General features: G+C 72.3%; 106 protein-coding genes, 3 pseudogenes and 1 riboswitch (2 of these 110 cut by a window edge). Of the genes and pseudogenes, 60 read left to right on the forward strand and 49 right to left on the reverse strand.

The window, feature by feature from the left end:
* The 5 genes from SGUI_RS13690 to SGUI_RS13710 all read right to left on the reverse strand — a co-directional run.
* A protein-coding gene (locus tag SGUI_RS13690) for a ZIP family metal transporter (protein WP_202816585.1) crosses the window boundary here: on the reverse strand, positions 1-297 show its 5' portion. The gene continues 129 nt to the left of window position 1, outside the view; the window shows 297 of its 426 coding nt (coding positions 1-297); the start codon lies at positions 295-297; the stop codon falls past the left edge of the window.
* Between the two features lie 137 nt (positions 298-434).
* Positions 435-1514 (reverse strand): YihY/virulence factor BrkB family protein, encoded by a 1080-nt coding sequence (locus tag SGUI_RS13695; protein WP_066641209.1) that lies wholly within the window; start codon positions 1512-1514, stop codon positions 435-437.
* On the reverse strand, positions 1511-1840 hold the full coding sequence (locus tag SGUI_RS13700) for a DUF3618 domain-containing protein (protein ID WP_066641211.1): 330 nt from the start codon (positions 1838-1840) through the stop codon (positions 1511-1513). The genes SGUI_RS13695 and SGUI_RS13700 overlap by 4 nt, the downstream gene beginning before the upstream one ends.
* The gene (locus SGUI_RS13705; RefSeq protein WP_143553821.1) at positions 1837-2247 is read right to left on the reverse strand and encodes a phage holin family protein; all 411 of its coding nucleotides are present in this window, start codon (positions 2245-2247) and stop codon (positions 1837-1839) included. The genes SGUI_RS13700 and SGUI_RS13705 overlap by 4 nt, the downstream gene beginning before the upstream one ends.
* Complete coding sequence (locus SGUI_RS13710) at positions 2240-2530, reverse strand: hypothetical protein (protein WP_066641218.1); 291 nt, start codon at positions 2528-2530, stop codon at positions 2240-2242. Before SGUI_RS13710 ends, SGUI_RS13705 begins: the two co-directional genes overlap by 8 nt.
* 180 nt (positions 2531-2710) lie before the next feature.
* On the opposite strand from SGUI_RS13710, the gene SGUI_RS13715 reads away from it, so the two are divergent.
* The 6 genes and pseudogenes from SGUI_RS13715 to SGUI_RS13735 all read left to right on the forward strand — a co-directional run bounded on the left by SGUI_RS13715 (position 2711) and on the right by SGUI_RS13735 (position 6266).
* Positions 2711-2971 carry a DUF4235 domain-containing protein gene (locus tag SGUI_RS13715; protein ID WP_237141367.1) on the forward strand — a complete coding sequence of 87 codons (261 nt, stop codon included), beginning with the start codon at positions 2711-2713 and terminating at the stop codon, positions 2969-2971.
* A 177-nt stretch (positions 2972-3148) separates the two neighbouring features.
* A complete protein-coding gene (locus SGUI_RS13720) occupies positions 3149-3760 on the forward strand; it encodes a TetR/AcrR family transcriptional regulator C-terminal domain-containing protein (protein ID WP_237141516.1) in 612 nt (203 codons plus the stop codon).
* 192 nt (positions 3761-3952) lie between these two features.
* Complete coding sequence (locus SGUI_RS13725) at positions 3953-4519, forward strand: hypothetical protein (protein ID WP_066641222.1); 567 nt, start codon at positions 3953-3955, stop codon at positions 4517-4519.
* A 157-nt stretch (positions 4520-4676) separates the two neighbouring features.
* Positions 4677-5528 carry a DUF2382 domain-containing protein gene (locus SGUI_RS13730; protein ID WP_066641224.1) on the forward strand — a complete coding sequence of 284 codons (852 nt, stop codon included), beginning with the start codon at positions 4677-4679 and terminating at the stop codon, positions 5526-5528.
* A gap of 256 nt (positions 5529-5784) precedes the next feature.
* Positions 5785-5978 (forward strand): annotated as a pseudogene (locus SGUI_RS17190) (type II toxin-antitoxin system Phd/YefM family antitoxin); the annotation flags it as partial.
* Between the two features lie 32 nt (positions 5979-6010).
* Positions 6011-6266: pseudogene (locus tag SGUI_RS13735) on the forward strand (Txe/YoeB family addiction module toxin).
* Between the two features lie 543 nt (positions 6267-6809).
* Here the strand turns inward: SGUI_RS13735 and SGUI_RS13740 are convergent.
* Positions 6810-7526 (reverse strand): ABC transporter ATP-binding protein, encoded by a 717-nt coding sequence (locus SGUI_RS13740; protein ID WP_066641226.1) that lies wholly within the window; start codon positions 7524-7526, stop codon positions 6810-6812.
* Entirely contained in the window at positions 7523-8614 is a 1092-nt protein-coding gene (locus SGUI_RS13745) for an ABC transporter permease (protein WP_066643408.1), read from the reverse strand. Before SGUI_RS13745 ends, SGUI_RS13740 begins: the two co-directional genes overlap by 4 nt.
* Before the next feature lie 150 nt (positions 8615-8764).
* On the opposite strand from SGUI_RS13745, the gene SGUI_RS13750 reads away from it, so the two are divergent.
* Together SGUI_RS13750 and SGUI_RS13755 are read left to right on the forward strand one after the other, a co-directional pair.
* Positions 8765-9961 (forward strand): sensor histidine kinase, encoded by a 1197-nt coding sequence (locus SGUI_RS13750; RefSeq protein ID WP_066641231.1) that lies wholly within the window; start codon positions 8765-8767, stop codon positions 9959-9961.
* On the forward strand, positions 9958-10578 hold the full coding sequence (locus SGUI_RS13755) for a response regulator transcription factor (protein ID WP_066641233.1): 621 nt from the start codon (positions 9958-9960) through the stop codon (positions 10576-10578). The genes SGUI_RS13750 and SGUI_RS13755 overlap by 4 nt, the downstream gene beginning before the upstream one ends.
* 110 nt (positions 10579-10688) lie before the next feature.
* Here SGUI_RS13755 and SGUI_RS13760 read toward each other — a convergent pair whose 3' ends face one another.
* Positions 10689-11369: a GntR family transcriptional regulator gene (locus SGUI_RS13760; protein ID WP_066641235.1), complete on the reverse strand. Its 681-nt coding sequence runs from the start codon at positions 11367-11369 to the stop codon at positions 10689-10691.
* A 138-nt stretch (positions 11370-11507) separates the two neighbouring features.
* On the opposite strand from SGUI_RS13760, the gene SGUI_RS13765 reads away from it, so the two are divergent.
* From SGUI_RS13765 to SGUI_RS13780, 4 genes are all read left to right on the forward strand, one after another.
* Positions 11508-12167, forward strand: a complete 660-nt coding sequence (locus SGUI_RS13765; RefSeq protein ID WP_335675277.1) for a flavin reductase family protein — start codon at positions 11508-11510, stop codon at positions 12165-12167.
* Between the two features lie 30 nt (positions 12168-12197).
* Positions 12198-13517 (forward strand): MFS transporter, encoded by a 1320-nt coding sequence (locus tag SGUI_RS13770; RefSeq protein WP_066641237.1) that lies wholly within the window; start codon positions 12198-12200, stop codon positions 13515-13517.
* A 43-nt stretch (positions 13518-13560) separates the two neighbouring features.
* A complete protein-coding gene (locus tag SGUI_RS13775) occupies positions 13561-13932 on the forward strand; it encodes an SDR family oxidoreductase (protein ID WP_083190693.1) in 372 nt (123 codons plus the stop codon).
* A gap of 78 nt (positions 13933-14010) precedes the next feature.
* Entirely contained in the window at positions 14011-14454 is a 444-nt protein-coding gene (locus tag SGUI_RS13780; protein ID WP_237141368.1) for a VOC family protein, read from the forward strand.
* Positions 14455-14509: 55 nt separating this feature from the next.
* Here SGUI_RS13780 and SGUI_RS13785 read toward each other — a convergent pair whose 3' ends face one another.
* Positions 14510-15973: a protein adenylyltransferase SelO gene (locus tag SGUI_RS13785; RefSeq protein ID WP_066641241.1), complete on the reverse strand. Its 1464-nt coding sequence runs from the start codon at positions 15971-15973 to the stop codon at positions 14510-14512.
* A gap of 25 nt (positions 15974-15998) precedes the next feature.
* Positions 15999-17348: a DUF2252 domain-containing protein gene (locus SGUI_RS13790; protein ID WP_083190694.1), complete on the reverse strand. Its 1350-nt coding sequence runs from the start codon at positions 17346-17348 to the stop codon at positions 15999-16001.
* 225 nt (positions 17349-17573) lie between these two features.
* Here SGUI_RS13790 and SGUI_RS13795 point away from each other — a divergent pair, with 225 nt between their 5' ends.
* Positions 17574-18371 carry a hypothetical protein gene (locus tag SGUI_RS13795; protein ID WP_066641248.1) on the forward strand — a complete coding sequence of 266 codons (798 nt, stop codon included), beginning with the start codon at positions 17574-17576 and terminating at the stop codon, positions 18369-18371.
* Positions 18372-18415: 44 nt separating this feature from the next.
* A complete protein-coding gene (locus tag SGUI_RS13800) occupies positions 18416-19804 on the forward strand; it encodes a pyridoxal phosphate-dependent decarboxylase family protein (RefSeq protein ID WP_066641250.1) in 1389 nt (462 codons plus the stop codon).
* A gap of 13 nt (positions 19805-19817) precedes the next feature.
* Here SGUI_RS13800 and SGUI_RS13805 read toward each other — a convergent pair whose 3' ends face one another.
* Positions 19818-20210, reverse strand: coding sequence for a nuclear transport factor 2 family protein (locus SGUI_RS13805; protein WP_066641251.1), 393 nt, complete (start codon positions 20208-20210; stop codon positions 19818-19820).
* Positions 20211-20317: 107 nt separating this feature from the next.
* On the opposite strand from SGUI_RS13805, the gene SGUI_RS13810 reads away from it, so the two are divergent.
* From SGUI_RS13810 to SGUI_RS13825, 4 genes are all read left to right on the forward strand, one after another.
* Entirely contained in the window at positions 20318-21694 is a 1377-nt protein-coding gene (locus SGUI_RS13810) for an ABC transporter substrate-binding protein (protein WP_083190695.1), read from the forward strand.
* Complete coding sequence (locus tag SGUI_RS13815) at positions 21695-22681, forward strand: carbohydrate ABC transporter permease (RefSeq protein ID WP_237141369.1); 987 nt, start codon at positions 21695-21697, stop codon at positions 22679-22681.
* Complete coding sequence (locus tag SGUI_RS13820; RefSeq protein WP_157621853.1) at positions 22678-23583, forward strand: carbohydrate ABC transporter permease; 906 nt, start codon at positions 22678-22680, stop codon at positions 23581-23583. Before SGUI_RS13815 ends, SGUI_RS13820 begins: the two co-directional genes overlap by 4 nt.
* A gap of 208 nt (positions 23584-23791) precedes the next feature.
* Positions 23792-24673 (forward strand): manganese catalase, encoded by an 882-nt coding sequence (locus tag SGUI_RS13825; protein ID WP_066641253.1) that lies wholly within the window; start codon positions 23792-23794, stop codon positions 24671-24673.
* 91 nt (positions 24674-24764) lie between these two features.
* Here the strand turns inward: SGUI_RS13825 and SGUI_RS17870 are convergent.
* Positions 24765-25268: pseudogene (locus SGUI_RS17870) on the reverse strand (phosphatase PAP2 family protein); the annotation flags it as partial.
* A gap of 270 nt (positions 25269-25538) precedes the next feature.
* Between SGUI_RS17870 and SGUI_RS13835 the strand changes: the two are divergent.
* Positions 25539-26069, forward strand: coding sequence for a hypothetical protein (locus SGUI_RS13835; RefSeq protein WP_066641257.1), 531 nt, complete (start codon positions 25539-25541; stop codon positions 26067-26069).
* Positions 26070-26266: 197 nt separating this feature from the next.
* On the opposite strand, the gene SGUI_RS13840 is transcribed toward SGUI_RS13835, so the two are convergent.
* Entirely contained in the window at positions 26267-27070 is an 804-nt protein-coding gene (locus SGUI_RS13840; RefSeq protein ID WP_066641258.1) for a LamG domain-containing protein, read from the reverse strand.
* Positions 27071-27334: 264 nt separating this feature from the next.
* Between SGUI_RS13840 and SGUI_RS13845 the strand changes: the two genes are divergently transcribed.
* The 8 genes from SGUI_RS13845 to SGUI_RS13880 all read left to right on the forward strand — a co-directional run bounded on the left by SGUI_RS13845 (position 27335) and on the right by SGUI_RS13880 (position 31669).
* Entirely contained in the window at positions 27335-27739 is a 405-nt protein-coding gene (locus tag SGUI_RS13845; protein WP_066641259.1) for a PH domain-containing protein, read from the forward strand.
* A 117-nt stretch (positions 27740-27856) separates the two neighbouring features.
* Positions 27857-28849 carry a DUF389 domain-containing protein gene (locus tag SGUI_RS18285; RefSeq protein ID WP_066641260.1) on the forward strand — a complete coding sequence of 331 codons (993 nt, stop codon included), beginning with the start codon at positions 27857-27859 and terminating at the stop codon, positions 28847-28849.
* Positions 28850-28950: 101 nt separating this feature from the next.
* Positions 28951-29175: a hypothetical protein gene (locus SGUI_RS13855; RefSeq protein WP_066641261.1), complete on the forward strand. Its 225-nt coding sequence runs from the start codon at positions 28951-28953 to the stop codon at positions 29173-29175.
* Between the two features lie 81 nt (positions 29176-29256).
* Positions 29257-29619 carry a VOC family protein gene (locus SGUI_RS13860; protein WP_066641263.1) on the forward strand — a complete coding sequence of 121 codons (363 nt, stop codon included), beginning with the start codon at positions 29257-29259 and terminating at the stop codon, positions 29617-29619.
* Positions 29620-29685: 66 nt separating this feature from the next.
* A complete protein-coding gene (locus SGUI_RS13865; protein WP_066641265.1) occupies positions 29686-30600 on the forward strand; it encodes an alpha/beta hydrolase in 915 nt (304 codons plus the stop codon).
* On the forward strand, positions 30597-30989 hold the full coding sequence (locus tag SGUI_RS13870) for a PH domain-containing protein (protein ID WP_066641267.1): 393 nt from the start codon (positions 30597-30599) through the stop codon (positions 30987-30989). The genes SGUI_RS13865 and SGUI_RS13870 overlap by 4 nt, the downstream gene beginning before the upstream one ends.
* A gap of 45 nt (positions 30990-31034) precedes the next feature.
* Positions 31035-31250, forward strand: a complete 216-nt coding sequence (locus tag SGUI_RS13875; protein WP_066643421.1) for a hypervirulence associated TUDOR domain-containing protein — start codon at positions 31035-31037, stop codon at positions 31248-31250.
* Positions 31247-31669, forward strand: a complete 423-nt coding sequence (locus SGUI_RS13880; RefSeq protein ID WP_066641269.1) for a hypothetical protein — start codon at positions 31247-31249, stop codon at positions 31667-31669. The genes SGUI_RS13875 and SGUI_RS13880 overlap by 4 nt, the downstream gene beginning before the upstream one ends.
* Positions 31670-31723: 54 nt before the next feature.
* Here the strand turns inward: SGUI_RS13880 and SGUI_RS13885 are convergent, their stop codons facing one another.
* Positions 31724-32920 (reverse strand): McrC family protein, encoded by a 1197-nt coding sequence (locus SGUI_RS13885; protein ID WP_066641270.1) that lies wholly within the window; start codon positions 32918-32920, stop codon positions 31724-31726.
* The gene (locus SGUI_RS13890; protein ID WP_066641271.1) at positions 32917-34782 is read right to left on the reverse strand and encodes an McrB family protein; all 1866 of its coding nucleotides are present in this window, start codon (positions 34780-34782) and stop codon (positions 32917-32919) included. Before SGUI_RS13890 ends, SGUI_RS13885 begins: the two co-directional genes overlap by 4 nt.
* A gap of 122 nt (positions 34783-34904) precedes the next feature.
* Between SGUI_RS13890 and SGUI_RS13895 the strand changes: the two genes are divergently transcribed.
* From SGUI_RS13895 to SGUI_RS13905, 3 genes are read left to right on the forward strand one after another with little or no spacing between them, the layout of a single operon-like run.
* Positions 34905-36254, forward strand: coding sequence for an amidohydrolase (locus SGUI_RS13895; protein WP_066641273.1), 1350 nt, complete (start codon positions 34905-34907; stop codon positions 36252-36254).
* A 43-nt stretch (positions 36255-36297) separates the two neighbouring features.
* On the forward strand, positions 36298-37962 hold the full coding sequence (locus SGUI_RS13900) for an AbgT family transporter (protein ID WP_066641275.1): 1665 nt from the start codon (positions 36298-36300) through the stop codon (positions 37960-37962).
* 46 nt (positions 37963-38008) lie between these two features.
* A complete protein-coding gene (locus SGUI_RS13905) occupies positions 38009-38428 on the forward strand; it encodes a DoxX family protein (protein ID WP_066641278.1) in 420 nt (139 codons plus the stop codon).
* An 18-nt stretch (positions 38429-38446) separates the two neighbouring features.
* On the opposite strand, the gene SGUI_RS13910 is transcribed toward SGUI_RS13905, so the two are convergent.
* From SGUI_RS13910 to SGUI_RS13950, 9 genes are all read right to left on the reverse strand, one after another.
* Positions 38447-38794 carry a hypothetical protein gene (locus tag SGUI_RS13910; protein ID WP_066641280.1) on the reverse strand — a complete coding sequence of 116 codons (348 nt, stop codon included), beginning with the start codon at positions 38792-38794 and terminating at the stop codon, positions 38447-38449.
* A 54-nt stretch (positions 38795-38848) separates the two neighbouring features.
* A complete protein-coding gene (locus tag SGUI_RS13915; RefSeq protein ID WP_066641282.1) occupies positions 38849-39637 on the reverse strand; it encodes a 3-hydroxyacyl-CoA dehydrogenase in 789 nt (262 codons plus the stop codon).
* A gap of 1 nt (position 39638) precedes the next feature.
* A complete protein-coding gene (locus SGUI_RS13920; protein WP_066641289.1) occupies positions 39639-40790 on the reverse strand; it encodes an acyl-CoA dehydrogenase family protein in 1152 nt (383 codons plus the stop codon).
* A gap of 347 nt (positions 40791-41137) precedes the next feature.
* Positions 41138-42244 carry an ABC transporter ATP-binding protein gene (locus tag SGUI_RS13925; protein ID WP_237141370.1) on the reverse strand — a complete coding sequence of 369 codons (1107 nt, stop codon included), beginning with the start codon at positions 42242-42244 and terminating at the stop codon, positions 41138-41140.
* Positions 42241-43068 (reverse strand): ABC transporter permease, encoded by an 828-nt coding sequence (locus tag SGUI_RS13930; protein WP_083190698.1) that lies wholly within the window; start codon positions 43066-43068, stop codon positions 42241-42243. Before SGUI_RS13930 ends, SGUI_RS13925 begins: the two co-directional genes overlap by 4 nt.
* A complete protein-coding gene (gene modA / locus SGUI_RS13935; RefSeq protein ID WP_066641291.1) occupies positions 43065-43844 on the reverse strand; it encodes a molybdate ABC transporter substrate-binding protein in 780 nt (259 codons plus the stop codon). The genes SGUI_RS13930 and modA overlap by 4 nt, the downstream gene beginning before the upstream one ends.
* On the reverse strand, positions 43841-44236 hold the full coding sequence (locus SGUI_RS13940; RefSeq protein WP_066641293.1) for a TOBE domain-containing protein: 396 nt from the start codon (positions 44234-44236) through the stop codon (positions 43841-43843). The genes modA and SGUI_RS13940 overlap by 4 nt, the downstream gene beginning before the upstream one ends.
* A 60-nt stretch (positions 44237-44296) precedes the next feature.
* Complete coding sequence (locus tag SGUI_RS13945; RefSeq protein ID WP_418314003.1) at positions 44297-45166, reverse strand: SGNH/GDSL hydrolase family protein; 870 nt, start codon at positions 45164-45166, stop codon at positions 44297-44299.
* Entirely contained in the window at positions 45163-45840 is a 678-nt protein-coding gene (locus SGUI_RS13950; RefSeq protein ID WP_066641295.1) for a uracil-DNA glycosylase, read from the reverse strand. Before SGUI_RS13950 ends, SGUI_RS13945 begins: the two co-directional genes overlap by 4 nt.
* A gap of 152 nt (positions 45841-45992) precedes the next feature.
* On the opposite strand from SGUI_RS13950, the gene SGUI_RS13955 reads away from it, so the two are divergent.
* Together SGUI_RS13955 and SGUI_RS13960 are read left to right on the forward strand one after the other, a co-directional pair.
* On the forward strand, positions 45993-46283 hold the full coding sequence (locus tag SGUI_RS13955) for a DUF3263 domain-containing protein (protein WP_066641297.1): 291 nt from the start codon (positions 45993-45995) through the stop codon (positions 46281-46283).
* Positions 46284-46375: 92 nt separating this feature from the next.
* On the forward strand, positions 46376-48043 hold the full coding sequence (locus SGUI_RS13960) for a formate--tetrahydrofolate ligase (protein WP_066641298.1): 1668 nt from the start codon (positions 46376-46378) through the stop codon (positions 48041-48043).
* Between the two features lie 22 nt (positions 48044-48065).
* Here the strand turns inward: SGUI_RS13960 and SGUI_RS13965 are convergent, their stop codons facing one another.
* Both SGUI_RS13965 and SGUI_RS13970 read right to left on the reverse strand, forming a co-directional pair.
* Positions 48066-49748 (reverse strand): sodium:solute symporter family transporter, encoded by a 1683-nt coding sequence (locus SGUI_RS13965; protein ID WP_066641301.1) that lies wholly within the window; start codon positions 49746-49748, stop codon positions 48066-48068.
* Positions 49745-50191: a universal stress protein gene (locus SGUI_RS13970; RefSeq protein ID WP_157621855.1), complete on the reverse strand. Its 447-nt coding sequence runs from the start codon at positions 50189-50191 to the stop codon at positions 49745-49747. Before SGUI_RS13970 ends, SGUI_RS13965 begins: the two co-directional genes overlap by 4 nt.
* Positions 50192-50343: 152 nt before the next feature.
* On the opposite strand from SGUI_RS13970, the gene SGUI_RS13975 reads away from it, so the two are divergent.
* Complete coding sequence (locus SGUI_RS13975; RefSeq protein ID WP_066641305.1) at positions 50344-51180, forward strand: MBL fold metallo-hydrolase; 837 nt, start codon at positions 50344-50346, stop codon at positions 51178-51180.
* A 212-nt stretch (positions 51181-51392) separates the two neighbouring features.
* Positions 51393-53018 carry a chaperonin GroEL gene (gene groL / locus SGUI_RS13980; protein ID WP_066641307.1) on the forward strand — a complete coding sequence of 542 codons (1626 nt, stop codon included), beginning with the start codon at positions 51393-51395 and terminating at the stop codon, positions 53016-53018.
* A 223-nt stretch (positions 53019-53241) separates the two neighbouring features.
* On the opposite strand, the gene SGUI_RS13985 is transcribed toward groL, so the two are convergent.
* Positions 53242-53538 carry a WXG100 family type VII secretion target gene (locus tag SGUI_RS13985; RefSeq protein WP_066641309.1) on the reverse strand — a complete coding sequence of 99 codons (297 nt, stop codon included), beginning with the start codon at positions 53536-53538 and terminating at the stop codon, positions 53242-53244.
* Between the two features lie 106 nt (positions 53539-53644).
* Here SGUI_RS13985 and SGUI_RS13990 point away from each other — a divergent pair, with 106 nt between their 5' ends.
* Positions 53645-54424, forward strand: a complete 780-nt coding sequence (locus tag SGUI_RS13990; RefSeq protein ID WP_066641311.1) for a DUF4031 domain-containing protein — start codon at positions 53645-53647, stop codon at positions 54422-54424.
* A 730-nt stretch (positions 54425-55154) separates the two neighbouring features.
* Here the strand turns inward: SGUI_RS13990 and SGUI_RS13995 are convergent.
* The gene (locus SGUI_RS13995; RefSeq protein WP_066641315.1) at positions 55155-55826 is read right to left on the reverse strand and encodes an HD domain-containing protein; all 672 of its coding nucleotides are present in this window, start codon (positions 55824-55826) and stop codon (positions 55155-55157) included.
* 220 nt (positions 55827-56046) lie between these two features.
* Here SGUI_RS13995 and SGUI_RS14000 point away from each other — a divergent pair, with 220 nt between their 5' ends.
* Positions 56047-57033, forward strand: a complete 987-nt coding sequence (locus SGUI_RS14000) for a phosphotransferase family protein (RefSeq protein WP_191090918.1) — start codon at positions 56047-56049, stop codon at positions 57031-57033.
* 1 nt (position 57034) lies between these two features.
* Here SGUI_RS14000 and SGUI_RS18365 read toward each other — a convergent pair whose 3' ends face one another.
* Complete coding sequence (locus SGUI_RS18365) at positions 57035-57712, reverse strand: hypothetical protein (RefSeq protein ID WP_066641322.1); 678 nt, start codon at positions 57710-57712, stop codon at positions 57035-57037.
* 523 nt (positions 57713-58235) lie between these two features.
* Here SGUI_RS18365 and SGUI_RS14010 point away from each other — a divergent pair.
* The gene (locus tag SGUI_RS14010; RefSeq protein ID WP_066641324.1) at positions 58236-59363 is read left to right on the forward strand and encodes a hypothetical protein; all 1128 of its coding nucleotides are present in this window, start codon (positions 58236-58238) and stop codon (positions 59361-59363) included.
* Entirely contained in the window at positions 59360-60346 is a 987-nt protein-coding gene (locus SGUI_RS14015; protein WP_066641326.1) for a glycosyltransferase family 2 protein, read from the forward strand. Before SGUI_RS14010 ends, SGUI_RS14015 begins: the two co-directional genes overlap by 4 nt.
* A gap of 38 nt (positions 60347-60384) precedes the next feature.
* On the opposite strand, the gene SGUI_RS14020 is transcribed toward SGUI_RS14015, so the two are convergent.
* From SGUI_RS14020 to SGUI_RS14030, 3 genes are read right to left on the reverse strand one after another with little or no spacing between them, the layout of a single operon-like run.
* Entirely contained in the window at positions 60385-62436 is a 2052-nt protein-coding gene (locus tag SGUI_RS14020) for a HelD family protein (protein ID WP_066641328.1), read from the reverse strand.
* Positions 62408-63115 carry a TetR/AcrR family transcriptional regulator gene (locus SGUI_RS14025; protein WP_066641329.1) on the reverse strand — a complete coding sequence of 236 codons (708 nt, stop codon included), beginning with the start codon at positions 63113-63115 and terminating at the stop codon, positions 62408-62410. The genes SGUI_RS14020 and SGUI_RS14025 overlap by 29 nt, the downstream gene beginning before the upstream one ends.
* Complete coding sequence (locus SGUI_RS14030; RefSeq protein ID WP_066641330.1) at positions 63112-65535, reverse strand: PEP/pyruvate-binding domain-containing protein; 2424 nt, start codon at positions 65533-65535, stop codon at positions 63112-63114. The genes SGUI_RS14025 and SGUI_RS14030 overlap by 4 nt, the downstream gene beginning before the upstream one ends.
* A gap of 83 nt (positions 65536-65618) precedes the next feature.
* On the opposite strand from SGUI_RS14030, the gene SGUI_RS14035 reads away from it, so the two are divergent.
* Positions 65619-65924: a thiamine-binding protein gene (locus SGUI_RS14035; protein ID WP_066641331.1), complete on the forward strand. Its 306-nt coding sequence runs from the start codon at positions 65619-65621 to the stop codon at positions 65922-65924.
* A 123-nt stretch (positions 65925-66047) separates the two neighbouring features.
* On the opposite strand, the gene SGUI_RS14040 is transcribed toward SGUI_RS14035, so the two are convergent.
* The 3 genes from SGUI_RS14040 to SGUI_RS14050 all read right to left on the reverse strand — a co-directional run bounded on the left by SGUI_RS14040 (position 66048) and on the right by SGUI_RS14050 (position 69903).
* Complete coding sequence (locus SGUI_RS14040; protein WP_066643430.1) at positions 66048-67331, reverse strand: NRAMP family divalent metal transporter; 1284 nt, start codon at positions 67329-67331, stop codon at positions 66048-66050.
* A 74-nt stretch (positions 67332-67405) separates the two neighbouring features.
* On the reverse strand, positions 67406-68593 hold the full coding sequence (locus SGUI_RS14045) for a glycosyltransferase family 4 protein (protein ID WP_066641333.1): 1188 nt from the start codon (positions 68591-68593) through the stop codon (positions 67406-67408).
* A 20-nt stretch (positions 68594-68613) separates the two neighbouring features.
* Positions 68614-69903, reverse strand: coding sequence for an NAD-dependent epimerase/dehydratase family protein (locus SGUI_RS14050; protein ID WP_083190700.1), 1290 nt, complete (start codon positions 69901-69903; stop codon positions 68614-68616).
* A 144-nt stretch (positions 69904-70047) separates the two neighbouring features.
* Here SGUI_RS14050 and SGUI_RS14055 point away from each other — a divergent pair, with 144 nt between their 5' ends.
* Positions 70048-71748 carry an ABC-F family ATP-binding cassette domain-containing protein gene (locus SGUI_RS14055; protein ID WP_066641335.1) on the forward strand — a complete coding sequence of 567 codons (1701 nt, stop codon included), beginning with the start codon at positions 70048-70050 and terminating at the stop codon, positions 71746-71748.
* A gap of 171 nt (positions 71749-71919) precedes the next feature.
* Here SGUI_RS14055 and SGUI_RS14060 read toward each other — a convergent pair whose 3' ends face one another.
* From SGUI_RS14060 to SGUI_RS14080, 5 genes are all read right to left on the reverse strand, one after another.
* A complete protein-coding gene (locus tag SGUI_RS14060) occupies positions 71920-72543 on the reverse strand; it encodes a DUF6308 family protein (RefSeq protein WP_066641337.1) in 624 nt (207 codons plus the stop codon).
* Between the two features lie 149 nt (positions 72544-72692).
* Entirely contained in the window at positions 72693-74018 is a 1326-nt protein-coding gene (locus SGUI_RS14065) for a S1C family serine protease (protein WP_083190701.1), read from the reverse strand.
* Positions 74019-74062: 44 nt separating this feature from the next.
* A complete protein-coding gene (locus SGUI_RS14070) occupies positions 74063-75553 on the reverse strand; it encodes a sensor histidine kinase (protein WP_066641339.1) in 1491 nt (496 codons plus the stop codon).
* A gap of 17 nt (positions 75554-75570) precedes the next feature.
* Positions 75571-76281 carry a response regulator transcription factor gene (locus SGUI_RS14075; RefSeq protein ID WP_066641341.1) on the reverse strand — a complete coding sequence of 237 codons (711 nt, stop codon included), beginning with the start codon at positions 76279-76281 and terminating at the stop codon, positions 75571-75573.
* 53 nt (positions 76282-76334) lie between these two features.
* Positions 76335-78005, reverse strand: a complete 1671-nt coding sequence (locus SGUI_RS14080) for a DNA repair helicase XPB (RefSeq protein ID WP_066641343.1) — start codon at positions 78003-78005, stop codon at positions 76335-76337.
* A gap of 202 nt (positions 78006-78207) precedes the next feature.
* Positions 78208-78338: riboswitch (FMN riboswitch) on the forward strand.
* A 118-nt stretch (positions 78339-78456) separates the two neighbouring features.
* Between SGUI_RS14080 and ribD the strand changes: the two genes are divergently transcribed.
* Genes ribD through SGUI_RS14110 form a run of 6 tightly spaced genes read left to right on the forward strand, consistent with a single transcriptional unit; the run spans position 78457 to position 83743 of the window.
* Entirely contained in the window at positions 78457-79710 is a 1254-nt protein-coding gene (gene ribD / locus SGUI_RS14085) for a bifunctional diaminohydroxyphosphoribosylaminopyrimidine deaminase/5-amino-6-(5-phosphoribosylamino)uracil reductase RibD (RefSeq protein ID WP_237141371.1), read from the forward strand.
* Positions 79710-80309, forward strand: a complete 600-nt coding sequence (locus SGUI_RS14090) for a riboflavin synthase (protein ID WP_066641345.1) — start codon at positions 79710-79712, stop codon at positions 80307-80309. The genes ribD and SGUI_RS14090 overlap by 1 nt, the downstream gene beginning before the upstream one ends.
* A complete protein-coding gene (ribB, locus tag SGUI_RS14095; protein WP_066641347.1) occupies positions 80306-81544 on the forward strand; it encodes a 3,4-dihydroxy-2-butanone-4-phosphate synthase in 1239 nt (412 codons plus the stop codon). The genes SGUI_RS14090 and ribB overlap by 4 nt, the downstream gene beginning before the upstream one ends.
* Positions 81541-82002, forward strand: a complete 462-nt coding sequence (ribH, locus tag SGUI_RS14100) for a 6,7-dimethyl-8-ribityllumazine synthase (RefSeq protein WP_066641349.1) — start codon at positions 81541-81543, stop codon at positions 82000-82002. The genes ribB and ribH overlap by 4 nt, the downstream gene beginning before the upstream one ends.
* A gap of 35 nt (positions 82003-82037) precedes the next feature.
* A complete protein-coding gene (locus SGUI_RS14105; RefSeq protein ID WP_066641351.1) occupies positions 82038-82976 on the forward strand; it encodes a hydroxymethylglutaryl-CoA lyase in 939 nt (312 codons plus the stop codon).
* A 32-nt stretch (positions 82977-83008) separates the two neighbouring features.
* Positions 83009-83743: a GOLPH3/VPS74 family protein gene (locus tag SGUI_RS14110; protein WP_066641353.1), complete on the forward strand. Its 735-nt coding sequence runs from the start codon at positions 83009-83011 to the stop codon at positions 83741-83743.
* A gap of 21 nt (positions 83744-83764) precedes the next feature.
* On the opposite strand, the gene SGUI_RS14115 is transcribed toward SGUI_RS14110, so the two are convergent.
* Together SGUI_RS14115 and SGUI_RS14120 are read right to left on the reverse strand one after the other, a co-directional pair.
* The gene (locus tag SGUI_RS14115; protein WP_066641357.1) at positions 83765-85360 is read right to left on the reverse strand and encodes an ABC transporter permease; all 1596 of its coding nucleotides are present in this window, start codon (positions 85358-85360) and stop codon (positions 83765-83767) included.
* The gene (locus SGUI_RS14120) at positions 85357-86247 is read right to left on the reverse strand and encodes an ABC transporter ATP-binding protein (RefSeq protein ID WP_066641362.1); all 891 of its coding nucleotides are present in this window, start codon (positions 86245-86247) and stop codon (positions 85357-85359) included. The genes SGUI_RS14115 and SGUI_RS14120 overlap by 4 nt, the downstream gene beginning before the upstream one ends.
* Before the next feature lie 103 nt (positions 86248-86350).
* Between SGUI_RS14120 and SGUI_RS14125 the strand changes: the two genes are divergently transcribed.
* The 3 genes from SGUI_RS14125 to SGUI_RS14135 all read left to right on the forward strand — a co-directional run bounded on the left by SGUI_RS14125 (position 86351) and on the right by SGUI_RS14135 (position 89603).
* Complete coding sequence (locus tag SGUI_RS14125) at positions 86351-86815, forward strand: NUDIX domain-containing protein (RefSeq protein ID WP_066641364.1); 465 nt, start codon at positions 86351-86353, stop codon at positions 86813-86815.
* A gap of 43 nt (positions 86816-86858) precedes the next feature.
* On the forward strand, positions 86859-87137 hold the full coding sequence (locus SGUI_RS14130) for a hypothetical protein (RefSeq protein WP_066641366.1): 279 nt from the start codon (positions 86859-86861) through the stop codon (positions 87135-87137).
* A gap of 483 nt (positions 87138-87620) precedes the next feature.
* Positions 87621-89603, forward strand: coding sequence for a M13 family metallopeptidase (locus tag SGUI_RS14135; protein WP_066643444.1), 1983 nt, complete (start codon positions 87621-87623; stop codon positions 89601-89603).
* Between the two features lie 126 nt (positions 89604-89729).
* Here the strand turns inward: SGUI_RS14135 and SGUI_RS17205 are convergent, their stop codons facing one another.
* Genes SGUI_RS17205 through SGUI_RS14150 form a run of 4 tightly spaced genes read right to left on the reverse strand, consistent with a single transcriptional unit; the run spans position 89730 to position 95618 of the window.
* Positions 89730-90833 (reverse strand): SGNH hydrolase domain-containing protein, encoded by a 1104-nt coding sequence (locus SGUI_RS17205; protein WP_083190702.1) that lies wholly within the window; start codon positions 90831-90833, stop codon positions 89730-89732.
* 30 nt (positions 90834-90863) lie between these two features.
* Positions 90864-91847: an acyltransferase family protein gene (locus SGUI_RS17210; protein ID WP_191090919.1), complete on the reverse strand. Its 984-nt coding sequence runs from the start codon at positions 91845-91847 to the stop codon at positions 90864-90866.
* A gap of 23 nt (positions 91848-91870) precedes the next feature.
* Complete coding sequence (locus SGUI_RS14145) at positions 91871-94126, reverse strand: helicase-associated domain-containing protein (protein ID WP_066641368.1); 2256 nt, start codon at positions 94124-94126, stop codon at positions 91871-91873.
* Complete coding sequence (locus tag SGUI_RS14150; RefSeq protein WP_066641370.1) at positions 94119-95618, reverse strand: gluconokinase; 1500 nt, start codon at positions 95616-95618, stop codon at positions 94119-94121. Before SGUI_RS14150 ends, SGUI_RS14145 begins: the two co-directional genes overlap by 8 nt.
* A gap of 26 nt (positions 95619-95644) precedes the next feature.
* On the opposite strand from SGUI_RS14150, the gene menD reads away from it, so the two are divergent.
* Positions 95645-97390: a 2-succinyl-5-enolpyruvyl-6-hydroxy-3-cyclohexene-1-carboxylic-acid synthase gene (gene menD, locus SGUI_RS14155; protein ID WP_237141372.1), complete on the forward strand. Its 1746-nt coding sequence runs from the start codon at positions 95645-95647 to the stop codon at positions 97388-97390.
* A gap of 84 nt (positions 97391-97474) precedes the next feature.
* Here menD and SGUI_RS14160 read toward each other — a convergent pair whose 3' ends face one another.
* Positions 97475-98791: a GNAT family N-acetyltransferase gene (locus SGUI_RS14160; protein WP_066641372.1), complete on the reverse strand. Its 1317-nt coding sequence runs from the start codon at positions 98789-98791 to the stop codon at positions 97475-97477.
* A gap of 62 nt (positions 98792-98853) precedes the next feature.
* On the opposite strand from SGUI_RS14160, the gene SGUI_RS14165 reads away from it, so the two are divergent.
* The gene (locus SGUI_RS14165; protein WP_191090920.1) at positions 98854-100038 is read left to right on the forward strand and encodes an MFS transporter; all 1185 of its coding nucleotides are present in this window, start codon (positions 98854-98856) and stop codon (positions 100036-100038) included.
* Positions 100038-100550, forward strand: coding sequence for a GNAT family N-acetyltransferase (locus tag SGUI_RS14170; RefSeq protein WP_066641374.1), 513 nt, complete (start codon positions 100038-100040; stop codon positions 100548-100550). The genes SGUI_RS14165 and SGUI_RS14170 overlap by 1 nt, the downstream gene beginning before the upstream one ends.
* Before the next feature lie 10 nt (positions 100551-100560).
* Here SGUI_RS14170 and SGUI_RS14175 read toward each other — a convergent pair whose 3' ends face one another.
* Positions 100561-101895, reverse strand: a complete 1335-nt coding sequence (locus SGUI_RS14175) for an isochorismate synthase (protein WP_237141373.1) — start codon at positions 101893-101895, stop codon at positions 100561-100563.
* Between the two features lie 38 nt (positions 101896-101933).
* Here SGUI_RS14175 and SGUI_RS14180 point away from each other — a divergent pair, with 38 nt between their 5' ends.
* Positions 101934-102638 carry a demethylmenaquinone methyltransferase gene (locus tag SGUI_RS14180; protein WP_066643449.1) on the forward strand — a complete coding sequence of 235 codons (705 nt, stop codon included), beginning with the start codon at positions 101934-101936 and terminating at the stop codon, positions 102636-102638.
* A 24-nt stretch (positions 102639-102662) separates the two neighbouring features.
* On the opposite strand, the gene SGUI_RS14185 is transcribed toward SGUI_RS14180, so the two are convergent.
* The gene (locus tag SGUI_RS14185; protein ID WP_066641378.1) at positions 102663-106406 is read right to left on the reverse strand and encodes a tetratricopeptide repeat protein; all 3744 of its coding nucleotides are present in this window, start codon (positions 106404-106406) and stop codon (positions 102663-102665) included.
* Positions 106407-106564: 158 nt separating this feature from the next.
* On the opposite strand from SGUI_RS14185, the gene SGUI_RS14190 reads away from it, so the two are divergent.
* From SGUI_RS14190 to nuoF, 7 genes are all read left to right on the forward strand, one after another.
* Positions 106565-107860, forward strand: a complete 1296-nt coding sequence (locus SGUI_RS14190) for a geranylgeranyl reductase family protein (protein WP_066641380.1) — start codon at positions 106565-106567, stop codon at positions 107858-107860.
* Positions 107861-107946: 86 nt separating this feature from the next.
* Entirely contained in the window at positions 107947-108312 is a 366-nt protein-coding gene (locus SGUI_RS14195) for an NADH-quinone oxidoreductase subunit A (protein WP_022925194.1), read from the forward strand.
* Positions 108313-108346: 34 nt separating this feature from the next.
* Complete coding sequence (locus SGUI_RS14200; RefSeq protein ID WP_066641382.1) at positions 108347-108901, forward strand: NADH-quinone oxidoreductase subunit B; 555 nt, start codon at positions 108347-108349, stop codon at positions 108899-108901.
* 179 nt (positions 108902-109080) lie between these two features.
* Entirely contained in the window at positions 109081-109758 is a 678-nt protein-coding gene (locus SGUI_RS14205; protein ID WP_066643450.1) for an NADH-quinone oxidoreductase subunit C, read from the forward strand.
* Complete coding sequence (locus tag SGUI_RS14210; protein ID WP_066641384.1) at positions 109758-111161, forward strand: NADH-quinone oxidoreductase subunit D; 1404 nt, start codon at positions 109758-109760, stop codon at positions 111159-111161. The genes SGUI_RS14205 and SGUI_RS14210 overlap by 1 nt, the downstream gene beginning before the upstream one ends.
* Entirely contained in the window at positions 111158-112105 is a 948-nt protein-coding gene (gene nuoE, locus SGUI_RS14215) for an NADH-quinone oxidoreductase subunit NuoE (RefSeq protein ID WP_237141374.1), read from the forward strand. The genes SGUI_RS14210 and nuoE overlap by 4 nt, the downstream gene beginning before the upstream one ends.
* Positions 112102-112976, forward strand: partial view of an NADH-quinone oxidoreductase subunit NuoF gene (nuoF, locus tag SGUI_RS14220; protein ID WP_066641385.1) — the 5' portion only. 439 nt of this gene lie beyond the right edge of the window; the window shows 875 of its 1314 coding nt (coding positions 1-875); it begins with the start codon at positions 112102-112104; its stop codon lies beyond the right edge, outside the window. The genes nuoE and nuoF overlap by 4 nt, the downstream gene beginning before the upstream one ends.

Here is a 112976-nt window from a genome sequence, read left to right on the forward strand (position 1 = left end):
GTCGAGGGTGACCGCGGCGAGCAGCGCCATCCCGGCAGCCCCTTTCACTGAGGGTGCCGCGGCACGTTGTCCTTCCGTGGCAGCTTGCTTGTCCAGCTTGTCGCTGCCGCGGTCGGTGTCGTCACCCGTTCCGGCGGCGGCCCAGTCCAGCCATGCGCTGAGGAAGGTGAAGACCACCGCCCCCACGATCAGGCCTAGTCGCCACAGGCCGCCCTGCTCGTGCGCGTCCTCGAAGAGCTCGAACGCCAGCGCCGTGATGAGCGCCCCGGAGGCGAAGGCCAGCATCGCGGCCAGCACCCGCTTGGGGATCTGGAACCGTCACCCGACCACGGCACCCAGCACGAGCGCGCTGGACCCGAGCAGACCGAGAGTCACTGCCTGCGTCACGACTCACGTCCTCCCCTGCCTTGCGCTACCTCACCTGAGCACGGATATCAGCGGGTCTGGTCGGGGTCGGTGGTGTCCCCTCCGCTGTGGCGCAGGGCGCGGGCCTTGTCCTCGTCCTCCTGCTCCTTCTCCTGCGCCGCGCGGATCTTGGCGTCGTCACGGGCGGGCAGTTGGATGTCCTTCTCGGCCTCGATGCCGGCGATGAGCTGACGGGACCGTTCCAGCTCGGCATCGACCTCGGCCCCGAGCAGCAGCGCGAGGTTGGTGATCCACAGGTAGAGCAGGAAGATGATCACCCCGGCGAACGAACCGTAGGTGGCGCCGTAGCTGGAGAAGTTGGCGATGTAGAAGCCGAACGCGACCGAGATGAGGACCCAGACCAGGATCGCGAACGCGGCCCCGATGCTCAGCCACCGGAACTTCGGCTGCTTCACGTTGGGCGTGCTGTAGTACAGCAGCGCCACGAGCAGCATGACCAGGACCAGCACGACCGGCCACTTGGCGATCTGCCACACGGTGACCACGGTCGACCCCAGGCCGATCGCCTCGCCGAGCGCCGTCGCCACCGGACCGGACACGATGAGCATGAGGGCGATGAGCACCACCATGAGCACCATGACCAGGGTGATCAGGAGCATGACCGGGCGCAGCTTCCACACCGGCCGACCCTCCTCGATCTCATAGACCCGGTTCGTCGCGCGGCTGAACGCGGTGACGTAGCCCGAGGCCGACCACAGCGCGGTCGCCAGACCGATGACCAGGGCGAGCCCGGCACCCGGGGAGGTGGCCAACGACTGCACCACCGGCTCCAGGGTGGAGGACCCGGACTCGCCCAGCACGCTGCTCAGCACGGGCATCACCGCGCTGACGACCTGCTGGCTCTGCCCGACCAGTCCCAGCAGGGAGAAGATCGCGATGAGCGCCGGGAAGATGGCCAGCACGGCGTAGTACGTCAGCGCGGCCGCGAGGTCGGTGCACTCGTCGTCCAGGAACTCCCGGAACGCCTTGCCCGCGGTGTACTTCCACGCCGGCCCGGTCATCTGCGCCGGCGTGTCCGGCTTGTCCTCCCGCTCGGGCTCCGGGGCGTCCGCCTGCGCGGCCCTGCGTTCTGATGCCCTAGAGCTCACCGCCGCACCCGCCGGGCGACCCCGATGATCAGCACCACTGCGGCCACGGCACCCAGCGCGGGGGCCAGCACGCTGAGCACGTCCCGGTGGTCATCACTGTTCAACCTGGTCTTAACCTCACCCAGCCCGGCGTTGGCGCGGGTCTTGATCGACTCGACCTTGTCCCGGGCCTGCTTCTTCACGTCCAGGCGTTCGGTGAGCTCGTCGACGGTGTCGCCGAGCTCCTGCCGGTGCCGGGCGATGTCGGCCTCGATCTGTGCCGGGTCGCTGCTGGCCTCGTCCTGGGTGTTGTCGCTGTCGGGGTTCTCATGCGGTGTGGCGCTCATGACTGGGCTGCCCCCTTGACCTGCTCGATGTCCTGCTTGACGTTGTCCACGGCACGTTCGGGCGCGGCCGGGGTGGCCTCCTGCACGCGTTTCTTGCCCACCAGCGACACCACCGCCGCTGCCGCGAACAGCAGCAGTGTCACGATGCCGGCGGCGGCCCACGGGGGCAGCACCAGGGCGAGGGCCAGGATGGCCGTCGTGATCAGGGCGGCGATGCCGAAGAAGGCGAGCAGGCCACCGGCGCCGAACATGCCGATGCCCACGCCCGCGTTCTTGGCCTTGGCGCTCAGCTCAGCCTGCGCCAGGCGCATCTCGTCCCGGATGAGCGTGCTCGTCTGCTCGCTCATCCGCGCGATGAGCTCGCCCGTGGACGCATGATCGGTGTCGGGGGTGAACCTCTCAGCCACGAGGCCCCTCCTGGTCATCACCCGCGAGGGCGGTGTCGGTGTCGACCTCCCACGGATCATCCATGCTGTCCCGGTCGCCGTCCTGGGCGTCGCTCAGCCGGCCCTTGGCCTGCTCGGTCACCCTCCCGGCCTGCTGCTTGGCCTTGTCCGCCTGCTCCTGCACCTTCGGGTGCCCCCACAGCTCCTGCGCCTTGGCGCTGATCTGCTCATACCTCTCCCGGCCCGCCCTGGCGCCCAGGACGTACCCGGCCCCGAAGGCGGTCGCCATCATGATCTTGCTCATCGTCTGCTCCTGACTGCAGAGGGGGTGTCGCGCGGACCCCGGACTGGGGCCGCGTCGCCTTGCTGTGGTGCCCAGCATGCGAATACGGTGTAAACGTACGGCGTAATCGGAAGCCGTGCAAGCATGGCCTCGAGGGTCCGGGCCAAGACCAGGAAGTGGTGAGTTCCAGTGGGCGACAAGATGTGGAGTCTGGCGACGACGGCGGCGGCGATCGGTGGTGGGGTGATGGCCAAGAACGTCATCGAGACGACGTGGAAGTTCGTCACCGGCAGCAACTCCCCGAGCAACCCCGAGGACCCGGAGGTGGACTGGGGTGAGGCCATGGCTTTCGCGCTGGTCTCGGGGGCGATCGTGCAGCTGGTGCGGGTCAGCATCAACCACAAGTCCACGCAGGCGTTCGCCAAGCGCAAGGGACGCCTGCCCGAGTCGGTCGCGAGTTGACCGCGACGGGGACGACGAGCCGACACGCGGGGCGTGTGACAGGCTGGACTCCCAGGAGGTGTGCCGATGAGCCCAGAGGAGCCGGACGAGGCGGGGTCCACGCGGCCGCCACGCCTCAGCCGCGAGCGCATCGTCGAAGCTGGCCTGGCCAGTATCGAGGCTCATGGTGTGGACCAGATGACCATGCGCAGCCTGGGCCGCGACCTCGGGGTTGAGGCGATGGCCCTGTACCGGTACGTCTCCGGGCGAGAAGATCTGCTGGAGGCGGTCGTGGAGAGCCTCCTGGACGGGCTCATCGAGCGCGTGGAGGCCGCGCAGACCACCAGCTGGCAGGAATACCTGCAGCACGTCGCGCACGAGATCCGCCAGATGGCCCTGGCCAACCCCACGGCGTTCCCCCTGGTGGTCTCGCGGCACCCAGCGGCGCCCTGGCTGCGACCGCCCTTGCGCGACATCGCCATGGTCGAGCACCTCCTGGCCACCCTGTGCGAGCGAGGCTTCAGCGACGACCAAGCGGTGGACACCTACAAGGCCTTCACCAGCTTCCTCGTCGGGTATCTACTCTTGGAGGTTTCCACCCAGGTCGAGAATGTTGCCGCCGTGGACGAACCGATGAACGAGGGCAGCGCCGACATCCCAGAGCAAGACACGAGGGAAGATGTCGACTTCGGGCAGGCGCCGCACGTGGTGCGGATGCGCGACCGCCTCAGCCAGGACCACAGCGAGGCCGAGTTCGAGACCGGCCTCGAGAGCCTGCTCAACCGCATCGAGAACACCGTCTCGCACTAGCCCCCGGTCCGGCTGGGGTGCCCGCGATGGGCGCATCGGGCCACCCGCGGGTCAGGCGGCCGTCTGTACGCCCCTGAACCCACCCCGATGCCTCGGGTCTTTACCACCGCCGAGGTTGCGGTCTAACCTGTCGATGTTTACAGCGTAAGCAGTTCGTTCATTCGGCTGCGCCAGGCAGGGGTAGGAGGGCTCATGGCCGTCGCGTGCAGTGAGTTCGTCCCGTCAGTCCGGCCGGCGCGTCCGCGGGTCGCGGTCGTGACGGTGGTCCGAGGCGAGCATGGGGCGCTGTTGGCCCAGGTCGACGGACTGTCGGCGAGCACGTGGCCCCCCGACGTGCATGTCACCCTCGCGGTCGCGGATCGAGAGCTGAACCGCAACAAGCTGCCGATACGGTCCGACCGGTGGGAGACCTTCATCGTCTCAGGCGGGGACCTGCGACGAGCTCCCAGGGCCGCCTTCCAGTCCTCGGTGATGCATGCCTGCGACGTGGCAATGAACGCTGGTGCTGAAGTGCTCGTGTTCGTCGATGTCCGGTGCCTGCCAGGCCGGCGCCTGCTGCAGACCTACGCCGAGCACGCCGCCAACAGTACCCAGACAACCCCAGTCCTGTGGAGCGCCGCCGAGGCCGTGCAGCTGGACGTACCACCGGGGACCGTGTATCCCGTCTCGGGCGGGCTGGGGTCCCTCATCACATCAACACCGGTCCTCACCCACCCGAGCCCGACGACGGGACCGGCGATCGCGGTGGCAGGGTCCTAGGCCGCCGCTAACCGCCATGCGGTGGTTCACGTGGTCCTCGAGCCGAGCGGTGGCACGGTGCTCGTCTGGGTTGCGGGGTCATCGTCGGGGCGCTTACGTTTACGGTGTAAACGGACGGTGCATCAGGGCGCCGGCCACCATCACAGGAGGTTTCCACATGTGGAACGAGGAACAGATCCAGTCCCTGCACAACGACGGTGTGGTCGTCGACCAGGATGGGGAGAAGGTCGGCAAGGTCGGCCAGGTCTACCTGGAGGACTCGACCGGTGAGCCCGCATGGGTGACGGTCAAGACTGGGCTCTTCGGCACCTCGGAGTCCTTCGTGCCCCTGCAGGGCGCCACCGTGCAGGACCAGGAGGTCCGGGTGCCGTACACCAAGGACCAGGTCAAGGACGCCCCCCGGGTCGAGGAAGACGGCCATATCTCCGTGGAGGAAGAGCGCGAGCTGTACTCCTACTACGGCGGCCGGGACGGCCAGAAGAACGCGAACAACGGCGCACCAGCCACCCGCGACCAGGAAGACACCCGCACCGGCACCACTAGCCGAACCGACACCGCAACGGGCATGACCGACAGGACGGATACCGCCGCAGGCGCCGACGACACTGGGCGCGGCACCTACGACACCGACTCGGACGCCAGCATGGTCCGCTCCGAGGAGCAGCTGAACGTCGGCACCGAGAAGGTCACCACCGGCAAGGCCCGCCTGCGCAAGTACGTCGTCACCGAGCACGTCACCAAGACCGTCCCCGTCCAGCGTGAGGAGGTCCGCATCGAACGCGAGCCCCTCGATCAGCAGGACCGGGACCGCCTGTCCGGGGCCGACCTCGTCGAGGACGAGCAGGAAGTCACCCTCACCGAGGACCAGGTCGTCGTCGACAAGGAGACCGTTCCCGTGGAAGAGGTCCGTCTCGACACTGACACCGTCACCGAGGAGCAGCAGGTCAGCGACGAGGTCCGCAAGGAGCAGATCGACACCGACCTGCCCGACCAGCACCGCAACCACTGACCCACACCCCACCCGCGTCGGCCCTATCCCAACTGGGGGTGGGGCTGACGCGTGCGTTCCTGGGCATGAGGCGGCACACCGCCGGGCCGCCCTGATGCTCTCACCAGGCTCATTCGCGGATGCGCGGATTGAAAACTCAACGTTCGAGGTCAGGTCGTGCAGGACAGCAGAACCAGCTGCGCTTCCGGACATGAAGTAGGCAATCCGCGGCTGCATCACCGAGTCCAGAAGCACGCCGGGCTGCCTGTCCCGTTAGGCAGAGGTTCTCGACGAGGTCACCAACGACCGCGAGAGGAGGTCGTCGTCACGCGCGCCGGCCACGAGCCGGTCGTCATCGTCTCGCTGGCGGACTACGAGTCGTTGCGCGAGACGGCATACCTCATGCGCTCACCCGCCAACGCCCGACGGCTGCTCGACGCCATGGAGCGCCTCGAGGCTGGCGGTGGGTAGACGCACGAGCTGATCGAGGCGGACTGACCGGGGTGCTGCTGGTCTGGGACGAGCACGCCTGGGAGGACTACCTCTGGTGGCAGTCGCAGGACCACAAAGTCCTCAAACGCATCAACCTGCTCCTGAAGGACATCCAGCGCAACGGCCATGCGGGGATCGGCAAACCCGAAGCGCAAGCACGACGTCGCCGACTACTGGTCACGGCGGATCACCGACGAGCACCGACTCATCTACAAGATCGCCGCGCACGAGATCCGCATCGCCGCCTGCCGCTACCACTACGGATAGGCGCTACCAGCGGCACGACGTTGATGTACCGACCGCCTGCTCGAGGGGGACGACCTCTGGGTGGCACAGCGGCCACGAGGAGCCAAGACGGTCCTCTCCTGATGCACGTATGATGCACGACACCGTCGAAACGCCTCTATGTGGACGATGTGCGCAGGTCAGCGCGCTATGGCTGGGAGTCTTGTCAATAGGCGGTTGAGGGTTCGCGCCCCTTCGCCAGCTCTGAGATCGCCTGTGTCGCAAGCGAGTTGGGCTTTGAGGTCTCTACCTCGGTCTTCGGTGCGAAAAACAGGTGAGTCCGGCAGTCGGGCATCTCTGAGCTGCGATTTCGTGACCCAGTACAGTGCGAGGGTGCTGGCCCCATTTTAGTTGCCGATGCACGTATGCTGCACGCGCGACGGGGCGAGGGCAGGGGCTCGAGCCTGCAGTGCCGACACCGCACACTTTTCATTAGCTTACAGGTCGACATGCGGGTGTCACCGGCCCGTGCAGTGGTCCCCAACTTCCCGATATTCTTTTTTTCTCACTGCTCAGCGGTCCAGTTCAGCGTGTAGGCGCGCCCCCAGCGATGGGGGTCGTGATACGCCCGTCGACGACCGTGACGAGATCATCCAGGGTGTCGCGGTGCCCGAGGTCGTGGGTGACGAGCAGGGTGGCGGTGTCGCGTTCGTGGGTGAGGCGAGAGATGAGTTCCATGATCTTCGCTCCGCGTTCTTGATCCAGGGCGCTGGTCGGCTCATCAACGAGGAGGACTTCGGGTTCGTGGACGAGGCCGCGGGCGATCGCGACCCGTTGCCGTTCCCCGCCGGAGAGCTGGTGCGTGCGCTTGCCTGCGTGCTCGGTGAGGCCGACGGCGTCGAGGAGTTCGTCGGCACGGGCGTCGATCTTCGCTCGCTGGTTCCGGCTGGTGCCGCCGCCGAGCCTGGCCATGACCTGCAACTGCTCGCGCGCCGTGAGCGCGGGCAGCAGGTTGGACTGCTGGAACACGATGCCGATGCGCTCACGGCGCAGTTGCGTGGCCTCGTGCTTCGAGAGCTGGGCGGCGTCGGTCATGTCGCTGCTGTTGCCGATGAGAACTCCGCCAGAGTCGGGGCGAAGAAGGGTCGCGGCGACGGCGAGGATGCTGGACTTGCCCGACCCGGAGGGGCCGGTGATGCCGGTGACGGTGCCGTTGGTCCCGCGGAGGGTGACGTTGTCAACGGCGGTGATGCGGTTCTCCCCGTCGGGGAAGGTGAGGGTGACGTTCTGTAGTTGAATCATCGGTTGCTCCCAAGGGCGGTGAGGGGGTCGGCTTTGGTGACGGAGCGCAGCGCGAACGCGCCTCCTGCGAGGCCGAGGACCGCCATCACGACGGCTGGGGCGACAGTGGTGATCGGGCTGATGATGAACGGGAGCGCCTGCCCCGCGAGGGTGCCGAGCCCGATCACGGCGGCGAGGCCGACACCGATCCCGGCGACCAGAACGATGGACGCCTGGCCGAGTGAGTCGCGCACGAGCGACCCGGTGGTCGCACCGAGGGCTTTGAGCACGGCCATGTCGCTGGCACGCTGCATCGTCCAGACCGTGAAGAACGCGCCTACGACGAGGGCGGAGATCCCGAACAGCATCGCGATCATCAGCCCGAGCGACCCGATCTCGGATCGGAACGCTTCCAGGGCGGTCAAGCTCGCCAGCGGTGTTTCGGCGACCGTGCCGGTTGCTGCACCTATGGCCTCCCAGTCTGCGTTGCCGGTGACGGCGAGCACCGTCGCTTCGCCGGTGCCGCCGACGCGCTGACTTGCCTCGCTCCACGCCTCCGGGGTCAAGACGATGACCGGGGTGTGGCTGTACCAAAGATCATCGCCGACGACGCTGACGGTGAAATCAGTGCCGGTGATCGAGATCGTGTCACCAGTCTCGACGCCGAGACCATCGGCGGCCCCGGAGGAGACACCGACCTGGTCGTCGTGAACCGGGGCGAGGGCGAACAGCGGGTTCGACTGGGCACCCGAAGCACGCTGCGGCAGCCCGTAGAGCGCAACCCCGGTCGGGTCGTCGGTGCCGCTGGCCGAGGCCCGCGATTGGACGATCCCGATGGGTGTCACCGACTCGACCCCGTCCGCCTGTTCCCATGCCGTGACCGTGTTCTCGTCGAGGGAGGAGGTTGCGTAGCTAGGGTCGCTGCTCTCGGGCTGCTGCAGCACGAGCCGGTCCCCGGGCAACTGCAGCACGGAGGAGATGTTCTGTGCGGCCAGACCCCCGGTGAGGCCGGAGAGGAAGCCGACGAGCAGGGTGATCAGGGCGACGACGGCCCCGATGAGGAGAAATCGGCCGCGGGCGAACCGCAACTCTCTCCACGCGACGAACACGATGATGCCTTTCCGCTCGCGCACTCTGCCCGAGCTACCCTCCAACTCTCCTTCGCGCAGGCAGGGCCGGGCATCGCCCAAACCGTGGGATTCACGGTCATACTTTCGGTTGATGGCCGGGCAACACCGCTCGCATAGGCTTGGAGCGTCATGTCGCATTCGACCCTCGCCCCGGTGTTCACCGGTCTCCGGTTCGGCCTGCACACCCTCCTGATCGGGCTCGCGGGCTTCACGGTTGTGCGCGCATACGTCGTCTCCTCGCCGGCTGCGACATGGACGCTGGTCATGGGGATCGCGTTCGTCGCGGTGTATCTCGCGGGTGCATGGGCGGCGCGGGCACAAGGCGAGTCAGGAGTGTCCCGGCGCGGTGACGCCGTCGGCTGGATCGCCGCGCTCACGCTGTTGTGGGCGGTGCTGACGTGGCTGAGCCCCGAGGGGGCCTACCTCGTCTTCCCGCTGTTCTTCCTCTACCTCCACGTCCTGCCCGGACGTGGAGGGGTCGCGGCGATCGTGGTCACGACCGCGTTCGCGATCCTCGCCCTCGGCCTCCATCTAGGGTTCAGCGTCGGCGGGGTGATCGGCCCACTGGTGGGCGCCGGCGTCGCCCTACTGATCGGGCTCGCCTACCGTGCGCTTCGGCGTGAAGCCGAAGAGCGCGAACGGCTCGTTGCCGAGCTGATCCGCACTCGGCAACACCTCGCCCAGACCGAACGCGAACAGGGCGCACTGGCGGAGCGCGCCCGACTCGCTCGTGAAATTCATGACACCGTCGCCCAGGGCCTGTCCTCGATCCAGATGCTGTTGCGTGCCGCTGAACGCGACACCCCCGAACCCGGTGCCGGGTACGTGCGGCTCGCCCGCGAGACCGCGGCCGACAGCCTCGCGGACACGAGGCAGATCATCCGCGAGCTCACCCCGACCCGCCTCGGCGACGGACTCGCCCCCGCCCTGCACCGCCTCGGTCAGGAACAGTCCGACCGCGCGTCCATCCCTGTCGAGGTGAGTGCCGAGGAACTCGACTTGCCGATGGGAACCCAGATCGCGCTGTTGCGGATCTTTCAGGGCGCGCTTTCGAACACGATCCGCCACGCGAATGCCACCCGCATCACCGCCGAACTCACCCGAGGCAACGCCACGGTATCTCTGGTGGTACGCGATGACGGCCGCGGCTTTGAGGTGTCCTCCGCGGTCGCCGACTCGCACGAGGCCGACTCCTTCGGGTTGCACGCCATGCGTGAGCGCCTCGAACAACTCGACGGCACCCTCACCATCGCCTCGGCCCCCCAACAGGGCACCACGGTCACCGCGCGACTGCCGCTCCTCCCCGGAAGCGAGGCGGCATCGTGATCCGGATCGTGCTTGCCGATGACCACCCCGTCGTCCGCACGGGCTTGCGGGCGATGCTCTCAGGCGACCCCGACCTCGACGTGATCGGGGAAGCGGCAACCCCTGACGATGTCGTCGCCCTCGCGAGCGATCTGATACCGGACGTGGTGCTCATGGACTTGCAGTTCGGCACCGACCAGACCGGAGCCGACGCGACCCGCCGCATCCGCGCACTCCACCATCCGCCTGCCGTGCTGGTGCTCACGAACTACGACACCGACAGCGACATCCTCGGCGCCGTCGAAGCCGGAGCCAGCGGCTACCTCCTCAAAGACGCCCCACTCGAGGAGCTCATCGCTGCAATCCGCGCCGCAGCCGCAGGCGAGACCGCCCTCGCCCCCGCGATCGCGGGACGACTGCTCGCCCGGATGCGTTCCCCGCAACCCAACCTCAGCGCCCGCGAGACCGAAGTGCTGCGACTCGTCGCAAACGGCGCGACGAACAACGACATCGCGGCACGACTGCATATCAGCGACGCGACAGTGAAATCACACCTCGTGCACATCTACACCAAGCTCGGCGTCTCCTCCCGCACCGCCGCCGTCGCTTCTGCACGTGACTCCGGCCTACTGTGGTGAAGGCATACCCGGGGTCAACCCCAAGGTCGAACGAGCGGCGGCCACAGAAGAGCGCTGCCTGTTAGGCCGCTTCGCAGTCAGGGTGGTTCACTGGATGGTCAACGGGCATCTCAGTTGGCTCCTGGACGGGCCGAGCGGTCAGTCGTCTCGACCGAGGGTCGGATCGTTGCGTAGGCGAAGTCGACGAGGTACCTGTTGAGATTCTCTACGGCCTGCTCGGCGGCCTTCGGGTCTGTCGTGACGATGGCGGTCAAGATCGCGCGGTGCAGCCGGGCGCCGGCGTGGATCTCGGCTGCGTGGTCTTTGACGTGGGCGAACCAGAACCGTCTGGAGAGTCCCTGCAAAGGTGCGATCGCGTCCGCGAGGTAGTTGTTATGCGAGGCGCGCACGATCAGACCGTGGGTGTCCCGGACGGTCCCGGCGTACTCGTCCATGGTGAAGTCGTCGCGCTCGAGAGTGGAGGCCATCTCCTCCATATGACGGCGGTCTGACGCGGTTGCGCGTTCGCAGGCGAGGCACACCGCGAGCTTTTCGAGGCTGAGCCGTAGCTCGAGCAGGCGCAGCTGTTCCTCGACCGAGGTGGCCGGGATGAGCACACCCCGGTTGGGGTAGATGTGCACCATGCGGTGCCGCGCCAGGCGCTGCAAGGCCTCCCGGACCGGGGTGCGTCCTAGGCCGGTGAGCTCGGTGAGCTGGGTCTCAGACACGAGCGTGCCTGGCTCGAGGCGCTGGAAGACGATCAGTTCTTCCAGCGCCTGGTAGGCCTCTTCTGCCTTGGCACCGCTGCCCATGTGGCTCCTCTCGCCTCGTGCCGCAGTGTAGGACGACAAGGCACCGAATCTGCCGCAGCCTCTTGCCAAGCAACCAATATGTTGGTTGTATACCGGTCATCCCACGGGGCGTCGCCCCGTCCGCGATCGGCTGGAGAGATGATGAAGTACGACCCCACCCGCGAAAAGAGCCCTCTGCCCTACTCCCCGTTCAAGAGCTGCACGGTCCCGCGCCCGATTGGCTGGCTCTCGACGATCAGCAGCGAGGGCGTCGAGAACCTCGCGCCCTACAGCCAGTGGCAGAACCTCACGTTCGACCCCCCCATGGTGATGTTCTCGGCGAACCACTACCCGGACGGTCGCCGCAAGGACACCGTCCTCAACGCAGAGGAGACCGGTTGGTTCGTCTGGAACATGGCGACCTGGGACCTTCGGGAGGCGGTGAACATCAGCGCGATGGCGCTGCCGGCCGGGGAGAGTGAGTTCGAGCGCGCCGGAGTCCGGCGAGCCAGCGCCGACTTGGCTCCCGCGCCGATGGTCGCTGACAGCCCCTGCCACTTTGAGGTCCGCTACCTCTCCACACACCGCCTCCCAGGCAACACACCCGTCGGCTCCATCGACATCGTCTTCGGCCGGGTCGAGCGCATCCACGTTGAGGACGAGGTCGTCACCCCCGAGGGCAAGCTCGACATCCCACGCATCAGGCCGCTAGCGCGCCTTGGCTACTACGACTACACCACCGTGACAGAGACCTTCGAGATGCGCGTACCCGGAGCCGACGAGGCCGCTGCCATGGGCCTCGAGGGCGCCCCGGCCTGACACGCCCCCACACACCGAACAGGAACCGACATGACCAGCAACTCCGACAGCGCCGTCGGCCCCGGCACCACCCTGGTCGACACCCAGGGACACCGGGCCCGCGACCTTATCGCCGTCAACGCCGGCAACACCCTCGAGTGGTACGACTGGACGATCTACACCATCTTCGCCCCCTACTTCGCCAGCCAGTTCTTCCGCTCCGACGACTCCGTCTCCGCGCTGCTCGCTACCCTGGCCGTCTTCGCGGTCGGCTTCATCACACGCCCCCTGGGTGGATGGCTCTTCGGCAGGTACGCCGACCGACGCGGCCGCAAAACCGCGCTCACCCTGGCCATGGCCATCGTCGCCATCGGCAGCCTGGTGATCGCCGTCTCACCCACCTACGGGGCAGTCGGCGTACTCGCCTCGGTCATTCTGCTCCTGGCCCGTCTCGTCCAGGGCCTCGCGCACGGAGGCGAGATGGGCACAGCCGTCACCTACCTGGTCGAACGCGCCCCCGAGGGCCGGCGCGCCCTGTGGGGCAGCTCCTCATGGGTCAGCGTCATCATCGGCACCATCCTCGCCACCCTGACCGGCCTGGCAGTGACGAGCCTGCTCACCGAGGCACAGATCGAGTCCTGGGGGTGGCGAGTCGCGTTCGGCCTTGGCGGCATCCTCGGTCTCTACGCCCTATGGCTGCGCCGCCAGATCCAGGAAACCGCCAAGGTCGAGACGGACGCTGCCCCCGCGCCCGGTCCCCGGAAGCCGATCTCGGAGCGGCTCCGCCCGCACCTGTCCGGTGTAGCCATCGTGATGGGCCTGTCCGCAGGCGGATCCATCATGTTCTACACCTGGCTGATCTTTGCCCCGACCTACGCCCAGGTCGCACGCGGGCAGGACCCCGACAGTGCCCTGGCCGCGGCTCTCCTTGCACAGGTCGTCTTCCTCGCCGCGCTCCCGCTCATGGGCCTGCTCGGTGACCGAGTGGGCCGCCGGCCCATGATCATCGCCTTCGGGGCCGGGTTCCTCGCCCTCTCGTTCCCCCTCAACCGCATGATCGACGGCAGCTTCGGCGGACTCTTCCTCGCTATGACCATCGCGCTCCTGCTGCTCGCGTGCCTCTTCGCAGTCAACGGAGCCGTGTGGGCCGAGGTGTTCCCCACCGCAGTCCGCGCCGCTGGCGTCGCAGCCCCGCTCTCCCTTGCCACGGCCATCTTCGGCGGCACCGCTCCCTACCTGAACACCTGGTTCGCCAGCAACAACCTCCAGGACGTCTTCATCTGGTACCTCATGGGCATCACCGCCATCACCCTGCTCACCGGTCTCCTTGCCCCGGAGACCCGCCACTGGAGGCTAGACCGCACCACCTGATCACGACTCCACCAACACGAGTAGGGCCGCCATCACCGCAAGGATGACGGCGGCCCTTGTCAACGGCACGCGGATGTTCTCCAACTCCGGCGCCACGGCATACTCCGCCAGCAAGGCAGGCCAGGTCGCCATGACCAAGCTGCTGGCCGTCGAGCTCGGGCCGCGCGGCATCCGCCTCAACGTGGTGTGCCCCGGGGCGATCGACACCGAGATCGACGACAACACGCGGGCGGCGAACGAGGACGTGAAGATCCCGGTCGAGTTCCCGCAGGGCGAGATCCCACTCACTCAGGGGACTCCTGGCTCGGCGCAGCAGGTGGCCGAGCTCGTGACCTTCCTCGCCTCGGACGCGGCCGGCCACCTCAGCGGCACCGAGGTGTGGGTCGACGGGGCGCAGTCGCTGCTGCAGGGGTGACCGGGGGGACCGGCAGCACTCAGCGCCGCAGTCCTTCCTGGACCCACGGGCCGGTGTCGACCTGATCAGGCACTGACGGTGGCGTGCGGCAGCGCCACGATCGGGCTCGTGGACGGTGATCCAGCACTGCACGCCTATCTCAGCTACTCGGACGCCCAGGCCGGGCTGAGATGGCTGGGGCAGGTGAGGTTCAGCGTCGTCGCGCGCCAGGACGGCGACGGCGGTGCGGTGCCCCACGCGGAGGTGCGCTGGGGAGACGTGGTGCTGATGGTCGCCAGTGCTGATGACGACTATGACGTCCCCCGTCTCCTGGGTCGCAGCACGGGCGGCGGCCTGTACTTCTGGCTCTCCGAGCCGAGCCAGGTCGACGAGTGGTATGCCCGAGCGCTGCAGGCGGGTGGCACCCAGGTGTTCGCTCCCGAGGAGACCGAGTGGGGGACCCGACGTGCGCGGGTCGTCGACCCAGAGGGCCACGAGTGGAGCGTCGGGACATACCGACCGGGCGCTTCCTGGGAACAGTGATGCGCTCCATCCGCCGATAGCCGAGCTTGATCCTCGGTGCCCGGTATGCGGTGAGTCAGGTGCCGCAGTACGTCCGGTATAGACCGAAGTCGGCCGGCGCAGGCTCGGCATACCGCTCGAGGCCGGGGCGCTCCCGGTAGGGGTCGGTGACGGCGTGCAGGAGCCGGACCACCGGCCCGAGGTCGCCGTCGCTGCCGGCTGCGAGAGCTTCCTCGACCAGGTGGTTGCGGGGGATGTAGACGGGGTTGACCCGATCCATCAGCTCGGCGTGCGGACCGAGGGCGAGCCACCGCCCGACCCACGCGTCGAAACCCGCCAGATCGACGAAGAGGCTGCGGGCCGGCTCGGCGTCGCCGCGGACCGCGTCACCGAGGCGGCGGTAGAAGGAGGTGTGGTCGACGTGGTTGTCCTGCAGCAGGCTCAGCAGCTCGGCGACCAGAGGCTCGACGACCTCGGCGCTCACCGTGTCCGCCAGGCCGAGCTTGGCCCTCATGCCGCTCGACCAGGCCGACGCGAACTGCGCGGAGAACGTGCCGAGGGAGCCCATCGCCAGCTCGACCGCCTGCTCCTCCTCGGTGTGCAAGAGGGGGAGCAGCGCCTCGGCGAGGCGGGCGAGGTTCCACTGGGCGACGTCGGGCTGGTTGCCGTAGGCATACCGTCCGCCGGTGTCGATCGAGCTGTAGACCGTCGCCGGGTCGACAGCCTCCATGAACGCGCACGGTCCGTAGTCGATGGTCTCGCCACAGATCGTCATGTTGTCCGTGTTCATCACCCCGTGGACGAACCCGACCAGCATCCACCGCGCGACGAGCTGCGCCTGGCCGGCGACGACCGCCTCGAACAGCGCGAGGTAGCGGTTCTCGGCCGCGGCGGCGTCGGGGTGGTGACGGCTGATCGCGTGGTCGGCCAGGCGGCGCAGGAGATCGATGTCGCCGGTGGCGCGGGCGTACTGGAAGGTGCCGACGCGCAGATGGCTGGAAGCCACCCGCGTGAGCACCGCGCCGGGCAGCAGCGTCTCCCGCTGCACCGGGCGGCCGGTGCCCACCACGGCCAGCGACCGGGTGGTCGGGATGCCCAGGGCGTGCATCGCCTCGCTGATGACGTACTCGCGCAGCATCGGACCGACCGCTGCCAGTCCGTCACCGCCCCGGGCGAAGGGCGTGCGACCGGAGCCCTTGAGGGCGATGTCGACCTTCCGCCCCGCCGTGTCGTCGACCTCGCCGAGCAGGAGGGCGCGGCCGTCGCCCAGGCGGGGGGAGTAGCCGCCGAACTGGTGCCCGGCGTAGGCCTGCGCCACCGGGGTGGCGCCGTCGGGGACGAGGTGACCCGTCAGCAGGCGCAGACCCTCGGGACTGCGCAGCCAGGACGGCTCGAGGTCCAGCTCGGCAGCCAGCGACTCGTTGAGGAGCAGGAGCCGGGGGTCCGGGGTGTCGTCGGCCTGCCACGGCACGGCGAGCTCCCCCAGCTCTCGGGCGAACTGGTGGTCGAAGGACACGGTCTGCCGGGGCACGACACTCATCCATCGAGCGTAGGCGAGAGACCGCTCAGGGGCGGAAGGCGGAGCTCGCGCCGTCCAGCGCACCCTCCGGGACGGGGAGCTCGCCGCGGGTGACCGCGGCCAGCAGCTGCTCGTGGTCGGCCTCGGTCTGGTCGGCATACAGCCGGGCGAACCTGCTCAGGGCGACGTCCACCTTGTCCGAGCCGCCGACATACCCCGCGATCATCGATGCTCCGCTGGTGCGGGCGTGGCCTTTGGCGAGCAGGTGACCGACGATGCCGGCGTAGTCGGCCAGGGCCGGCGCGTCGATCGCGTCCAGGGGGATGGTGCCCTTGCTTTTGCGGAATTGTCGGACGTAGTAGGTGTAGTCGTCGCCGACGGTCGCCCACCCCAGCAGCGGGTCGCTGACCGTCTGCAGCGCCTGCTGGTACTCGACCACCCGCTGGCCCTGGTGCTCGTGCAGGGCGGAGTCGCCGTGCACGTGGCGGGCGATGACCGAGCGGCGGGCCTGCTTGAGCTGGAGGAACAGCACGTCGTCGGGGGTGCTGCCCTCCAGCAGCGCGACGTAGGCGCGCAGCCCCACGCTGCCGACCCCGACCACCTTGTGGGCGATGTCGACCAGGGTGTAGCCGCCGACCACCCGGCGCCAGTGCGGGGCGAGGGGCAGGAGGTAGCCGTCGAGCGCCTCGGCCAGGGCGTCCCGCTCCTGGTCGCTGACCCGGGTGATCGTGGGCGGGTCCTCGACGATCACCCGGCGTCCGGCCTGCTCGGTCGTGAACTTCGGGAGCGCGCGATCACTCGTGCGCTTGCGGGCGCGCTTGGCCGACCGATGGATCTCCTTGCGCAGGGTCTTCTCGGTCGCGGTCTCGTGCAGGCGGTTCACGTCGAGCCGGTTGTAGGAGCGCATGAGGAGCGGCTGCTCGGCCAGGAACCTCAGCTCGCCGCGGTATGCCGCGACGCAGGCGCGCACGGCGGCCTCGCACTGCTGCTCGGACAGGCCGTTCGCGCGCCCGGCGACGTGGATGCTGGCGACCAGGCGGCGCAGGTCCCACTCCCAGCACCCGGGGTGGGCCTCGTCGAAGTCGTTGAGGTCGATGACCAGCTCGCCCTCGGGGGAGGCGTAGAACCCGAAGTTGCCGAAGTGCGCGTCGCCGCTGATCACCGGCATGATCCCGGTCGCCGGCAGATGCGCGACGTCGTCGGCCATGACCACGGCGGTGCCCCGCAGGAAGCCGTAGGGGTTGGTGACCATCCGACCCACGCGCACCGGGACCAGCTCGCTGCGCCGCCCCTCGTGCGACTCCTGGATGAGCGCCACCGGGTCCGGCCGCCCCGCCCGGGGAGTCCAGTCACCCAGGCTTTTGCGCGGGACCTCCTTGCGCAGCGCCTTGCCCATGGCGTAGCGCTCCGCGCGCGAGGTGGGCCGCTTGCGGATGGAGGCGTATGTCGGGTGGCACAGACGTCACCCTCGCGGGTCCGCGCCGTTGGTGCAACACCTGGCCGGGGCGGAGGGAGGTCGTGCGCTGAAACGGGGGGCAGCACTACGCTGACACTGTCGCGACCCCGGTGGGGAGCACCCCATACGGGCTGACACGTCGACCTTCACCGAAAGGACGACACCATGTCGCGAGCGACGCCTCCCGCCCCACCCCTGCACCCCACCCTGCTGCGGCTGGACGACTTCGCAGCCCACCTGGCACACGACGACGACGTCCTGGCCGTCCTCGGCCTGGGGTCGGCGGGGCAGGAGACCCACCGCTTCGACGAGCACTCCGACATCGACGTCTTCGTCGTCGTCGACAGCGCCACGGCCAAGCAGCGCTACCTGCAGGACCCGGGCTGGCTCGCCGGCTTCGGCGGCCACGTCGCGTTCAGCTTCGTCAACGACCCGAACGGCCGCAAGGCGCTGTTCGAGGACGGGCTCTTCGTCGAGTACGCCGTCTTCACCCCCGACGAGCTCGCCGCCCTGGCCGTCGTCGGCGCCCGGGTGGTCTGGTCCCGCGACGGCCGCGACCTCCTGACGAGCGAGCCGCCGCCGAGCCCGACCGCCCTCGACACCGTCGACTTCCACGTCAACGAGGCGCTCACCAACCTCTACGTCGGGCTCCACCGCGAGCTGCGAGGCGAGCGCCTGACCGCGATGCGCTTCATCCAGGTGTATGCCGTGGACCGCGTCCTCGCGCTCGTGCGCCTCGACCCCGCCTCGCGGCTCGACCACCCCGACCGCTTCGAGTCGACCCGCCGGATCGAGCAGGCCGACCTGCGCACCGACCTCCCGCTGGCCCGGATGGTCCCGGGCTACGAGCACAACGCGGACGCCGCCCGGGCCGTCCTGGGCTGGCTGACCACCCATCACGCCACAGACCCCAGCATCACCCGGGCGATCCGACAGCTGCTGGACCAGCACGACCAGGCCTGACCACCTGCTTGTCGGGAGGATCGCGGCAGGAGCACACTCCGGAGATGAGCTCCTACTCCCGGGCGCTGGAGGTCGCGCACGAGCACGCCCTCCACTGGCTGGGCTCGCTGGGGGACCGGCCGGTGCCCCCGCAGGCGTCCATCGAGGAGCTCATCACCGCGCTCGGGCCCGACCTGCCGCAGCGAGGCTGCCCGCCGGAGGAGGCCGTCGCGCTCCTCGCGGAGGCCAGCGACGCCGGGCTGACCGCCACGGCCTCGGGCCGCTTCTTCGGGTTCGTCGTCGGCGGCACGCACCCGGCCGCGATGGCGGCGGACTGGTTGGTCAGCGCCTGGGACCAGAACACCGGGCTGCGCACGGTCACGCCGGCCCACAGCGCGGTCGAGGACATCGCCAGTGCCTGGCTGCTCGACCTGCTGGGCCTCCCCACGGAGAGCGCCGTCGGCTTCACGACCGGCGCCACCATGGCCAACTTCACCGGGCTCGCCGCCGGGCGCGAGGCGGTGCTCCGCCGGGCGGGGTGGGACGTCGCGCGCCACGGGCTGGCCGGCGGCCCGCCCGTCCGGGTGCTCGTCGGCGCCGAGCGGCACGACACCGTCGACGTCGCGCTGCGTTACCTCGGCCTCGGTGCCCCCGAGACGGTGGCCGTCGACGACCAGGGACGGGTGCGGCCCGACGCGCTCGAGCAGGCCCTGGCCGAGGGAGGGCACGGACCGGTCCTGGTGTCCCTGCAGGCCGGCAACATCCACTCCGGCGCGAGTGACCCTTTCGAGGAGACGGTCGCCGCCGCGCACCGGCACGGCGCCTGGGTGCACGTCGACGGCGCCTTCGGGCTCTGGGCCGCCGCGTCACCGGCATACCGGCATCTCGTGCGCGGACACGAGAGCGCCGACTCGTGGGCGACCGACGCCCACAAGACCCTCAACGTGCCTTACGACAGCGGCCTGTGCATCGTGCGCGACCCCGCGGCGCTCCAGGCGGCCATGGGGGTCCAGGGTGCCTACCTGCTGCGCGACGAGGTGTGTCAGCCGCTGGACAAGGTGCCCGAGCTGTCCCGGCGTGGCCGCGCGGTCCCGGTGTGGGCGGTGCTCCGGTGCCTCGGTCGCGACGGGGTCGCCGAGCTGGTCGAGCGGCTGTGCCACCACGCCTCCACCTTCGCCGAGGCCCTCCGCGCCATACCCGGCGTCACCGTGCTCAACGACGTGGTGTTCACCCAGGTCTGCGCGACGTTCGGCTCGGACGAGCGCACCGACGAGGTGGTCCGGCGGCTCCTCGCGGACGGCACCACCTGGATGACCGGCTCCACGTGGCACGGGCAACGGGTGCTGCGGATCTCGGTCAGCAACTGGTCGACCACGGAGGACGACGTCGAGCTGAGCGTCGACGCGGTACGCCGGGTCGCCCGCGAGGTCGGGGGCGCAGGCGCTCGCGCCTGACTACCGCGCCTGACTACCGCGCCTCGCCCGCCGGTTCGCCGGCCTCGCCGTCGGCCGGCCCGAAGGCCGCGGCGAGCACCTGCCAGCGGCCGTCTGCCCACACCCACAGCCGGGTGTAGCGGAACCGCACGGCTGCCGGCACGCCGTCCTGCACCGCCTCGATGTCGGCGACGGTGCGGGTCACCCCGGTCGGTCCGTCCTGCTGAACGTCGACCGAGCGCTCGACGAGGGACACGATGCGCAGGGCCCCCGACCGGTGGGTCTCGAGGTCAGCTTCCTTGGTGAAGGTCGACCCGTCCGGGCCCATCGCGACGACGTCGGTATGCCGCAGCTGGTCCAGGGCCTCGACGTCACCGGCGCTCTGGGCGGCCTGGAGACAGCGCTCCGCCTCGAGGAGGTCCTCCATCACGGCTATCCTGCCACAGCCGCGTCCCGGGAGGTGTCACTTCCGATTGCCGCTCCGGAGAAGTGCTGTTGACATTCTGCTGACAGCACCCGACCGAGAGGACACCGATGATGAGGACGTCAGGGGCAGCAGCAGTCGTGGCCACCCTCGCGCTGGGGGCGTGCGCCACCGGGCAGACGCAGGCGCCGGAGGGGGGTACCGACTTCGCCGAGGAGACGGCCTCCGGTGTCCTGAGCATCATGGGCTTCGGCCTCGACGACGAGATCGGCCAGGTGCGCTACGACCTGGCGGAGGAGGCCGTCCCCGAGGTCGACGTGCAGCTCACCGAGGGCGGTCTGGACATGCAGCAGTTCCTGTCCTCGGTGGCTGCGGGCGAGGAGCCGGGGCTCATCAGGGTCGACCGCACCCAGGTCGGCACGCTGGCCTCCCGCGGCGCCATCATGCCGCTCACGGACTGCGTCGAGACCGAGGAGGTCGACACGTCGGTGTTCGTCGAGAGCGCCCTGTCCCAGGTCACCTTCGACGGCGAGGTCTACGGCATACCGGAGTTCAACACGGTGCAGCTCACGATGGCCAACCAGGAGCTCCTGGACGAGGCGGGGCTGAGCGTCGAGGACGTCAACGGCTCGGACCGCGAGGCGGTCGCGGAGGCGAACGAACAGCTGCATGAGAGCGAGGGCGGCAGCATCGAGGTCATCGGCTACGACAGCAAGCTGCCGGAGTTCCTGCCGCTGTGGGCGAAGGCCGGTGGGGCCGACCTGCTGTCCGAGGACGGCCGCACCGCCCAGCTCGACGACCCGGCGGTGCTGGAGGCGCTGGAGTGGGCGGTCGGCATCTACGACGCCCAGGGCGGCTTCGGCGAGGTCAAGGCGTTCCGCGACTCCGCCGACTTCTTCGGCTCGGGCAACCAGTTCGCCTCCGGCACCCTCGGGGCGATGCCGATGGAGCAGTGGTACGTCAACGTGCTCAACGAGGTCTCGCCCGACGCACCCATGGCCTTCGACACCGTCCGGGACGGAGACGGCGAGCCGCTGGCATACGCCTCCGGGTCGGCCTGGGCCATCCCCAGCGGCAGCGACAACCCGGTGGGAGCCTGCCGGTTCGCCGCCGAGATGGTCCGGACGGAGTCGTGGATGGCGGCCGCGCAGGAGCGGGTCCGGCTGCGCGAGGAGGACGGTCTGCAGTTCACCGGCCTGCTCACCGGCAACGCCGAGGCGGACGAGCGGATCCGTAAGGAGCTGGTGACCCCGTCCGGTGAGGGCCCCTGGGATGCCGCGGTGGAGGCGCTCTACGAGGCCAACGAGCACACCTTCGCGCTGCCGGCCAACCCCGCCGACGCCGAGTTCAAGCAGGCGTGGATGGACGCGGTCAACCGGGTGCTCAACGGCCAGCAGGAGCCGGCCGAGGCGCTCGAGCAGGCACAGGAGGAGGCGCAGGAGGCACTGGACGAGGCCTGGTCGACCTGGGACGAGCAGGAGGGCTGAGTGGCGAGCCAGACCCAGGACCCGGCGCTGACCCGGCTGGCCGACCCCACGGTCGCGGACACCGACCGGAGCCGGCGACGACGGCAGCAGCACTACCGGTGGCGTGAGCTCCGCCCCGCGCTGCTGTTCCTCAGCCCCTGGCTGGTCGGGTTCACCGTCTTCACGGCGTGGCCCGTGCTCTACTCGGGGTACCTGTCGCTGACCGACTACGACGTCCTCACCGACGCGCAGTGGATCGGGCTGGACAACTACGAGCGCATGCTCGAGGACCCCAAGGTCCGGCTGTCGCTGTGGAACACCGTCGTCTACACGGTGATCCAGGTCCCGGCCTACGTCGCGGTCTCGCTCGGGCTGGCCCTGCTGCTCAACCGGGCCAAGCGCGCCTCCGGCTTCTTCCGCACCGTCTTCTTCCTGCCCAACATGACTCCTCCCGTCGCGACCGGGGTCCTGCTGCTGCTGCTCTTCAACGGGCAGAACGGCCTGGTCAACACGGTCCTGGGCTGGGTCGGCATCGAGGGGCCGAACTGGACCACGGACCCCGACTGGATCAAGCCCGGTCTGGTCATGATGAGCCTGCTCAGCGTCGGCGGCTCGGTCATCATCCTGCTCGCGGCGCTGCGCAACGTGCCGCAGGAGCTGCACGACGCGGCGCGGGTGGACGGTGCGGGCTCGTGGCGACGCACCTGGCACGTCACCGTCCCGATGATCTCGGGTGCGCTCTTCTTCGTGTTCATCGTCAACACCATCGCGGCCCTGCAGTCCTTCACCGAGGCCTACACGGCGTTCTTCGGCGTCGGCAACACCACCTACTCCAACGACGCCGCGCTGTTCTACGTCATCCACCTGTTCCGGCAGGCCTTCGAGTCGCTCAACATGGGGTATGCCTCGGCCATGGCCTGGGTGCTCTTCGTCGTCATCATGGTCATCACCGCGATCCAGGTCACCGTCTCCCGACGGTTCGTCTTCTACGAGGGTGACCAGCGGTGAGCGCCGTCGCCGAGCGGCAGGGGACCGAGCAGCAGGGCACCGAGAAGCAGGCCGCCGAGCGGCGGCGTCGCCGGCTGCCAGGGGTGGGCACCGTCGTGGTCACGACGGTGCTCCTCGCCCTGAGCGTGCTCTTCCTCTACCCCTTCGTCTGGCTGGTCAGCGCCTCGTTCAAGCCGCGCGGCGAGGTCTTCGACAACAGGCTGATCCCGCGGACCCCGACCTTCGAGAACTACATCAACGTCTGGCAGGAAGCGCCCATGCTCCTCTGGCTGGGCAACACGGTGCTCGTCACCGTGCTGGCGGCCGTGGCGGTCACCATCAGCAGCTCGATGGTCGCGTGGGGCTTCGCCTACTACCGCTTCCCGGGCCGCAACGCCCTCTTCGCCCTCGTCCTGGGGTCGATGATGCTCCCCGGGGCGGTGACGATGATCCCGGTCTTCCTCATCTGGAACTCCCTCGGGCAGGTCGACACCCTGACGCCGTTGTGGGCCGGCAATCTCTTCGGCAGCGCGTTCTACATCTTCCTGCTGCGGCAGTTCTTCCTCGGCCTGCCGCGCGAGCTCTTCGACGCGGCCAAGGTCGACGGCGCGGGGCACTGGACGATGTTCACCCGGATCGCGCTGCCCCTGTGCAAGCCGGCCCTCATCGTGACCCTGCTCTTCGAGTTCCAGGCGACCTGGACCGACCTCATGCGTCCCCTGATCTACCTGCGCGACTCCGCCAACTTCACCGTCCCCCGCGGCCTGAAGGCGCTGCTGGACCGCTACGGCTTCGGCGGGGAGTGGCACTGGGAGATCATCGTGACCGCCAGCGTCATCACGACGCTGCCGATGATCATCCTGTTCTTCGTCGGCCAGCGGCACTTCGTCGAGGGCATCGCCACCACCGGCTCCAAGGGCTGAGCGCCGCCTCCGCCGAGCGGTCGGCCAGAGCCGGCGTGTCCTCGGTGACGAGGAACCGTGGTGGCCGTTGGAGTTGCCGTCCCCCGGGGGCGCCCTAGGTTGGCAGCAGTGGCGCCTCTCGGCGTCCGAGCCGAGGTCAAGCAGAGCGCTTCGGCATCCCGATGCCGTCTGCGCCCGAGCCGGGCGGCTCCCCTCGAAGGAGACGCCCATGTTCTTCCACCGTCAAGAGCTCCAGTTCTCGTCCACCCCCGACAAGCCGGACGCCGTGTTCGCCCGGAAGCTGCAGGAGGTGCTCGGGGGCCAGTACGGCGAGATCACCGTGGCCATGCAGTACGGCTTCCAGTCGTGGAACGCCCACATCCCGGGCAAGTACCGCGACCTGCTGTTCGGGATCGGTGCCGAGGAGTTCGGGCACGTCGAGATGCTGGCCACGATGATCGCCCAGCTGCTCGAGGACGCACCCCTGGGCGTCACCGGTGACGCCGTCCAGGACGACCCCGCCGTGGCCGCGATCGTCGGGGGCACCGACGTGCAGCACGCGATCGTCGCGGGCGCCGGCGCCCGCCCGGTGGACTCCAACGGCAACCCGTGGTCGGCGGCATACGTCACCGCGAGCGGCAACCTCCTGGCCGACTTCCACGCCAACGCCAACGCCGAGATGCAGGGCCGCGTCCAGGTCGCCCGGCTCTACCACATGACCGAGGACAAGGGGGTGCGGGACATGCTCGGCTTCCTGCTGGCGCGGGACACCATGCACCAGAACCAGTGGCTGCGGGCGATCGAGCAGCTCAAGGAGGACGGGCTGGAGCAGCTGCCGGTGCCCAGCAACTTCCCGCAGAAGAAGGAGCACACCGACGTGTCCTACCAGTACCTCAACTTCTCCGACGGGGCGGCCGCCGCCGACGGGCCGTGGGCGCAGGGGCCGACACCGGACGGGAACGGCACCTTCAGCTACCACGACGGGCCGACGACCAGCGCCCCGATGCCGGAGCCGACCCGACCCGACGCCCGCCTGTTCGGGACCACGGACGCGCCCAACCCCGTCGAGAAGGGGGCCGCCCGGGTCCAGGACGTCCTGCACAAGGAGTGACGCGGAGACGGCGCTCCCGCTCGACCGGCCCCCAGAAGGCGGCCGCGAGCAGGAGCGCCACGGCGCTCCCGATCAGGACGCCGCCCAGGGTGTCGGACAGCCAGTGGACGTGCAGGTAGGCGCGGCTCCAGGCCATGAGCGCCACGGCGACGACGCCCACGACCCGCACCCAGAGCGCCGGGAACAGCAGCACCGCCACGACGGCGAGGGTGGCCGCGTTGGCGGTGTGGCCCGAGGGGAAGGACCCCTCGTCGACGGTGACGAGCAGGCCGTCGGGCCGTGTCCTGTCGAAGGCGTGCTTGAGGGCCTGCACCAGGAGGGCGCTCACGATCAGCGCGACGAGGAGGTATGCCGCGGACCAGCGTCGGCCGGAGACGGCCAGGGCCACGGCCGCGCCGAGGGGTATGACGTAGACCCCGACGACCCCGGCGCCCAGCCGGTCCAGCACGAGCGCTGCGTCGAGCAACAGCGGCAGTCGCACATCGGTGACCACGCTGTTCCACCAGAGGTCCACGGGCAGGGGGCCACCCTCCACGGACGTCCACCACCCGAGGCCGCAGCCGAGCGTCATGAGGATCACCGCGACGGCGACCATGACCGTCCGCGGGTGCCGGGCGCCGAGGCCGCTCTCCGCCGTCACTCCCGCTGTCCCTGTCGTCCTCGTCGCATCCGGTCCATTCTGTCCACGCGCTGCAAGCCGCACCCTCCGGGACGGCACGGCATACACCCCTGACGGTGGCGGCTCGGGTTGCCAGACCCGGACGGCTGCCTAGGGTCGAGGGGTGAGGACACAGCGGGGAGAGAGTCGGTCCGGCCGTGCGCGTGGGCTCAGCCCGCGGGGCCCGGTGCGACAGGAGGGGCGGCCATGAGGTCGTCAGGACAGCGGGCGGAGGACCTGCCCGAGCGGGAGCTGCTGCAGATCTACCTGGAGGATCACCTGACGGGTGCCACGGGGATGGTGCAGCGGCTCACGATGATGCACCAGAACTACGGTGACCTGCCGGTCGCCGGGGAGATCGCCCAGCTGCTGCAGGAGGTGAGCGAGGACCGCAGCCGGCTCGTGGAGGTCATCGGGTCCTTGGGCCTGCAGCGCAGCGGCGCCAAGCTGCTGCTGGCCCGCACCGGGGAGCTCGTCGGGAGGCTCAAGACGAACGGCCGCCTCCGGCGGCGCTCACCCCTGACGCCCCTGCTGGAGCTCGAGCTGGTCCAGTCGGGCATCAGCGGCAAGTCCGGGCTGTGGCGCTCGTTGACCGTCCATGCCGACAGCCTGGGTCTGGACGCAGAGGAGTTCAGGAGCCTGGAGGAGCGGGCCTACCGGCAGCTCCACGACGTTGTCGCCGCCCACCGCCGGCTCACCCGCGAGGCGTTCAGGGCGGACAGCTCGGCCGCAGGCTGAGTGACGGCCGGCACCGGTCGTGATCCCGTCCGGCCCGCCCCGCCGGCCCGCCCGGTCGAGGACCGTTCACACACCTCGGAGCGTCGTCGTCCTTGGCCTGTGTGCGGTCGTGGCCCCTCAAGGGCCACCACCGCACACGGACCCAGCTCTTCGAGCACCTACCGAGCGCCACCGCGCCCGGACGGGCCGGCCAGCGCTCAGGCCGGGGTGAACCCGAAGCTGGTGACGGTGACCTCGCAGGGCGCAGTCGCGGTCTCGTCGTCCTCGTCGGCCGAGGTCACCCACAGGTTGACGTGCACGCGCTCGGCGGCCGGGACCGGCAGGGCCGAGCTGTCCATGCGGGAGGAGGCGATGAGCGTGGTCGCTGCGGTGGCACCGGCATACGTCGCGAAGGACACCGAGCCCGACCCCCACGTCATCGTCGACCGGAAGACCCGCGGGCCCGTGGGCAGGGACTCGTTGTGGCTGAGCACGTTGGTCGGTCCCGGCAGCCAGTAGCCGGCCGTCAGCCGCGGGGCGATGCCCGGGACTCCCCAGGCCGAGATCTCGCCGGCGTCGATCTCGTTGTGGCTCGCGTCCCACGGCTGGGTCGAGTCGTAGGTGAAGAGGTTGCCCCACACCACCGACTGCGACACCACGTCGAAGTCGGCCCGGAAGTCGAGCGAGTAGCTGCCGTAGCCCCAACCGGTGCGCGTCGACAGCAGCTCGGCCGCCACCGGCGACCCACCCGGGTTGGTGAGCCGCAACGTCACCGTCCCGTCGCCGTTGTGCACGACGTTGTCGCCGGACCACTGGCCGTTGTAGTGCGGTGCACCCGGCCAGGTGCGGCGCAGCCAGTTGTAGCCGCTGAAGGAGAGGTCGCCGGTCGGCCCCGGGTCGGTGGGCGACGGGGTGGGGCTGGGGCTCTCCTTCACGCCGCCGTGCCCGTTGCGGTGATGAGCGGGCAGGACGATCGGTGCCAGGCCGGCAGCCTGCGGCAGGGTTCGGCGGGAGGGGGCCATCTCGTCCTCATCTCTGCCCTGGGGCGGTGGACCCCGGACGGGGTGGCGGCGCACCTGCCCGGCAGGGCAGCGGTCTTCGAGGCAGCCGCACGACGACCAGAAAAGTGTGGCTTCACCCGGAGGGCGGGACAAGTAGTTGACGGGTAAAGTTTTGTCCAAGAAATGCGTCTCTTCATGACAGCCGGACGGTAGCGTCTGCTCGATGTGCCACCGCCGACCAGGTTGTCGGGCCCCGTCGGTGGACCGGAGGAGGGGAGCGGGACGGTGAGCGAGGTCAGTGACGAGGTGCAGGTATGGCGTCAGCTGAGCCGTGGGTGGACGCGCCTCCTGTGGGGGTTGCTCGTGGTCGCGGTGGTGTTCTTCGTCGTCGCCGTCGCGACGGACGTCCATTGGGGCACGCGGGTCTCCACCGTCTGCAACATGGTGGTGGCCTCCTGCTGGTTGATCGTGGCGCGGAGTCGCACGGTCGTCGACGGCGAGGGGATCGTCGTGCGACAGCTGCGCCAGCGGCGCATCCCGTGGAGCGAGGTCGCGGCGACCCAGGCCGCCGGTGACCGCGTCCTGGGGCCGACCCGGGTCCGGCTGCGGGACGGCGACGTGGTCGGTCTGCCGGGGGTGAGGGGCAGGGACCTCGACCGGCTCGAGCAGATCCGGCGCGGCGGGCGTTGACCCGGTCGCCCACCCATCGAGCGCCAACCGGGTGAGCGCCGCCTCGCGTCCCCGACGAGTCGGTACGCCTCACCCCGAGGGGTGGACGGCCGCGCCGGACCGGCCCAGACTTCGGCCATGAGACAGGCGTTGGCCGTCACGGCCGAGGACATCGACCGCATCACCGGACGGCTCTTCCTGACCCTGGGGGACCGGTTCCGCAACCTCACGGCCTTCTGGGTGCTGCTCGTCCTGGCCGGCATCATCGCCTCGGCCGGGGTGGTGGCCGACTCCACCGCGACCGTCATCGGCGCCATGATCGTCGCGCCCCTCATGACCCCCATCCTGGGGACCGCGGTGGCGGTCGTGCTGGCCGACCGCCGGCAGCTGGTGGTCAACATCCTCACCGTCCTCGGGGCCTCCCTCGCCGTCGTGGTCATCGGCTATCTCGTGGGCCTCGTCGTCCTGACCGACGTCGTGGCCGCGACCAACAGCCAGGTCTCCGGACGGGTGAGCCCCCGCCTCATCGACCTCCTCGCGGCGATCGCCACGGGCATGGTCGGCGCCTTCGCGCTCGTCCGGTCCGACGTCTCGGACACGCTGCCGGGCGTCGCCATCGCTATCTCCCTCGTGCCGCCGCTGGCCGTCGTCGGGCTGACGCTGGAGTCGGGGGCGCCCGGGGAGGCTGTCGGGGCGCTCCTCCTCTTCGGCACCAACGTCGCCGCGATCATCGCGACGGGAACGCTGGTGATGCTCCTGGCCGGGGTGCGCCAAGCGGCCATGGAGGCAGGGGTGGCGGTCGCCCGGCTTGGGGGCCGCTCGCTGGTGGCGGTCGCGGTCTCTCTCGTCCTCGTGGCGGTGCCCCTGGGCATCGGCTCCTTCAAGGTCATCCAGGAACAGCGCCTCGTCGCGGCGGCCGAGCCGGTGGCGGACGCCTGGGCCGAGGAGGCCGGGTGGCAGGTCTCCCAGATCTCTCTGCAGGGGTCCACCCTGCAGATCGTCGTCATCGGTGACCCGCCGCGGCCTGGCACCGACCAGCTGCGGGAGGCGCTGGACGCGGCCCGTCTGGCCGGCGTCGACGTCGAGCTCACCCTGGTGGTGGGCGGTTCGCAGCGGCTCGACGGCGAGTGAGGCGCTGGCCTCCGCTGCCGCTGACTCGCGCTGCGAGAAGGGCGGCCACGGGTGACGATGGTCTCTCCCAACCCCGCGCCCCCTACCCAAGGAGACGCACCATGATCAGCACCCTTTCCTCCGTCGGCCTCCGCTCCGATCACTGCTACGCCGCCGGCTTGGCCTCGATCGGGCTGTCCTTCGTCAGCCACTTCGTGTCCCGCGGCGCGGCTGACGACAGCAAGGCGCAGGCTGACCGGTGGGGTCTCTTCGTCGGCGAGTGGGCACCCACCTTCTTCGCCCTCGGAGTGGCCCTCAAGCTCGAGGAGTCGACGACCGTCGTCTGATGCTGACCCGGTCCCCGGGGCGGACCTCCGCCCCGGGGCCGGCTGGTGGACGACTCGTGACGCGAGTCGCAGACTGTCGTCATGGACATCCGCGCGCGGGTCGTCGTCTTCGACGCGGCGGACCCGGAGACCGAGGCCACGTTCTGGGCCACCCTGCTGGGCGGCACGGTCGACCACGAGGACGACGATTGGTGGTCGGTCCGGGTGGGCGACGACGAGCCGGTCTGCGTCCAGCTCGCGCCCGACCACCAGCCGCCGCAGTGGCCCGACGGCCTGCCCCAGCAGGTCCACCTCGACCTCGTCGTCCCGGCGCTCGGTCCCGCGCACGACGAGGCCATGGCCGTCGGCGCGACGCTGCTCCAGGCGGCCGACGACCGCGACGCCGAGCACGGCTTCCAGGTGTATGCCGACCCCGCCGGCCACCCCTTCTGCCTCTGCTGGTGAGCCGGTGACCCGCCTCGGCGACGAGGAACGGCCGAGGGTGCGCGGCCACGCGCATACCCTGTCCGCATGGACATCCGCGACCTCCGCCCGGAGGACGACGAGGGCTTCAGCCCGCCGCCGACCCACCTGCCGCCCCTCACCGGACAACACGTCGCGGGTGCGCGCAGCTGGACCGGCCTGACCTACGCGATCCTCTACGGCCACCGCTACCTCACCCTCGACGTGCACGTCCCCGAGGGCGTCGAGCGGCCACCGCTCGTCGTGTGGATCCACGGCGGCGGGTGGAACGAGGGCGACCGCCGCTACCTCCCGCTGTGGTGGCCGCAGCAGTCGCTCTTCGAGAAGGTCGTCGCCGCGGGCATGGCCGTCGCGACGGTCGACTACCGGCACCTCGGCGAGGCGCACTTCCCGGCGTGCGTCCACGACGTGCACGCGGCGGTGCGCTACCTCGTCCGGTATGCCGACACCCTCGGCGTCGACGCCTCGCGCCTCGGGTTGTGGGGCGAGTCGGCGGGGGGTCACCTCGCGTGCCTCGCCTCCTACGCCCCGGTGCGGGCCGCCCGCGGCGAGGTCGTCGACGGCGTCGAGCTCGTCGGGCAGGTGGGCGTCGACGGGCCGCAGCCGGTGCCCGACGCGCTGGTGTCGTGGTACACCCCCAACGAGCAGTTCCACGACTTCCTCGCCGCGCAGGGGGAGCGGGTCGCAGACCCGGCGATCGTGCCCGCGCTGCTGCCGGTGTCGCAGATCGGGCCGGGGGCGCCGCCGACGCTGGTCGTGCACGGCAGCGTCGACCAGGTCGTCTCCGTCGACGACGCGCACCAGATCCATGACGCGCTCGTGGCGGCCGGTGTCGAGACCGAGCTGACGATCGTCGACGACGCCGACCACTGCTTCGTGGGCCGGCCGATCGGGCCGATCCTGGACGAGGCGGTGGCCTTCCTCGCGCGCCACCTGCTGGCGGGAGAGGGGCATACCCGATGACCTGGACCCGCCACCGCCCCAAGGCGCTCTCCTGGGTGCTGCTGCTCGCCTTCGTCCTCGTCATCGGGTTCACCATTGCGCGCTACGTCGGCGGCGAGGTCGCCGTGCAGAACGACGTGCTCGGCCTGGTGCTGCGCCTCGCGGTGCTCGTGGTGGTCGTGCTCGCCTACCTGCGCACCGGCGGCAGCACGACCGCGTCCAAGGACGGGCTGGTCGTGCACAACGGTCTGCGGGCCACCGAGGTCCCCGCCGCCCTGGTCAGGAACATCGACGAGGACGCGCGCCGGGGCGGCGCCGTGGCCATGCTCACCACCGGCGAGGCCGTCGAGCTGCCCGGCGTCCCGGCCACCGACGTGCGGCAGGTGCGGCGCGCGCTCAAGGGGCGCTGACGCCGCTCCGGGAGCACACTGGGAGCCCCGAGGACAGGAGTGGTCATGGCGATCAGGAAAGGCACGACGGTGCGCTGGGAGTGGGGCGACTCGCACGCCGAGGGCAAGGTCACCGAGGTGCACCACGACAAGGTCAGCCGCACCACCAAGGGCAGCACGATCACGCGCGACGGCAGCGAGGACGGCCCCGCCTACGTGATCGAGCAGGACGACGGCACCACCGTGCTCAAGCTGCGCAGCGAGGTCGAGCGCGCCGGGTGAGCGAGCTCGGTCCACCCCGCGAGTGGCTCATGCAGCCCCGCTGGCTGCCGACGCTGCGCGCCTCGATCGGGATCGCCGTGATCCTCAGCGCCGTCCTGGCGCTCGCCCTCACCTGGCCCTGGCGGGTCGTCGAGGTGCTGCTGGCCCTGCTCTGGCTCGGGTATGGCGTCTTCCTGGTCTGGGCGAGCCGGCGCGAGCACAGCGGCACCCGGCTGGAGCAGGACGCGCTGCTGGTGACCTCCGGCAAGGAGGTGGAGCGGCTGACCCGGGCCGACATCCTCGACCTGCGGACCGACCAGCCGGGGAGACGCGCTTGGCGGGTCCAGGCCGTCCACCGCGACGGGCGCCGGGTGACCCTGCTCGGCGTGCCGCCCGGCGAGCTCGACCGGCTGCGCCGCTGGCACGTGGGTGCCGGGTGACGCGTCGGTAGAGGGCTATTTCGGGCCGTGCAGTGACGCTCTACGCAGGCGGCTTCACCTCGCCGAAAAGTCGCCCTGGTGGGCGATGTCACGGGCCAGCGTTGCCACCTGCGCCTGAAGCTCTGGGACCGGACGGTGCAGTTGGAGTACATGGCGCCGGATCACGATGTCGGAATTGCGGACCATCACGGGGGACTGGTCCGCGTCGCCCTCCGCGTAGACCAGGTGACCGATCCTCAGGGCGGTGGCGGTGCAGTACGCCAGCAACTGATAGAGGTCCGCGTAGGGGAACCCAGCGGGTGACTCGGCTTTGTACTTGGCGTCGACCACGGCTCGAACAGCCCCACTCGGGGCGTACCACACGAGGTCGGGGCGCAGCCTGATGGCGCCGTCTTCGTCCATAGGGTGACTCTGGTCCTGCGGTGCGCAGCGACCGCCGGAAGTCTGCAAAGCCTGTGTCAGGGCAGTGGTGACGAAGTCTTCGAAGGCGGTGTTCATGTTGACGAGGAACCCCGTGGCGCGCACGCCGGCGTTGGCGATGTCGATCGATCGAGTGGCCAGCACCATGCGTGCGAGCGTCAGCGCTGGCTGGTAGTGCTGGTTGAGCCTGCTCTGGGTGACGTGGGGCAGCCGCTGACCAGGGACCAGACGGCCCACGTCGTGAAGTCTGCTGATCAGATGCCGTAGGCGCCGAACGATGACCGGCGGGTGGTCCGGAGACTTGAGGAGTCGCTCCGCTGCTGCACGCAGGATCTGGTTCTCGGGTACGTCGACGTCGTACTCGTCATACCGGAGTTCGAGAGGGGTCGCGATCCCGGCGCGTGTGCGCAGTTGATCCGCAGCACGAAGTCTTCCGCGCAGCACTGGCAGAGCGGACTCCTCGGTGCGATACCCCTGAAGGATGCCGCGTTCCGTGGCTTTCTCTGCCTGGCGGACGAAGACCTGCGCCATGGCGGGCCACAGGTCGGGTTGGTCGTCCAGGTCGACAGGATCCTCTGTCCACACCCTCGGGTTCTGTGCGTAGCCAAGCAAGTACAGAAGGCGTGCGACGGGGATCCTCGGGCGGATGCGGATCTCGGTCTCACCGGCGCGCAGGACACCGACGAAGGAACTGGCGCGCACGGTCCACGTTCCCGCCTGCCACCCCGGTGACACGTCGACGGCACGCGACGCGGCGAGCGCTCGGACATCGCTCTGGTCAAGGCCTGTCGCTTGGGTAGCACCCCAGGCCTCCAGTTCGAGACGTGTCATGCCTCGGGGTCGAGCTGGGCATCGGGAGGGATGTCGGCTTCTTCGCTCTCACTGGGCACCTCAGCAGGGTGGGCTGCTGTGCGGCGTCGCAGGCCAGCGAGTCCGAACTCGGCGTTGATGTCGCGCCCCTCACCGAAGAAGTGTTCCTCGAGGAGAGGGAGGATCGCCGTGCGCCAGATCCGTTCGAGGCCAGCCTCATGGCCGACCCGTGTGGTCATCAGGTAAGACGGGCCGATGGCGAAGTCTGGATCTCCGATCGCGTTGTTCAGCGCCTCGAGCAATACCGCGGGCTCATTGGGCAAGCCCTTACGGTCGAGCCATGCTCCGAGTATGCCCTTGATGGGCTGCTCGGTCGGGAACAACCTCTGGAAGTAGAACCGCCGTCTCATGGCGGCGTCGACCAGGGCGATAGAGCGGTCTGCTGTGTTCATCGTGCCGATGATGAAGAGGTTTCGCGGCAAGGAGAACGGCTCCTCCGAGTACTGGAGTGCTACCGAAGTACCGCGATACTCCAGCAGGAAGTACAGCTCACCGAAGACCTTGGCGAGGTTGGCGCGGTTGATCTCGTCGATGATCAGGACGAAGGGAGATCTCGGATCGTCGGCGGCTCGCTGGGCCATGCGGCGAAGCGGGCCAGGGATGAGGTCGAAGGCGATGCTCCCGCCGCTGTCCTTGTCGAGTCTAGGGCGCAGGCCTTCGAAGAAGTCCTCATAAGAGTAGGACGGGTGGAACTGGACGACCTCGTACTCGCCACCTGCGGACTCCACGAGAGACTTGCACAACTCCATCGCCAGGTAGGTCTTCCCTGTTCCCGGCGGTCCGTAGAGCACGACCTGCCGTTTCTCGTTGAGCAGGTCGACGGTGTCGTGGAGCCAGTCGAGGGGAAGGAGCAGAGAATCCGCCAATGCCTGTGTGGGGGCGTCCAGGGCGACGTCCAGCGCTGGGAGGTCGACGGCGTCTTCGAATCCGCCGAGGGTGGCGAACTCATCAAGGTGAGACGTGAGCTCACTGACGGTGAGTTGACCGCGCAGGCCGTCGGCAGCGTCAGAGGACAACCTTGATCTGACGAAGGGTGAGTCGGCATTGATCCAGCTCACCGGCCTTCGCCGCGTCACGAGTGGCTCGCCGGTGTAGATCGCATCACCGAGGATCTCACCCACGACGACATCAGCTCCGTCGACAGTCACGACGAGGTCATCGACCGAGATCTCGTTGAGGAACCGGTGCAGGTTGCCGACCATCACTCGGCGCGTTCCCACACTGGCATCGGGATAGCCCCTCTGCACCGCCTCGGCGATATCTGCGCGCTTCACGCCCGCCGGGATGTCACCCAGCTCGGTCCAGCCCACGGAGCAGAAACCGTCATCGAACCACTGCCGCAGCACGTTCACGCCGTCGACGTTCGCCCCGCGCACCAACCATGCACGGCGCTTCTCGTCGCTCTTCTCGAGCTGAGCGGCTTCGGCATCCTCCGCGTCGTCCGCCGAGTCGAACTGAGCGCTCGGCTGTTGAGCCCGCCATTCTTGATACCGGAGGCGAGCTTCCTTCTCGAAGGCCGTCGGATCAGGCAGTCGCTCGAACGCCTCCCTGCCGGCTGCGGTCAGACGCCATGTGCCGTTGTCCTTCGTCAACCAGCCCGCCTTGACGGTGGCGATCGTGGCGAAGCGCTGCACCTTCGGATATCGACGGACACCTGGCTTGCCTTCATAGTCCTGATCTTCCGAAGGATTGGCCGGCAAGATCTCCTCAGCCCGCGCCAGCACCTCGCCAACCGGCATTCCCTCGGACTCTTCCAGCAGTGCCTCGAAGATCGATCGCTGGATCTCTCCCCGTCTCCGCGCCTTATCCGCCATGAAAGACATGGAACCCAATCGACGTGGCATGTGACAAGGCCTGCCTGGTCCTGGGCGTCGAGATCCAGCCCGTCGACTCCCTGCCCGCGAAATCGTTCTACAGCGCTTACAGCCGGAGTAGGGTGTCGCAGATGCAGCAGGAGACACCCCCGATCTCGACCGCCTTCCTCGACGAGCTCGAGCGGCAGACCCGCGCCACGGTCGCCGCCGCCGAGCCCCCGGAGAGCCCCTTCGACGGCGCCCCGCAGGCCGACCTCGACCGGCTCACCGAGCTCGTCGAGGAGAGCCGCGAGGACCTCGTCGGCGTCGTCCGGAAGCTTCACGTCGACCCCGAGCTGGCCTACGAGGAGCACCGCTCGGCCGCCCTGCTCGCCGAGCTCGTCACCGAGCGCACGGGCATACCCGTCGAGGTGGGTGCCCACGGGGTCGAGACCGCGCTGCGCGCCGAGGTCGCCACGCCCGGCTTCGACCCGGAGCGGCACCGGACCGTGGCCGTGCTCAGCGAGTACGACGCGCTGCCCGGCATCGGCCACGCCTGCGGGCACAACGTCATCGCCGCGACCGGGGTCGGCGCCTTCGTCGCGCTCGCCGGCCTCGTCGCCGACGGCAGCAGCGGGGTCGAGGGGCGCGTCGTCTTCCTCGGCACCCCGGCGGAGGAGGGGCACACCGGCAAGGAGGTCATGGCCGCCGGCGGCGCCTGGGAGGGGCTGGACGCCGCCGTCATGACGCACCCGTTCGGGTATGACGTCGTCGACACCCTCTTCATCGGCCGCCGGCTGCTGCGCGCGACCTGGACCGGCCACCCCGCGCACGCCTCGGCCCAGCCGTTCCAGGGCCGCAACGCCCTCGACGCCGCGGCGCTCGCCTACCAGGGCATCGGCCTGCTGCGCCAGCAGATGCCGCCCTCGGACCGGGTGCACGCCGTCATCACCGAGGGCGGCACCCGCCCCTCCATCATCACCGGCAGCGCGACGATGCAGCTCTACGTCCGCTCCGCCTACCCGGAGACGCTCGTCGACCTCTCCGGCCGCGTCGAGCGCATCCTGCACGGTGCGGCGATGATGACCGACACCGCAGTGGAGCTGGAGTGGGACCACTACCCGCCCTCCCTGCCGGTGCGCGGCAACGCGGCGCTCGGCGGGCGCTGGGTCAGGAGCCTGGGGGAGCGGGGCCGGCCGGTGCTGCCCGCCGGGACCGTGCCGGACGTGCTCGCGGGCTCCACCGACTTCGGCAACGTCAGCGTCCGGGTCCCGGGCATCCACCCGATGATCGCCATCGCCGGCCCGGACGCCGCGCTGCACACCGAGGAGTTCGCCGCCGCCGCGGCCACCGAGGCGGCCGAGAAGGCCGCCGTGGACGGCGCGGTCGGGCTCGCCCACACGGCGTGGGACTTCCTCGCCGACGACGAGCTCGCGCGGGCCGCGCGGGAGGAGTTCGAGGCGGCCGGAGGCGCCCTCGACCCGGCCACCTACTTCGACTGATCCTCGCCGCGCCACCCGGCCGACGACATACCGGAGGGAACCCATGACCGCCACCACCCAGGAGCGCCGCGGCCTCGGCGACCGGCTGCTCACCACGATCGAGCGGTGGGGCAACAAGCTCCCCGAGCCGTTCACCCTCTTCGTCATCCTCTTCCTGCTCACCGGGGCGGTCTCCACCGCGATGGCGCTCGCCGACGTATCGGTGACCGTGCCCGGCACCGAGGACGGGCCGATCGAGATCCGCGGGCTCTTCACCGGCGAGGGCATGGCGTGGTTCACCAGCAACCTGGGGACCAACTACGTCGAGTTCCCGCCGCTGAAGACGGTCATCACGATCCTGCTCGCGGTCGGCATCGCGGAGAAGACGGGGATGCTCGCGGCGGTCGTGCGCAAGACCTTCGGCTCGGCGCCGCGCTGGATGCTGCCGTATGTCGTCGGCCTGGTCGGCGTGACCGGCTCGGTCATGGCCGACTCGGCCTTCGTCGTCATCCCGCCGCTGGCCGCGCTCGTCTTCCGGGCCGCGGGGCGGCACCCCGTGGCGGGCCTGCTCGGCGGCTTCGCGGCGGTGGGCGCGGGCTACTCGACCGCGCTGGTGCCGACCTCGCTGGACGCGCTCTTCGCCGGCATCACGACCGGGGTCATGGAGGCGCTGCCGGGCATCGAGACCAGCCCGGTCAACCCCATCTCCAACTACTACTTCAACATCGTCGCCGCGCTGCTGCTGGGCATCGTCTGCGGCTTCATCATCGACCGGATACTCGAGCCGCGGATGGAGAAGCAGGGCGTCACCCGCGAGCAGGTGCAGGAGGGCGAGGACGGCGCCGGCGGAGCGGGCGAGGCGACCCCGGACGAGCGCTCCGCGCGCTCCGGGCGACGCAGCGAGGCCGTCGAGGCCGAGGACCCGGACGACCTGGAGCCCGGGGAGGAGATCTCGGCCGAGCTCAGCGCCAAGGAGGAGCAGGGGCTGTGGCGCTCGCTGGCGGCCGCGGGCATACTCACCGCGATCCTGCTCGTGGCGGTGCTCGTGCCCGCCTCGCCGTGGCGCAACGAGGAGGGTGGCTTCCTGCCGTCCTCGCCGCTGCTGGACTCGATCGTCTTCATCGTCTTCGCCTACTTCGCGACGATGGGCGTGGTCTACGGCGCCGTCGTAGGCACGGTGACGGGGATGAACGACGTCGTGCGGATGATGGGCTCGGCGCTCAACGACATGATGAGCTTTCTCGTGCTGGCCTTCATCCTGGGTCAGTTCATCGCGCTCTTCAGCTGGACCGGTATCGGCTCGTGGATCGCGGTGCGCGGGGCCTCGGGGCTGGAGGCGACCGGGATGACCGGCTTCCCGGCTGTCATCGGCTTCATCCTGCTCGCCTCCTGCCTCAACCTCTTCATCGTCTCGGGGTCCTCGATGTGGACGATCATGGGCGCGGTCTTCGTGCCGATGTTCGCCCTCATCGGGCTGGAGCCGGCCTTCACCCAGGCGGCCTTCCGCGTCGGTGACTCGGCCACCCAGATCATCACCCCGCTCAACCCCTACATGATCGTCATCCTGGGGCTGCTGCGGCGCTACGAGCCGGACGCCGGCCTGGGCACGGTCATCTCCCGGCTCATCGTCTTCGTCATCCCGTTCTGGCTGTCCTGGGCCGGGCTGGTCGCGGTCTGGTACTTCCTCGACCTGCCGCTCGGGCCGGGCAACGGGATCTTCCTGCCCTGAGCGACCCGGGCAGGCGTCTGTCGGTGCCCCGACCTAGGCTCGGCGCATGAGCTTCGGGAGCATCGCGCGGACCGTCGGCCGGATCGCGCTCGGCGGGACCTTGATCTTCACCGGGACCTCGCACCTGACGGTGGCGCGCGAGGAGTTCCAGGCGCAGGTGCCCTCCTGGGTGCCGCTCGACCCGGACCTCGTCGTCGTGCTGTCCGGCATCGCCGAGGTCGGGCTCGGGGCGGCGCTGGTCGCGCTGCCGCGGTGGAAGGTGCCGGTCGGGTGGGCCGCCGGCGCCTTCTTCGTCGCGATCTTCCCGGGCAACATCGCCCAGTACGTCGAGGGCAAGGACGGCTTCGGCCTCGACACCGACCAGGCACGGCTCACCCGGCTCTTCTTCCAGCCGGTGCTCGTCGCCTGGGCGCTCTGGTCGACCGAGGCGTGGAAGACCTGGCGGGAGTCCCGCCGGGAGAGCTGAGGGTATGCCGTTCGCGCGTCAGCGCCGGTCGATGACCAGCGCTGCCGCGTTGAGCGCGGCCCAGGTCAGCGGGACGCCGGCGAGCTTGGCCCGCCCGGACTCCGGCCCGGTGGCGCCGAGGATGGCGGCGTCCCCCAGATCACCGGTGATCCGCAGCAGTCCGGCCACCGGCGCCAGACCCGGCACGAAGGCGAGGGCGCTGGTGCTGAGGTCGCGCACGGTGTAGGTCCACGCCAGCCGGTCGGTGGCCTGCGCCGCCGCACCGCTCTCGTCGAGCGCGGAGGACAGGTGACCCGGGCGGACGGCGGCGAAGACGGCATACCCGGCGGTCAGCGCCGCCATGGTCTTGGTGAGGGGGTAGCTCATCCCTCGACCCTAGGTGCCCGGTCCGTGCGTCGCGAGGCAGGCGGCCAGGCCGGCTCAGCGCGGGGGCATGCGCAGCGCGCCGTCGAGGCGGATGACCTCGCCGTTGAGCATGGGGTTCTCCACGATGTGGGCGACGAGCGCGGCATACTCCTCCGGCTTCCCGAGCCGCGAGGGGTGCGGGACCATCGCCTCGAGCGAGTCCTTCACCTCGTCGCCGAGGCCGGCCATCATCGGCGTCTCGAAGACGCCGGGCGCGATGGTCATGACGCGGATGCCCTTGTCCGCGAGGTCGCGGGCGGCGGGCAGGGTGAGGCCCGCGACGCCGGCCTTGGAGCTGGCGTAGGCCGCCTGCCCGATCTGGCCGTCGAAGGCGGCGACGCTGGCCGTCATGACGACGACGCCCCGGTCGCCGTGCTCGGCGACGTCCGGCTCGTTGGCGGCCATCGCCTCGGCCGCGAGGCGCAGGACGTTGAAGGTGCCGATGAGGTTGATCTCGACGACGGTGCGGTATGCCTCGAGGTCGTGCACGCCGCGGCGCGACAGGATCCGGCCCGGGGTGGCGACGCCGGCGCAGTTGACGACGATCCGCAGTTCGCCGAGGTCGGTCGCGGCCCGGACGGCAGCGGCGACCTGGTCGGCGTCGCGGACGTCCGCGGGCGCGAAGGCGACGCGGTCCCCGCCGTGCTCCCCGGAGAGCTCCTCGGCCAGATCTTCCCCACGGCCGCCGGGCAGGTCGACGAGCAGGACCCTGGCGCCCGCGTCGAGCAGTCGGCGGGCGCTCTGCTCACCGAGGCCGCTGGCGGCTCCGGTGACGAGGGCGACGGTGCTGTCGGTGATCTGCATGTCAGGTCCTTTCGGGCTGCGTGAGCAGGTGCCGGGAGATGACGACCCGCTGGATCTGGTTGGTGCCCTCGAAGATCTGGGTCACCTTGGCCTCGCGCATGAGGCGCTCGACCGGGAAGTCCGTGGTGTAGCCGTAGCCGCCGAGCACCTGCACCGCGTCGGTGGTGACCCGCATCGCGGCGTCGGTGGCGACGAGCTTGGCGATCGAGCACTCCTGGCTGTGCGGCTGCCCGGCGTCCTTGAGCCGTGCCGCGTGCAGGTAGCTCGCCCGGGCGGAGCCGACGGCGGCGGCCATGTCGGCGAGCAGGAAGGCCAGTCCCTGGTTGTCGGCCACCGGGCGGCCGAACTGCTCGCGCTCCTGGGCGTATGCCGTCGCCACCTCCAGCGCCCGCTGCGCGAGCCCGGTGGCCGCCGCGGCGATCCCCAGCCGGCCGGCGTCGAGGGCGGCGAGCGCGATCGGCATACCCTGCCCCTCCTCGCCGATGCGGTGCGAGGCGGGCACGCGCACGTTGTCGAGGAGGACCTCGCGGACCGTGTCGCAGTGCAGGCCCATCTTGCGCTCCGGCTCGGCGAAGCCCAGGCCAGCGGTCCCGGCCGGGACGTGGAAGCAGGACAGCCCGCGGCCGCCGTCGTCGGAGGTGCGCGCGAAGATCGTGTAGTAGTCGGCGTGCCCGGCGTGGCTGATCCAGGACTTGGTGCCGGTGAGGACGTAGTCGTCGCCGTCGCGGACGGCACGGGTGCGGATCGAGGCGACGTCGGAGCCGGCCTGCGGCTCGGACAGGCCGTAGGCGCCGAGCTGGTCGCCGGAGAGCATGCCGTGGAGCCACCGCTCCTGCTGCTCGGGGGTGCCGAAGGTCGCCATGGGGAAGGCGGTGAGGGAGTGGACCGAGACGCCGACCGCGATCGACATCCAGCCGCGGGCGATCTCCTCGACCGCCTGGAGGTAGACCTCGTAGGGCTGCGCGCCGCCGCCGAAGTCCTCGGGGTAGGGCAGGGAGAGCAGCCCGGAGCGGCCCAACATCGTGAAGACCTCGCGCGGGAACCGGGCGGCCGCCTCGGCCTCGTCGACCTGCGGGAGGAGCTGCTCGTCGGCGAGCTCCCGGACCAGCGCGAGGAGGTCCGCCGCCTCCTCCGTGGGCAGCACGCGGGACACGGACGACGTCGCGCGGGAACGGGGGGTCGAGCGGGTCGCAGGGGAGGTAGGCGTCGCGGAAGAAGTGGTTGTCGCACTGACGGCGGGCGGCATACCTCGCACGCTAACCGTGGACGCCACGTCACCCCCTAACCGACCGGCCGCACGCTTTGCGTCGACCGGCCGCGCGATTTGTTGCGACTGGCCGCACGGTTTGCTTCGACTGGCCGCACGGTTTGCTTCGACCGGCCGCACGGTTTGCTTCGACCGGCCGCACGGTTTGCCTGTCCGCGCGGCCGGTATGCGCAAAGTGTGCGGTCGGTCAACGCAAACCGTGCGGCCGGTCGGGAAAGAGAGGGAGGTGTGAGTCAGGCGGGGTAAGTGTGGATCTCGGTCGCCTTGACCGCGGCCCAGAGCTGCTGGCCGGTGGTGATGCCGAGGGCGGCGACGGCGCCGAGGGTCACCTCGGCGACCAGGGACACCTCGCCGGAGAGGTGGATGCGTGCTCGCTGGCCGGTGACCGTCACCGAGTCGACGGTCAGCCGCCACAGGTTGCGGGCCGAGGTCTCCGGGCGGTCGGTGAACAGCGCCACGGCCTCGGGGTTGACCGTCGCCCAGACCTCGTCGCCCTCACCGGCGCCGGCCGGGGGGTCGGCGAGCGCCAGCTCCGAGCTCGCGAGGCGCACCGCCCAGCCCGGATCCTTCTGCACCAGGATCCCGGAGAGCAGGTTGAGCCCCACGAGCGAGGCGACGTATGCCGTCCGCGGCCGCCCGACGACCTCGCCCGGCGTGCCGGTCTGGGTGACCCGGCCGCCCTCGAGGAAGACGAGCTGGTCGGCGAGGGTCAGCGCGTCGAGCGGGTCGTGCGTGGTGAGCACGGTGACGCCGGGGTAGTCCCGCAGCCGGTGGGACAGGTCGGCCCGGGTCCGGGAGCGCGTCTCGGGGTCCAGCGCGGACAGCGGCTCGTCGAGCAGCAGCAGCTCGGGGTCCGTGGCCAGGGCCCGGGCCAGTGCCGCGCGCTGCGCCTGCCCGCTCGACACCTCGCCCGGCCGCCGTCGCGCCAGGTCGGCGAGGCCGACCCGACCCAGCTCCTCCCGGGCGCGCTCGCGGGCCCGGGCACGGGGCATACCCCGGGCCCGGGGGCCGAAGGCGACGTTGTCGAGCAGGGTGAGGTGCGGGAAGAGCATCGGCTCGGCGAGCACGAGGCCGACGCTGCGCTGCTCCGGCGCCCGGCCGCGCGCGTCGCCCTCCCACTGCTCCTCACCGAGCCGGACGTGGCCCCGCGCGAGTCCCACCAGTCCCGCGAGCCCCAGCAGCGCGGTCGTCTTGCCCGACCCGTTGGGCCCGAGCAGCGCGGTCACGCCCAGCGGCGCCCGCAGCTCGGCGTCGAGGACGAACTCGCCACGGTCCACCACCACGTGGGCGTCGAGCACCGCCGCCGGTATGCCCGTGGTCGCGGCCGGCGCGCCGCTCACCGCAGCCACCGGGTGCGCAGCGCGCCCAGGACCACGACGCTGATCGTGAGCATGACGACCGACAGCGCGATGGCCGCCTGCGGGTCCTGCTCGAGCGCGGCATACACCCCGAGCGGTGCCGTCTGGGTCCGACCCGGGAAGCTCCCGGCGAAGGTGATGGTGGCCCCGAACTCGCCGAGCGCGCGGGCCCACGCCAGGGCCGAGCCGGCCGCGATGCCGGGCAGGACCATCGGGACGACCACGGTGAGGAAGGTCCGCAGCGGACCGGCGCCGAGGGTGGCCGCGACCTGGTCGTAGCGGCGGTCCAAGCCCCGCATCGCGCCCTCGACGGCGACGACGTAGAACGGGAGCGCGACGAAGAGCTCGGCCATGACGACCGCGACCGTCGTGAACGGCACGGTGATCCCGAACCACGCCTCCAGCGGCCCGCCCAGCACCCCGCGCCGCCCCCACGCGAGCAGCAGCGCCACGCCGCCGACGACCGGCGGCAGCACCAGCGGCACCGTGACGAGCGCGCGCGCCCAGGCGGTGAGACGGCTCTCCGACCGGGCCAGCAGCCAGGCCAGCGGCGTCCCCAGCAGCCACACGAGCACCATCGTGGCGCTCGTGGTCACGGCCGACAGCCGCAGCGACTGCCCGACGACCGGCGCCGACAGGTGGGTGGTCAGGTCGGCCCAGTCGGTGCGCAGGAGCAGCGCCAGCAGCGGGAGGACGATGAACGCCAGCCCGAGACCGGCGGGTATGCGCAGCGACCAGGCCCCGCGGCGGCGCGCCGGGGCGGCGGCGGGTCCGGTCGGCGGGCGGCGGGTGGTCGTCGCCGTCACGGGTCGGTGGGCGCGGCGCCGAAGCCGGCGTCGGTGAGGGTCCGCTGGACGGTGTCGGACAGGAGGTCGTCGACGAAGTCCTGCGCCAGCTCCTGCTCGGAGACGGCGACGGCGGGATAGCGGTTGACGACGTTGCGCTCCGCGGGGATCTCGACGCCCGCGACCCGGTCCTCCGCGGAGGTCACGTCGGTGCGGTAGACCAGGCCGGCGTCGGCCTCGCCCAGCTCGACCTTGGTGAGCGTCGCCCGGACGTCCGGCTCGTAGGAGGCGATCTGGACGTCGAGGCCCTGCTCCTCGAGCAGGGTGGCGGCCGCCTGGCCGCACGGCACCTGCTCGGCGCAGGCGACCACGGTGAGGTCGGACCCCGTGAGGTCGTCGAGGTCCTCGATGCCCGCCGTGTTGTCGACGGGCACCGCGATCTCCAGCTGGTTGGTGGCGAAGAGCACGACGTCGCCGTGCCGGTGCTCGGCGGCCAGCGGCTCCAGCGAGGCCTCGCCCGCCAGCGCGACGACGTCGGCGCCGGCTCCCTCGTTGACCTGCTGCACGACGGTCGAGCTCGCCGCGAAGCTCAGCTCGACGTCGACCCCCGGGTGGTCGCCCTCGAAGCCGTCGGCGACCGGCTCGAGCACGTCGGTCAGTGAGGCCGCGGCGAGCACGGTCAGGGTCAGCGTCTCCGCGGGCTCGCCGGCGCTGTCCTCGCCGGCCGCACAGCCGGCGAGCGCGAGCGCCGGCAGGAGCGCGAGGGCTGCGGCGCGGCGCCCGGCCGACCCGTTCACGCAGGCACCCCGACGCTGACGTTGGTCGCCTTGACCGTCGCGATCGCGACCGACCCGACCTGCAGGTCCATCTCGCGCACCGCCTCCGTGGACAGCAGCGAGACCAGCCGGAACGGTCCGGCCTGGATGTCGACCTGCGACATCACGCTGTCGCTGACGATGCGGGTCACGACCCCGCGCAGCTGGTTGCGGGGCGAGGAGGCGCCCACCGCGCCGACCTCGGCCGGGTGCGCCTGCTCCTGCGCCAGCGCGGCGACGTCCGCCCCCTCGACGACGGCGCGACCGCTGCCGTCCTTGCGGCTCGGCAACCGGCCGGTCTCGATCGCGCGCCGGACCGTGTCGGTCGACACCCCCAGCAGCTCGGCCGCCTCAGAAACACGCATCTGCGTCATGAATCACAACCTAGACGCGCAGCTGCGTCGGCACAACACCAGCCCGCTCCGGGGCCGACCTCACTCCCCGAGAGGCCGCAGCTCGGGCCGCTTGGCCAGCACGTGGTCCCCCGAGGACCGTCCGGTGAGCCGCCGCTGCACCCAGGGACCGGCATACTCCCGCGCCCACCGCGCGTGCCCGCGCAGCGTCTCGACCGTCCCGGCCGGTGCCTGCGGCGGCAGCGGCGCCCGCCAGTCGGCCTCGTCCGCGGTGTGCCCGAGCGCGACGTAGGCGGTCAGCGCGATCCGGCGGTGCCCCTCGGGCGTCATGTGGATCCGGTCCTGCGCCCACATCCGCCAGTCCTTGAGGAAGTCGCACGCCCACTGGTTGAGCACGTAGCACCCGTGCCGCTGCGCGATGGACCAGATGTGCGCGATGTATGCCGCCGCCCGCCCCCGCGTCCGCCCGATGATCGGCGCCCCGGCCGGGTCGGTGGGGGTCGCCATGAGCACGTCGGCGCCGGTGGCACGCGCCCGGGCGACGGCCGCGTCGAGCTGCGCGGCGAGGCCGTCGATGTCGGCCTTGGGGCGCAGGATGTCGTTGCCGCCGCCGACGATGCTCAGCAGGTCGGGCTGCAGCGCGAGCGCGGCGTCGAGCTGTGGGCCAGCCACGTCAGCGAGCTTGCGGCCCCGCACCGCGAGGTTGGCGTAGGAGAAGTCGTCGACGTGCGCCGAGAGCAGGGCGGCGAGCCGGTCGGCCCAGCCGACGTAGGCGCCCGGCGTGTCCGGGTCGGGGTCGCTCATGCCCTCGGTGAAGGAGTCGCCGATCGCGACGTAGCTGCTCCAGGCGCGCGGGACGGGGCGGATGCTCCCGGCCTGCCCGTGCACGCTCGGGCCGGAGTCGCCGTGGACCAGCCGCAGCGGGTGCTCGGACGGTGCGGACCCGCTCACGGCAGCCTCCAGTCGATCGCCTCGCCGCCCTGCTGGCGGAGCAGCTCGTCGGCCCGGCTGAACGGCCGGCTGCCGAAGAAGCCGCCCCGCGCCGAGAGCGGTGACGGGTGGGCGCTCTCGACCCGGGGGACGTCCCCGAGCCGGGGAGCGAGGTTGCGCGCGTCCCGGCCCCACAGGATCGCCACGAGCGGCCCGCCGCGGCGCACGAGCGCGTCGATCGCGAGGTCGGTGACCTGCTCCCAGCCCTGGCCGCGGTGGCTGGCCGGCGTGCCCGGGCGCACGGTGAGCACCCGGTTGAGCAGCATGACCCCGGCGTCCGCCCACGGCGACAGGTCGCCGCTGGTGGGGCGGGGCACACCCAGGTCGTCGACCAGCTCGGTGTAGATGTTCTGCAGGCTGCGCGGCACGGGGGAGACGTCGGGCGCCACGGAGAAGCTGAGGCCGATGGCGTGCCCGGGCGTGGGGTAGGGGTCCTGCCCCACGATGAGCACGCGCACGTCGTCGAGCGGCCGGGTGAAGACGCGCAGCACGTGGTCACCGCCGGGCAGATAACCGCGGCCGGCCGCCACCTCCCCGCGCAGGAACTCGCCCAGCTCGGCGACGGTCTCCTCGGCGGGCGCCAGGGCGTCAGCCCAGCTGGGGTGCACGAGGTCGCGCAGGGGGGTGGGGGTCACGACGCCAGGGTATGCCCACCGCCTCGCGCCGTCGCCCGCGGCTGATGCGTGCTCGGGACGCGCGCCGGGGAAATGACACGGCTGTAAGTCGGGTGCCCTAGACTGGTGGCTGATCCGGCCAGATCGAGCGTTGTGACGAGAGGACTTCATCCATGGGCGCTGCCAGGAGCGTGCAGCAGGTGGAACCGCCCCCCGGGCTGTCCGAGCGGGACCAGGAGATCCTCGACTTCGAGAACCGTCACTGGACCTACGCCGGCTCCAAGGAGCAGGGCATCAAGGACCTGTTCGACCTGAGCTCGACGCGCTACTACCAGCTGCTCAACCAGCTCATCGACGACGAGGCGGCGCTGGCCTACAAGCCCCTGCTCATCAAGCGCCTGCGACGGGACCGTTCGCGGCGGCAGCGGGCGCGCTCGATGCGCCGGCTCGGCATCGAGAGCTGACCTGCGAGACATACCTCAGGCCCACTGCCCACCAGGGCGGTGGGCCTTGTAGTTTGTGCTGACGATCACCGGCTGCAAGGAGGCAGGCAGGGATGTTGACCGACGTTGAGATCGCGCAGGGGGCCACGCTGGAGCGCATCGCCGACATCGCGGAGCGGCTCGGGCTGAGCGAGGAGGAGTACGAGCCCTACGGGCACGACAAGGCCAAGATCTCGCTGCAGGTGCTCGACCGCCTCGCGGACCGGCCGGACGGCAAGCTCGTCCTCGTCACCGCGATCAACCCGACCGCGGCTGGAGAGGGCAAGACCACGACCAACGTCGGCCTCTCGATGGCCCTCAACCGGATCGGCGCGCAGGCCATCACCACCCTGCGGGAGCCCTCGCTCGGCCCCTGCTTCGGCATGAAGGGCGGCGCGGCCGGGGGCGGGTATGCCCAGGTCGTCCCGATGGACGACATCAACCTGCACTTCACCGGTGACTTCCACGCCATCACCTCGGCGCACAACCTGCTCGCCGCGCTGCTGGACAACTCGCTGCACCAGGGCAACCCGCTGCGCCTGGACCCCAAGCGCATCACCTGGAAGCGCGTGCTCGACATGAACGACCGCGCCCTGCGCAACATCGTCATCGGCATGGGCAAGAAGGGTGACGGGGTGGTGCGGGAGTCCGGTTTCGAGATCACCGTGGCCAGCGAGATCATGGCGGCCCTGTGCCTGGCGACCGGCCTCGAGGACCTCAAGGAGCGCTTCGGCCGCATCGTCGTGGGCTACACCGTCGACAAGGAGCCGGTCACCGCCGGGCAGCTGGAGGCGGCCGGGGCCATGGCGATGCTCATGAAGGACGCCATCAAGCCCAACCTCGTGCAGACGCTGGAGAACACCCCGGCGATCATCCACGGCGGTCCGTTCGCCAACATCGCGCACGGCAACAACTCGGTGCTCGCCACGCGCACCGCGCTCAAGCTCGCCGACTACGTCGTCACCGAGGCCGGCTTCGGGGCCGACCTGGGCGCCGAGAAGTTCTTCGACATCGTCGCCCCGGCGGGCGGCCTGCGCCCCGACGCCGCGGTCATCGTCGCGACCGTCCGCGCGCTCAAGCTCAACGGCGGGGCGCAGAAGTCCGAGCTCGGCACCGAGGACGTCGAGGCGCTCGGCGCGGGGCTGGTCAACCTCGAGCAGCACCTGGAGAACCTCGCGAAGTTCGGCGTGCCCGTCGTCGTCGCCCTCAATCGCTTCCCGAGCGACACCGACGCCGAGCTCGACCTGGTGCGCGAGCGCTGCGGCCAGCTCGGCGTCGACGTGGCGCTCTCGGAAGTCTTCACCCGGGGCGGCGAGGGTGGGGAGGACCTCGCCCGAGCGGTCGTCGAGCTGTGCGAGCGGGGCAGCGACTACGCCCCGCTGTATGCCGAGGGCACCGGTCTGCGGGAGAAGATCGAGACGATCGCCACGCAGATCTACCGCGCCGACGGGGTGGACTTCGCGCCCACCGCCCGCACCCAGCTCTCCGAGCTGACGGAGGCGGGCTACGGCGAGCTGCCGGTCTGCATGGCCAAGACCCAGTCCTCCTTCTCCGACGACCCGACGCTGCTCGGGGCGCCGCGCGGCTTCACCATCACCGTGCGCGAGCTCGTCGTCAACGCCGGCGCCGGCTTCGTCGTCGCCCTCACCGGCGACATCATGCGGATGCCGGGACTGCCCAAGGTCCCCGCGGCGCTCGGCATGGACATCGCGGAGGACGGCACGATCACGGGGCTCAGCTGAGCCGCCGGACCGGAGGTCCGGGTCAGGCCCAGACGACGACGATGACGGCGGTGGCGAGGAGCAGGACGACCGAGAGCACCCGGTAGTTCGCCCAGGCCGCCGTGCCCCGCAGCGCCTGCGACTCCTCGGTCCAGTACTCCGACTTCCAGGTGAGCTCGGCCGTCTTCGACTCGTCCGGCGAGGGCCCGAGCAGGCTGACGACGACGAGCAGCAGGACCGAGAGCCCCGTGCTGATGCCCGCGGCGTAGAGGAACTGGATGGACGGCTCCTCCGGCAGCACCTGCGTGAAGATGAACATCAGCAGCCCGAGCGGCTGCATGATCACCAGGGTGAGGAAGGCCGCGGTGGCGCTGATCCGCTTGGAGGCGATCCCCACGAGGAAGACCGCGACCACCGGTGGCACGAGGAAGGACAGCACCGACTGCAGGTAGTTGTAGAGCGTGTCGAACTGGGCGATGAACGGTGCCCACAGGATCGCGACGACGAGCGCCACGACGGTCGCGACCCGCCCGCTGAAGACCAGGCCCCGCTGCGAGGTGTCCGGCCGCAGCGTCTTGACGAAGTCCATCGTGACGATGGTCGAGGCCGAGTTGAGGATCGAGTCGACCGTCGAGGTGATCGCGGCGATGACCGCGGCGAGGATGAGCCCACGCAGGCCGACCGGCAGCAGGTCGAAGACCAGCGTCGGGAAGACCGTGTCCGGGTTCTCCAGGTTCGGGTAGAGCGAGAGCGCCATCACCCCCGGGAAGATGAAGAGGAAGAGGAAGGCCAGCTTGATGAAGCCGGCCAGCAGCGAGCCCCAGCGGCCGTGGTCCAGCGACCTGGCCCCGAGGGTGCGCTGCACCACGAGCTGGTTGGTGGTCCAGTAGTAGAGCCCGACGACGAGGACGCCGGTGAGCAGCCCCGGCCAGGGCAGGTCGGGGTGGTCCGCCGGCAGGATGAGGCTCATCTTCTCGTCGCCGGCGACCTGCGCCATGGAGTCCCACGACTCGATCGCGTTGAAGGTCGCGATGAGCACGATGACCCCGCCGAGCAGGGTGATCGTGGCCTGGATCGAGTCGCTGACCATGACCGCGCCCAGGCCGCCGATGACGGTGTAGATCGCGGCCAGGATCGCGAGCACCGCGACCGAGACGATCATGGGGATGTCGGGGTAGAGGACCTTGACCACGACGGCCCCGGCGAAGAGGGCGGCCGCCATGTCGATGAACATGTTGGCGAAGAGGTTGAAGCCCGCGAAGGCCATGCGCGCCCGCCGGTCGTAGCGCTGCTCGAGGAACTCCGGCAGCGTGAACACCTTGGAGCGCAGGTAGAACGGCAGGATGAAGAAGATGAAGACGACGAGGATGACCGCCGACATCCACTCGTAGGCGAAGATCGAGATGCCCTGCTCGTAGGCACCGCCGGCGAGCCCGACGAAGGTGGCGCCGGACATGTTCGTCGCGACGAGCGAGAGCCCGACGAAGGGCCAGATGAAGTTGCGGCCGCCGAGGAAGTAGTCCTCGGAGGCGTCGCTGTCCTTGCCGCCGCTGGCCTTCGCCTCGGCGTGCGCCTTCTTCTGCATCCGCGACCCCACGACGAGCGGGATGATCCGGCTGAGCACGAGGTAGCCGATGATCACCGACAGGTCGAGCGCGCGGACGGTGAAGTCGGGCATACCCTGTCCGCCGCTGTCCGCGAGCGGGAGCATGACGTCGGCCGTCATCGCGCGCCCTCCTCGGTGCGGACGACGAGCACCGCGCAGGGTGCGTGGCGGACGATCCCCTCGGCATCGTTGCCGAGCAGCACGCGCACGAAGGCGTTCTGCCCGCGGCTGCCGATGACGATGAGGTCGGCGTCGATCTCGTCGCGCAGTCGCAGGATCTCGTCGGTGGCACGGCCGGTCCGCAGGTGGCTGCCGCCGACCCCGACGTGCGCGCCCTCGAGCTGGGAGACCGTGTCGGCCAGCACCGGTCTCGCCTCGGCCTCGATGCGTTCGCGCAGGGACGGGCTGAGGGGGCTGGGGTTGGTCCATGGCGAGACGAGGGCGACGTGCACCACGTGCACCTCGGCCTCGGTGTGCCGCACCAGGTCGATGACGCGGTCACGGGCCAGGGCCGCGCTGGGCGAGCCGTCCGTCGCGAGCAGGATCCGGGTCGGGAACGTCATGGGGCCTCCGCTGGGCGAGGTCGTGTCGGCGTTGACGCTGCCCACCCTGGCAAGCCCGGGTCCGCCTCGCCTGCTGAACTGCCGCCGCGCGTCAGCACGCCGGCGGTCGGGACGGGGTGGGCACCCCCGCGCAGCCCGTAGACTGGACCGGCATGAGTGAGGCGACCTGGCGAGAAGTGGCTCCGGGGGTCCACGTCCGTCGGCACGACGAGCTCAAGCTCAACTGCGGTCTGGTCGTGGGCGAGGAGCGTTCCCTCGTCATCGACACCCGCAGCTTCCACGCGCATGGCCGCGAGCTGCTCGAGGCGGTCCGCGAGATCACCGGCACCGAGCTCGTCGTCGTCAACACCCACGCGCACTACGACCACTGCTTCGGCAACGCGGCCTTCCGCGACTCCCAGATCTACGCCCACCCCGGCGCCGCCGAGGGGCTGCGCCGCACCGGCGAGCACCAGCGGCAGCAGGTCGTCGACCACCTGCGCGCGACCGACCGCGAGCACCTGGCCGAGCAGGTCGAGGAGACCGAGATCGTGCTGCCGTTCTACCTCGTCGAGCAGGACACCGAGCTCGACCTGGGCGGCCGCACCGTGGAGCTGCAGTATGCCGGCCGCGGCCACACCGACCACGACCTGGCGGTCGGGGTGCCCGACGCCGGGGTCGTCTTCGTCGGCGACCTCGTCGAGGAGGGCGCCGACCCGGCGATGGAGGACGCCTTCCCGATGGAGTGGGCGCCGACGCTGCGCTCGCTGCTGGAGCGGCCCAGCGGTGTGCTCGCCGACAGCTGGGTCCCCGGGCACGGGCACGTCGTCGACCGCACCTTCGTCGAGACGCAGGCCGAGCAGCTGGCGACCATGGCCGAGCGCTTCACCGAGGTGCTGGGCACCGGCATCGCCGGGGTGGACTCGCTGGCCAACGCCGGTCGCGGCCTGGGCCTCACCGAGGACACGCTGCGGCTGGCCGCCGTGCGCGCGCTCGAGCTGCGGCACTGAGGCGGCGCGGGGCATACCCCGGGGGGCGCGGCATTTGCACTCGGAGGCCCCGAGTGCTCATCATGGACCTAGCACTCTCATGACGAGAGTGATAATCCGACCGGCCTGCCGAGGGTCGGGAGCCGGGGAGACCTGATCCCCGCGCCTCCGGCTCGTCCGTCGCGGGCGGCACCCGGTCACCCGTCCATCCGCATGTGGAGGAAGCAGCTCAGATGGCCAAGACCATTGCTTTCGACGAGGAGGCTCGCCGCGGGCTCGAGAAGGGTATGAACACCCTTGCCGACGCCGTGAAGGTGACCCTCGGCCCCAAGGGCCGCAACGTCGTGCTCGAGAAGAAGTGGGGCGCCCCCACGATCACCAACGACGGTGTGAGCATCGCCAAGGAGATCGAGCTCGAGGACCCCTACGAGAAGATCGGCGCCGAGCTGGTCAAGGAGGTCGCCAAGAAGACCGACGACGTCGCCGGTGACGGCACGACGACGGCGACCGTGCTGGCCCAGGCCATGGTCAAGGAGGGCCTGCGCAACGTCGCCGCGGGCGCCAACCCCATGGCCCTCAAGCGGGGCATCGAGGTCGCCGTGCAGGCGGTCAACGACGACCTGCTGGCCATGGCCAAGCCGGTGGAGACCAAGGAGCAGATCGCGCAGTCCGCGAGCATCTCCGCGGCCGACACCGAGATCGGCGGCATGATCGCCGAGGCCATGGACAAGGTCGGCAACGAGGGTGTCATCACCGTCGAGGAGTCCAACACCTTCGGGCTGGAGCTGGAGCTCACCGAGGGTATGCGCTTCGACAAGGGCTACATCAGCCCCTACTTCGTCACCGACACCGAGCGCATGGAGGCCGTCCTCGAGGACGCCTACGTGCTCGTCGTCAACTCCAAGATCTCCTCGGTCAAGGACCTGCTGCCGCTCCTGGAGAAGGTCATGCAGTCCGGCAAGCCGCTGATGATCATCGCCGAGGACGTCGAGGGCGAGGGTCTGGCGACCCTGGTCGTCAACAAGATCCGCGGCAACTTCAAGTCCGTCGCCGTCAAGGCCCCGGGCTTCGGTGACCGGCGCAAGGCCATGCTGGCCGACATCGCCATCCTCACCGGTGGCCAGGTCATCTCCGAGGAGGTCGGCCTCAAGCTGGAGAACGCCGAGCTCGACATGCTGGGCACCGCCCGCAAGGTCGTCGTCACCAAGGACGAGACCACCATCGTCGAGGGCGGCGGCGACGCCGAGCAGATCGCCGGCCGGGTCTCCCAGATCCGCACCGAGATCGACAACTCCGACTCCGACTACGACCGCGAGAAGCTGCAGGAGCGGCTGGCCAAGCTGGCCGGCGGCGTGGCCGTCATCAAGGCGGGCGCGGCGACCGAGGTCGAGCTCAAGGAGCGCAAGCACCGCATCGAGGACGCCGTCCGCAACGCGAAGGCCGCCGTCGAGGAGGGCATCGTCGCCGGTGGTGGCGTCGCCCTCATCCAGGCGACCCGCGCCTTCGACGGCCTGTCCGTCAGCGGTGACGAGGCCACCGGCGCCAACATCGTCAAGGTGGCCATCGAGGCCCCGCTCAAGCAGATCGCGGTCAACGCCGGTCTCGAGGGCGGCGTCGTGGCGGAGAAGGTCCGCGGCCTCACCCCGGGCGAGGGCCTCAACGCCGCGACCGGTGAGTACGGCGACATGCTCGGGTTCGGCGTCGCCGACCCGGTGAAGGTGACCCGTTCTGCCCTGCAGAACGCCGCCTCCATCGCCGCGCTCTTCCTCACCACCGAGGCGGTCATCGCCGACAAGCCGGAGAAGACCCCGGCCATGCCCGCTGGCGCCGACGGCGGCATGGGTGGCATGGACTTCTGATCGATCCCGTGATCAGACGCTAGGCGCGCCCGCGTTCCTCGCGGGCGAACCACCACCGACGGGCGGTCCCTCCACTGCGGAGGGGCCGCCCGTCGGCCTGTGCCGGGGAGCTCGCGACGGCCGGGGCTGGGGACCCCGTCGCCCGCGACGCCTGCCAGGGCGCGCGGCGGTGCCGTCACTCAGGGGTAGGTCGCTCGACCCGGACAACCGTGCCCCGCAGGGATCACTGCGGGGTGAAGCGGGTGCGGTTGGTCTGCTCGACCAGCTCGTAGTCCTGGCCGGCCGTGCGCAGCGTGGTGGAGATCTGCTGCAGCGAGGTGCGCACCTTCTCCTGGGTGGCGCTCCAGTCCTGGGTGACGGCGTGGAAGCTGCCGGCCGCCGACCCCCGCCAGCAGTCCTGCAGCGCGTTGAGCTTGGCCATCATCGAGCGCACCTCGCCCTCGATGCTCGTGGCGATCCGCTCGATGTCGCCGGAGGCGGCGGCGATCCGTGCCGTGTCGACGGCGAACGTGTTGCTCATGGGGTTCCCTCCCTCGTGATGGTGGCCGGGCGGCCACCTCGTGCCCCCGACGCTAGGCGCACTCGCCGGTCTGCCGCAGAAGTTGTCCACAGGTAGGGTCACGGGCATGACCGTCCTCGTCGACCCGCCACTGTGGCGGGCGCACGAGAGGCTCTGGTCCCACCTCGCGAGCGACACCTCGCTGGAGGAGCTGCACGCCTTCGCCGGGCGGGCGGGCATACCCCGGCGCTCCTTCGAGGGCGACCACTACGACATCCCCCAGGAGCGGTATGCCGACGTCGTCGCCGCGGGCGCGGTCGAGGTGAGCGGGGGAGAGCTGGCACGGCGGCTGCGGGCGAGCGGCCTGCGCTTCCGCAAGCGGCGGGGCGAGCGGCCGCTGGCGCGCGTCGTCGACGGGCTGCCCCAGGTCGTGCCGGGACCGCACGTGCTCGAGGTCGTCGGCTCGCCGCACGAGCGGCGCGGCGCCGGGGCCGCGGTGGTGCTCATCGCCTCGACGGAGCCGCAGCCGCGCATGGTCCTCGTGCGCAACGCCTCGCGGGAGGGCTGGGGCGCCCCCGGGGGCAAGCGGGAGACCACCGACGGATCGGTGCGGGCGACGGCCGTGCGCGAGGTCGCCGAGGAGATCGGGCTGCGGCTCGACCCGGAGGTGCTGGTGCCCGTGGGCTACCAGCGCATCACGATCGCGGCCGGGCACGGCCGCGGCACCTGGGACGACGGCGACAACTACGTGCAGGTGTATGCCGCCACGCTGCCCTCCCCGGTCCCGCTGCGGCCGGACGGGGTCGAGGTGCTCGAGGCGCGCTGGCTGAGTCTGGCCGAGGCGCGGGGTGTCGCGGGCCAGGCTGCCTGGTGGCCGCTCGCCGAGTGGTGGTGGGCCCGGGGGTAGGGCTCCGCAGATCGTGCCTCCGGGCGGGGTGGGGCTGCGCAGGCCGTGCCTCGCGGGGGTGGGGCTCCGCAGGTCGGGCCTCGGGGGTGGGCCTACGCAGGTCGTGCTCGGGGTGCCCGCGGGTCGCACCGCCGACGGGCTCGGCGTCCGTGGGTGAGGCACCGCCACCGGCGGGAGCTGTGCCACATGAGTCACACGGACCCCTCGGGCACCCGGCTGCGGGGAAAGTCGCGCGAGCCGGGGTGATTTCCCCGGCGTCGGGACACGTCTCCGCGGTGCGGGGCGCGTGTGGCGTGCGGGACCGGTGGTGTCCGGCCGGGCCGTCGACCTCACCTGGGTCACGCTCGCCCCATACGCATCCCGCTGCTGGGAAAGTCACGCGAGCCGGGGTGATATCCCCGGCGTCGGGACACGTCTCCGCAGTGCGGGGCGCGTGTGGCGTGCGGGACCGGTGGTGTCCGGCCGGGCCGTCGACCTCACCTGGTCACGCTCGCCCCATACGCATCCCGCTGCGGGGAAAGTCACGCGAGCCGGGGTGATATCCCCGGCGTCTGGCAACGTCTCCGCAGTGCGGGGCGCGTGTGACACGTAGGACAGATGAGGTGACGACCCTGCTCGCCACCTGGCCGCAGCCAAACGCAGCGGTGTGGGCGCTCAGGCCCGTCGCAGCCCCACCGAAGCGGCGTGGGCGCTCAGGCCCGCCGCAGCCCCACCGAAGCGGCGTGGGCGCTCAGGGCCGCCGCAGCTCCGCCAGCTCGGCCTGCAGGTTGGCCCGGGCGCGGGCGTCCCAGTGCTCGTGCGCGTGCCCGGTCCGGTAGAGCCGCTCGCGCCCGGCCAGCGGCCCCATGACCCCGAGGCGGCCGGCGCGGAACGCGTCCTCGGGCACGTGGGCGTACTCCTCGCGGACCTGGGCGCGGTAGGCGGCATACCGCGGGGGCGGCGCCGAGAGGATCCAGAGGTCGGCGTCGTGGACGGCGTCCGTGGCGGCACCACCCTCGCCGGGACCCTCGTGGTCCAGCGTCATGACCACGCCGGCCTCGACGGCGTCGACCGTGCCGTCGTCCACGCCGAGGCGGTGCAGGTGGTCGCGGGCCAAGGTGGCGCTGCGGTGCTCGTTGCTGCCGGGCCTGGCGCGGGGGTCGTAGGCGAGGTCGTGGTACCACCCCACGGTGCGCGCCAGCAGCGCCTCGTCGGGGTCGACCTCGCCGGCGGCCGCGAGCTCGTCGATCGCCGCCAGGACCTCGGTGAGGTGCTCGGTCGTGTGGTAGCGGCGCTGGGGCTCGGACCACCCGCGCAGCAGCAGCGACCCTTCCGCCAGCCACAGGTCGCGGCCCGCCTCGGGCGCGAGCAGGGCGGCGTCGGCGAGCCAGCGGTCGAGCAGGGCCTCGGCGGGGTGCGTCACCCGGCCACTCTGGCACGAGCCAGGGCGACGCCCGCGTGCGCCCCGACGGGCAGCACGCGACTCCGCGGGCGCATCGTGCGAGATGCGCCCGCGTGGTGCCCGTCCGACGAGACGCACGGTTGAGGGCCCGAGCCGCCTTCGACGTCCGCGGGCGGCACGCCCCACCGGCGCCGGGGTGGTGACCCACGGACGGGACGGCGTGCCGTGCGACGATCGGGCGGTGCTGCCGACCCAGCTGGACGCCGAGGGGGTCGCCGACCTGGCCGCCGCCCACCCCGGGTGGTTCACCACCGCCGGGTATGCCGTGCCGCCAGGCCGCCCGCAGGTGCGCCTCCTGGGGCGGGGCGAGTCGTGCGCGGTGTGGGAGGTCGAGCCAGGTCTGGCCGTGCGCGTGCCGCACCGGCCGGTGCACGAGCTGCCGCTCGGCCTGGACGCCGAGCTGGACCTGCTCACCCGGGTGCCCGCGGACGCCGACCTCGCCGCCCGCCCCGTGGCGGTGCGGCTGCCGACGGAGGGCGACCCCACGGCATACCTCGTGAGCACGGCGGTCCCGGGTGAGGTGCGCGCCCCCGCCGACTGGACCGACGAGCTCCTCGCGGCCCTCGCCCGCGCCCTGGCCCGCCTGCACGTGGGCGGTCGCACCGAGGGACTCCCCGCACCGGCAGCCCCGGACCCGGTGGCGGCCGCGCACGCCGCGCGCGACTGGTGGCGCGAGCACGAGCCGGGCCCGGCGGCCGTGCTGGACCCGCTCTGGCCCGCGGTGCTGCGCCGCAGCGAGCAGAGCCTCCCGGCGTTCGGCTCGGTCGAGCCCGCCCTGGTCCACGGCGACGCCTGCCTGAGCAACGTCGTCGTGAACGGCGGTGTCCCCCGGCTCATCGACTGGGAGTGGGCCCACGTGGGCGACCCCGCGCGGGACCTGGCGTTCTCCGGCGGGCCGGTGCACGCCGACCCGTGGTACGCCCCGATGAACGAGCGCCGCGTCCGCGCCCAGGCGCAGGCCTACGCCCGCGAGCGCGAGCGGCTCGGGGCCCCGGTCGACCTCGGGCCGCTGCTGGTGCGCCGCGAGGTCTGGCTGCTGCACGAGACCTTCTTCATCCAGCCGCACCTGCACCGGGTGGCGGCAGCCGCCACCGACCCCGCACGGCGCACGACATACCTCGAGGCCGCCGCGCATCTGCGCGACGGCCTCGAGAGGTGGCTGGGCTGACTCAGCGCTTGCCGAGCAGCGAGTCCGCGAGGTCGGCGAGCGCCTCGGACAGGTCCTCGCGGGCGGTGTGGGCGCCCTTGGACAGACCCTTCAGCGTGCCCTTGGCCTTGCCCTTGCCGCTCACGCCGACGGCGTCGGCGAGGCCGTGGCCGACCGAGCTGGCCGCGCCGGTGACCCCGGCGGCCGCGGCACCGGCCGCGCCGGTGACACCTCCGGCCACGGCACCGGCGGCGTTGCCGACACCGTCGGCGACCGACTGCGCGGCGTGCTTGGTGCCGGAGAGGAACGACTGCGTGGCCAGCGTCAGGCCCGCGCCGACCAGCCACACGTCCTTGGCCAGCCCGGTGCCGTCCGGCGTGGGTCGGATGCCGTCCTCCTGGGTCATGCCCGGGGTCTTGAGGTAGAGCCCGGTGAGCCCGACGCCGAAGGCGGCCAGGCCGGCCCCGGCGACGGCGGACGGCACGGTCGGCAGCAGCAGCGCAGCACCGAGCCCGATCTCGGCGTAGGCCAGGGCCTTGGTGAAGTCGCCCGCCTTCATGTCCTTGAACACCGGGTAGACGCTGGAGGCCCAGCCGTGCATCTGCTCGGCCTCCTCCTCACCGGCCTTGAGCTTGCCGATGCCGGAGTTCAGGATGAACGCGCCGGTGGCGACCCGGAGTGGGATGTGCGTGGGGTGCATGTGTTCTCCTCGTGTGCGGGAAGTCTGCTGCGGCCTACCGTATGCCGTCCGCCCAGGTGGTGCGAGGCGGGGCCCGCCGCTACCTACGCTGTCCTCATGACAGGTCAGGGGTCGGGGCGGCTCACGGGTGCCGACCGGGGGATGGCTCTGCTGCTCCAACGGGCGTTCGCTGTGGGGCTGCTGGTGGCGGCCGTCGTCGCGCTGGTGACACCGCTGAACGGCTGGCTGGTCTTCCCACCGGTGGTGGTCCGCGTGGCCGCGGGGGTGTCGCTGCTGGTCCTCGTGCTCCTCGGGCGGTCGCTCCTCCAATTCGGCGCAGGCGTGGGGGGAGGGGGGGGCGCGGTCCGGGACCCTCTGGGCCGGTGCTGCGGCGGGCACGCTGCTGGCCGGGGCGCACGCGGCGCTGGCGCTCATCCCCTTCGGCTGGGACGCCCGCCGGATCTTCTCCAGCGCCTCGACGCTCGCCGCGGGGGAGCCGCTGCCCGTCGAGGCGCTGACCTACTACGCGCGCTACCCGCACAACGTGCGCCTCCTCTGGCTGGAGCAGGTGGCGGTCGAGGCGGGCTCGGTCGTCTCGCTGCCCGCGCTGGGTGCGGTGCTGCTGCCGCACGTGCTGTGCGTCGGGGTGGTGCTGTGGTCGCTCGGCCGCGCCGCCCAGCTCCTCGGTCACCCGCGGGCCGTGCTGCCGGTGCAGGCGCTCGCCCTGGTGCTGGTGGGCCTGTCGCCGAACGTCGCCGTGCCCTACACCGACCTCCCGGCGGCCGCGGCGGTCTCGGTCGCGGCCTTGGCGATGGTGCGGTGCGGCGGCGCTGCCGGGTGGAGCTGGCCGTGGGCGCTGACCGGGGCGGTCTCGCTCGGGCTGGGCGTCGCGCTCAAGCCGTATGTCGTCGTGCTCGCGATCGCGCTCGTGCTGGTCGTGCTGTGGTCGCGGCAGTGGCGACGGGTCGTCGCCGTGGCTCTCCTCGGCGCCGTCTCGTGGGGCACCGTGGCGTTGCTCGACGGGGCCTCGGCGCGGGGGACCGGGCTGGACGCGCAGCGGCTGGCGCAGGTGGAGGCGCCCTTCCCGCCGGAGCACTTCCTGGCGATGGGCACCTGGGACTCCGCCGAGGACTCACCGGTGCGCCGGTGGGGCGCCTACCGCCAGGACCAGGTCGAGGCCACGGCGGCGATGGACCCCGCCACCCGCGCGGCGGACCTGCGGGCCCAGGCGTGGGACCAGGTCGGCGGACGCGGTCTGGTCGGCAACCTGCGCTTCTTCGGCGCCAAGGCGCTGTGGGTCTGGGGCGACGGGACCTTCTGGGCGCACGGTGAGGGCGCCGACAGCCGGCAGGCGAGCAGCCTGCCCGAGTCACTGTCGGGGATGACCGCGGCCAGCAGGGGCGCCGGCGAGCTCTACGACGAGCGGGCCGGGGTGGTGCAGGGGCTGTGGGTCGCGGTCGTCCTGCTCACCGGGGCCCTGCTCCTGCGTGCCCGCGCCGACCCGCTCCTGACCACCTGGGCGCTCGCGCTCGGCGGGCTGACGGCATACCTGCTGATCTTCGAGTCGCGACCGCGCTACGTGCTCGCGCTGGTCCCCGTGGTGCTGCTGGTCCTGCTGCGCGCCGGGCTAGGATCGGCCGACCACCCGACCGCGACCCGTGAGGCCCGATGAGCGCACCGCAGGCCGGCCCGATCGCGCTGAGCGTCGTCGTGCCGATGTTCGACGAGCAGGACGTCCTGCCGCTGCTGGTGCAGCGGCTGCGGCCGGTGCTCGACGGGCTGAGGCTGGGCTACGAGGTCGTGGCGGTCGACGACGGCAGCAGCGACGCGACCCCGGTGCTGCTGGCGCGCGAGCGGCATAGCTGGGCCCAGCTGCGGGTCGTCCGGCTGCGCGCCAACGCCGGGCACCAGGCCGCGATCTCCGCCGGGCTGGAGCGCGCCCGCGGTGACCTGGTCGTCACGATCGACGCTGACCTGCAGGACCCGCCCGAGCTCATCGCGGACATGGTGCGGCTGGCGCGCGCGGAGTCGCTGGACGTGGTCTACGCCGTGCGCGACGACCGCACGACCGACACGCGCTTCAAGCGGGTCACGGCCAGCGGCTACTACGACACGATGCGGCGGCTGGGCGCCGACCACGGGCCGTCCAACGCCGGCGACTACCGGCTGATGTCGCGCGCCACGGTCGAGGCGGTCACCGCGCTGCCGGAGCACCATCGCGTGCTGCGGCTGGTCGTGCCCTCGCTCGGCTTCCCCTCCGGCGTGCTGACCTACCGTCGCGACGCGCGGGCGGCCGGGCGCTCGAAGTACCCCCTCTCCTCGATGGTGCGGCTCGCGCTCGACTCCATCACCGGGGCGAGCATCGCGCCGCTGCGGCTCGCCACGTGGCTGGGCTTCGTCGGGGCCGTGGTCGCGCTGGGGCTGCTCGTCTACGCGCTGGTGGGGTATGCCGTCGGCCTCAACGTGCCCGGCTGGACCTCGACCTTCATGGTGGTGACCGCGGTCGGCGGGGTGCAGCTGCTGTGCCTGGGGATCCTGGGGGAGTACGTCGGGCGGACCTACACGATGCAGCTCGGCCGGCCGACGTACTACGTGGCGCACGACAGCCTCAGCGGGCAGGAGCCGCCGCCCCCGCCCGGACCGACCACGGGATAGCACGACCGTCATCGGCGCACTTCCCGGTGGAGGTCGTGCTAGGCCGACGTCGGTCCCGCAGAAGAGACGGCGAGGGCGTCCGGCAACGGGTCGGTATGCACCACCGTCAGCCCGCTGACCGCGCGGGTGAGCACGACGTAGAGCCGGCGCAGGCCGGTCCGCTCATCCGGCTCGGCGGCGGCGATCGCCGCGGGCTCCACCACGACCACCTGGTCGAACTCCAGCCCCTTGGCGACCGTCGCGGGGACGAGGAAGACCCGCAGTCGCAGCGTGTCGTCGGCGTGCTCGCCGTCCATGACCTCGTGCCCGACCCCTGCCCCCGAGAGCGCGTCCCCGACGCGGCCCACCCACGTGTCCGGCACCACGACCCCCACCGACCCCTCGTGCGCGGCCGCCTCCTGCACGGCCCGCACGGCGCCCTCCACCGCCTCCTCGACCCGCACCACGTCGAGCCGTCCCGGGTTGGACCGCACCGACTCCGGCGGCGCGAGGTCGGGGGCCATCGACGGCAGCAGCCGGGCGGCGAACTCGATGACCGACGACGGCACACGGAAGCCACGGACGAGCTCCTCGAGGTGCGTCGACCCGGCCGAGAGCTCCTTGCCCAGGTGGTGCAACGACTCCTCCCACGACGTCGTCGACCACGGCGTCGTGCCCTGCGCGAGGTCGCCGAGCACGGTGAGCGAGCCCGTCGAGGCACGCCGCCCCACAGCCCGCAGCTGCATCGGCGAGAGGTCCTGCGCCTCGTCCAGCACGACGTGGCCCAGGCTCGGGGTGCGGTCGACCAGGTCGGTGAGCTCGTCGAGCAGCACGAGGTCCGCCGCGCTCCACCGGGCCGAGGCCGCCGACCGCGGGGGCCGCTCCCACACCATCGCGCGCTGGTCGTCGGCCAGGTGCTCACCCGTGGTGAGCAGCGCGGCGAGCACGGCGGCCGGCTTCACCTGCGGCCAGAGGTCCTTGACGTAGGCCTTCACCGGCGCGGACCGGGCGACGCTGTCCTGCACCCGGTCGTCCGGCGCGTCCCCGGAGCGCTCCATCGCCACCATGACCGCGTGCGCGAGCCGCTGGTGCAGCATCGCGCGGGCGGCGGCATACCCCACGCCGCGGGTGCGCAGCTCCTCGACCATCTCCTGCACCTGGTATGCCGGGACCCGCCACCGGCGGGACCCGCGCGGCACCACCAGCGCCTCGGTCGGGCTGGACACCTGCCCCCAGAGCGCGGCGCGCAGGACCTCCGCCATGCGCGCTTCACCCTTGAGCCGCGCGACCTCGGTGCTGTCGGTCGAGCGGACCGTCGCGCCGGTGGCGTCGGCGACGAGCTCCTCGACCGTGGTGTGCCGCACGGTGATCTCCCCGAGCGAGGGCAGCACCGCGCCGACGTGCTCCAGGAAGGCGCGGTTGGGCCCGACGACGAGGACGCCGGAGCGGGCGAGCCGGGCGCGGTAGGCATACAAGAGCCAGGCGGCGCGGTGCAGCCCGACGGCGGTCTTGCCGGTGCCCGGTGCCCCTTGCACGCACAGCGTGGTGGCGACGTCGGCGCGGACGATCTCGTCCTGCTCCGGCTGGATGGTGGCGACGATGTCGCGCATCGGCCCGATGCGCGGTCGCTCGATCTCGCGGGCGAGGATGCCGCTGCCACCGCTCTCCCCGGGCTCGCCGGTCCCCAGCCACTCGTCCTCCAGCGCGGTGATCTGGCCGTCCTCGACGCCGAAGCGGCGCCGGCGCTGGACACCCATCGGATCGGTCGGGGTGGCGCGGTAGAAGGGTGTGGACACCCCGGCCCGCCAGTCGACGACGACCGGGTCGCCGTCGGCGTCGGAGACGTGCCGGCGGCCGATGTAGAGCGCGTCCTCGGCGGTGTCGAGCCGACCGAAGAACAGCGTGGTGCCGGGGTCGTCCTGCAGCGCCTTCGCGCGCAGCCAGAGTGTCTGCGCCAGCGCCTCGCCGGCGAGGGCGTCGCCTCCGTCGGCGGTCAGGCTGAGTGTGTGCTCACGCATGCGCGCGAGCTCGTCGCGGGCGCGGGCCAGGTGGGCCTGCTCGGCGGCGAGGTCGGCCTGCGGATCAGGAGGATGGGTGGGGGCAGCGGGCATGACGGCTCACCTCGTCGTGGCGTCGGGAGGGGGAGGAGGAGCGAGCATACTCCTCCGGCGCCGGCCGTCTGCTCGACCAGAGCCCGTCACCGGTGAGCAGGGGCAGCGCCACCTCGTCCACGATCGCCACGACGATCTCGTCCGGGACCGGCGCGCCGTGCGTGATGAAGTGGTGCCGCAGCAGGGCCGACCCGGCCTCGAGCCGTCGGTCCGTCACGCGCGCCGGGTCGATCTCGCCGCGCGACACCGCCCGGTCTGCCACGAGGCGCAGGGCCCGCAGCGTGGTGCCGCCGGGAGGAGCTCCGGCCCGCCCGGCACGGGCCGGGTCGAGGAGAGACTCGCTGAGCACCGCCGCGAGGGCCTGCCCAGCAGGACCGGCGAGCTGGTCGGCGACCCCCCGCAGCAGACCCAGCAGGTCGCCGCGCAGGCTCCCGGTGTCGGCCGCCGCGTCGAGGTCGGGGAAGGCGTGCCGGACCGCCGCCATCGCCAGCTCGAGCCGGCTCGGCCAGCGGCGGTAGAGCGAGGCCTTGCTGGCCTGCGCCCGGAGGGCGACCCGCTCCATCCGCAGTTCGGCGAGACCCACCTCGGTGAGCTCGTCGAGCGCCGCGGTCAGGATCGCATCCTCGAGCTCGGACCCTCGGCGTCGGGGGCCGGTCCGGTGGTCCGCGCCGCTGGTCACGGCCCGACCGCCGGCGCGGCGGTCACGACGCCCGCGTCGCCGTCGACGACCACCAGCTGCCCGTCCCGCAGGGCTCGGGTGCCGGTGCCCGTGCCCATGACGGCAGGGACGGCATACTCACGTGCCACGATCGCGGCGTGCGACCCGACGCCTCCGGTGTCCACGACCACGGCCACGGCGCGCTGGAAGAGCGGGGTCCAGGACGGGTTCGTGTAGGAACAGACCAGGACGTCGCCGGGGCGGAGGCGGGCGAAGTCGGCGGGCTTGCGGATCACCCGCACCGGGCCGCTCGCGCGCCCCGCGCTGGCGGGGGTGCCCGTCACGAGGGCGTCAGGAGGTGCCCCGCGGGAGCGGCGGAAGGCGCCAGGCGCGATGAGCGGCACCGACGCCAGCTCCTCGCGGCGCGCCCGGCGGCGGTCGACGGTATGCCGCAGCTCGGCCGCCGCGTCCGCGGCGGCGTCCCCGAGGTCGCCGAGTGCGGCCACCTCCTCCCAGCGCAGGTGCCAGACGTCGTCGCGCTGCGCGAGGACGCCCGCCCCCGCCAGCCGACGGCCGACCTCCAGCATCACGGCACGCAGCACCGGGAGCACCCGGGTCGCCTCGAAGTGAGAGTCCTCGCGGAAGGCGATGCCCGCACGCGCGTCGTCGAGGAGTCCACGCACCGGCTCGCCCAGAGGCCCGCGGAGCAGCGGGTGCTCCAGCAGGTGCCGCTGCGCCGCGACCGCCTCGTGAGCCGCCGCGCCACCCTCGGCAGCCTCGGACCCGGCCGGCCGGTCGACGAGCATCCGGACCAGAGCCAGCACGGTCTCCGGCGCGTCCCGCCAGGTGGGGAGGGACAGGAAGAGCGGGCTCGCCGACTCGCGGTGCCCGAAGTCCCGGAGGACGGCATCCAGCTGCTCCCGGAAGCCGGCGAACCGCGGGTCGTCCAGCGCAGTCATCGGCTCCTGGGCGTCCAGCGCGGCGACGAGGTCGTCGTCCTCCCGGGCCAGGTCGGCGAGCTCCTGCAGGGCGTCGTTGGTGGCCTCGGTCCGGCTGCGTATGCCGCGGGTCAGGGCCGGCGACCAGCGGCCCAGGGCGAGCGCGGCCAGCCGCAGGCCGACGAGGTCGACCGCGGCCCGGGGCAGGTGGTCGACCCGCAGGTCGGTGACGAGGTCCAGCGCGGCCAGGGCGTCCTGGTGGGTGGCGAGCAGACCGGCCCAGTCCAGGCCGGCGAGGTCGGTGGCGTTCATCCGACGCACCCGCGCGTCGAAGGCCGCCCAGCGCGGGTCGTCCCACCACCGTGCCGGCCGGAAGCAGCGCAACCGGGGCAGGATCCGTGCCGGCGCGGTGAGGACCCGCGCCGTCGGTCGGGGGTGCGGCGGCACGAAGCGCTCGACCACCCCGTCGCGCTCGGGCAGGACGTCCGCGAAGGACACGGTCAGCCCGGGGATCTCCAGCAGCATCCGCTGCACCATCCGGCCGAGGCCGGGCGCGATCCACGCGCTGACGTCGAGCGGGTAGGGGCGGGCGGGGAGCATCTCCAGGATCTGCGGGCCGGTGAGTCGCTGCACCGGGGCGAGGTCCAGGGGAGGCGGCGGCAACGCCGTCATCGGGCGGGCCTGGAGCAGCGACAACCCCGATCCGGTGACCGCCCACTCGATGTCCTGCGGCCGGCCGAAGTGCTCGGCGACGCGGCGCCCGAGCGCCGCCAGGGCGAGCAGCGTCTCGTCCGGCACGACCGGCCCCGCGGACTCCCCGGCGGTGCGCTCGGTGACGCGGCCTCCGGCGACGACCGACGTCTCCGGGGTGACCTCTCCGGAGACCAGCGCCTCGCCCAGCCCGGGGGCGGCGTTGACGACCACCTCGTCGCGTGAGCCGGTCACCGGGTTGGCGGTGAACATCACGCCCGCCGCGTCCGCGGGCACCATCTCCTGCACCACCACGGCGAGGGCGACCGAGCTCGGGGAGATCCCGAGCCGCCTCCGGTAGGCGATGGCCCGCTCGGTCCACAGCGAGGCCCAGCACTCACGGACCGCACGCAGCAGCTGCTCCGTCCCGGTGACGTCGAGGTAGGTGTCCTGCTGCCCCGCGAAGGCCGCACCCGGCAGGTCCTCCGCGGTAGCGCTGGAGCGCACGGCCACCCTTGGCTCGCCCAGGTCGGCGTAGGCCGCCACGATCTGCTCCCGCAAGCCGTCAGGGATGTCGACGCCCGCCAGCTCGTGGCGGACTGCGCTGCCGTCACCGAGGTCGCCGGACACGTCGACGCCCGCCGCGACCTCGGCGTACCCCTGGGTCGTGACGACGAACCCGCGGGGCACGGGCAGACCCGCGTCGATCAGCTCACCGAGGTTGGCCCCCTTGCCCCCGACGAGCGCGAGGTCCTCCGCCCCGACCTCCTCCAGCCGCAGGACCGCCCTCTGCTGGCCCGGCTCCCTTCGCACGTGCTCCACCTCCCTGTAGTGAACGATTCGTACTCTACAGCCCGGCTGCGCGTCACGCAGCCCCCGGCACTAGCGTGGCCGCTATGCTCTTCGCCTTCTCCGTCGCCCCGACCCAGGCCGCCGACGACTCCGGCTCGGTGAGCGCAGCTGTCGCCGACGCCCTCCGGGTCGTCCGCGACTCCGGCCTGCCCTACGAGCTGACCTCGATGTTCACCACGATCGAGGGGGAGTGGAACGAGGTGATGCCGGTCATCAAGGCGGCCTGCGACGCCGTCGGCGAGCACTCGCCCCGGGTGTCGCTGGTGCTCAAGGCCGACCTGCGCCCGGGGTATACCGGTCAGCTCACCGAGAAGGTCGAGCGCGTCACCGAACGCCTCGCCGACGGCTGAGTCCCGCGTCCGGCGCTGCGCGACTGCAGCAGATATGTCGCCCGCCGACGCGATTCCACGACATGACCGGTGCAGTCGCGCCCTTCGGGCCACGGGGACGGTCTGCGACCGAGATCCTCGAGGTCAGGCAAGCAGGCCGAACTGCGAGGCCAGGAAGAGCAGCGTGAAGCCGACGAGGAAGACCAGGCCGACGTAGGACAGCACCCGCATGGTGCCCGACAGCTGGCGCTCGCTGCGGATGATCGAGAAGTTGAGCCAGGCGAAGACCGGCGCGGTGAGGAAGGCGCTGACCATCGCGAAGCGCAGCATGTCGGCCAGCGACGCGCTCATCCACACCACGATCGCCAGCGCGATGAGCGAGATCCCGGTGATCCACAGGTCCTTGGAGCGGCTGCTCATCTCCGGCCGCGAGCGCAGCAGCCGCACCGACTCGGCGCAGGCGCGGGCATACCCGTCGACGACGGAGATGACCGTGCCGAACATGCAGGCGAAGGCGATGAGCGCCATGAGCGGCACCGCCCACTGCCCGATGGCCGCGCCGTACATGCTCATGAGCTGCGGGATGTAGGCGCCGCCGGCCATCTGCAGCTCCTGGCCGCTGCCGTACTGCACAAAGACCCCGAGGCCGATGAAGAAGACCGCGAGCACGGTGGAGACGACGTAGCCAGTGTTGAAGTCGAAGAGCACGTCGCGCACCGCGAGCCGCCGCCCCTGCGCCTTGGCCTTGACCCACAGCGAGTTCAGCGCGCTGATCTCGATCGGCGCCGGCATCCAGCCGATGACCGCGACGAGGAAGGGGAGGGTCGCGAGGGTCCAGGGGGAGGGGTCCTCGAAGCCGGGCTGCCGGACCGCTCCCTGGCCCGCCGCCATGACCACCGCGACGACGGTCGAGAGGGCGAGGGTGACCATGATGATCTTGGTGACGCCGTCGAGGGCCTTGTAGTGGCCGCCGACGAGCAGCACGAGGGTCACACCGAGCAGCACCGTCGCGAGCAGGGGCACGCCCAGGCCCCACGACGCGGGCAGCAGGTAGGCGAGGATCACGGTGCACAGCAGCGCGACGCCGGCGGTGGAGATGACCGAGGACACGGCGGCCAGCACGAAGAACACCCAGAGGTATGCCTTCCCCCGCCGGGCATACCCCTCGACCAGGCTGCGTCCGGTCTCGGCGGCGTACTGCGGGCCGAAGCGGAAGAAGGGGTACTTCAGCACGTTGGCCAGGACGATGAGCCAGACGAGCTGCCAGCCGAAGAGCGCCCCGGCCTGGGTGGAGGAGATGAGGTGGGAGGCGCCGATCGCGGCCGAGGCCGCCAGCAGCCCCGGCCCCATCGCCGCCCACCGGCTGCCCCAGGTGGACCGCGCCGAGCGCTCGCGCCCCGTCGTGGTGGAGTCCCCGTCGATCACCATGGCCCGCACGCTAGCACCGCGGCGGCTCGCTGCGGCCTTCCCGACCTGGAGCCACCTCGCCCCGGAGGCCCGGCTCAGCGCAGGTCGCGGTGCTGCCGGGCGCGCAGCGGCTTGACGACCGGCCGCCGGCCCCGGTGCCGCTGCACGGCCAGCTCGTAGGACTCCACGAGCGACTCGGTCGAGGCCCGCCAGGAGTGGGTCTGCGCGTCGGCCCGTGCGGCCGCGCCCATCCGCCCCTTGATCCCGGGCTCGAGCAGGAGGCGGCGCAGGCGGTCGGCATACCCCGCCGTGTCGCCGGGCTCGACGAGGAAGCCGGTCTCGCCGTCCTCGATGACGAAGGGGATGCCCCCGGCGCGGGCGCCGACGACCGGCACACCGCTGGCCATGGACTCCAGCGCCACCAGGCCGAGCGTCTCGGTGGTCGAGGGGAAGGCGAAGGCGTCGGCGCTGGCGTAGGCCGCCGCGAGCTCCTCCCCGGCGAGGTAGCCGGTGAAGACCGTGGGGGTCCCGGCGAAGAGCTTCTCCAGCTCGGGCCGCGCCGGACCGGACCCGACGAAGGCGAGCCGGACCCCGTCGGCCGCCAGCTCACGGATCGGCTCCAGCAGCTGGTCCAGGTCCTTCTCCCGCGACAGCCGGCCGACGTAGAGCACCAGCGGCGCCTCGGGATGGCCCCCGGTCAGCCGCTCGCGCATCTCGGGATCGCGCCGCGAGGGGTGGTAGCCGACGGTGTCGACCGCCTTGGGCCACAGGTCGACCTCGCGGATGCCGACCTCGCGGGCGCGGGCGACCATCTGCGCCGAGGTGCACAGGTTGACCTCGGCGAGGTTGTGCATCCCCGTGATCCAGGCCTGGCTCGGCGCCCGCAGCAGGGAGAGCCCGTTGCCGAGACGGGTGGTGTAGGACGGCACGTCGGTGTGGAAGCTGGCGAGCAGCGGCAGGTTGCGGCGCCGCGCCGAGATGACGCCGTAGGCCGCGAGCCACACCGGGTTGACCGCGTGCACGATGTCGGGGTGGAAGGCCTGCATCTCCCGCGCGATGCGGGCGGTCGGCAGGCCGACCATGATCTCGGGATACCACGGCTGGAAGGACACCGAGCGCACCTTCACGACGCGGTGCGGCCCGTGGTGGGTCGGCGGCTCGCCCGGGGCGAAGACCAGCGCCTCGTGCCCCAGCTCGGTCAGCTGGTCCAGGGTGCGGGTGACGCGGGTGACGACGCCGTCGACCTTGGGCAGGAAGACCTCGGTGAACAGCGCGATCCGCATGGGGTATGCCTGGGCCCGCGTCAGGCGGGATGCTCCGCGCGGTCCCCGGCGCGGTCCCCGGCGGTCGCCTCGCCGCGGCCCTCGGTGGACACGGGGGCACCCGCCCCGGCGAGCGCGGCGCGGGAGGCCGGGACGCCGGCCTCCTGGGCCGAGGTCCAGGTCGAGGTGCACGGGATCTTGTCGAGGTCGGCGCGGTCGGCATACCGCCGGGCGACGTCCTCCACCTCCATGAGCAGGCCCTCCTCGAGCAGCGTCGGCTCCAGGCCGAGGTCGAGGAAGGTCTCGTTGTGCACGTGCAGCTCGTTCTCCGCCGCCTCGTGCCGCGGGTTGGGCACCAGCTCGACCTCGGCGTCGCTGATCCGCGCGACCAGCTCGGCGAGGTCGCGCACCCGGTGGGTCTGGGTCATCTGGTTGAAGATCTTGACCCGGTCGCCGCGGGCGGGCGGGTTCTCGACCGCGATCTGCACGCAGCGCGCCATGTCGCGCAGGTGGATGAAGGCTCGGGTCTGGCCGCCGGTGCCGTGCACCGTGAGCGGGTAGCCGACCGCCGCCTGCATGAGGAAGCGGTTGAGCACCGTGCCGTAGTCGCCGTCGTAGTCGAAGCGGTTGATGAGCCGCTCGTCGCGCAGCGTCTGGTCGGTGTGCGTGCCCCAGATGATGCCCTGGTGCAGGTCGGTGATCCGCAGCGCGTCGTTCTTGGCGTAGTAGGCGAAGAGCTGCTGGTCCATGCACTTGGTCATGTGGTAGACCGAGCCCGGGTTGGTGGGGTAGAGGATCTGCTGGTCGACCTGCGCGCCGTCGTCACCGGAGATCTGGACGTCGAGGTAGCCCTCGGGGATCGCCATACCGGCGGTGCCGTAGCCGTAGACTCCCATGGTGCCGAGGTGCACGAGGTGCGCGTCGAGGCCGGTCTCCACCAGGGCGCACAGCAGGTTGTGCGTGGCCCCGGTGTTGTTGTCGACGGTGTAGCGCTTGTGCCGCGGCGACTTCATCGAGTAGGGCGCGGAGCGCTGCTCGGCGAAGTGCACGACCACGTCCGGGCGCTCGGTGTCGAGGAAGGAGCGCAGCCCCTCGTAGTCCTGCGCGAGGTCGATATCGCGGAAGCGCATCTGCTGCCCCGACACCTCGTGCCACGCGGCCAGCCGCTCCTCGATGCCGGCGATGGGGGTCAACGACTGCGCCCCGAGCTCCTCGTCGATCCGGCGCCGGACGAGGTTGTCGACGATGACGACCTCGTGGCCGAGGTCGGACAGGTGCAGCGCCGCGGGCCAGCCGCAGAAGCCGTCGCCGCCGAGCACAGCGATCAACACGTGGGGAGCTCCTTGCCGTCGGGCACGCACCGGTCGGCGCGTGGGGGTCAAGGTATCAATGCCGCCCGGGTATGCCGTGTGCCGCGGCTGGCGGCGCGGTGAAAAGGGCTGGGGCGCCCGCGCCGGACCAGGCACGATGGGGGCATGGGACACGTCGACGTCGCCGCGGTGGGCTACACGCTCCCCGACGGCAGGCCGCTGCTGCGCGACATCGGCCTGCGCCTCGGCGACGGGGCACGGGTCGCCCTGGTGGGACCGAACGGCAGCGGCAAGACCACGCTGCTGCGGATCGTCGCCGACGAGCTGCGCCCGCACGAGGGCTCGGTCTCGCGCAGCGGCGGGCTGGGGGTGATGCCGCAGTTCATCGGCACGATGGGGCGGGACACCGCCGGGGCCGAGCCGCCCACGGTGCGCGACCTGCTCGTGTCGGTGGCGCCGGGGCGGATCCGGGACGCGGCGCGGGCGCTGGAGGCCGCCGAGCTGGCGATCATGACCGTCGACGACGAGCCGGCCCAGCTCGCCTACGCCCAGGCGCTGGCCGACTGGGCCGACGTCGGCGGCTACGAGCAGGAGACGCTCTGGGACGTGTGCACGGTCGCGGCCCTGGGCACACCGTTCGAGCAGGCGCAGTGGCGGGGCACCGACACACTGTCCGGCGGGGAGCAGAAGCGGCTGGCGCTGGAGGCGCTGCTGCGCGGGCCGGACGAGGTGCTGCTGCTCGACGAGCCGGACAACTACCTCGACGTGCCGGCCAAGCGCTGGCTGGAGGAGCAGCTGCGCGCCAGCCCGAAGACCATCCTGCTGATCAGCCACGACCGGGAGCTGCTGGCCCAGGCCGCGACCCGGGTGGCGACGCTGGAGCCGGGCGCGGCGGGCAGCACCCTGTGGGTGCACCCGGGCAGCTTCGCGACCTGGCACCAGGCCCGCGAGGAGCGCAACGCCCGGCTGGAGGAGGCCCGGCGCCGCTGGGACGAGGGACACGCCAAGCTCCGCGAGCTCATGCTGCGCTACAAGGCCAAGGCGGCCTACAACGCCGACATGGCCAGCCAGTACCAGGCGGCCCAGACCCGGCTGCGTCGCTTCGAGGAGGCGGGGCCGCCGGAGGCGGTCGCGCACGAGCAGCGGGTGCGGATGCGGCTGCGCGGCGGCCGGACCGCCAAGCGGGCGGTGATCTGCGAGGACGTCGAGCTGACCGGGCTGATGCGGCCCTTCGGCCTGGAGGTCTGGTACGGCGACCGGGTCGCGGTGCTCGGCTCCAACGGCTCGGGCAAGTCGCACTTCCTGCGGCTCCTCGCGGCCGGTGGCAGCGACCCCGAGCCGGAGCACCGGCCGGTCGGTGACGTGGTGCCGGCGCCGGTCGGGCATACCGGCGTGGCGCGGCTGGGCGCCCGGGTGCGGCCCGGCTGGTTCGCCCAGACGCACGACCACCCGGAGCTGCGCGGGCGGACGCTCCTGGAGATCCTGCACCGCGGCGACGAGCACCGGCGGGGTATGCCGCAGCAGGAGGCCGCGCGGGTGCTCGACCGCTACGAGCTGGCCCGGGCCGGCGAGCAGCGCTTCGACTCGCTGTCCGGCGGGCAGCAGGCGCGGGTGCAGATCCTGCTGCTGGAGCTGTCCGGCGCGACCCTGCTGCTGCTCGACGAGCCGACCGACAACCTCGACCTGCACTCGGCCGAGGCGCTGCAGGCGGGCCTGGAGGCCTTCGAGGGCACGGTGCTCGCGGTCACCCACGACCGGTGGTTCGCCGACTCCTTCGACCGCTTCGTCGTCTTCGGCGCCGACGGGCGGGTGCGGGAGACCGACGGACCGGTGTGGGAGGAGATCAGGGTCGATCGCGCCCGGTAGCGGGCATACCGGCGTCGTTCCCGGGTCTCGGCCGCACCGAGCGCCGGTATGTCACTCAGCAGCCTGCTCGAGGAGGCTCCTGAGTGACATACCGGCGCTCAGATGACGTGGGGGCTGTCAGTTGCGGGCACCGGGTCTGGTCGGCACCCCCTCCGGCCGGTATGCCCACCCTCAACGTGCGGAGCCCTCACGCCACACGATCACGTCCGCGATTCGCAAGAGCGAGATGTCGCTCAACCCGGCTGCGCCCCGGAGTCTGGTCAGGTGGTCGACGAACTCCGCGTCCCGGAACATGTTGGAGAAGGCCGCCCACTGCCCACGTGAGTCCTGCGCCCCGAACTGCTGACGAACCACTTCGTCGTAGACAGGGATGAGATGGGGTCTCTTCCGAGCCAGAAGCTTGCTGGTGCGAACAGGACCGAACGCGGGCAGGCGTCGGAGCGCGCCCCAAAGATCTCTGGCGGGTCCGCCCTCCTCGAGCAGCCATCGATCATGGGACCGCGTGATGTTGGCGCTCCGGGGGATGTCGGCCAGCAGCTGCTCCACCTGAGAGGGATCCTCCAAGAGCTGGCGCGCGGCCCTGCCACTCACTGGCACCGAGAGCATGGACAGGGCCACCAGGTCATCGGTCGTGATCGAGTCGGCGATATCTTGGCGATCACCCCCACCGCCCAGCCGCTCGAAGTAGGAGCCGGTGTAGGCAGTGGCGGTGAAGTAGTCAGTTAGGTGCTGTAGTGCGTCCTCGAGACGGTGCGGTGTGAGGATGTCGGGCGTGGTCCACGTCGGGGCAGTCATTCATCCACGCTAGCCACGGGAGAGGTATCCGGCACGAATTCGAAGAGACTTCCAGCCGGGCACACTGACTGAGCGCCGGTATGTCACTCAGCAGCCTGCTCGAGGAGGCTCCTGAGTGACATACCGGCGCTCAGATGACGTGGGGGCTGTCAGCCCTCCTCGTCCGGCCGGGTGACCAGGGTGACGGTGACCTCGGCCCGCTCGCCGTCGCGGATGTAGGCGATCTTCGCCTCGTCGCCGGCGCCGCGCTCGCGGACCTGGCCGACGAGGGCGGTGGCGCTGGTGACGGGCTCGTCGTCGATGGCGACGATGAGGTCACCGCTCTCCAGGCCGACCGCCGACGCGGGGGAGTCCGGCTCCACCTGGGTGACCGCGGCACCGGAGACCGTGGCGCCGTCGGCCTGCGCCTGGGCGTCGTCGAGGCCGACCCCGAGGAAGGCGTGCGTCGCGGTGCCGGTCTCGATGAGCTGGTCCGCGATGAGCTGGACCTTGCCCGAGGGGATGGCGAAGCCGATGCCGATGGAGCCGCTCTGGCCGCCCATGCCGGAGCCCAGCGAGGCGATCGAGGAGTTGATGCCGACCAGCTCGCCGGCGGCGTTGACCAGGGCGCCGCCGGAGTTGCCCGGGTTGATCGCGGCCGAGGTCTGGATCGCGTTGGTGAAGACGGCGGCGCCCGGGTCGCTGGGGTCCTGGGACGAGCCCTGCGTGGTGACCGGCCGGTCCAGCGCGCTGACGATCCCGGTGGTGACGGTTCCGGACAGGCCCAGCGGGTTGCCGACGGCCATGACCGGGTCGCCCACGCCCAGCGCGGAGTCGTCGCCCACGGCGATCGGGGTGAGCCCGTCCGGCACCGAGTCCATCTTGATGACGGCGAGGTCGCTCGAGGGGTCGGTCCCGACGACCTCGGCGGGGTAGGAGCGCCCGTTGGGCAGGGTGACCTGCACCTCCTGGGCGCCCTCGACGACGTGCGCGTTGGTGACGATGTGGCCCTCGGTGTCCCACACGACACCGGACCCCGCGCCCTCGCCGTTCATGCCGGCGACGGCTATCGAGACCGTGCTCGGGGTGACGGCGTCGGCGACCGAGCCCCAGTCCTGCTCGCCGGTCAGCGAGACCGTCGTGCCCCGGGCGTCGCCGGAGGCCTGGTCGTCCTCGGAGTCGGCCACGCTCTGCTCGGCGACGGTGCCCGGACCGTCCCCGGCGAGCTGGATCGCGGCATAGGTCCCGCCCGAGGCGAGCAGCGCCGCGAGCACGCTCGCGACGGCGATGTCACCGACCCGTCGGCGCTCGCGCCGGGGAGCGGGAGGGGTGGTGGTGGGAGGCGCGGCCTGGTGCGCGGTCGTGTCGTCCGACGAGGCCTCGGTCCGCACCGGCGGGACCGGTGAGGTGGCGTCCGAGGAGAGGGGACCGGTCGCGTCCTGCTGCTGCGCCCGGTCGGAGGAGTAGCCCTGCGGGTCCTGCTGTGGCGTCGTCATGGTCCGATGACATCACGCGGACGTCGGCACAGCCTGGGTGCGGGCTATGAGTTTGCTGGACGCGCCGGCGCGGGCAGCTCGACGCGGAACGTGGCCCCGCCGCCGCGCGTAGGGGTATGCCTGACCGAGCCCTGGTGGCGCCCCACGATGGCGGCGACGATCGCCAGCCCCAGCCCGGTGCCGCCGGAGGCGCGGCTGCGCGACTTGTCGGCGCGGTAGAAGCGCTCGAAGACCCGGTCGGCGGTGTCCTCGGACAGGCCCTGCCCGTGGTCACGCACCTCGACGACGACCTGCTCGCCGACGCGCCCCACCGCCACCTCGACCGGCGTCCCCGCCGGGGTGTGCGCCAACGCGTTCGCGACGAGGTTGGTGAGGACCTGGCGCAGCGCGCCGTCCTCGCCGACGACCACGGGCACCGAGTCCGGGTCGGTCCCGGGCAGCGGCACGAGCCGCACGCTGCGCTCCGGCGCCCGCACCCGCGCGTCCTGCACGACGTCGGACGCGAGCACCGTGAGGTCGACCCGGGTGGGGGCCATCTCCGGCTGCGAGTCCCACCGCGTCAGGGTCAGCAGGTCCTCGACGAGCCGGGTCATCCGGGTGGCCTCGTCCTCGATCCGGCGCATCGCCCCGGCGACGTCCTCGGGGTCGGACATGGCCCCGAAACGGTGCAGCTCGGCATACCCCTTGACCGTGGCGAGCGGGGTCCGCAGCTCGTGCGAGGCGTCCGCCACGAAGTCGCGCATCCGCTGCTCGGAGGCCTCGCGGACCGCGAAGGAGTGCTCGATGTGCGCGAGCATCGCGTTGAGCGACTCCGAGAGGGAGCCGACCTCGTCGCGGGCGCCGGGCGGGGGGATGCGCCGGGTGAGGTCGCCGGCCGCGATCGCCGCCGCGGTGTCCTCCATCCGGCTGAGCGGGCGGAAGGCGCGGCGCACGGCGAACCAGCCGAGCACCCCGACGAGCACCATCGTCGTCAGCCCGATGACGAAGGTGAGGAAGGCCAGCTGCCGGACCGTGCTGTCGACCTCGTCCAGCGGCAGCGCCACCGCGATGGTGCCGGAGACCACCTCCTGGCCCTCGTTCATCGGCAGCGCCAGCACCCGCCAGGTGCCGACGCCCTCGGTGCTGCCGACGGTGAACGGCGTCCCGAGCCGCTCGTCGTGGGTGGTGACCCGGTGCAGGTCCGGGGTGTCCTGCATCCCGCGCGAGGCGAGCGGGACGGTGCGCGCCGAGGGGTCGTTGGGCGTGTAGAGGATGTAGTAGGAGTTCGGCGGCAGCCACAGCTCGGCGCTGGTGCTCTGCTGCCCCGTCGCCTCCTCGAGCAGCTGCGCGGAGACCCGCTGGGCGAGCGGGTTGATGTAGGTCTCGAGGTCGGCGTCCACCCGGTCCACGAGGTAGCCGCGGAGCATGGTCATGGTCACCGAGGTCGTGAGCAGGTAGGCCGCGAGCACGAGGAGCACGAGCACCGTGACGAGCCGTCGGGTCAGCGACAGCCCGTGGAGCTTGGTGTAGGCGGCGCGGCGCAGGTGCTGGAGCACGGGAGGGGTATGCCGCCTCAGCGCGGCTCGCGCAGCACGTAGCCGACGCCGCGCTTGGTGTGGATGAGCGGCTCGCCGACGACGTCGATCTTGCGCCGCAGGTAGGAGATGTAGGACTCCACGATGTTCATCTCGCCGCGGAAGTCGTAGTCCCACACGTGGTCCAGGATCTGGCTCTTGGAGAGCACCCGGCCGGGGTTGAGCATGAGGTAGCGCAGCAGCTTGAACTCGGTGGGGGAGACCTCGATGACCTTGCCCGCGCGGCGCACCTCGTGGCTGTCCTCGTCCAGCTCCAGGTCCGCGACCCGCAGCGCGTGGTCGTCGCCCTCCTCGGCGACCCGGGTGCGGCGCAGCACGGCGCGGATGCGGGCCACGACCTCCTCCAGGCTGAACGGCTTGGTGACGTAGTCGTCGCCGCCGACGGTGAGGCCCTTGATCTTGTCGTCGAGGGAGTCCTTGGCGGTGAGGAAGACGATCGGCAGGTCCAGGCCCCGCTCGCGCAGGGTGCGCGTCACGGTGAAGCCGTCCATGTCCGGCAGCATGATGTCGAGCACGGCGAGGTCGAAGTCGTGCTCGCCGGACAGCTGCAGCGCGCTGCGCCCGTCGGGGGCGGCGTGCACCGCGAAGCCGGCGAAGCGCAGGCTCGTCGTCAGCAGCTCGCGGATGTTGGTCTCGTCCTCGACCACCAGCAGCGTGGCCTCCGGATCGGTGTCACTGGCGGTGGTCATACACCCATCGTGACGATGGAGCCTGGGCGTTCCCTGGGAGTATGCTGCGCAGGTCAGCTCGTGCCGGGGGCCGAGACGTCGAGGTCGTCCGCGTCGACGATGCGGTAGGCATACCCCTGCTCGGCGAGGAAACGCTGCCGGTGCGCGGCGAACTCGGCGTCCACCGTGTCGCGCGTGACCAGCGTGTAGAAGTGCGCGGTGCGCCCGTCGCCCTTGGGGCGCAGGACCCGGCCCAGTCGCTGCGCCTCCTCCTGGCGCGAGCCGAAGGTGCCCGAGACCTGGATGGCGACGCTGGCCTCGGGCAGGTCGATGGAGAAGTTCGCGACCTTGCTCACGACGAGCAGGCTGATCTCGCCCTCGCGGAACTGCCGGAAGAGCTCCTGCCGGCGCGCCACCGTCGTCTCGCCGGTGATGAGCGGGGCGTCCAGGCGCTCGGAGAGCTGCTCGAGCTGCTCGAGGTACTGGCCGATGACGAGCGTGGGCTGGCCGCGGTGGTGCTCCACGAGGCGGTCGACCACCGTGTCCTTGGCCGGGGCGCAGGCGGCGAAGCGGTAGCGCTCGTCCGGCTCGGCGACGGCATACGCCATCCGCATCGCCTCCGGCATGCTCACCCGCACCTCGACGCAGTCGGCGGGCGCGATGTAGCCCTGGGACTCGATGTCCTTCCACGGCGCGTCGAAGCGCTTGGGGCCGATGAGCGAGAAGACGTCGGACTCGCGGCCGTCCTCGCGCACCAGCGTGGCGGTGAGGCCCAGGCGGCGGCGCGCCTGCAGGTCGGCGGTCATCCGGAAGATCGGCGCGGGCAGCAGGTGCACCTCGTCGTAGACGATGAGGCCCCAGTCGCGGGCGTCGAGCAGGTCCAGGTGTGGGAAGACGCCCTTCCGCTTGAGCGTGAGGACCTGGTAGGTCGCGATGGTGACCGGGCGGATCTCCTTGCGGGAGCCGGAGTACTCCCCGATCTCGTCCTCGGTGAGCGTGGTGCGGCGCAGCAGCTCCTCGCGCCACTGCCGGGCGCTCACCGTGTTGGTGACGAGGATGAGCGTCGTCGTCGAGGAGCGGGCCATCGCCCCGGCCCCGACGAGGGTCTTGCCCGCGCCGCAGGGGAGGACGACGACGCCGGAGCCGCCGTCCCAGAAGCCGTCCACCGCGTGCTGCTGGTAGGGGCGCAGCGACCAGTCGGTGGTGTCCAGGTCGATCGGGTGGGCCTCGCCGTCGACGTAGCCCGCGAGGTCCTCGGCCGGCCAGCCGACCTTCAGCAGCTCCTGCTTGAGGTGGCCGCGCTCGGAGGCGTGCACCCGGACGGTGTCCTCGTCCACCCGGTCGCCGACGAGGGGCGTGATCTTCTTGTGCCGCAGCACCTCGGTGAGGACCGCGCGGTCGGTCGTGCGGAGCACGAGGACCGGCTCGTCGCCGCCGTCGACGACCTCCTTGGTCAGGGTGAGGCGGCCGTAGCGGGCCATCGTCTCGGCGACGTCGACGAGCAGCGACTGCGGCACGGGGAAGCGGCTGTGCTCGATGAGGGCATGCACCACCTGCTCGGCGTCGTGGCCCGCGGCGCGGGCGTTCCACAGGCCGAGCGGGGTCACGCGATAGGTATGCACGTGCTCGGGCGCGCGCTCCAGCTCGGCGAAGGGCGCGATGTCGCGCCGCGCGGCGTCGGCGCCGTCGTGGTCGACCTCGAGCAGGAGGGTCTTGTCGGACTGGACGATCAGGGGGCCGTTCATCGTGCGGATAACGGTATGCCGCCCCGCGCGCATTCCGCGACGCGCGACCGCCACCCGACCGGGCGTCGCGTGTGGTTGCTCACCGCTCGACCGGGCGTCGCCTGTGGTTGCCGAGCCAACCATTCGCGGCGCTCGGTGGGGGGCTGGGCAACCATTCGCGACGCTCGGTGGGGAGGGCGGGGGTAGACTGGCAGGGAACGACATACGCGCTCCGGGGTCGGTGAAACTCCGAGCCGGCGGTGACAGTCCGCGACCCGACCGCAGCCAGCGGCCGGTTGACCTGGTGGAACTCCAGGACCGACGGTGAAAGTCCGGAAGGGAGGCAGCGCGTGGGTCGGCGGCCTGGCCGTCCGCCCACCCGTCGCGGGCACGCCTCGCGACCCGTGGCGGCGTCGCCGTCGTCCCCGCAGCCTCCCCACGTCCCCGGGCACCGACCTGGAGAGGACGACGGGTGACCGGCCACTACACCCTGCACCCCGCGCCGCCGACGGCCGCGGTCGAGGCCGCGCTTGACCGCGCGGTCGAGCTGGCTCGGCGCGGGCCCCGCCAGGACCGCAACCCGCGGGTCGGGTGCGTCCTGCTCGACCCAAAGGGTGTGACCGTGGGGGAGGGCTTCCACGCCGGCCACGGGACGCCGCACGCCGAGGCCGTGGCGCTCGCCGCGGCGGGTGACTCGGCGCGTGGCACGACCGCCGTCGTCACGCTCGAGCCCTGCTCGCACCACGGCAGGACGCCGCCGTGCGCCGACGCGCTGGTCGCCGCCGGCATCACGCAGGTCGTGTATGCCGGTGCCGACCCCACGCACGCCGGTGGCGGTGCCCGGGTGCTCCGGGAGGCGGGGGTCGACGTGCGCAAGCACCGGCACACCGGGGCCGAGCAGGTCGTGGCCGACTGGGCCCGGGCGGCGACGCTGGGGCGCCCGCACGTCACGTGGAAGCTGGCCAGCACCCTCGACGGCCGGGTCGCCGCGGCCGACGGGACCAGCCGCTGGATCACCTCGCCGGAGTCACGCGCGGAGGCGCACCGGGTGCGGACGCGGGTCGGCGCTGTCGTCGTCGGCACCGGGACCGCGCTGGCCGACGACCCCTCGCTCACCGCTCGGGACCGCGCCGGTCGGCTCCTGCAGGAGCAACCGCTCCGGGTCGTCGTGGGCCACCGGGACCTGCCCGCGGGGAGCCGGCTGGGGGAGACGCGGGAGGGGGAGATGGTGCCGGAAGAAGGGCCTGCCGACGGCTGGTCGTCGGGAGAAGGACCTCGCGACGACCAGGTCTCTTCCTCGAGAGAGGGGCCGGTGCTGCACCTGCGCACCCACGACCCGGCGCAGGTGCTGGCCGAGCTGCGCGGTCGCGGGGTGCACAGCGTGCTGCTCGAGGGCGGCCCGACGCTGGCCGGCGCGTTCTGGCGGGCCGGGCTGGTCGACGAGCTGCTCGTCCACCTCGCGCCGGCCCTGCTCGGTTCTGGGCCCGGTGCTGTCCCCGACCTCGGCATCGGCACCCTCGCCGACGCCGCGCGCCTGGAGCTCGTCGACGTCGACCGGCTCGGACCGGACCTGCAGCTGCGGCTCCGGTCGGTGCCCGGCCCGGCTACGACCCGGAACGGCTCCGCACCCGCCCACAGCGCCTCCTCGGCGTCCACCGGCACCGCTGCTGTTCACGCGGCCTCGAGCGAGCACGCGCATACCCCGTCCGACCAGGAGGTCCCCTGATGTTCACCGGCATCGTCGAGGAGCTCGGCTCCCTCGTCTCGCGCACCGACGGCACCGACGCGAGCGTCGTGGAGGTCCGCGGCCCGCTCGTGGTGGCGGACGCCGCCAACGGCGCGTCGATCGCCGTCAACGGCGTCTGCCTGACGGTGACCCGGCACACCGAGGACGGCTTCACCGCCGACGTCATGGCCGAGACCCTCGCCGTCACCACCCTCGGCGGGCTCGCGCCCGGCGACCCGGTCAACCTGGAGCGCTCGCTGCCGGGCGGCGGGCGGCTCGGCGGCCACGTCGTGCAGGGCCACGTCGACGGCACGACCACGGTGCTCTCGCGCACCCCGGGGGAGCGGTGGGAGGTGGTCCGGCTCGCGCTGCCGCCGCAGCTGGCGCGCTACGTCGCGCACAAGGGCTCGGTCGCCCTCGACGGCGTCTCGCTCACCGTCTCGGCGCTCGGGCCGGACTGGTTCGAGGTCTCGCTCATCCCCACCACGCTGGACCTCACCACCCTCGGGGTCCGTGGGCCGGGCCAGGCGGTCAACGTCGAGGTCGACGTGCTCGCGAAGTATGCCGAGCGCCTGCTCGACCCGGAGCTGGCCCGATGAGCGCCGGATCGGCGCAGGCCCCGGACCTGCCCCGGGCCCTGGCGGCGCTGCGCGCGGGACGGCCGGTGCTGGTGCTCGACGACGAGGACCGGGAGGACGAGGGCGACGTCGTGCTCGCGGCGCAGACGCTCACCCCGGCGTGGACCGGCTGGGCGGTCCGGCACACCTCCGGCTTCCTCTGCGCGCCCATGCCGGGCGCGTGGGCCGACCGGCTGGGGCTGCCGGCGATGGTCGCCGACGCGGCGAACGAGGACGAGCTGCGGACGGCATACACCGTCACCGTGGACGCCGCCACGGGCGTGACCACCGGGATCAGCGCCGCCGACCGCTGCCGCACCGCGCAGGTGCTCGCCGACGAGGACAGCACCGCGGCCGACCTGCGGCGTCCCGGTCACCTCGTGCCGCTGCGCGCCCGCGACGGCGGCGTGCTCGCCCGCCGGGGTCACACCGAGGCGTGCGTCGACCTCTGCCGGCTCGCCGGTCTGGCCCCGGTGGGGGTGATCGGCGAGCTCGTGGCCGACGACGGCGAGATGCTGCGCGGGCCGGCGGTGCGGGCGCTCGCCGCCGAGCACGACCTGCCGGTCCTGACCATCGCCGAGCTCGCCACCCACCGCCTGCGGCACGACCGGGTCGAGCGGGTCGCCAGCTCGACCCTGCCGACCGAGCACGGCGAGCTGGTGGTGCACGGCTACCGCGACCGGGTGACCGGGCTCGAGCACCTGGCGCTGCTCGGCCGGCCGGACCCCGGTCCGAGCCCGCTGGTCCGGGTGCACTCCGAGTGCCTCACCGGCGAGTCGCTGGGCTCCCGGCGGTGCGACTGCGGGCCCCAGCTGCAGGACGCGCTCGCCCGGGTCGCGGTCGAGGGCGGGGCGGTGGTCTACCTGCGCGGGCACGAGGGGCGCGGGGTCGGCCTCGTCGACAAGCTCCGGGCGTATGCCGCGCAGGACGGCGGCCTCGACACGGTCGCCGCGCAGGAGGCGCTGGGGCTGCCGGTGGACGCCCGGGACCACTCCGTCGCCGCCGCGATCCTCGAGGACGTCGGCCTCGCCGGCCGTCCATTGCGGCTGCTGACCCACAACCCGGACAAGGTCGCCGCCCTCACCGGGCTCGGCCTCGTCGTCGCCGAGACGCTGCCGTCCGGGCGGGCGGCACCGGCCGAGGCACAGGCATACCTGCGGACGAAGGTGGAGCGCCTCGGGCACACCCCGCACCACGAGACGAGGAGCACAGCATGAGCAAGGCCGGAGCGCCCACCCTGAGCGTCGACGGGACCGGGCTGCGGGTCGCGGTCGTCGCCGCCTCCCGGCACACGACCGTCATGGACGGCCTGCTCGACGGCGCCCGCCGCGCGCTCGCCGAGGCGCATGTCGAGGACGTGCGCGAGGTGCGCGTGCCCGGGAGCTTCGAGCTGCCCGTGGCCGCGGCCCGGCTCGCGCGGGAGGGGTATGACGCGGTCGTCGCCCTCGGTGTGGTGATCCGGGGCGGCACCCCGCACTTCGACTACGTGTGCCAGGCCGCGACGTGGGGGCTGACCCAGGCGTCGGTCGAGACCGGGGTCCCGGTCGGCTTCGGAGTGCTGACCTGCGACGACGAGCAGCAGGCGCTGGACCGCGCCGGGCTGCCGGGGTCGGCCGAGGACAAGGGCCACGAGGCCGCCACCGCCGCGGTCGCGACCGTGCTGGCCCTGCGCTGAGCTACCGGCGCCGGGGCATCTGAGAGGCTGGCGGCATGACGCGCACCCTGCCAATGACGGAGCCGCTGCCGGACCAGCCGGACCGGGTGACGATCTACGAGGTCGGCCCGCGCGACGGCCTGCAGAACGAGAAGTCCGTCGTGCCGACGCAGGTCAAGGCGGAGTTCGTCCGGCGGCTGCTGGCCGCCGGGCTGGAGACCGTGGAGCTCACCAGCTTCGTCCCGCAGAAGTGGGTGCCCCAGCTCGGGGACGCCGAGGAGCTGATGGACCTGCTGGGGGAGGAGGGGCTGGGCCAGCGGCGCCCGGTCCTCGTGCCCAACGAGCGAGGGCTGGACCGGGCGCTGGAGCGCGGCGTCACCTCGGTCGCGATCTTCGGCAGCGCCACCGAGACCTTCGCCCGCAAGAACCTCAACAGGTCGGTCGAGGAGTCGGTCCAGATGTTCGCCCCCGTGGTGAAGCGCGCGCTCGACGCCGGCGCGTGGGTCCGGGCCTACGTCTCGATGTGCTTCGGCGACCCGTGGGAGGGCCCGGTGCCGGTCGAGCAGGTCGTCGACGCCTGCTCCCGGCTCATGGACCTCGGCTGCGACCAGCTCTCGATCGGCGACACGATCGGCGTGGGCACGCCCGGGCACGTGCACCGGCTCCTCGACGCCCTCGGTGACGCGGGGATCGGCCCGGAACAGACGGCCGTGCACTTCCACGACACCTACGGGCAGGCGCTGGCCAACACCATGACCGCCATCGGCGACGGGGTGCGGGTCGTCGATGCCTCGACCGGAGGCCTGGGCGGCTGCCCCTATGCCAGGTCCGCCACCGGCAACCTCGCGACCGAGGACCTCGTCTGGGCCCTCGACGGCCTGGGTATCGAGCACGGCGCCGACCTCGACGCGCTCGTGCGGACGAGCACCTGGATGGCCGAGCAGCTCGGTCGCCCGGCGCCCTCGCGGGTGGTCAAGGCCCTGGCCGGGGACTGACGCCGAGCCTCGTCGGACCCTACGATGAGCCGATGCTGCTGGCCGACGAGCTCATCCTGCTGCTGCTCGACGACCGGACCGGCCACTGGCTGGTCCGCCGCCCTGCGGTGCGCGCGTCGGTGCGGGTGGCGCTGGTGGTCGAGCTGCTGGCCCGGCGCCAGCTCGCCCTCGACGACGGCGGGGTGCTCGTCCAGGGGCTGAGCGGCACCACCGGCGGCGACCGGGTCCTGGAGCAGGTGGCCCAGCAGGTCGTCGGCCAGCGCCCGGCAGAGCTCAAGCGCCCCCGCCGTGGCGAGGTCGAGGAGCTGCTGGCCGGCCTGCGGGACTCCGGAGTGCTGCGGCGGACCTGGCTCAACCGCAACCGGCACCTGCCCCGCGACACCCACCCCGAGGCAGGCGTGCGCGCCCGGCTGCGCGAGGCGCTCGGCGTCGACCGGCGGCCGGACCGGCATACCGCGCTGCTCGTCGCCCTCGTCTTCGAGCTCGGCCTGCTGCCCACGCTCTTCCCCGACGAGGACGTGCTCACCCTCGACCACCGGGCGGCGATCATCGTCGAGGCGCTGCGCACCGACCTGCACTACTTCCCGACGACGCTCGAGGACGACGCGCGCGAGCGGATCGAGGGGCGGGACGTCGCAAGTGGTGTGGGGGATGCGATCTCGGGCGTCGGGGACGCGCTGGAGTTCCTCGAGGTCGTGGTGGGCGCGACCCGGCTCCTCAGCCTGCCGGTGCGTGCCCTGGTGCGCGTGCTCGGCGAGCTGCCCTGAGAGGTAGGGCGACCTCCTCCCTCAGGTGCCGGTGATGTCGCGCCGCCGGTAGCCGAGCGCGCCGAGGGCGATGAGCACGACCGCGAGCGCGAGCGTGCCGAGCACGGCGGTCCAGTCCACCGTGTCGACCGGCAGCTGCGGCAGCGCCGCCCACGGGGTGAGCCGGGTCAGCCACTCCGGCAGGTCGAGCGCGGCACCGACCCACACCATGAACAGGCTCCAGCCGATGACCACCCAGGCCAGCCAGCCGAGCCGGGGAGCCCACCCGTGCAGCAGCACCGCGACGCCGAGCGCGACGAGCCCGCCCGGCGCGAGCGCGAGCGCTCCCTCGGTGGTCCGCGCCACCCATGACCAGTCGCCGGTCGCCCGCGCCTGGTTGAGCGCGAGCACCGCCCCGACGGCCGCGAAGAGCACCACGGGGACGAGCACCGCGATCCCGAGGTGGCTGGCCAGCAGCTGGCGCCGGGAGAGCGCCGTCGACAGCACCAGCTCGGCGTGGCCCCGTTCCTCCTGCTCGTGCAGGCGCCCGAAGAGCTGCACCGCGAGGACCGCCACGACCACCGACACGATGCCCAGCATCGTCACGAAGAAGGCCTCGGTGAGCTGGTCGGTCCCGCCGCCCATGCGCTGGATGATGAGCTGCAGCTGCGGCACCTGCTCCAGCATCTCGCCGAAGCTCGTCGACAGCGACCCCATCGCGATGGCGAAGAGCAGCAGGCCCAGGCTCCACCCGATCACCTGTCCCCGGTGCAGCCGCCAGGCCAGCGCCCGGCCGCTGCGCAGCCCCGGGGGCGCCTCCGCCCGGCCGCTGCGTGCCGCCCACAGCCCGGACCCGTGGTCGCGGCGCGCCTCGAGCGCCACGGCACCCGCGAGCAGCAGCACGGTCGCCGCCGCGGGCAGGAGGAGCACCCACCAGCGCTCGCCGGCATACGGGCGGGCCAGCGCCATCCACTGCAGCGGTGAGGCCCAGGCCAGGCGCGTGACCGCGTCGTCGCTCGAGCCGTCGGCCACCGCCCGCAGGGTGTATGCCGCCGCGACCGTCCACAGGCCGATCGCCCGGGCGGTGCGCGCCGAGGCGCTCAGCTGGGCGGCGAGGGCGCCGACGGCGGCGAAGGTGGCGCCGACCAGCGCCAGCCCGGCGCCGAAGGCCACGGACCCGACGACCGGCTCGCCCAGCGCCGTCATCGAGGCGGCCACGAGGACCCCGAGGACGAGGCAGGCGGCGAGCGTGACGAGCATGCCCGCGACGAGCGGGACGTGCCGGCCGACGGAGGCGGAGCGCAGCAGCTCGGTGCGCCCGTCCTCCTCCTGGGCGCGGGTGGAGCGGATGATGCCGAGGACGGCCATGATCGAGGCCATGGCGGCGACGAAGGTGCCGACCCGCCATACCGTGAACCCGCCGGCGGTCGAGAGGTCGAAGGGCGGCCCGAGCATCGCCCGCATCGTCGGGTTGGAGGTCATCGTGGTGATGAGCAGGTCGGCGTTGTCCGGGTCGATGATCTGCTCGTAGGCCGCGGCCGTGGCGGGTACGACGGCGGTGAGCGCGAGCACCCAGGCGAGGTAGAACCAGCGGCTGCGGCGGGCCGCGAGCCGGACCAGCTCGCCGAGCCCGGTCACGAGTCGGACTCGTCGTAGTGCCGCAGGAAGAGCTCCTCCAGGGTCGGCGGGGTCGAGGTGATCGAGCGGATGCCCAGGGCCGAGAGCCGCGACATGACCGACCCCAGCTCGGTGTCGTCGACCTGGCAGGTCAGGCGGTGGCCCTCGATCTGCGCGTCGTGGACACCGGGCGCGTCGGCGACACCGGCGGGGACCGGCGCGGCGAGCTCGGCGACCACGGAAGTGCGGGTGAGGTGGCGCAGCTCGGCGAGCGTGCCGGACTCCACGATCTGCCCCGCGCGGATGATGGAGACCCGGTCGCAGAGGTGCTCGACCTCGGACAGGATGTGGCTGGAGAGCAGCACGGTCCGGCCCCGCTCGCGCTCGGCCTCGACGACGAGACGGAACTGCGCCTCCATGAGCGGGTCCAGCCCGCTCGTCGGCTCGTCCAGGAGGAGCAGCTCGACGTCGGAGGCGAGCGCGGCGACGAGCGCGACCTTCTGCCGGTTGCCCTTGGAGTAGGTCGTGCCCTTCTTGGTCGGGTCGAGGTCGAAGCGCTCCAGCAGATCGGCGCGACGGCCCTGGTCCAGCCCGCCGCGCAGCCGCCCGAGCAGGTCGATGACCTCCCCGCCGGTGAGGCCGGGCCAGAGCGCGACGTCGCCGGGTACGTAGGCGAGCCGCCGGTGCAGCGCCGGCGCGTCGGTCCAGGGGTCGCCGCCGAGGAGCCGGGCGGTGCCCGAGTCGGCGCGCAGCAGCCCGAGCAGGACCCTGATCGTCGTGGACTTGCCCGAGCCGTTGGGCCCGAGGAAGCCGTGCACCTCGCCCTGCGCGACCGACATCGTGAGCCGGTCCAGCGCGGTCGTGGCGCCGAACCGCTTGGTGACCTCGACGAGCTCGATGACGTCCACGTCGCCGAGGCTACTCCTGCGGCGACGAGGTGCGCGGCGCTGACGCGGCGGGGCGTCGGCATACCGGGGAGACGGCTGCGTCCGGTCGGTCTACGCTTCGCTCGTGATCGAGGAGAGGCCTGACGGGGCGAGCGCCAGCGACTACCTTCCGCCCACGCAGATCCGGGTGCTCAGCCTGGCCCTCATCCGGCACCCGGGGACCGGCGCCCTCTTCGTGACCGAGTACCTCGACCCGGCCCGCGACGAGACGCTGCACCGTCCCGCGGGCGGCGGGATCGAGTTCGGCGAGACCTCCGAGCAGGCGCTGCGGCGCGAGTTCCGCGAGGAGTTCGACACCGAGCTGGAGGTGGGGGAGCGGCTCGGGGTGGTCGAGAACATCTTCGTCTTCAACGGCCGCCCCGGGCACGAGTACATCGTGGTCCACGAGGCCACCTTCCTCGACCGGGCGATGCTCGGCCACGGCCCCTGGCCCGTGCTCGATGCCCCCAGCGACGTCGGGGTGTGGCGCCCCGCCACCGGCGTGGACCTTCCCCGCCTCGTCCCGGACGCCCTCGCCGACCTGTTTTGAGGGAGGCCCGCGGGGCCGGTCCGCGCTGGCATACTCCCTCGGTATGCCGATGGGTGAGGACGGGAGCTGGCGCCCGGGGACCCGTGAGGACCAGCGACGCGAGGCAGCCGCGCTCGGTGAGGACAAGGGTGTTCGCCTGATGAGGTGGGCGTTCCCAGTCTTCGCTGCACTCAGCTGGGTCACCTTCCTCTTGGGGTGGTCGCAGGGGGACGCCTGGCGCGCGGACGGCCTGCTCCTCTATCTGCTGATCGCCTGTGGGTGGAGCGTCCTCGCGCTCGGCGCCTGGTGGACGCACCTGCGTGCGAAGGCCCGCCGCACCTGACGCGAGCTCGGCGCTTCCGTCCCGCGCACACCCGGGCCGGAACGGCTCACCCGCGCACATGAACGCCTGAGCCGTTCGCGCCGGGCGTGTCGGCGGCCGAAGACTCACGTGGACGCTGCGGCCGGAGATGCCCGGCCCGCGCTGGCATACTCCCTCGGTATGCCGAAGGGCGAGGATGGGAGCTGGCGCCCGGGGACCCGGCAGGAGCAACGGCGCGAGGCAGCCGCACGGTTTGAGGCGAAGGGTGCGCGCCTGATGCTGTGGTCGTCGCCCGTCTTCGCGGCGATCTTCTGGATCCTCATCCTCGTCGGATGGGTGCGGGGCACGGACCTGCTCCTCCTGAATCTGCTGAGCGCCTGCCTCTGGAGCCTCATCACCATCGGCCTGTGGTGGACGCACCTGCGCGCGAGGGCCCGCCGCACCCGACGCAACGGCAAGATCGCTGGGTGCGAGGCGGGCGGCGGGACGGCATACCGTGGGGCCATGAAGTCAGGGATCGACCGCGACACCATGAACACCGACGTCCGACCGCAGGACGACCTCTTCGCGCACGTCAACGGGGGCTGGCTCGCGTCCGCGACGATCCCGGACGACCGCTCGCGCTACGGCGCCTTCGACACGCTGCGCGAGAACGCCGAGGCCGCGGTCCGCGAGCTCATCGAGACCGCCGCCCAGCGCCAGCCCGCGCTCGACACCCCGGCCGGCAAGGTGGGGGCGCTCTACGCCAGCTTCATGGACGCCGACCAGGTCGCGCAGGTGGGGACCGCGCCGCTGGTGGAGCCGCTGCGCCAGGTCGCGCAGGTCACCGACACGAGCGGGCTCGCCGCGCTGTCCGGCCGGCTGCAGCGCGAGGGCGTCGAGGGGCTCGCGCACATCTGGGTCACCGCCGACGCCGGTGACCCGGACAGCTACATCGCCTACCTGCACCAGGGCGGCATCGGGCTGCCGGACGAGGCCTACTACACCGACGAGGAGCACGCCGCGGTCCGCGACGCCTACCGCGCCTACCTCGCGAAGCTGCTCGAGCTGGCCGGGCCTGCGCTCGCCGAGGCCGGCCTCGACGAGGTCACCGGTGAGGACGCCGTGGAGCGCGTGTATGCCCTCGAGGAGCGGATCGCCGCCGCCCACTGGGACCGGGTCGCCGCCCGGGACGCGGTCAAGAGCTACACCCGCCTCACCCGCGCCGAGCTGGCCGAGCGCACCCCCGGCTGGGACTGGGACGCGTGGGCCGAGGGGCTCGGCGCCCCCGACGGCGCGCTCGACGCGGTCGTCGCCCGCCAGCCCGACGTGCTCACCGCGGTCGGGCAGGCCCTGCAGGACGTGCCCCTCGTCGACTGGCAGGCCTGGCTGGCGGTGCGGGTCGTCGACTCGCTCGCGCCCTACCTCACCGACGAGCTCGTCGAGGCCCACTTCGACTTCCACGGCCGCACCCTGTCCGGCACGCCCGCCAACAAGGAGCGGTGGAAGCGCGGGGTCGGTCTGGTCGAGGCGCTGCTCGGCGAGGCCGCGGGCGAGCTCTACGTCGAGGCGCACTTCCCGCCCGCAGCCCGCGAGCGGATGGGCGAGCTCGTCGCCAACGTCACCGAGGCCTTCAAGCAGCGCATCGGCGAGCTGGAGTGGATGGGCGAGCAGACCCAGGAGCGCGCGCTGGACAAGCTCGCGGCCTTCCGGCCCAAGATCGGCCACCCGCCGACCTTCCGCGACTACTCGGCATACCAGCTCGACGCGGGCGACCTCGTCGGCAACGTGCGCCGGGGCGCCGCCTTCGAGACCGACCGCGAGCTGGGCAAGATCGGTGGCGCGATCGACCAGGACGAGTGGCTCATGACGCCGCAGACGGTCAACGCCTACTACCACCCGATGCTCAACGAGATCGTCTTCCCCGCCGCGATCCTGCAGCCGCCGTTCTTCGACGTCGACGCCGACGACGCGGCCAACTACGGCGGGATCGGTGCGGTCATCGCGCACGAGATCGGGCACGGCTTCGACGACCAGGGCAGCAGGTATGCCGGTGACGGCTCGCTCACCGACTGGTGGACCGAGGCGGACCGGGAGGCCTTCGACGCGCGCAGCCAGCAGCTCATCGAGCAGTTCGGCACGCTGTCCCCGCGCGACATCCCCGGCGGCACCGCGACCGTCAACGGCGGCCTGACCGTCGGGGAGAACATCGGCGACCTGTGCGGGCTGGAGCTGGCCCACCTCGCCTACCGCATCGCCACCGACGGCTCCGCGCCGGAGGTCGACGGGTGGACCGGTGACCAGCGGTTCTTCCTCGGCTGGGGCTCGGTGTGGCGCACCATGGCCCGGGAGGAGGAGGCCCGGCGGCTGCTCTCGGTCGACCCGCACGCCCCGGCCGACCTGCGGGCCAACACCGTGCGCAACGTCGACGCCTTCCATGAGGCCTTCGGCACTCAGGAGGGTGACGAGCTCTGGCTGGCCCCGCAGGAGCGCGTCCGCATCTTCTGACCCGGCGGCCCCTTCCGACCCCCGCTGCCGGAATTCGACTACTGGTTTGCTCGCCATGGCGGACAAACCAGTAGTCGAATTCGTGCAGGGGGCAGGGGAGCGGCGGGCTCAGGCGGACGGCTCGAGTCAGCGGTAGAGCTGTGGGGCGGCCAGGCGGAGCTGGGCGTCGAGCCGGGGTGCGAGCGTGCGGACGTAGGTGGCCGTGAGGTGGCCGTCGTCGCTGTAGACGACCACGTCGCCCGCGACCGCCGGACAGGTCTCGTCGGTGCACACGCCGTCGACGAGGTCGACGAAGGACACGTTGTCCGGCACGTCCTCGCGGCCCGACCAGGGCGGGGCGTCGCGATAGCCCTGCGCCCGCGGCATACCGCAGGCGGCAAAGTCGTCACCGTGCTCGGCCAGGCAGCCCGGGACGTCCTGCGGCATGCGGGCGGTGTCGCGGAAGCCGATGACGTCGATGCGGGCGCCGTCCAGCTCCTCCCAGACCTCGACGAACCCGCGGGAGACCTGCTCGCTGCCCGGCTGGGTGGTCGACCCGAGGGTGAGCACCGCGTCCGGCTCCAGCTCCTCGATGGTCTCCAGGGCCTCGGTGTTCCAGGCCACGCAGCTGTCGGTCGGCGCGGCGTCGGTCGTGGTCGGGTAGTCACCGGGGTTGGCGCTGAAGTGGCAGCCGGAGCGGCTGATCACCACGATGTTCCACCCCTGCTGCTCCGCCACGAGCTGCAGCGCCGGCAGGTAGTGCACCATGTGCGACCCGCCGGTGAGCACCAGCGTGCGCTCCGCACCGGGGGAGGTGCCCTCGCAGACGAGGACCCGCGAGGCGGCCTCGGTGTCCTCGTGGCCCTGGATGCAGCCCTCGTCGTAGACGTCGGCGTTGTCCTGCGGCGCCGCGGACAGGGCCGGCACCGGCGTGGCGCCGGTGTTGCCGAAGGCGGGTTCCCGCAGGCCGGCCGCCCCGGGGTGCGACGGCCCGGACCGGGCCGCCTGGACCAGCGCTTCCTCGCGCTGCTGGACCAGCCGCGTCGTCCAGGTGGTGAGCAGCACGGCGCCGAGAGCCACCACGAGCGCACCGACGAGCACGACGCGCCAGGGCCGCTGCACCGGTGACCCCGTGAGCGGACGCTCGACGATCACGTGCGTCAGGTGCGCGAGGACGAGGGAGACGGCGATGACCAACGACCCGTCGACCGGCCCCAGCCGCTCCCGCCCGGTCACGACGAGCGTGAACACCGCGATCGGCCAGTGCCAGAGGAACAGCGGCTAGGCGATGTCGCCCGCCCACGCGAGCCACCGGCCGGACAGCCACCGGTCGGCCCCCCAGCGGGTGCCGGTCGAGCCCGCGGCCATGACCAGCGCGAAGCCCCCGACCGGCCACAGCGCCGCCGGGCCGGGGAAGAGGGCGGCCCCGTCGAGCACGAGCCCGGAGCTGGCGACCAGCGCGACCCCGAGCCAGCCGCAGACGAGGCGCGCGGCGCGGGGCACCCGGCGCTCCAGCGCGAGCAGGGCCAGCACGCCGCCCAGGGCCGGCTCCCACAACCGCGCACCGGTGTGCAGGTAGGCGACCTGCTGGTCGGCCAGGTGCAGCGACGTCGCCCAGGCCAACGAGCCGACCGTCACCGCCGCCACCACACCGAGCAGCACCGGCCACACCCTACGCCGCAGCACCCGCGCGAGCAGGACGGCGGCCACGACGACCAGCAGCCACAGCAGGTAGAACTGGCCCTGGACCGACATCGACCAGAAGTGCTGGACCGGGCTGGTGGACGCACCGGCCGCGCCGTAGCCGAGCTGGGAGTCGATGAGCTCCCAGTTCTCCCGGTAGGTCAGGCTCGCCAGCAGCTCGCGCCCCAGCTGCACCCAACGGGTCTCCGGGAGCAGGAGACGCCCGGCGACCCAGGTGGCGGCCAGGACGAGCACGGCGGCGGGCAGGAGGCGGCGGACGATCCGGCCGAGGTAGCGACCGACATGGACGGCGCCTCCGCTGCGGACCGCCTCCCGCGCCAGCATCCCGGTGAAGAGGAAGCCCGAGATCGCCAGGAAGACGTCGATCCCTCCCGAGACCCGCCCGTCGCCGAAGACGTGGAAGAGGACGACCAGGACGATCGCGAGCCCGCGCAGGCCGTGCAGCTCGGGCCGGTGCTGCGCGTCGAGGATAGGGTGGTCCGGCACCGGGTCCGCCCCGGCCCCTGGGACCTCGCCCCGCCCGTCGGGGTATGCCGTCGCCCCTGCACGTGGGGCGCTCACCGCGCCCCGGGTCCCGCTGCCGGTCACCGTGCCGGGCGCACCTTCGTGATCCGGTGCAGCAGGAAGGTCCGCACCTGGTCGGCGTCGCCGAGGCTCGCGCGCACCCGGCCCGCCTCCACGGCCAGCGGCCGCACGAGGTGGGTGGCCACGCCGCCGGCGTCGTCGGCATACCCGATCCAGAGCGCCTGGCCGTCCACCGCGGCCTCGCGCAGCGCGGCGCCGACCACGACCGGGTCGGTGACCGCGCCGCCGTCGTCGCGGTGGGCGCCGGCGGCGGCCTCGCCGCGGCGCATGACCCCGACCACCTGCCGGGCCACGACCTCGTCGACGCCGCTCGTGCGCACCGAGGGAGCTGCCGCCGCGGTCGCCCGGTACCGCCGCGCCGTGGCCAGCTCGAGGCCGCCGTCGCCGCCGTCGGCGACCGGGCCGTACTGCTCCTCGCGCAGCAGGTCCATCACCGTCGGGGCGGGCACGGGGGAGACGAGCACGGTCGGGGCGATGCGCCGCCACTGCAGCATCCCGAGCGCGCGGTCGTGCTCGATCCGGTCCAGCAGCGCGGCGTCGTCGCAGCGCAGGTAGGCCGAGCAGGCGCCGACCCGCGCGACGCCGTGCCGTCGGGCCACGTCGCGCACGAGGTAGTCCAGCGGCTGCGGGACGCCGGTACGGGAGACCGCGGCCAGCTCCTCCAGCACGCGGTCCGCGGTCCAGCCCAGGTCCAGCGCACGGCGCACGCTCTCCTCGCCGAACCGGTGCACGGTCGCGCCGCCGCGCGACTCCACGTCGCTCACCAGCCGCATGAGGGTGCGGGCCGGGCCGTCCAGCCGGCCCGGGGCGATCGCGGTGAGGTCGGCCTGCAGCAGCACGTGGTCCACCGCGGGCGGGACCAGCGGCTCCATGAGCTCGGCGGCGGTCGCTGCGTCGTCGGTCTCCCCGGCGACGACGGCGCGGCCGGGTCCGCTCAGCGCCCCGCGCCCGGTCACCCCGGCCCACTCCGCCTCGCGCAGCACGGTCCGCAGGTCGGCGTGGGTGTCGCCGGCGTGCCGCGCCGAGCGCAGCGGGTGCCGCCAGCGCAGCAGCTCGGTCAGCCCGTCCTCCTCGCCCACGGCGCCGGGGGGCAGGGTGGCGAGGGCCCGCAGGGTGTCCTGCCGGCGCTGGCGCCCGAGGGGGTATGACGTCGCGGTCGACAGCGCGTTGACCCGGCCGCCGTCCGTGGTCCCGACCAGGTCGGCCGCGGCCGAGGAAGCCCACCACGCACTCGCCAGGGCGGCCCAGCGGGCCCCGGCGCGGTCCTCGAGCCAGTCGTCCGCGGCCGGGGTCGGGGCCCACTGCGAGGGCTGCTCCTGGCGGCGGCCGCCGTCGTCCACGGCCAGCAGCCCGGCGGCGTGCGTGGTCTCGAGCAGCCAGGCGGTCTCCTCGGGGGAGGCCTCCAGGTGCGCGGCGAGCCGGGAGAGGTCGCGGACCGCGACCCCGCCGGAGCGCAGCACGCGCGGCGGCCGGGCGCCCCACTCCTCGAGGATCTCGGTGACCTGCACGACGAGCTCGGCAGCGCGGCCCCCCGCGGCGGCGTCGACGACGTCCGGGTCGAGCGTGACGTGCTCGAGCACCGGGGGATCGGGTGCCGGGTGCTGGTGCAGCCGCCCGCCGCGCAGCGCCAGCGCGACCTGGCGCGGGAGCACCACATGGCCCTCGTCCTCGCGCTCCAGCAGACCGGCGGCGACCAGCTCGGCGGCCGCCCTGGCGACGGGGGAGGCGGTGCCGTCCGGTGGCGCGACCGCGACCGCCCCGCGCGCCGGACCCCAGGTGAGCGCGTCGAGCAGGCTGCGCTGACGCGGGTCCAGGCCGTGCAGCAGGGTGTCCAGCTCCGCGGTGTCCGGGACCCGCTCACCGACCGGCCCCAGCCCCGCCGGGACGCCGACGACCTCCCCGAGGGTGCGGGCCGGCCGCAGGCCCTCCGGCGAGGACCACGCCAGGGCGAGGTCGGACAGGTCCTGCAGCAGCCGGGCGGCGGTGTCCCCCTCCGTCCCCAGCAGCGCGGCGAGGTCCGCCGGGGCGGCGGGGGCGGCCACGAGCAGCGCCTCCACCGCCTGCAGGTGCGCGAGGTCCAGCCCGTCCAGCGCGCGCTGCACGCTGGTCCGGGTCGTGGCGCGGCCGGCGAGCGCGGTGACGTCGGCCGGGGCCGGGCGGGCGAGGTCCGGCCGGTGCTGCAGCAGCGCCGCGAGCTCGTCGTCGGTCCGGGCCCGGAGGTCGTCGGCGAGCGAGCGGGCGGACCGGTCAGTCAAAGAGCGCCTCGTAGACGAGCTCGAACCGGCCGAAGCGCTCGCTGTAGTAGGGCCGTCGGGCGTAGTCGGGGGACAAAGTCTCGCCCCGCTCCGGCTTGGCCCGCCGCACGTCCGGGGCGAGGCTCTCCAGCGCGAGCAGCGCGGTGCCGTGCAGGGTGGTGCGCTTGAGCTTCACCGGCGTGACCGGCGTCCGCATCGCGTCGGCCATGATCTGCATGAGCTCGGGCCGGTTCGTGGCCACGCCCCCGCCGGCGTAGAGCTTCTCCGGCTGCGGGGCCACCTCGCGCAGCTGCTTGGCGATGCGGGCGTAGGACAGGGCGATCCCCTCGGCCACGCCGCGATAGACCTCGGCCGGCGCCGAGGCCGCGGTGACGCCCACGACCACCGCCCGGGCGTCGGAGGCCCACCCGGTGCTGCGCTCGCCGGTGAAGAAGGGCAGGACCAGCGGGGTGGTCTCGTGCGGCTCGGCCCGCAGCGCCTCGGCCAGCGCCTCGGGGCCGACGTCGTCGACCGCCAGCGTGACGTCGGCCCAGGCGAGGGCCCGCCCCACGTCGTTGAGGGCGCCGCCGATGAGCGACCGGTCGTGCGAGACGCGGTAGCACCACAGCCCGGGCGGCAGCGTCTCGGGCATCTCCCGCACGAGGACGCGCACGGCGCCGGAGGTGGCGCAGGAGGCCCCGATCGCGGTCTCGTCGTGCGCCCCCAGGCCGACGTTGGCGGCCAGGCCGTCCGTGATCGGGGCGTGCCACTGCGCCTCGGACAGCGCCGGCCACTCCTGCGCGATCCGCGCCGCGTGCTCCTCGGCGACCTCGACCGGCTGGTCCAGGTGGTGGATCGGGGGGAGCTGGTCGAGGGAGATGCCGCTGATCTCGACGAGCTCGGCATACCACTGCGCGGTATGCCGGTCCACGAGGCCGGTCCACGACGCCGTCGAGGTGCCGGTTGCCAGCGTCCCGGTGAGGTGGAGCATGAGGTAGTCGCCGAGGGAGAGGAAGGTGGCCGCCTGCTCCATGACCTCCGGCCGCTCCGCCGCCAGCCAGCGCAGCCGCGCCGGCCAGTAGCTCGAGTGCACCCGCGTCCCGGTGCGCTGCTGCAGGTTCTCCTCGGAGAGCTCCTCGCGCAGCTCGGTGACCTGCGCCGCGCACCGGCCGTCGGCATACGTGAAGCAGGGGGTCAGCGCCGCGCCGTCGCCGTCCACGACGACGAGGGAGGAGGCGAAGGTGTCGAGCGCGACCCCGGCGACCTGCTCGTCCTTGAGCGTGCCGAGCAGGTCCCCGACGATGCCGCGGACCTCCTCCAGGACCTGGGCGGGGTCGATCTCGGAGGTGCCGTCGGCGGCGATGGTGAAGGAGTGCGCCACCTTGGCCCGTTTGCCGACCGGGCGGCCGTGCGCGTCGTAGATCATCCCCCGGGTCGCGGTGGATCCCACGTCGATCGCGAGGACCAGGGGCGGCACGGCGTCCTTGCGCTCGATGTCGAAGTTCGAGGCCATGAGCCCCAACTCTAGGCCGGATCGCGGTGATCCGAGGCATCGGCGGCAGCGAGCACGCCCCGTGGGACCATCGGGGCGTGCACCCCTCGACCGCGCTGGCCACCGTCCTCGTCGACGAGCTGGTCCGTGGCGGGGTGCGCGAGGCCGTGCTCGCGCCCGGCTCGCGGTCCGCGCCGCTGGCCTACGCGCTGGCCGAGGCCGACCGCGAGGGGCGGCTGCGGCTGCACGTCCGCGTCGACGAGCGCTCGGCCGGCTTCCTGGCCCTCGGGCTCGCGCGGGGGAGCGGGCTGCCGGTGCCGGTGGTGACCACCTCGGGCACCGCCGTGGCGAACCTCCACCCTGCCGTGCTCGAGGCGCACCACAGCGGCATACCCCTCGTCGTGCTCTCCGCCGACCGGCCCGCCGAGCTGCGCGGGACCGGCGCCAACCAGACGACGGTGCAGCCGGGGATCTTCGCGGGCGCGCTCGCGTGGGAGACCGACCTGCCCGCGCCCGACACGGTGACCGAGGCGGCGGGGGCGCACTGGCGGAGCACGGTATGCCGGGCGCTCGCCGCATCTCTCGGGCGCTGCGGAGACGGGGGACCGGTCCACGTCAACGTCGCCCTGCGCGACCCGCTGGTGCCGGACCTGGGCAGCACCGAGGCGGCGCCGCCGGGGCGGTCCGGGGGCCGGCCGTGGACGGTGGTCGAGGCGCCGACCGTGACGGACGGCGAGCCGGTCGAGGGCGGGGAGCGGACCGTGGTCCTCCTGGGCGACCTGCCCGACCCGGAGCAGACGAGGGCCGCGCTGCGGTGGGCGAGGGAGGCGGGGTGGCCGGTGCTCGCCGAGCCCTTCGGGGTGCTGGCGGGCGGTCCGGGCGTGGTGCCGCACGGCGTGCTCGTCGCCGGCCGGGTGGCGCGCGGCGGGCTCGAGGAGCTGCGGCCCGACCGGGTGCTCACCGTGGGTCGGCTGACCCTCTTCCGCGAGCTCGGCGCCCTGGGGCGGCTGCCCGGGGTGGTGGTCGAGCAGGTGTCGGCGCGCGCGACGTGGACCGACCCGGGGCACGTCGTGAGCCGGGTGCACGGGACGGGCACGCTCGCCTCGCCGCCGGAGCCCCACGCGGGAGCGCAGGACTGGGTGCGCGCCTGGGTCGGGGCCGGGGAGGCGCTCGCCCCCTCGGTGACGTCGGCGATCGCGGAGGGGCCGGTGACCGGCCCGGGTGTCGCGCGCGTCGTCGTGGGCTCGCTCGGGGCCGACGACCTGCTGGTCCTGGGGTCCTCCAACCCGCCGCGCGACGTCGCGCTCGCGCTCGACGGCGGTCAGGAGCCGGTCCGGGTGGTCGCCAACCGCGGGCTGGCGGGCATCGACGGGACCGTCTCGACCGCGGTCGGGGCGGCCCTCGCGACCGGCGCGCGGACGACGGCCCTGCTGGGCGACCTCACCTTCCTGCACGACACGGGCGGGCTGGTCATCGGCCCGGGCGAGCCCCGCCCGGACCTCACCCTCGTGGTCGTCAACGACGACGGCGGCGGCATCTTCTCGACGCTGGAGTACGGCGAGCCGGCGCGCAGCGACACCCCGGAACGGGCCGCGGCCACCGAGCGGGTCTTCGGGACCCCGCACGGCACCGACCTCGCAGCCCTGTGCGCCGCGCACCACGTCCCCCACCACCTCGCCGGCTCGCTGGAGGAGCTGCGCGCGGTCCTCGCCGAGCCGGCGACGGGCATACGCGTGGTCGAGGTGCCCGTCGACCGGGCCGGTCACCGGCGGCTGCGGGACGCGCTGCGCTGACCCTGGTGCGGAAACGGTGCGTCACATCCGTCGCTCGGACGACGGATGTGACGCACCGTTCCTGCACCACCATCGCTCCGGGCCTCAGAACCCGATCGCCGGCACCGGCTCGCGGTCGGCCCGCATCGCCCGCGACAGCGCCCGAACCGCGCCGGGCGTGCGTTCGGTCACCCCGAGGGTGGGCACCTGGGCGAGCAGCGTCCGCCCGCCGAGGTATGCCGCGCCCATCGCCCCCACCGGCGTCACCACGTCCGGCTCCGCGTCGGTGCGGGCGACCTCGGCCCGGCCCTCCGCGTCGATCTGGAGCCGCCAGCGCCCGGCGTTCCACGGGCATACCTCGTCGGTGACCTCGAGCACCGTCTCCAGCGGCGCACCCTCGGCGTAGCCGCGCTCGGACAGTGCGCGGGGCACGTCGACGAGCCGGACCCAGAGGGCGTCGTAGAGCTGCGCCCCCGCACCGCGGGGGCTGCCCGTCCACCACGCGACCGGGTCGTCGACGGGGCGCGACCAGAACGTGGTCTTCGCGGTGAGGTCGAGGTCCACCAAGCGCCGAGCCAGCGCCAGCAGGCCGGCGTCGTCGGTGGCGCCCAGCTCGGCCACGCCGACCTCGCCGGCCGGTGAGCCGTCGTCCCACTTGCTCTCGCGCCGGAAGACGGCATACCCGGTGACCTGCCCGTCGCGCCGGGCGAGCAGCAGCCGCCGCGGTTCGGCGCTGCCGCGGGCCTTCGGGTGGTCGCGGAAGGCGAACCAGCGCTGGGCGAGGGCCTCCGGTCGGGTGACCGTGCCGAGCGCCGTCGCGGCGCACGCCAGGTGTGCCTCGTGGAGCACCGCGAGGGCGGCCTCGGAGTCCAGGGTCACCACGTGCGTCGCCACCTCGTCGGCCTGCGCCGCGAGCGCGGCGGGCGCCCTCAGCTCGGTGCCGCGGCCCAGCGTGAGCTTGGCCTCGACCGAGGCGCAGCCGTAGCCGAAGCGCCCGTAGATCCCGGTCTCCGAGGCGTGCAGCCCGGCCAGGGCACTCTCGCCCCGATCGTGGACCCGGTGCAGGTGGTCGGTCATCATCGCCCGCAGGACGCCGCGGCGCCGGGCGTCCGGGTGGACGCTGACGAAGGTCAGGCCGTCCATCGGCACCCGGGTCAGGGCGCCGGCCGCGGCGGGCACGGTGAGACCCATGTCGAAGGCGCTGTAGAAGGCCATGAGCGGCGTGGCCTCACCCTCCTCCACCTCGCCCGGGAGCGCGCCGCCGGCCCGGACCAGGCCGCGCGCGTGCCGCAGGTCGACCTCGTCGTCCAGCTCCTCGAGCGACTTGCCGGGCGTGACGCTGAACCACACCGTCTCGGTGAGGTCGCGGATCCGCGCCAGGTCGTCGGTGGTCAGGTCGGTGAAGGTGAACTCGGTGGGCACCGGGCCAGTCTGGACCATCTAGGCTGGCGTGTCGGGGGATTTTCCGGAGCGGAGGACAGCAGGTGCAGCGGGACGTGCGCGGGTCCGTGCTCGCCGTGCTCGTGGTCTTCGCCAGCTCCGGGTATGTCCTCGGCCAGGCCCTCGCCCGGGTCCCCGCGGTGCGCGACCACCTCGGCGCCGACACGGCGCAGCTCGGCCTGGTGCTCATGGGGATGGGGCTGGGCTCGCTGCTCGCGATGCCGTTCACCGGCCGGGCGGTCGACCGTTTCGGGTCGCGCCGCGTCGTGATCGCCACCGTGCTGCTCGGCTGCGCCAGCTGGGGGCTCGTCGCGGTCGCGCCCTCGGTCCCGGTGCTGCTCGGCATCCTCCTGCTCACCGGGATGAGCCTCGGGATGTGGGACGTGACGATGAACATCCAGGGGACCCACGTCGAGCAGGTCCGGGGCCGCTCGCTCATGCCCTCCTTCCACGCCGCCTACTCCGCCGGTGCCGTGCTCGGCGCTGGCTCGGGCGCGCTGGCCGCCTACCTCGGGATCGGGCTCGGGCAGCTCCCTGTGCTCGCCGCGGTGGCGGCGGTGGCCGGGGTGTGGGGCGCGAGCAGGTTCGTGCCGGAGGTCACCCAGGAGGGGCCGGAGGAGGACAAGGAGGAGCCGGTCGCCCGCCGCGGGATCACCCGGGTCGAGATCGCCATCGGGGTGATCTGCCTGGCCGGGGCCCTGGCCGAGGGGTCGGCCAACGACTGGCTCGCGCTGCTGCTCGTGGACGTCCACGGCGCCCCGGCGGCCTTCGGAGCGCTCGCCCTCACCGCCTTCAACCTCACGATGATGATCGGGCGGCTGGCCGGTGGCCCGGCGATCGACCGTTTCGGTCGGGCCGGCGTGGTCCGGGCCGGGGCGGTGCTGGCCGGCGCAGCCATCCTGCTGGTGACGCTCACCGGCTCGCTCGCGCTGGCGCTCGTCGGCGGCCTCCTGTGGGGCCTCGGGGTGGCCACGATCTTCCCGGCGGCGATCTCCGCCGCGGGGGAGGTGCCGGGCCGGGGCAACCGGGCGATCACCTCGGTGTCGACCATCGCCTACGGCGCCTTCCTCTTCGGCGCCCCGACGATCGGCGTGCTCGCCGAGGCCGTCGGGCTCGACCGCGCCCTCTTCCTCGTCGTCGGCTTCCTCGGGCTGCTCGTCGTGCTGTCGCCGGTGATGCGGGAGAAAAGCGCTGGCCGGGACCGCCGGTCGGCCGCCATCCTGGGCTGATGCTCACCCTGCGACCGCCCACCGTGCAGGACGAGCCTGCGCTGCGCCGGATGCACGAGCAGCTGGCCGCCGAGTCCTTCGACTTCCTGCTGGCCGAGGGGCCGTGGGCGCAGATCCTGGCCCAGGTGCAGGCGGAGTCCGAGGGTCGCGACCTGCTGCCGGGCCGCGTGCGGGCGGACTTCCTCGTGGCGGCGGCCGAGGGCATACCGGTCGGGCGGGTGTCGATCCGGCACGAGCTCTCGCCGTTCCTGCGCGAGGTCGGCGGCCACGTGGGGTATGCCGTCGCCCCCGAGTTCCGCCGCCGCGGCCACGCCACCCAGATCCTGCGGCTGTCGGTGGAGCGGCTGCGCGGCCTCGGGGTCGAGCAGGTGCTCGTGACCTGCGACGACGACAACCTCGCGTCGGCTGCGACCATCGAGCGCTGCGGGGGTGTCCTGGAGGACGTGCGCGCCCGGCCTGGCGGCGGCATGCCCAAACGCCGCTACTGGATCGGCGGCGCCCCCGGGCGTTGAGAGCCAGGGATCAGGCGTCGGCGAGGCCGAGGGCGTGGCGCATGGCGGTGAGCTTGACCTCGGTCTCGGCCAGCTCGGCGGCGGGGTCGGAGGCCGCGACGATGCCGCCCCCGGCGAAGATCCGCATCGAGTGCCGGTCGTCGGCGAGCTCGCCGCAGCGCAGCGCGATGCCCCAGTCGCCGTCGCCGGAGCCGTCCATCCAGCCGACCGGACCGGCGTACCGGCCGCGGTCCATGCCCTCGAGCTCCCCGATGACCGCGGCCGCGGCCTCCGTGGGCGTGCCGCAGACGGCGGCCGAGGGGTGCAGCGCCGCGGCCAGCCGCAGCGAGGTCGCCTCGCTGTGCATCGTGCCGGTGAGGTCGCTGGCCAGGTGGTAGACGTCGGGCAGCTCGAGCACGTAGGGCGCGTCGGGCACCATGAGGTCGCTGCAGTGCGGGGCCAGCGCCTCGGCGACGGAGCGCACCGCGAAGGCGTGCTCGTCGAGGTCCTTGGTGCTGCTCACCAGCCGCAGCCGCGGGTCCATCGGGTGGGCCCGGTCGCCCGCGCCGGGGACTGCGGTGTCGTGAGCGGGTATGCCGTTGGGCCGGCGGATCGTGCCGGCCAGCACGCGGGAGCGCACCCTGCCGCCCTGCAGCCGGACGAGCATCTCCGGGGTGGCGCCCACCAGGCCCGCCACGGCGAAGGTCCAGGTGGCGGCATACCTGCTCTGCAGGCGCTCCAGGACCGGGGCGATCCGCACGGCCCGCCCCTCCCGGTGCCGCACCCGGACGTCGCGGGCCAGCACGACCTTGTCCACCTCGCCCCGGCCGATCCGGCGCACCGCCGCCGCGACCACCCCGGGCCAGGCGTCGGCGCCCACCGACCCCTCGGACTCGGTCAGCGGGTCGAGCACCGCGATGTCGGCGTTGGTCCGGCCCAGCAGCTCGGCCGGGTGCTCGACCGGCCACGGCTCGTCGCCGGCCACCACCTGGGTGACCCAGGAGAGACCGTCGCGGCGTCCGATGACGATGCGCGGGATCGTCAGCACGCTGGCGTCCTGCGAGTCGGGGGAGAAGGTGAAGGAGCCGAAGGTCACGAGCCCGGTGCCGGGCAGGCGGACCTCGTCCTCGACCTCGGCGGCGGCGCGGACCTCGGTCCACCAGGCCTCGGCCTCGCCGAACCGGTCCGGGCCGGTGGTGGTGATCTCGGCCACCCGGCCCCAGCCGACCAGGCCGTCGCCCTCGCGCAGCCAGGCCGCGACCTCGCGCGGGTCGACCTCGTCGGGCACCCGGGTGAGCAGGTCGCCCGGGGCGTCGACCGCGAGGGTGCGGGCGCGCAGGCGGGGGATGGTGCGGGTCACAGCCACAGCCGACCACTGTAGGACGTGATGGGAAGATGGCCCGCATGAGCCCGACACGCGCCGACCTCGACAAGCAGCCGCACGAGGTGGCCCGGATGTTCGACGGCGTGGCCCGGCGCTACGACCTCACCAACACCGTGCTCAGCGGCGGCATGGACCACCTCTGGCGGCGCGCGGTCGTCACGGCGGTCGACGCGACCGAGGGGGACCGGGTCCTCGACATCGCCGCGGGCACCGGCACCTCGAGCGAGCCGTATGCGGACCGCGGCGTCCAGGTGGTGCCCGCGGACTTCTCCCTGGGCATGCTCACCGAGGGCTACCGCCGTCGTCCCGACCTGCCCTTCACCGCGGCCGACGCGATGCGGCTGCCCTTCGCCGACGACTCCTTCGACGTCGTGACGATGAGCTTCGGGCTGCGCAACGTCGCCGACGTCGACGCGGCCCTGCGCGAGTTCCTCCGTGTGGTCCGCCCGGGTGGCCGGCTCGTCGTCTGCGAGTTCAGCCAGCCGGTCGTGCCGGTCTTCTCCACCGTCTACAACAACTACCTCATGCGCGCCCTGCCCCGCGTGGCCCGCCGCGTCAGCTCCAACCCGGAGAGCTACGTCTACCTCGCCGAGTCGATCCGCGCCTGGCCCGACCAGCGCGCGCTGGCGCAGCAGGTCCGGTCGGCGGGCTGGGAGCAGGTGCGCTGGCGCAACCTCAGCGGCGGGGTCGTCGCGCTCCACTACGCGGTGGCCGCCGGCCGCTGACCGGAGCTTGACGCGGGGGCCGCGTCAGTCCGAGCCGTAGGCGTTGCGGGCGATCTCGACGAGCCGCCGGCACGCGTCGAGCTCGGTGGTGTCGCCCCCGGGGGCCTGCTCGAGCCCGGGGACGGCCTGCACGAGGTCCTCCACGCACCGGGGATCGCCGGCGAAGAGGCGGATGTAGCCGAGCCGGAGCCGGGCATACCCCAGGTCGTAGGGACGCGAGGAGGGGTTCGCCTCGACGAGCGAGACGTACTCCTCGAGGTAGGGCGCCACCGGGGCGACGCGGTCCGCCGTGGCCTCGCCGCCCTCCTCGCCCTCGACGGCACCGACGGCGCTGTTGGCGAGGGCCGCCAGGAGCGCCTCGTAGACGGGGCTGCGCGGGCCGTAGGCGGCGCGCACCGGGCCGGCCAGGCGTAGGCCGAGGTCGAAGGCCGCCGAGCCGGTCCCGGGCGCACGCTGCATGGCCCACATGAGGCGGGTGCCGGCCCGCAGTGTCGCCTGGTGCGCGGCCCCGAGCCCGGACCCGGCGGCGTCGTAGGTCTGTTGCAGCAGGAGCACCGCCTCGCCCGCATGCCCGGACTCGGAGAGCACGTCGCCGAGGGAGGTCCTCAGCCAGAGCACCTGGGGGTCGCTGTCGCTGCGGGCCTCCTGGAGATCCTGGAGCGCGTCGAGGAAGGCCGTGACCGCCTCCTCGCTCCGCCCCGCGAGGTGCAGCGTCAGGGCGCGCTCGCTGCGCAGCTGGACGACGGGTGACGAGGCAGGTCCGAGCACCCCCGTGAGCCGGGCGATCTCGTCCTCGACAAGGGCCAGCGCGACCACGTGGCGCCCGGCCGAGCGGTGGGCGAAGGCGAGCTCGGCCACCGTCGACGCCACGGCGGCGGGGTCCGCGGTCGCGGTCGCCCACTGGCCGTCGAGCAGCTGCTGCAGGATCGCGACGGCGGCGTCCGGTCCGGCCGCGGTCGCGACGCTGACGGCGGCCTCGCGGGTCGCCCGCACCGCGAGCCAGTGACCACGGCCCAGCGCCGCGGCGGCCTCCTCGGCGACGCGCCGCTGCTCGGGCGCGCCCGCGTGCGGGCCCTCGGTCTCGGCCACGAGCTGGGCGACCGCCCTCCGGGCGTCCAGGGTGAGGGCGTCGTGGGGCCCGAGGACGCGTGCCAGGTCGCCGGCGACCTGGTCGTACTCGGTCCGCGCTTCTCCGGACCGGCCCTGCGCCGCCAGGAGCGCGGCCCGGTCGCGCCGCGCCCGCAGGGTCGCCGCCCCCTCCCGTCCCGCGCCGAGCTCGCTGCGCCGGACCAGCTCGTCCCGGACCCGGAGCGCCTCCCCGCCCCGCCCGATGTCGGCGAGCATGTCGGCATACCCGTCGAGGGCCCAGAGCGCCTCGGGGTGGAACGGGCCGACCCCGTCGTCCACCTCCCGGCACAGCGCCTGGTATGCCTCGGCCGCCTCGGTGAACCGGCCGCCCGAGACGACGTCCGACAGCACCTGGCGCCGGCTCCACAGCGTGTCCGGGTGCAGCGGCCCCAACGCCCGCGAGCGCCCCTCCAGCACGACCGCGGTGAGCGCGCGCGCCTCCTCGCGCGACCCGGCCTCGCGCAGGTCGTAGGCCAGGTTGGCCCGCAGCAGCAGCGTGGCCTCGTCGTCCGGGCCGAGGGCAGCCTCCGCCCGGCGGACCAGGTCGCGGCGGGCGGTCACCGCCTGGTGCACCTGGCCCCGTTCGCTCAGGGCGATCGTTGTGAGGTTGGCCGTCCGCAGCGTGCGCGGGTCGACCTCGCCGTGCCTCGCGGCCGTGGCGCGCTCGAGCTGCTCCAGGTCCTCGAGCCGCGGTCCCAGGCGACCGGTGCCCAGGTTGGCGAAGAGCTGGAAGCGCGCGTCGAGCAGGTCGGGGTCGTCGGCCGGCCGGGTCCGCCCCAGGTCGGCGACGAGGGAGTCGAGGGTCTGCTCGGCGTCGGCCTGGCGCCCGAGCAGGCGCTGCGCGTGGCCGAGCTCCCGGCGCACGTGCAGGCCGTCGTCCGACAGAGGGTCGAGGCGGGAGAGCGCGGTCTGCGCGACCCGGACCCGTTCGCGCAGCTCACGCGGGTCGGCGCGCAGCAGGTCGAGCAGCGCCAGGGTGGCCGAGGCCAGGACGCCGGGGTCGTCGACGAATCCCTCCGCCTCGAGGGCCAGCAGGAGCCGGGCCGCGTGCTCGCGCTGATCGACGTCGGGCTCGGCGGCGACCGAGCCGGCGAGCCGTGCCGCCAGGAGGTTCTTCACGACGCGGATCTCGTCCTCGAAGAGGTAGGACCGCTGGTCCTCGACGGCGACCTGCAGCTGGTCGGGCTCGGAGAACCGGCGCAGCGTGTCGGTGACGGCGCGCGCCCAGGCGTACGACGTCGAGGCCGCCTCCAGGGAGTCGGCGACCTCGGCGGCGTCCGGCAGCTCCAGGGCCTGCAGGGCCTCGACCATGAGGTCCTGGTTCCACAGCGGCGAGCGCCCGGTGTCGGGCTCGAGCACGACCGGTATGCCCAGGGTCGCGACCGCGAGCGCGTGGCGCACCGACTCGGGAAGCTCGATCCAGTGCTGGCGGTAGAGGCCACGCACCGTGGCGGGCAGGTGGTCGATGTCGGCGGCCGTGAGGCGCAGCTCCCGGTCGCGGAAGCGGCGCCGGACCCGGTCGATCTGGCAGAACAGCTCGAGGGCGAGGGGGTTGGCGTAGCGGTCCACGACGAGCCGCTCGGTGGCGCCGTCCACCCGGGGGTAGTAGTGGCGAAGGATGGCCGACAGGTCCTCCCCGCCGAGCGGGTCGAGTCCTGCTCCCGCGGGGAAGGGGGAGGGCAGCGGTGTGCCGTCCTCGCTGGAGACCCGGACGAGGTGCTCGCCCAGGTCGGCCCACGCCGCGGCGACCTCCGGGACCTCGGTCAGGTGGCCGGGCCAGCCGGTGGAGACCACGAGGACCGCGCGGTCGGAGGAGACGAGACGGCTCAGCACGTCGACGAGCAGCGGGTCGGCGTCATGGAGGTCCTCGACCACGAGCACGGCCGGCAGCTCCGGGCGCGCGAGCCGGGTGAGCATCGCGACCACCTGGTCGCCGATGTCGTCGTGCTGGGGGGTGACCGCCCCGGTGCTCTCGAGGCGGGTGCGACGCTCGCCGCGGTCGCGGCCCTTGCTCCACGCCCACTCGCCCACCCAGCGCACGAGGCCGAGCCCGGGCACGGCGGCGCCGAGCGCCTCCTGCACCACGGTGTCGGCCAGGTGCATCGCCCCTTCGTCCGCCGCGGCGAGCGCGAATGCGCGGGCGTCGTCGGCGCCACGGCCCGTGCGCGGCAACCGGCGCCAGGCGTCGTCGAGGTAGGGCCCGTGCGCCTCGAGCACGCCGATGTCCTGGGCGAGGGCGATGGAGGCGACGCCGTGCCTCGACGAGCAGCTGATGCCCCACCAGAGGTAGGACGGGAGGCTTCCCGGCTCGTGGGTGACCTCGGGGTTGACCTTCTTCCGCCGCGCCGAGACCTCGGCCGCGTCGACGGCGCCGTCGACGCTGATGTGCGGTGGCCAGTACGCCGGATCCTGCTGCCCTGCCGCGAGCGAGGCGTACAGCTCCCGGGCGACGCGGGTCTTGCCCCACCCCGACGGCGCCTCCAGCGACACCCAGCGCGACGGCCCGCCGCTCCGCAGCTCCTCGACCACGGCGGCCAGCCCCTCGACCAGCGCCCGGCGCGGGGCGCCGACGAAGCGCGGTTCGGCGCTGCGCGGGCCCGGACCGACCGGGTCGAGGGCGTCGTGGGCGTCACGGTCCACGGGGGACAGTCTAGGAGGACCGGCAGCGCACGCTCCGGATGAAATAGGACAAGGTTCCTGACGTATTTGCTCTGAGGCGTCCCTGCGCCGATCGGGGACCCCCGGAGGCCTAGACTTCGGGAGTTCGTGAACGTCGTCACAAGCGAGGCGCCAACACCGTGAGTGAGCAGGTCGAGACAGCCGACGTCATCGTCGTCGGCGCCGGGCCGGGAGGTTCGAGCTCTGCCGCCTACCTCGCCTCCCACGGCCTCGACGTCCTGCTGCTGGAGAAGTCGACGTTCCCCCGCGACAAGATCTGCGGCGACGGGCTGACGCCGCGCGCGGTCCGCGAGCTCATCCACCTCGGCGTCCCGATCGACGAGGCCGACGGCTGGCACCGGACCCGGGGTCTGCGCATCATCGGCGGCGGGATGCGCCTGGAGCTGGACTGGCCCGGCAACGCCACCTTCCCGCCCTTCGGCCTGGTGCGGACCCGCCAGGACCTCGACGAGATCCTCGCCCGCCACGCCGCCGCCCGGGGCGCCCGGCTGCTCGAGGGCATCAACGTCCAGACGCCGGTGCTGGACGAGCGGGGGCACATCTGCGGTGTGGAGGCCAAGGTCATGGGGCCCGACGGACGGGCCACGGGGGAGCGGCGCGAGTTCCGCGCCCGCGTCGTCGTGGCCGCCGACGGCAACTCGAGCCGGCTCTCGCTCGGCATGGACCGCCCCAAGCGCGACGACCGGCCCATGGGGGTCGCGGTCCGCGCCTACTACGAGACCCCGCGGCACGACGACCCCTACCTCGAGTCCTGGCTGGAGCTGTGGACCAAGGACGCGCAGGGCGAGCGGGACGAGCTCATGCCCGGCTACGGCTGGATCTTCCCGCTCGGCGACGGCACCGCCAACGTCGGGCTCGGGATCCTCGACACCTCCGAGGCCTTCGGCACCTTCGACTACCGCGACGTCATGAAGCGCTGGATCGACACGATGCCGGGCGACTGGGGCTTCTCCGAGGAGACCCGGCAGGCCCCGATCCGCGGTGCCGCGCTGCCCATGTGCTTCAACCGTCAGCCGCTCTACGACCGGGGGCTGCTGCTCGTCGGCGACGCCGGCGGCATGGTCAACCCGTTCAACGGCGAGGGCATCGCCGAGGCGATGGAGGCCGGTCGGCACGCCGCCGAGGTCATCAGCGCGGCGCTGGCCCGGGCCACCCCGGGGGAGCGGGAGGCCGTCCTGCGCAGCTACACCGCGGCGATGAAGGACTCGCTCGGGGGCTACTACACCCTCGGTCGCGGGTTCGCGACCCTCATCGGCAAGCCCGAGATCATGCGGCTCGCCGTGAAGTACGGACTGCCGCGCCGCTCGCTCATGCGGCTGCTCCTCAAGATCATGGCCAACCTGCCGCAGGAGCGCGGCGGGGGGCTGGACGACCGGGTCATCAACGCCCTGAGCAGGATGACTCCGGCGGCATGAGACGCTGTGTTGACCCTAGGATAAGTATGCGCGCGATTCCGGCGAGCCCAGCGGTGGGCCTGTCCCGAAAGGAGTGCTGAGGCGAGATGGACTACCACCCGTATCTGCCCATCATCTTCTTCCTCTTCTTCGGCCTGCTCTTCGCCTTCGGCTCCGTCTTCGGCGGCGGGCTGCTGGGACGGGTCACCTACAACCGCGCCAAGGCCGAGGCCTACGAGTGCGGGATCCAGCCGACGCCCCAGGCGCACGAGGGCGGGCGCGTGCCGGTCAAGTACTACCTCACGGCGATGCTCTTCATCGTCTTCGACGTCGAGGTGCTCTTCCTCTACCCCTTCGCCGTGGCCTTCGACCAGGTCGGGCTGTTCTCGGTGCTCGCGATGCTGCTGTTCCTCGTCGTGGTCTCCGTGCCCTTCGTCTACGAGTGGAGCAGGGGTGGACTGGAATGGGACTGAATTCGATGAATGCTGAGAGTGTGGTGAGCTGACGATGGGTCTCGAGGACAAGATTCCCGGTGGGATCATGCTGACGACGGTCGAGGGACTGGCCGGTCAGCTGCGGCAGTACTCCGTCTGGCCGGCGACCTTCGGCCTGGCCTGCTGCGCCATCGAGATGATGGCCGTCGGCACGCCCGACTACGACATCGCCCGGTTCGGGATGGAGCGTTTCGCCGCCACCCCGCGGCAGGCGGACCTCATGATCGTCGCCGGTCGCGTGTCGCAGAAGATGGCGCCGGTCGTGCGTCAGGTCTACGACCAGATGCCCAACCCCAAGTGGGTCATCTCCATGGGTGTCTGCGCGAGCTCGGGCGGCATGTTCAACAACTACGCGATCGTGCAGGGCGTGGACCACATCGTGCCCGTGGACGTCTATCTCCCCGGCTGTCCGCCGCGCCCGGAGATGCTGCTCAACGCCGTCCTGGAGCTGCACAAGCAGATCCGCGAGTTCAAGTTCTCCGTCAACCGCGAGGCCGCGGCCCGCGCGGCCGAGGCGGCCGCCATGAAGGCGATGCCGACCTCCGAGATGAAGGGGCTGCTCGCGTGAGCGCGGACGACACCACGCGTGACGACAGCGCCGGCGACAAGGTCGAGACCGGCCCGGAGACCCCGAACCGCGAGCCGGCGACGCAGGAGACCACCCTCGACGAGGAGCACGCCCCCTCGCGGACCGAGGACCAGAAGGTCGACACCGGGACCGCCCAGGAGACCGCCGGCGGCTCGGTCGTGGCGGCCCAGGCCGCCGGCGAGCCGGTCGTCATGGCCCGCAAGCAGGGGATGTTCGGCGGGTCGATGGGTGGCGACACCTCGGGCTACGGCGGGCTGGACGCGCCGGTGCTCTTCCCGGGCGCCGCGGAGCGTCCCTACGGCTCCTACTTCGACGAGGTCGTCGACGCGCTGCAGGCCGCGGCGCCCGACGCCTTCGCCGCCGGGCTGGAGCGCGTCGTGGTCGACCGCGGCGAGCTGACGCTGCACGTGCACCGCGACCACTTGCAGAGCCTGGTGCGCCCGCTGCGGGACCACCCGCGGCTGCGCTTCGAGATCTGCACGGGGGTCTCGGGCGTCCACTGGCCCCAGCAGACCGGCGCCGAGCTGCACGCCGTCTACCACTTCCAGTCCATCACCCACGGGGTGCGCCGGGTGCGGATCGAGGTCACCTGCCCGGACGAGGACCCGCGCATCCCCTCGATCGTGGGCATCTACCCGGCCAACGACTGGCACGAGCGCGAGACCTGGGACATGTTCGGCATCGTCTTCGAGGGACACCCGGGCCTCACCCGCATCCTCATGCCGGACGACTGGCCCGGCCACCCGCAGCGCAAGGACTACCCGCTCGGCGGTATTCCGGTCGAGTACAAGGGGGCCACCATCCCGGCCCCCGACCAGCGGAGGAGCTACACCTGATGGCGACCACGCACGACCAGACCCAGGCCGACCAGGGCGCGGACTACCTGGACGACACCCCGACCGACCTGTACGCCGAGGGCGGCCCGACCGCGGACTCCGTCGACGGCGGCGCCGTCTACACCGCCGGCGGTGGCGACTGGGACGACATCGCCAAGGACGTCGCGACCCTGGGCGCGGAGCGGATCGTCGTCAACATGGGCCCCCAGCACCCCTCGACGCACGGCGTGCTCCGGCTCATCCTCGAGCTGGACGGCGAGACGGTGCGCGAGGCCCGCGCCGGCATCGGCTACCTCCACACCGGCATCGAGAAGAACATGGAGTACCGGACCTGGGTCCAGGGCACCACGTTCTGCACCCGGATGGACTACCTCACGCCGATCTTCAACGAGGCGGCCTACTGCCTCTCGATCGAGAAGCTGCTCGGGATCACCGACCAGATCCCGCAGCGCGCGAGCGACATCCGGGTCCTCATGATGGAGCTCAACCGGATCGGCTCCCACCTCATCGCCCTCGCGACCGGGGGCATGGAGCTGGGCGCGACCACGGTCATGACCATCGGCTTCCGCGAGCGCGAGCGGATCCTGCGCTTCTTCGAGGCCGTCTCCGGGCTGCGCATGAACAACGCCTACGTCCGTCCCGGCGGCGTCGCCCAGGACGTGCTGCCCGAGCACCTCACGCAGTTCGAGGAGGAGCTGCCGGCGCTGCGCCGCGGCATCGGCGAGCTGGAGAAGCTGCTGCTGGAGAGCCCGGTCCTCAAGGGCCGCACGGTCGACGTCGGCTACCTGTCCCTGGCCAGCTGCATGGCGCTGGGGATCACCGGCCCCATCCTGCGCTCCACCGGACTGCCGCACGACCTGCGCAAGGACGAGCCCTACTGCGGCTACGAGACCTACGACTTCGACGTCGTCACCCGCCGTGACATGGACGCCTACAGCCGCATCTGCATCCGGCTGGACGAGATCTGGCAGTCGCTGCGGATCGCGGACCAGGCCATCGCCCGGCTCCGTGCCAGCGAGGGTCAGCCGGTGATGGTGGCCGACAAGAAGATCGCCTGGCCGGCCCAGCTCTCGGTCGGCGCGGACGGCCAGGGCAACAGCCTGGACCACATCCGCCGGATCATGGGCGAGTCGATGGAGTCCCTCATCCACCACTTCAAGCTCGTCACCGAGGGCTTCCGGGTCCCCCCGGGCCAGGCGTATGCCGCGGTGGAGTCGCCCAAGGGCGAGCTCGGGGTGCACTCGGTGTCCGACGGCGGCACCCGCCCCTACCGCGTGCACTTCCGCGACCCCAGCTTCAACAACCTGCAGGCGGCCTCGGCCATGTCGGAGGGCAGCCTGGTCGCCGACGTGATCGTCGCGGTGGCCTCGATCGACCCGGTGATGGGAGGAGTGGACCGATGACGGCCCATGAGCAGGAGGACATGCGCAGCCAGCTGGAGGAGGCCTCCGAGCGCCGGGTGCACCACAGCTCGGCGGGTCACGACGACCACGGCCCGCTGCACCACCACACGCCGCTGCACGCCTCGGACGAGGCATACCCGGAGGACGTCCTGGCCCAGCTCGTGGCGGACAGCGAGCTGATCATCGCGCGCTACCCGCAGAAGCGCTCGGCGCTGCTGCCGATGCTGCACCTGGTGCAGTCCGTCGACGGCTACGTCACCGGCCGCGGGGTGCGGCTGTGCGCCGAGCTGCTCGAGCTCACGACCGCCGAGGTCAGCGGGGTCGCGACGTTCTACACGCAGTACAAGCGCCACCCCAACGGCGAGTACACCGTCGGCGTCTGCACCAACACCCTGTGCGCCATCATGGGCGGCGACCAGATCTTCGACGAGGTCAGCGAGCACCTCGGCATCGGGCACGACGAGACCACCGAGGACGGCAAGATCACCCTCGAGCGGGTCGAGTGCAACGCGGCCTGCGACTTCGCGCCGGTGGTCATGGTCAACTGGGAGTTCTTCGACGACCAGACCCCGGAGAGCACGAACGAGCTGGTCGACCGGCTGCGCGCCGGTGACGACGTCACGCCCACCCGCGGACCCTCGCGGGTCTGCACCTTCAAGCAGGTCTCGCGGGTCCTCGCAGGCTTCCCCGACGGCCTGGCCGACGAGGGACCGGGCGCCGGGCTGCCCTCGCTGCGCGGCACCCTGCTGGCCAAGGAGAAGGGGTGGACGGCGCCGCGACCGGAGCCGGAGACCGACAACGAGCCCACCCCCGAGGGCCAGGCGGGCGGGCTCGCGCCCGGCCACCCCGACTCGGTGAACACCGGCGCCAACGAGGCCGACGAGGTCCCCACCTCCGAGGGCGTCAAGGACGTCGACCAGACGCACGAGGGAGACGACGCGTGAGCACGCAGCTGACCCCGATCCTGTCCGCCTTCTGGGACGTCGAGCGGTCGTGGACCCTGGAGACCTACGAGCAGCACGAGGGCTACGACGGCCTGCGCGCCGCCCTCAAGATGGACCCCACCGACCTCGTCGCCGCGGCCAAGGAGTCCGGGCTGCGCGGGCGCGGTGGCGCCGGCTTCCCGACCGGCATGAAGTGGGGCTTCCTGCCCCCGCCGGACGGCGGCCCCCGCTACCTCGTCGTCAACGCCGACGAGTCCGAGCCGGGCACCTGCAAGGACACCCCGCTCATGATGGCGGCCCCGCACTTCCTCATCGAGGGCATGATCATCACCTCGTTGGCGATCGACTGCCACCACGCCTTCATCTACGTGCGCGGCGAGATCGTGCACGTCTACCGCCGGCTGCTGCGCGCCGTCGAGGAGGCGTACGCCGCGGGCTACCTCGGCAAGGACATCCTCGGCACCGGCTTCGACCTGGACATCACCGTGCACGCGGGTGCAGGGGCATACATCTGCGGCGAGGAGACGGCGCTGCTGGACTCGCTCGAGGGTCGCCGCGGGCAGCCGCGGCTCAAGCCCCCCTTCCCGGCCGTCGCCGGCCTCTACGCCCGGCCGACCGTGGTCAACAACGTCGAGTCCATCGCCTCGGTGCCCTCGATCGTGCTCCACGGCGCGGACTGGTTCGCCGGCATGGGCACCGAGAAGTCGCAGGGCTTCGGGCTGTTCAGCCTCTCCGGCCACGTCGAGCGCCCGGGCCAGTACGAGGCGCCGCTCGGCATCACGCTGCGCGAGCTCATCGACATGGCCGGCGGCATGCGCGGCGGCAAGAAGCTGAAGTTCTGGACGCCGGGGGGCTCCTCGACGCCGATCTT

The organism is Serinicoccus hydrothermalis (assembly GCF_001685415.1).
GTDB lineage: Bacteria > Actinomycetota > Actinomycetes > Actinomycetales > Dermatophilaceae > Ornithinicoccus > Ornithinicoccus hydrothermalis.

Bases quoted from the DNA above. Each gene is read 5' to 3' on its own strand.
- SGUI_RS13700 (WP_066641211.1), bottom strand. From the start codon at position 1,840: ATGAGCGCCACACCGCATGAGAACCCCGACAGCGACAACACCCAGGAC.
- SGUI_RS13710 (WP_066641218.1), bottom strand. From the start codon at position 2,530: ATGAGCAAGATCATGATGGCGACCGCCTTCGGGGCCGGGTACGTCCTG.
- SGUI_RS13715 (WP_237141367.1), top strand. From the start codon at position 2,711: ATGTGGAGTCTGGCGACGACGGCGGCGGCGATCGGTGGTGGGGTGATG.
- SGUI_RS13720 (WP_237141516.1), top strand. From the start codon at position 3,149: ATGACCATGCGCAGCCTGGGCCGCGACCTCGGGGTTGAGGCGATGGCC.
- SGUI_RS13725 (WP_066641222.1), top strand. From the start codon at position 3,953: ATGGCCGTCGCGTGCAGTGAGTTCGTCCCGTCAGTCCGGCCGGCGCGT.
- SGUI_RS13730 (WP_066641224.1), top strand. From the start codon at position 4,677: ATGTGGAACGAGGAACAGATCCAGTCCCTGCACAACGACGGTGTGGTC.
- SGUI_RS13740 (WP_066641226.1), bottom strand. From the start codon at position 7,526: ATGATTCAACTACAGAACGTCACCCTCACCTTCCCCGACGGGGAGAAC.
- SGUI_RS13750 (WP_066641231.1), top strand. From the start codon at position 8,765: ATGTCGCATTCGACCCTCGCCCCGGTGTTCACCGGTCTCCGGTTCGGC.
- SGUI_RS13760 (WP_066641235.1), bottom strand. From the start codon at position 11,369: ATGGGCAGCGGTGCCAAGGCAGAAGAGGCCTACCAGGCGCTGGAAGAA.
- SGUI_RS13765 (WP_335675277.1), top strand. From the start codon at position 11,508: ATGATGAAGTACGACCCCACCCGCGAAAAGAGCCCTCTGCCCTACTCC.
- SGUI_RS13770 (WP_066641237.1), top strand. From the start codon at position 12,198: ATGACCAGCAACTCCGACAGCGCCGTCGGCCCCGGCACCACCCTGGTC.
- SGUI_RS13775 (WP_083190693.1), top strand. From the start codon at position 13,561: ATGACGGCGGCCCTTGTCAACGGCACGCGGATGTTCTCCAACTCCGGC.
- SGUI_RS13785 (WP_066641241.1), bottom strand. From the start codon at position 15,973: ATGAGTGTCGTGCCCCGGCAGACCGTGTCCTTCGACCACCAGTTCGCC.
- SGUI_RS13790 (WP_083190694.1), bottom strand. From the start codon at position 17,348: ATGGGCAAGGCGCTGCGCAAGGAGGTCCCGCGCAAAAGCCTGGGTGAC.
- SGUI_RS13795 (WP_066641248.1), top strand. From the start codon at position 17,574: ATGTCGCGAGCGACGCCTCCCGCCCCACCCCTGCACCCCACCCTGCTG.
- SGUI_RS13800 (WP_066641250.1), top strand. From the start codon at position 18,416: ATGAGCTCCTACTCCCGGGCGCTGGAGGTCGCGCACGAGCACGCCCTC.
- SGUI_RS13805 (WP_066641251.1), bottom strand. From the start codon at position 20,210: ATGGAGGACCTCCTCGAGGCGGAGCGCTGTCTCCAGGCCGCCCAGAGC.
- SGUI_RS13810 (WP_083190695.1), top strand. From the start codon at position 20,318: ATGATGAGGACGTCAGGGGCAGCAGCAGTCGTGGCCACCCTCGCGCTG.
- SGUI_RS13825 (WP_066641253.1), top strand. From the start codon at position 23,792: ATGTTCTTCCACCGTCAAGAGCTCCAGTTCTCGTCCACCCCCGACAAG.
- SGUI_RS13835 (WP_066641257.1), top strand. From the start codon at position 25,539: ATGAGGTCGTCAGGACAGCGGGCGGAGGACCTGCCCGAGCGGGAGCTG.
- SGUI_RS13840 (WP_066641258.1), bottom strand. From the start codon at position 27,070: ATGGCCCCCTCCCGCCGAACCCTGCCGCAGGCTGCCGGCCTGGCACCG.
- SGUI_RS18285 (WP_066641260.1), top strand. From the start codon at position 27,857: ATGAGACAGGCGTTGGCCGTCACGGCCGAGGACATCGACCGCATCACC.
- SGUI_RS13855 (WP_066641261.1), top strand. From the start codon at position 28,951: ATGATCAGCACCCTTTCCTCCGTCGGCCTCCGCTCCGATCACTGCTAC.
- SGUI_RS13860 (WP_066641263.1), top strand. From the start codon at position 29,257: ATGGACATCCGCGCGCGGGTCGTCGTCTTCGACGCGGCGGACCCGGAG.
- SGUI_RS13865 (WP_066641265.1), top strand. From the start codon at position 29,686: ATGGACATCCGCGACCTCCGCCCGGAGGACGACGAGGGCTTCAGCCCG.
- SGUI_RS13870 (WP_066641267.1), top strand. From the start codon at position 30,597: ATGACCTGGACCCGCCACCGCCCCAAGGCGCTCTCCTGGGTGCTGCTG.
- SGUI_RS13875 (WP_066643421.1), top strand. From the start codon at position 31,035: ATGGCGATCAGGAAAGGCACGACGGTGCGCTGGGAGTGGGGCGACTCG.
- SGUI_RS13885 (WP_066641270.1), bottom strand. From the start codon at position 32,920: ATGACACGTCTCGAACTGGAGGCCTGGGGTGCTACCCAAGCGACAGGC.
- SGUI_RS13890 (WP_066641271.1), bottom strand. From the start codon at position 34,782: ATGTCTTTCATGGCGGATAAGGCGCGGAGACGGGGAGAGATCCAGCGA.
- SGUI_RS13895 (WP_066641273.1), top strand. From the start codon at position 34,905: ATGCAGCAGGAGACACCCCCGATCTCGACCGCCTTCCTCGACGAGCTC.
- SGUI_RS13900 (WP_066641275.1), top strand. From the start codon at position 36,298: ATGACCGCCACCACCCAGGAGCGCCGCGGCCTCGGCGACCGGCTGCTC.
- SGUI_RS13905 (WP_066641278.1), top strand. From the start codon at position 38,009: ATGAGCTTCGGGAGCATCGCGCGGACCGTCGGCCGGATCGCGCTCGGC.
- SGUI_RS13910 (WP_066641280.1), bottom strand. From the start codon at position 38,794: ATGAGCTACCCCCTCACCAAGACCATGGCGGCGCTGACCGCCGGGTAT.
- SGUI_RS13915 (WP_066641282.1), bottom strand. From the start codon at position 39,637: ATGCAGATCACCGACAGCACCGTCGCCCTCGTCACCGGAGCCGCCAGC.
- SGUI_RS13940 (WP_066641293.1), bottom strand. From the start codon at position 44,236: ATGACGCAGATGCGTGTTTCTGAGGCGGCCGAGCTGCTGGGGGTGTCG.
- SGUI_RS13955 (WP_066641297.1), top strand. From the start codon at position 45,993: ATGGGCGCTGCCAGGAGCGTGCAGCAGGTGGAACCGCCCCCCGGGCTG.
- SGUI_RS13960 (WP_066641298.1), top strand. From the start codon at position 46,376: ATGTTGACCGACGTTGAGATCGCGCAGGGGGCCACGCTGGAGCGCATC.
- SGUI_RS13965 (WP_066641301.1), bottom strand. From the start codon at position 49,748: ATGACGGCCGACGTCATGCTCCCGCTCGCGGACAGCGGCGGACAGGGT.
- SGUI_RS13970 (WP_157621855.1), bottom strand. From the start codon at position 50,191: ATGACGTTCCCGACCCGGATCCTGCTCGCGACGGACGGCTCGCCCAGC.
- SGUI_RS13975 (WP_066641305.1), top strand. From the start codon at position 50,344: ATGAGTGAGGCGACCTGGCGAGAAGTGGCTCCGGGGGTCCACGTCCGT.
- groL (WP_066641307.1), top strand. From the start codon at position 51,393: ATGGCCAAGACCATTGCTTTCGACGAGGAGGCTCGCCGCGGGCTCGAG.
- SGUI_RS13985 (WP_066641309.1), bottom strand. From the start codon at position 53,538: ATGAGCAACACGTTCGCCGTCGACACGGCACGGATCGCCGCCGCCTCC.
- SGUI_RS13990 (WP_066641311.1), top strand. From the start codon at position 53,645: ATGACCGTCCTCGTCGACCCGCCACTGTGGCGGGCGCACGAGAGGCTC.
- SGUI_RS18365 (WP_066641322.1), bottom strand. From the start codon at position 57,712: ATGCACCCCACGCACATCCCACTCCGGGTCGCCACCGGCGCGTTCATC.
- SGUI_RS14015 (WP_066641326.1), top strand. From the start codon at position 59,360: ATGAGCGCACCGCAGGCCGGCCCGATCGCGCTGAGCGTCGTCGTGCCG.
- SGUI_RS14020 (WP_066641328.1), bottom strand. From the start codon at position 62,436: ATGCCCGCTGCCCCCACCCATCCTCCTGATCCGCAGGCCGACCTCGCC.
- SGUI_RS14035 (WP_066641331.1), top strand. From the start codon at position 65,619: ATGCTCTTCGCCTTCTCCGTCGCCCCGACCCAGGCCGCCGACGACTCC.
- SGUI_RS14040 (WP_066643430.1), bottom strand. From the start codon at position 67,331: ATGGTGATCGACGGGGACTCCACCACGACGGGGCGCGAGCGCTCGGCG.
- SGUI_RS14045 (WP_066641333.1), bottom strand. From the start codon at position 68,593: ATGCGGATCGCGCTGTTCACCGAGGTCTTCCTGCCCAAGGTCGACGGC.
- SGUI_RS14055 (WP_066641335.1), top strand. From the start codon at position 70,048: ATGGGACACGTCGACGTCGCCGCGGTGGGCTACACGCTCCCCGACGGC.
- SGUI_RS14060 (WP_066641337.1), bottom strand. From the start codon at position 72,543: ATGACTGCCCCGACGTGGACCACGCCCGACATCCTCACACCGCACCGT.
- SGUI_RS14065 (WP_083190701.1), bottom strand. From the start codon at position 74,018: ATGACGACGCCACAGCAGGACCCGCAGGGCTACTCCTCCGACCGGGCG.
- SGUI_RS14075 (WP_066641341.1), bottom strand. From the start codon at position 76,281: ATGACCACCGCCAGTGACACCGATCCGGAGGCCACGCTGCTGGTGGTC.
- SGUI_RS14080 (WP_066641343.1), bottom strand. From the start codon at position 78,005: ATGAACGGCCCCCTGATCGTCCAGTCCGACAAGACCCTCCTGCTCGAG.
- SGUI_RS14090 (WP_066641345.1), top strand. From the start codon at position 79,710: ATGTTCACCGGCATCGTCGAGGAGCTCGGCTCCCTCGTCTCGCGCACC.
- ribB (WP_066641347.1), top strand. From the start codon at position 80,306: ATGAGCGCCGGATCGGCGCAGGCCCCGGACCTGCCCCGGGCCCTGGCG.
- ribH (WP_066641349.1), top strand. From the start codon at position 81,541: ATGAGCAAGGCCGGAGCGCCCACCCTGAGCGTCGACGGGACCGGGCTG.
- SGUI_RS14105 (WP_066641351.1), top strand. From the start codon at position 82,038: ATGACGCGCACCCTGCCAATGACGGAGCCGCTGCCGGACCAGCCGGAC.
- SGUI_RS14110 (WP_066641353.1), top strand. From the start codon at position 83,009: ATGCTGCTGGCCGACGAGCTCATCCTGCTGCTGCTCGACGACCGGACC.
- SGUI_RS14130 (WP_066641366.1), top strand. From the start codon at position 86,859: ATGCCGATGGGTGAGGACGGGAGCTGGCGCCCGGGGACCCGTGAGGAC.
- SGUI_RS14135 (WP_066643444.1), top strand. From the start codon at position 87,621: ATGAAGTCAGGGATCGACCGCGACACCATGAACACCGACGTCCGACCG.
- SGUI_RS14150 (WP_066641370.1), bottom strand. From the start codon at position 95,618: ATGGCCTCGAACTTCGACATCGAGCGCAAGGACGCCGTGCCGCCCCTG.
- SGUI_RS14170 (WP_066641374.1), top strand. From the start codon at position 100,038: ATGCTCACCCTGCGACCGCCCACCGTGCAGGACGAGCCTGCGCTGCGC.
- SGUI_RS14180 (WP_066643449.1), top strand. From the start codon at position 101,934: ATGAGCCCGACACGCGCCGACCTCGACAAGCAGCCGCACGAGGTGGCC.
- SGUI_RS14195 (WP_022925194.1), top strand. From the start codon at position 107,947: ATGGACTACCACCCGTATCTGCCCATCATCTTCTTCCTCTTCTTCGGC.
- SGUI_RS14200 (WP_066641382.1), top strand. From the start codon at position 108,347: ATGGGTCTCGAGGACAAGATTCCCGGTGGGATCATGCTGACGACGGTC.
- SGUI_RS14210 (WP_066641384.1), top strand. From the start codon at position 109,758: ATGGCGACCACGCACGACCAGACCCAGGCCGACCAGGGCGCGGACTAC.
- nuoE (WP_237141374.1), top strand. From the start codon at position 111,158: ATGACGGCCCATGAGCAGGAGGACATGCGCAGCCAGCTGGAGGAGGCC.